We start from the raw sequence: 107902 nt of genomic DNA, 5'->3' as shown, positions 1-107902 counted from the left end.
TTTCCATTCCGAACAGGGAAGTTAAGCCCGTTTGCGCCGATGGTACTGCCACACCAGGTGGGAGAGTAGGTCGCCGCCTTCCTCGAAGCCCCTTCACCCACGTGAAGGGGCTTTTTTGTTTCTGGTGATTACCCATTAATTGGAAATGGAAAAGGGATAAAGTAACTTTTTCTTATCCGCATCTGGGACTTCTGAGATAAGTACATAGTTGCCAGATGTAAGTTCTGCTTCAAAGAATCCTTTTTCTCCACCAGATAAATTGTTCATTCCACCTAAAAACGTAAAACCATCAGGTGAAGGGGTAATCAAGCCCTTAGGGTTCATCCAACTCATCCATTGTACAAGGGAATCTAAGTTTGCACCATTTTCATATCGTACCAAATTAATATCATGGCCCACAAAATGCTCATATATTTTCTGATCGATGAAATTGGTTTGAAAAATTTGTTTTCCCCCTTGGATAGTGTCGTTAAGTACTATGCCATCCGTACCGGAGATATCAATGCGAATACTTGGAGCAGGAGGTTCCAAAGTGGTGGACTCTTCTTTCACGATAATTTGTTTCAGCATTCCATGTGAAGTATGCCATTCTCCATTGAACATTTTCACATAACATTCCATTGCATACGTGCCAGGCTCTAAATAAATGGTGCTCTTAGCTGTATACTTTGGCGAAATAAGACCCGTACCGCCTTTATATTTAATGTCTTGAAACCATTCTGGTAATTTTCCAAATGCTGCTACTGCATTATCCAGGTCACCTTCCATAATTAACTTCATTCCTTCATCAAACGGTGGTAAAACATCTTTCTTGGTGTCTTCAACCGATTTGCCTGATGGATATAGGTCCATGAGTACAAAATGGACTTCTTGAGATTGATTTTCATAAAACAATGTATTCCAGCCTGAATACAATGTATCAGCAGAAAAGAACTCCATGCTTTTAGTAATGATTTCAACTTGACCTTCTTTTAGTGGATTTATAACCTTTTTCGAAGAAATGTCAACTTCGTCTTTTTGTTTTTCCTTGGAAATGCATGATGCGGCTAGTAGTGTCAATACGAAGAGCATGCAATAGTTTTTCATGATATAAAGTGTTTTAGGTTGGATAAAACACAGCTAGAAGGAAAATAAAAGCAAGTCTAAGGGACGATAATCCATTTATACACGTGCGTTATGTGTTAATGGATAATGTATTTATGTAATTGAAATATAGTCATTTATAATTTAATGTGAGATAAGAGCAGGGCACAACCTGAATTTTGCGCAATAAAAAACTCCCGAAACCGAAGTTAAGGGAGCTTTCAAGTTTAGTTGAGATTTATGCTTTTTTACTATACTCTAGGTAGATCTCCTTCGCCTTTCAATGGTAAAAAGGATTGCCCCATCAAATAGGTATCCACATGATGTGCGGCTTGCCTACCTTCCGAAATGGCCCAAACGATCAACGATTGTCCCCTTCTTTGGTCACCGGCCACAAAAACTCCGGGAACATTGGTCTTATAATTGGTAACCGAAGCCTTGATATTGGTCCGTGGGTCCATTTCCAACCCCAACTGGTCGGCAATGGTGGTCTCGGAACCGGTAAAGCCCAAGGCCAAAAGGGCCAAATCGCATTCCCATTCTTTTTCGGAGCCTGCAACTTCCTTAAGAACAGGTCTTTGGCCTGGTGCTGTTACCCATTCTACTTCTGTCGTTACCAAGCTTTTTAAATTGCCATCCTTATCGCCATTAAAATGCTTGGTGGAAATGCTGAAAACCCTTTCTGCACCTTCCTTGTGCGAAGTACTGGTACGCAAACGCATGGGCCAAAAGGGCCAAGGTTGCCCTTCAGGGCGTGCTGTGGTACCCATGGGCATGATCTCAAAATTGGTCACGGATACCGCACCATGACGGATAGATGTCCCGATACAGTCCGATCCGGTATCCCCTCCACCAATCACAATCACTTTTTTGCCTTTGGCGGTCAACTCCTCGCCTGTATAAGGAATGCCATCTACCTTACGGTTATTCTGGGGAAGAAAATCCATGGCCTGCACCACCCCTTTCAGGTCGGAACCTGGAATGGGCAACCCACGGCGTACCGTGGCACCTCCACAAAGCACGATGGCATCAAAACCCTCCTTAAGTTCAGTAGCGGTGATATCCACACCTACATGCACTCCTGTTTTGAATACAATTCCCTCCTTTTTCATTACTTCCAAACGTCTGTCGATGACATTTTTTTCCATTTTAAAATCAGGAATGCCATAACGTAAAAGACCTCCGATTTTTTCATCACGTTCAAAAACGGTTACCAAGTGGCCAGCACGGTTAAGTTGTTGTGCTGTTGCCAGACCTGCCGGTCCGGAACCAATAACGGCCACTTTTTTTCCTGTTCTTTTGAAAGGAGGTTCTGGTTGGATCCATCCGTTCTTAAAGGCTGTTTCCACAATATTTTTTTCAATATTCTCTATGGAAACGGGGTCTTCATTGATGCCCAACACACAGGCCTCCTCGCAAGGTGCGGGGCACAATCTCCCAGTAAATTCGGGAAAATTGTTCGTTGAATGGAGAATCTTGGCAGCTTTTTCCCATTTGCCTTGGTATACCGCATCATTGAAATCGGGTATCAAATTACCCAAAGGGCACCCACTATGGCAAAAGGGGATACCGCAATCCATACAACGTGCCCCTTGGTTTTTGAGCTCACTTTCTTTGAGTGGCTCCGTAAACTCCTTATAGTTTTTGATACGTTCTTCAACAGGGGCGTAGGCTTCCACTTTCCTGTCAAATTCCATAAATCCTGTAATCTTTCCCATCTCTAAAATTATAAGGTTTGCATTTTTTCTTGTTCCAATCGGATAAGGGCCTGCCTATATTCTTCAGGGAAAACCTTAATGAATTTGGGGAGTACTTTTTCCCAGTTTTCCAAAATATCCTGTGCCAATGGACTCAAAGTGGCGTTGTAATGGTTTTCGATCAATTCCTTGAGTTGGGCAATATCATTAGGCTCCTCTACGGGAAGCAGGTTCAGTGCTTCGCCATTGCATTTTTTCTCAAAGGAGCCATCCTTATCGTATACATAGGCAATCCCGCCGCTCATACCTGCTCCAAAATTTCTTCCCACGGCCCCTAAAATCACTGCAACTCCCCCTGTCATATATTCGCAGCCATGGTCGCCGATACCTTCTACCACTGCTTTGGCACCAGAATTCCGAACACAAAAACGTTCCCCGGCTTTTCCGTTGATGTAGGCTTCTCCAGAAGTGGCCCCATAAAGTGCCACGTTTCCGATGATCACATTTTCCTCTGGTTTAAAGGTGGATTTGAAAGGAACCTTGACAACCAATTTGGCTCCGGAAAGTCCTTTGCCCAAATAGTCGTTGGTGTTTCCGTTTACGACCATGGTAAGTCCTTTGGTGGCAAATGCGCCAAAACTTTGTCCTGCGGAACCTGTAAAGTTCAATTTAAGGGTATTGTCAGGAAGACCATCAGCACCGTAAATTTTGGAAATCTCATTGCTGATGATGGCCCCAACTGACCTATCGGTATTATGTATTGGAAAGTCCAAAGAAGTCTTTTCCTTTCTGAAAAGGGCAGGGTGTGCCTTGGCAATGATGCCAAACTCTATGGAATCCATGATGTCATGTTGTTGCTTTTGGGTGTTGTAGAACTTGGTCCCTTCGGGAACATCTACTTGATATAGGATTGGAGTTAGGTCAATACCTGCAGCTTTATAATGTGCAATGGCCTTGTTCCTGTCCAGTTTTTGTACCTGGCCCACCATTTCATTGATGGTCCTGAAACCAAGCTTGGCCATGATTTCCCTTAGTTCTTGGGCCACAAAATACATGTAGTTGACGACGTGCTCCGGTTTCCCCTGAAATTTTTTGCGCAGTTCGGGGTTTTGGGTAGCGATACCCACTGGACACGTATTCAAGTGGCAAACGCGCATCATGATACAACCCGATGCCACCAAGGGTGCAGTGGCAAAACCAAATTCCTCAGCTCCCAAGAGACAGGCTATGGCAACATCTCTTCCGGTCTTTAACTGGCCATCACACTCTAGGACGACTCTGTTGCGAAGGTCGTTCAATACCAAGGTCTGTTGCGCTTCGGCAATGCCAAGTTCCCATGGTAGACCGGCATGTTTCAATGAAGTTAATGGGGAAGCCCCGGTTCCACCATCGTATCCTGAGATCAGGATAACATCGGCCTTGGCTTTTGCCACCCCTGCGGCCACTGTACCCACACCTACTTCGGATACCAATTTCACATTGATCCTTGCTTCTCGGTTGGCCGACTTCAGGTCATAGATCAATTGGGACAAATCCTCAATGGAGTAAATGTCGTGGTGCGGTGGTGGTGAGATCAATCCTACGTAAGGGGTGGAATTTCGTGTTTTGGCGATGGCAGGGTCCACTTTTGGACCTGGCAATTGACCGCCTTCACCCGGTTTGGCCCCTTGTGCCATCTTGATCTGGATTTCTTGGGCGTTGGCCAAGTAGTTGGAGGTTACCCCAAACCTACCTGAGGCCACCTGTTTGATGGCACTGTTTTTCCAGTCGCCGGTTTGACTTCTATAAAAACGAGCCGGATCTTCTCCACCTTCACCTGAATTGCTTTTTCCGCCAATTCGGTTCATGGCAATCGCTAGATTTTCATGTGCTTCCTTGCTGATACTTCCGTAGGACATGGCCCCTGTCTTGAACCTTTTTACAATTTCGGTCCAAGGTTCCACTTCCTCGATCGGAATGGGATCATAGTTTGAAAATTCAAACAAACCACGGATAGTCATCAAGTTTTTGGATTGCTCATTGACCAATTCGGAATACTCTTTATAAGTTTCCGGCTCGTTATTGCGTACCGATTTCTGAAGTTTGGCAATCGTTAATGGATTGAACATGTGTTTTTCGCCATTCCTTCTCCAACGGTACTCGCCACCAACCTCAAGGTCAAGATTGGCTGCTAATTCCTGGGTTTTGAATGCCTTGTTGTGGCGTTTCGCAATTTCCTTTTCAATCTCATATAATCCTATGCCCTGGATGCGGGTGGGGGTATTTGGAAAATACTTGTCCACCACCTTGGTATTGATGCCGATGCATTCGAATAGTTGGGAGCCACGATATGAATTCAATGTGGAAATCCCAATTTTGTTCATCACTTTTAAGATGCCTTTGCCAATGGCCTTGTTGTAATTTTTGATGGCTTCATCAAAAGTGAATTCTGTGATATTGTTCTCTGTAATCTGTTCCCCGATGATCTCGTTGACCAAATAGGGGTTGATGGCACTTGCCCCAAAGCCAAAAAGTAAGGCAAAGTGATGTACTTCCCTTGGCTCGGCAGATTCAATGATGATGCTCAGTTTGGAGCGTTTCCCTAGCTTTTGCAGGCCACTGTTCACAAAGGAACAGGCCAAAAGTGCTGGGATCGCCGCCATTTCTGTGCTGACCATCCTATCGGAAAGGATGATGATATTGGCTCCTTCATCAATGGCCTTTACAGCCTGAGAAAGAATGGAGTCCAGAGCCTCTTCCAACCCATTATGTCCTTTGGCAATTTCATAGAGGATGGAAATGGAGACCACTTTATAATCGGGACTGGCATCGTAGTTTTTAATTTTGTCCAAATCTTCCTTGGAGATGACCGGATTCTGGATTTTCAACTTACGGCAATGCAGTTCTGAAAAGTCGAAAATATTATGGTCACTGCCCAAAGTAAGGCTGATATCGGTGATCAACTCTTCACGGATACCATCCAATGGCGGGTTGGTTACCTGCGCAAAAAGTTGTTTGAAATAATTGTAGATCAATTGGGGTCTTTCGGAAAGTACCGCAATGGGCGTATCCGAACCCATGGAGCCAATAGGTTCCTTGCCTTGCTTGGCCATGGGCATAATAATGGTATTGATATCTTCATGGGTATAGCCAAAAGCGGCCCTTCTTGTTTTTAAAGGGAATTCACCAAAGAAAACAGGGCATTCGTTATAAGGGATATCCCTTAAGTGAACCAAATTGTCTTTCAACCATTTTTTATAGGGATGTTTCTTGGCGATGGCTTCCTTGATTTCCTCATCGTTAACGATCCTGCCTTCTTCCATGTTCACCAAGAACATTTTTCCGGGTTCCAACCTACCGTGCAATTCGATATCTTCTGGATCTAGTTCAACCACTCCGGTTTCGGAGGACATGATCACATATCCTTTTTTGGTCACCGAATATCTGGAAGGACGAAGTCCATTTCTGTCCAAAACCGCACCGATGTAGTTTCCATCGGTAAAGGGTATGGAGGCAGGACCGTCCCAAGGTTCCATCAAACAACTGTTGTATTCGTAAAACGCCTTCTTGGATTCGGACATTTCAGGGTTCTTCTCCCAAGCTTCGGGCACCAGCATCATCATGACTTCCGGAAGGGAACGACCTGTCATCAACAACAGTTCCACGACCATATCCATACTGGCCGAATCCGATTTTCCACGAAGGACAATGGGAAGTATTTTTTTGATATCGTCCCCGAACCAATCGCTCTTCATCAATTCTTCGCGGGAACGCATACGCGATACGTTTCCTCTTAAGGTGTTGATTTCCCCGTTGTGGCACATGTAACGGAAAGGTTGCGCCAAATCCCACGTAGGGAAGGTGTTGGTTGAAAAACGTTGGTGCACCAATGCCAAACGGGTGACCACCCTGGGATCTAAAAGATCTTCATAGTATCTGCTAATATCCTTTGGTACCAATAGCCCTTTAAAAATGATAATTTTAGTGGAAAGGCTAGGAAGATAGAAAAATGGACTTTGTGACAGTTTACTATCTATAATGGTATGTTCGGTAATCTTGCGGGCAATGAAAAGTTTTAGGTTGAACTGGAAGTCATCGAGGGCTTCACCCTTACCTATAAACACCTGCATGACATAAGGCTCGGTCTCTGCAGCAATTCTACCGGGAACGGAACGGTTTACTGGTACATCTCTCCAACCCAATAGTTGTAGTCCCTGCAATTTCATGTTTTCTTCAAGAACCTTGATGCAAAAATCACGTTGGTTTGTCTTTTGAGGTAGAAATACATTACCAACGGCATATTCCCCTGCTTCTGGAAGGGTGAACTTGCACACGTCGCTGAAAAAAGCATGGGGGATATCAATAAGGATACCGGCCCCATCACCGGTTTTACCATCTGAGCTCACAGCTCCACGGTGTTCCAATTTATCAAGGATCTCAAGAGCCTTGTGTATTATATCGTTGGACTTTCTTCCCTTAAGGCTACAGATGAAACCTGCGCCACAGTTATCATGCTCAAATTCCGGTAGGTATAAACCCTGTCTTTCCAATCCCATCATTAACGTATTTCTTCAAAAATACCAATTATGATGAATAGATAATAAGATATTTGGTGATTATCAGATAAATAATCAACGTATCGAATGAAGGGTTGAATAATATTCAATTTGAGAATTAATGGAATGTTAAATTATCATTATCTCAATTAATTTGATAAAGGACCTATTATCCCTAATTTAATTGGAGGTTTCTATTGATTTTTAATCTCCGCAACTGTAGTTGCCGGCTCATTGCAGGGGGATGAGCTTGTGAAACTTTATCTTTAAAAGATATACCCCTCTATTTGGAGGGGTATGGTTTTCTTTTAGTCTTTTAAGATGCTTCTTGATATGACAATTTTCTGTATTTCTGAGGTTCCTTCGTAGATTTGGGTGATTTTAGCATCGCGCATGAACCGCTCCACATGGTAATCCTTTACAAAGCCATTTCCACCATGGATCTGGACTGCTTCCACTGCGGTTTCCATGGCTACTTCGGAGGCGTACAGTTTTGCCATGGCCCCGGATAGGGTATAATCATTTTTGGCATCCTTGTCGCATGCCGCCTGGTAAACCAAATGTCTTGCTGCCTGAATTTTGGTGTGCATATCGGCCAATTTAAAAGCAATGGCCTGATGGTTGGCAATCTCGGTGCCGAAAGCTTTTCGTTGCTTGGAATATTGCAAGGCCAGTTCGTAGGCGCCTGCTGCTATTCCCAATGCTTGGGCCGCAATCCCTATTCTTCCGCCTGCCAAGGTCTTCATGGCGAACTTGAAGCCAAAGCCATCTTCGCCTATACGGTTTTCCTTCGGGACCTTTACATCGTTGAATAGCAGAGAATGCGTATCACTGCCCCGAATGCCCAATTTATTTTCCTTGGGCCCAACCTCGAACCCTTCCATGCCTTTTTCAACAATTAGGGCATTGATCCCATGATGTCCCTTTTCAATATGGGTCTGGGCAATTACAAGGTACACCTCGGCACGGTTACCGTTGGTTATCCAGTTCTTGGTACCATTCAATATATAATGGTCGCCCTTGTCTATGGCCGTGGTTTTTTGTGATGTGGCATCACTGCCCGCTTCTGGTTCGGACAGGCAAAATGCGCCGATAATCTCACCAGAGGCCAATCGGGTCAGGTATTTTTCCTTTTGGGCTTCGGTGCCGAAGGTTTCCAGTCCCCAACACACCAATGAGTTGTTCACGGAGACCATTACTGAGGCAGAAGCGTCTACTTTGGATAGCTCTTCCATTGCCAAAACGTAGGACAGCGTGTCAAGACCGCTACCTCCATACTTTTCATTCACCATCATTCCCAAAAATCCAAGTTGTCCCATTTTTTGGACCAGCGCATCAGGAAAGGTTTGGGTTTCGTCTCTTTCTATTACGCCCGGCAAAAGCTCGGTTTGGGCAAAATCCTTTGCCGCTTGTTTGATCATTAACTGCTCTTCGGAAAGTGTGAAGTCCATAAAACTGAAAAATAACTAAAAACGGTCTACAAATATAGTCTTACAATAGGAATTTTACATCAATAGATAGTATAAAATGAGAATGATTTAATTTTTTAAAAGGTAATTGCTTACAACATCTCATTTTTACAATAATTTATACCAATAAGATTATGCGGAAAAACTCATTTTGAATATCTTTAGCACCACAGATAGCTACTCAAAAAAAATAATTCCTTAATTAAACCAAACTTAACATGGAAACCCTCTTAGTTGTTGTTTTTGTCGTTGGATATTTGGCAATCACCCTCGAACACAACTTAAAAATAGATAAACTTATTCCCGCATTGGCCATGATGGCCATCCTCTGGGCCTTGATAGCCTTCGGATTGGACGGGTTTACCAGCTGGTTCAATTCCAGTGAACACCATTTGATGGAAGACTTCAATACGCTGGGTCATCCCGAAAAATTGGAGCTTTTGGAAGAAACCTTGCTCCATCATTTAGGTAAGACTTCCGAGATTTTGGTGTTCCTTTTGGGTGCCATGACCATTGTGGAGATCATTGATTATTTTGATGGATTTTCCACTATTAAAACTTTTGTGAAGACTAGGAGCAAGAAAAAAATCCTATGGATTTTTTCTTTTCTAGCGTTTATTCTTTCGGCAATCATCGATAATCTGACCGCTACCATTGTTTTGATCTCCATCCTTCAAAAAATCATCAAGGATAGGGATACTAGGATTTGGTATGCCGGTTTGATCATTATTGCCGCGAATGCGGGAGGGGCTTGGTCTCCTATCGGTGACGTAACCACCACCATGCTTTGGATCGGTAAAAAAGTAACCACTGCAAACTTAATTGAGCATTTGTTGTTACCATCCATGTTGTGTATGATCATCCCATCACTCATTGCTTCGTTTTTGCCTGTTTTCAAAGGTCATATCGATGCTGAGGAGGAAGAACCGCCAAAATCTAGATTTGGAGCCAAAATGTTGTATTTAGGTTTGGGTGCCATCATTTTTGTGCCCATTTTTAAAACGATCACGCACTTGCCTCCCTATGTTGGAATGATGTTGTCACTTGCTGTGGTTTCTACTTTTGCGGAAATATTCAGTAGTGCTAAATTCTCCATTTCCAATGTAGATGAGGAAAGCGATGCGGCATCCCATCATAGCCCGGTGCATAAAGCCTTGACCAAGATCGAACTGCCCAGTATCCTCTTTTTCTTGGGAATCTTGATGGCTGTGGCCGCCTTGGAATCATTGGGCCTGTTGTTCAACTTTGCGGAAGGATTGAAACAGGGAATGCCTATGATCGGAACAGAAATGTCCAGTACCCATGTATCTGATTTGGTTATCCTGTTGTTGGGTGTTGGGTCTGCGGTGATTGACAACGTACCTTTGGTGGCTGCTAGTTTGGGCATGTTCTCCGAACCAATGAACGACCAGTTGTGGCACTTTATAGCCTACTCTGCAGGTACCGGAGGAAGTATGTTGATCATTGGATCGGCAGCCGGTGTTGTAGCCATGGGCATGGAGAAAATTGACTTTTTCTGGTACTTGAGAAAAATTTCGTGGTTGGCCTTCCTTGGGTTCATCGGTGGAGCGGCCTGTTTCATGATCTTGCGAAATTTATTCTAGATAAAATACTTTAGGTCAAAAATCTCCGTTATTATTGCAACTAAAATTGGGGATTCTATATGATTATTTTTCAAGAAGCAGCGGAGGGCGCTGAGGCAATGGCCTCTATTTCAGAAGAAAAGACCCTTTCCGTGATGGATCTTATTGTTAATGGGGGTACGGGAAGTATTGTGATTATCCTGGTGCTTTTTGTCCTTCTATTCGTAGCATTGTACATTTATTTTGAACGAGTTTTTGCCATAAAGGCGGCGTCGAAGATCGACAAAAACTTTATGAACCAGATTCGTGACCATGTCATGAACGGTAAATTGGAAGCTGCCAGATTGCTGTGCGCGCAAACCGATTCGCCTGTTGCCCGTCTGATCGAAAAAGGAGTTGCCCGAATTGGCAAGCCTTTGGATGATATCAATACGTCCATCGAAAATGCGGGAACACTAGAAGTCTACAAATTAGAAAAGAACGTAAGTGTTCTTGCAACGGTTGCAGGTGCCGCACCCATGATCGGGTTTTTGGGTACCGTGATCGGTATGATCTTGGCCTTCCACGAAATGGCTAGTAGCGGTGGCCAGGCCGAAATGGGCTCCTTGGCATCTGGTATCTATACCGCCATGACCACTACGGTGGCCGGTTTGGTTGTGGGTATTATCGCCTATATCGGGTATAACCACTTGGTGAACAGGACCGATAAGGTGGTGCACCAAATGGAAGCCAATGCTGTAGAGTTCTTGGACTTGTTGAACGAACCCCTATAGTATTTCGGTATGAAACTAAAGGGAAGAAACAAGGTAAGCCCAGAATTCAGCATGTCGTCCATGACAGATATCGTATTTCTGTTATTGGTCTTCTTCATGTTGACATCCAATGCACCAAATGCCTTGGATTTACTTCTGCCCAAGGCGAAAGGAAAATCTACCAACACACAGAATGTTTCGGTTACCATCAACAAAGACCTGAAGTATTTTGTGAACAACGAGCAGATCAATAAAGAATACATTGAAATTGAACTAAAAAAGGCACTTGAAGGTCAAGACAAGCCTACTATCATCTTAAGGGCAGAAGAAAACGTGGCCATCAAAGAAGCGGTCAACGTGATGGACATTGCCAATAGGAACAATTACAAGGTTATCTTGGCTGTGCGGCCAAAATAATGTCATTTTTAGATACGAGACACAAGAAAAAATCCTTCACGCTCACAACACTTTTGTTGAGCGGGTTACTGCTTTTGCTCTTCTATATAGGTCTTACCTATTTAGACCCTCCCATTGAGAACGGTATTGCAGTAAATTTTGGCACCATGGACTTTGGAAGTGGTGAAGTACAGCCCAAGGAAAAAATCAAATCCGAACCCAGGGAAGTGGTCAGTGAACCTGTTAAGCAGGTGGAGCCTGTGCAACCACAGGAATCGGTTGCCGAAGAAGCTCCGGTGGAAAAGGTATTGACCAGCAACGACGAGGAATCCATAAAAATAAAACAGCAGCAAGAAGCCAAACGCAAGGCGGATGAAGCTGCTGAAAAGGCCAAGGCCGAAGCAGAACGTATTGCCAAGGAAAAAAGGGATGCCGAGGAAAAGCAACGCCAGGAACAGGAGGCCAAGAAAAAGAATATAGATGCCTTGATCGGTGGTATTGGCAAATCTGATGGTACCGCCACAGGCAGCGAAGGAGATGACAACAAGCCTGGCGATAAGGGTAATCCGGATGGTGACCCCTATGCCACTACCTATTATGGTGCCCCTGGAGCCGGAAATGGTACTGGTGGTGGTTATGGTTTAAACGGAAGGTCTTTGCAGAGCAAGGATGTAGTGCAACAAAACTGTAATGAAGAAGGCAGGGTTGTGGTACGCATTGTTGTGGATAGAAATGGCAGGGTCATAGATGCACAACCAGGGGTTAAAGGAACTACCAACAATGCACAATGTTTGTTGGATCCCGCAAAAAAGACTGCACTTACATACCGTTGGAACTTGGATTCCAATGCACCCGCCCAACAAATAGGTTTTGTGGTGATCAATTTTAAATTGGGGCAATAGTGACCTATAAGGAAACCTTGGACTGGATGTTTTCCCAGCTCCCCATGTACCAGCAAAAAGGTATTGTGGCCCTGAACGCCAAATTGGATAATATCATCCAGTTTTCCGGTTATTTGGGTAATCCTGAGCTAAAGTTTAAGAGCATTCATATCGCAGGGACCAATGGTAAGGGGTCCAGCAGCCACATGTTGGCCTCCATTCTACAGGAGGAAGGCTACAAGGTTGGTCTATACACCTCGCCCCATCTCAAAGATTTTAGGGAACGGATCAAAATCAATGGTAAAGAGGTCGATAAGGATTTTGTAAAGGATTTTATTGCCAAACACAGGACCTTTTTGGAATACCATAAACTTTCCTTCTTTGAGATGACGGTGGGAATGGCCTTCACTTATTTTGCGGAAGAAAAAATTGACATTGCTGTGGTAGAGGTTGGATTGGGCGGCCGATTGGATTCCACCAATATCATTGCTCCGGAAGTATCCTTGATCACCAACATTGGGTTGGATCATACCCATATTTTGGGCGATACCCTTGAGAAAATAGCATTGGAAAAAGCAGGAATCATCAAACCCGGTGTGCCTGTTGTAATCAGTGAACGACAACCGGAAACGGAAACAATTTTTACCTTGATCGCCAAGCAACTTCGATCCAAGATTGTATTTGCCGATACGTTGGATCAACTTGAATATACTACCGACTTGCTTGGAGATTATCAACAGAACAACATGAGGGGGGTTGTGGCCACCATTCAACAATTGGAGCATTTAAAAGTTTCAGAAAAGGCCATATCCTATGGATTGAAAAAGGTAGTTGCCAATACAGGACTTATGGGCAGGTGGCAGATTTTGCAGCGCGATCCGCTAGTTGTTTGCGATACCGCTCACAATAAGGAAGGGTTACAATGGGTGATTCCACAAGTTGCCAAACAACCACACAAGAACCTCCATATGGTATTGGGGTTTGTGAATGACAAGGATATAAAAGGGGTTCTGAAGCTATTTCCAAAGAACGCCCATTATTATTTTGTTCGCCCGAACATATCCCGTGGGTTGGATGTGGATTCTTTACATAGATTGGCAGAGGAGGAAGGGTTGAAGGGAAGGACCTATACATCTGTAAAAAAAGGATTGAAAAAAGCCCTTGCCAATGCTTCAAAGGATGATGTGGTCTATGTTGGAGGCAGCACCTTTGTGGTCGCCGAAGTCGTCTAGGGGACTTTTTTAAAGTCCCAGCTGGTGGAAAAAACTGGATTTGTAACTTTCCCCGATGGGAATCCTCATATCATTGATCACGATGCGGTTTCGCTGAACCGTTCTAATACAGCTGATGTTCACTACGAAGGATTTGTGTACCCTTAAAAATTGATGGTTGGGAAGCCTGTCCAAAATCTCCTTGAAACTCATCAAGGTAAGGATGGCCTTATTGGTGCCTGAAACATGGATTTTCAGATAATCCTTCAGTCCTTGTATATACTCTATGTCATCTAGTTCAATTTTCACGCTTTCGTATTCCGCCTTTACAAAAATGTATTTTGGGGCAGGTACTGCAGCTTCGCCATGCGAAGGAAATACATTGTCGTTCACGGTTGTTTTTTTATAGGCCATGATTTCCTTGGCCCGAGAAATAGCCTTAATAAACCGGTTGTAAGGGATAGGTTTTACCAAATAGTCAATGGCATTCAGGTTAAAACCCTCCACGGCATATTGTGAGTAGGCTGTGGTAAAAATGAACATGGGGGTATTGTCCAGCGAAGTGATAAAATCTATCCCATTGATTTGGGGCATTTCAATATCGCAGAAAATGAGGTCGATTTTTTTCTCCTTGATCATGGAGATGGCTTCCAGTGGATTGGTGAACGTGCCTTCCAGTTCCACAAAATCCAGTTTTTGGCAATAATCCATCAAAACATCGATTGCCAAGGGCTCGTCGTCAATAATGATACACTTCATGGGGTCACTTGGTTAGTTGCAACCTATCGTTACAAATTCAGGTTCAAATCTACTGTGTACGTTTCTCCGTCGTCCGTAATCTGTAGTTTGTGTGAGTTGGGATAGAGCAACCGTAAGCGGTTTTTGACGTTCTCAAGTCCCACACCCGAGTTTTTGGTTTGTTTTCTATGTGCTCCTATTTTGTTTTCCACCCTTAGGTGTATGTTCTTATCGCTTATCTGCAGCCCAATGTTCACATAGGTTCTGCCCTTGTAGTCGGTACCGTACTTGAATGCATTTTCTATAAAAGATATGAAAAGTAAGGGAGGAACATCTTTTCCCCGCTCTTCCCCCGAGATTTTTAACTTAACATTGGCACTATCGGACAGTCGCAACCGCTGTAACTGCACATAGTTCTTGATGTACTCCAGTTCCTTTACTAATTTAACCTTATCCTTGTCGGCTTCATAGAGCATATAGCGCATGAGTTCCGAAAGGGAAATAATGGCTTCCGAGGTATTGGGCGCCCCCTTAACCGACAGGGAATAAATGGCGTTGAGGGAATTGAACAAAAAATGGGGGTTCAATTGTGTTTTCAAAAACTGAAGTTCTGAACTCACCTTTTCATTTTCCACTTTTTTTCTCAAATCTTCATTTTTTCGCCATTCCACATAAACTCTGAGTAAAGTACTTATGAAAAAGGGAGTGCTGAGACTCAACATCATGATTACTTGTCTTGCCCATTTTCCATCCCTGAAATCCTCATTTCTGTGGAAACCTGGCGGAAGTTTGGGTTCAAACGAAAAATTCATGTTTATGACAACTCCCAATATGATAATGATGGTCAGGCAGATAATCACGTATTGCCATGTATTTTTTTTGAGAAGGAATCTAGGGACCAGTAAAAAGTAATTGGTATAGAACAGTATAATAGTAAGTACCAATCGAATGGGTAAATCAGGGGGCAACTGCCTCAACTGGAAAAAGAAGGGTAAAAGAAAGAATCCATAGAACAGGGCCCAAATGGAAAAATGGACAAAAAATATCTGTATGTGCCTTCGCTCTATGGTCATGATATTTGGTTATTGATCCGAGAATACAACTCCCAGTTCCGCTAGTTCTTCCACTGAAATTTGAGGGCTGATCCTGTTACGGATTTTTTCCACGATCAAATTTGCCACTTTTTTGGCATCTTTTACGGATCTAAATGTTTGATAACCCTTCACTGCCGGAATAAATTTCTGTTGAACCAACAATTTTTCTCCGCTGAAGATTTGGTAGCCATAACCATTTTCCACTTTGATGATTTCTTTCCGCAAAGTGGTCTGGTTCCCTACATTGTCAAAAGATAGATGTGTGGCCCCATAAAGAAACAATCCAAGGGTCAAGATGGTTGCAATAAGCTTGGTAATGTTCTTCATTATTATTGCCTTTTTACTGGAATGGGGCCAAGATTTAACCCATGGCCCCGGTAACACAAACTAAAACTGACTGGTTTATAAATTAATCTTCGTCATCATATTCATCAAACGGGAAGAACTCGTCCAGGTCATCCAAATAAAGAGTTCCGGTACGGCCCATTCCTATAAAGGCCCTAGATGAGTTTGAGAATGCAATGGCGTCTTGTCTTGTAGATCCCTCGAAATTTGTTTTTTGTTCCCAGGTATCGGATGATGGGTCATATTCCCAAACGGTGTTGGTGGCTCCTGACTGTTCACCACAGGCAATGTACCCGTAACCGTTAAGTTCAAAACCTACCGCATTGCTACGGGCAACATCATAGTCGTCTTCCTCATCAAGGTCCAATTTTTTGGTCCAGGTTTCGGTGGTTGGATCAAAGGCCCAAAAGTCATCCAGATACACCCCGTTGGAAACCCCGGTCCCCAAATAGACCAATCCGTTTATGGTAAAAGTGGTGGCAGACCTTCTCTTGTTTCCGCCAAAACCTTCCAATTCGGTCCAAGTGTTGGTAGTAGGGTCATATTTCCAGAAATCCTTTAAGTCGTTTTCCCCGTCATAACCGGTTCCAAAATATCCATATCCGTTGGCGCCAAAAGCCACGGCACTTCTTCTTTTCGTATCAGGTAATGAGGCAATGGCGGTCCAAGAGTTGCTAGATGGGTTGTAGGCATAAAAATCACTAAGTTCGTCAACACCGTCATAACCTGACCCAATGTATCCGATGTCATTGACTTGGAACCCAACGGCGGCATTTCTGGGCACGCCTGGAAAATCGGCCTTTTGGGACCAGTAGTCACCTTCCATATTATAGGACCAAAAAGATTTCAAGTAATCATCACCGTCGTACCCAACTCCCATGTAGCCTATATTGTCAATTACGAAACCGGACACACTGCTCCTAGGGCTTCCGTCGAACACGGAACGGTCTATCCAGTTCCCTAAATCATCGTCATCGTCATCGCTGGAACAACTATTAAAAGAAAGGATGGATAGCGCAAAAAGGAAAACCGGTCTATAAAACTGTACTGCTTTTTTCATGCCTGTCATTTGAATTTTTTCCAAAGGTAATTTTGAACGGATAGGGGTTGAAAGGGAATATATGAAGGCCATGTTTTAACGTATGAACAGAGGGAAATGATCTATGAACCAGTAGTGGGGTTTGGTCGTGAGATTTCGAGGCTTTGTCTTAAAACTACAGGGGTTGGTCTATCGACATTTTAAGGGGTCGGCATTGCCTTTACTTTAGCGGCAAATTAAAATTATGGAAAGAATCTTGGGGCTTTTGATCATTGTTATGTTAATGGTAGTGTCTTGTAGTTCGGATAACCTCAACTCCTCCGATTTTTTGGCAGGAGAGCAATTTACTGACAGTAATTTAAGGGTCATCTTGGTGGATACCCTTACAGTAGAAACTTCCACAATAAAATTTGACAGTATCGTAACCAGCGAATCAACAAGAATTTTGGTCGGCAAATACACCGATCCTGTATTTGGAACGGTAAGAACTTCCAGTTATATGGGTATGTTGCCATCTTCCTTCAGTATAGATTCTGAGGCGGACTATGACAGTATAAACCTGTATCTGAAACTGGATTCCTATTATTATAACGATACCCTCCAGACCAATACCATAAAGGTGAAGCGGCTCACCAAAACGCTCAAACCAAAAGAAGACGATTACATTTACAATACGGATTCTGCCGAATATTTAGAAGATGACTTGGCAGTTTACACCTATACCCCTCGTCCAACTGCGGGCGACACCTTGGAGATTCGACTTATGGATGATCTTGGGATTGACCTGTTCTCCAAAATTCAGGGGAAGGATATCACTACGTCTGACCAGTTCAGGGACTATTTTAGGGGAATTGCCTTGTTGCCCGGGGATGATGATAATGGGTCCGTAATCGGATTTTCAAAGACTTCAGGAGCTAGTTTTATACGAATTTATTTTAGTACTGCTGAAGAGGACGAGCGTGTTCAGGATTATTTGGACATCAATTTGGATGCTACCTCAGACCCGGTGCCCTTCTTTAACCAAATATTGGCTGAAAATCCGATTACTCCCCTACAAACCTTGACCAATAAGGAAATCAATTTAAGTAGTGCAGATGTGGATAATTTGAGTTTTGTACAATCCGGCATTGGCATTACGACCCGCATACAGATCCCATATTTAAAAACGCTTTACGATATTAAAGGTCAAGGAACTCTTTTGGATGCGGTGCTAAAAATAAAACCAGATGAGGGAGCTTATAATGATCAGCTTATTCTTCGTGATACGATGTCGGTTTACATTGTGGACCAGAACAACGACCTAACCTCCCAATTGTTGATTCAGGACACCAATCCTGTATATGGCATTTTGAACAGGGATGATGAGGAGTTCAACAATATTTACTATGAGATTTCCTTGGGCAGTTATTTGGAAGAATTGCTTACTGCCGATAGGGATACCGAAGATGCCTTGATCCTACTGCCGGATAATTACAACTCAACCGTTGATCGCTTTATCCTAACTGGAATGGATGGCTCCAAATTCAGTACGGTACTGGAACTTATTTATGCAATTTATGATGAAGATGATGAATAGGATATTACCCATGGCCATTTCTTTTCTGTTCCATGCCATGGTGATGGCCCAATCCGAAGGATTGACCAGTTCCCCATATTCCCTCTACGGATTGGGGGTAATCAACCAGACCAGTATTGGCAAGACCAATAGTATGGGGTACTCCGGAATCGGACTAAAATCGACCACGGATATCAATAACCTGAACCCTTCCAATTATTCCCTTATCCCCAGGCATTCCTTTTTTTATGATATTGGTGTAGTGGGCGAATTCAATAGTTACAGCAACCGAGGTGACAACGAATCGAAGACCACCCTGAATTTTTCCAATCTGGCCATTGCCTTCCGGATTGCGGACCGCTTAGGGGCAGGGGTAACCTTGGTTCCCTACAGTGATGTGGGTTATACTTTGTTGGGTTTGGTGAGCAACATAGAGGGCTCCAATGAAACGTTTGAAAGCAATGTGGCAGGTATAGGCGGTTTGAATGACCTAAATTTCAATTTGGGTTATGGCATCACGGAAGATTTGAGAGTAGGGGGTAAAGCCTCCCTTCTTTTTGGGAACATTGAAGAATCCGAAACCTTTACCATCAGTAACAGTTATTTTGAACTCAACGAAACCACCAATTACAGTGGACTGCGCTTAGGTTTGGGCATGCAATGGGACATTTTTGATAAATTGACGTTTGGTAGTACGGTTCAGTTGCCGGTCAAACTAAAGGGAAATCTGACCAGATCTGTTTATAAAACATTGGATGGGTCGTCCATTACCGTAGAAGATGAGGAAGGGGACAATGTTTCCGATTTTAAACTTCCGTTGGAACTTGGTTTCGGAATTAGTACTAGGATCAAGGGGTCCCTTACATTAACGGCAGATTATAAGCGAAATGAATGGGATACAACCCATCAATCCGAAAGCATCGGAAGTTATAGGGATCAAGATATCTATGCTTTCGGCGCAGAGTTTCAGAGGAATCCAAAGGGCTTCAAATATGGACAACGCATTCGCTATCGTGTTGGATTTAACTATGACAATGGTTATCTGGCGATTAACGACAACAAGATTGATGGATATATCATTACGGCAGGAATTGGTTTTCCTGTGGGGTTCGCTACCAATTCGGCAGTCAACCTTTCCTATGCTTATGGGTCAAAAGGGCAGGTTCAGAATATTTTGGTAAAGGAAAACTACCATGCCCTTACCTTAAACTTGAGTTTGGAAGATCTTTGGTTTAGAAGGCGTGTCATTGATTAGCAAGGATGTATCATTTATAATAAAAAAAGGATAAAAATATTTTAGCTGTTTTTGCATTTTTCTTTTTAGGAATTCAAAAACTATTTTATATTTGCACTCCCATTCAGGAAATTGAATGGGCGCTTAGCTCAGCTGGTTCAGAGCACCTCGTTTACACCGAGGGGGTCGGGGGTTCGAATCCCTCAGCGCCCACTTTTAGAGTTTAAATAAAAACAAAACCTTGTATATCTTATTGATTTGCAAGGTTTTGACGTTTTTGGACCCTCATTTGATTTGGTCTGATTTGATATGTTTTGGTTTGTAATTCGGTTAGTAAATTTTTTATTGAAAAGTGTTAACCGAATAAGCTTTTAAACAACTAAATTACAGTCACTTAGTATTTGACTTTCGTAGGTGAATTTCGTTCAATTTAACACAAAACCTATGAGAACCCGGTCAACATTTTCAATCAGTTTCTGGATCAGTACTTCCAGAATGGAAGACAACACTGCAAAGATTTATGCCCGAATTACAATTAATTCGCAAAGGGCAAACATGAGCCTGAAGTATACCATACCAACGGAAATTTGGGACAGCAAGGGGTCAAGGGTTCTGGGCCGTACCAAGGAGGCCCAAGAAATTAATACCTATTTAATGGAAGTCGAATCTGAGCTTTTTCAATGCTATAGGGAACTTCGATCTAAATCTCCTCATATCACTCCGCAGATGGTCAAAGCTCGATATTTCGGTGAAGACGAAAATCAAATTACGTTAAAGGCTTTATTTGAATATCATAATTTACATGGTGCCCACGCCCTTGGAAAAGCAACCTTAAGTCATTATAAAACCACTCAGAAGTACTTGTTATGCTATTTGAAAAAGCAATACAAATGTGATGATTGCTGTTTGTCACAGTTAAACCACCAATTTATAGTTGGATTTGAAACCTACTTGCGCAAACTGCATCCAATCCATCATCATGGGAGACTTTCAAACAACGGGGCGATGAAACACATTCAGCGTCTACGGAAAATGGTTAGAGTGGCATTACACAACGAATGGATTGAAAAGTATCCTTTTCAAAAGTTCAAGATCAGGATTGAAAGAAAGGAAAGGGAATTTTTAAACATGCCGGAACTACAAAAAATTCAAGATTATCATACAGGAATAGAGCGGTTGCGAATTGTAAAGGACTTATTTGTGTTTAGTTGCTATACTGGTATAGCCTACTGCGATATAATGAACCTGTGTGAAGATAACCTGGTTAAGGGAATAGATGGTAGATATTGGATAAGCTCAAAAAGATTAAAAACTAAAAACAGTTTCAAATTGCCATTAATGGGTCCGGCAATTTCAATAATTAAGAGATATCAGTATCATCCCAAGCGGAAGCCTGAAAAGTTGTTGCCTGAGATTTCCAATCAAAAATTGAACAGCTATTTAAAGGAAATTGCAGATGCATGCGAAATCAAGAAGAATATTACCTTCCATATGGCCAGACATACTTTTGCCACTACAATTACTCTTAGTAATGGCGTGCCTATAGAAACAGTCTCTAAAATACTTGGTCATACAGAATTGGCAACTACACAAATTTATGCTAGAGTATTGGATAGAAAAATAAGTAAAGATATGAGTGGGCTGGAATCAATTTTGGAATCAATGTTTTCTGATACTAGAGGCGATACTGGGAGTTTTGGAAATTCAGAATTTTGAGTATTGGAGTTTATCAATTAAATCAATCAAGTATTCATTATTAGTCCTAAATCTTACCCAAACTTTTGCACAAGGATCCTGATTCAATTTTATAGTGTTCGGCAAGATAAGCGTTAAGGAAAATTGAAATAGGGGGCAACCCACAAAGTGCTTTGGTAAAAGTTTTCTTTTTAGTGTCGCCTTGGCGACTCTAAATGGAAAAGCAAGAGGATAGCGCGCTAAAGCGACGCTATTGATTCATTTTCCTTCGGAAAAGCCCTGTTTGTAGGGGGTTTTGGAAATGGTTGTTTTCGGGGACCGCAAAATTTATTGTTGCAAAAATGCTGTCAATACCCTTAAACTCGGGACAAAATTGTAACAATTGTACACTTAAGACAAGTAAATATGGACGATTTTAGAGCAGTACGGATAAAGAAAAGGACATTATCAAGATTTAAGGTCTTTTCAAAAAAAGTGGGCAAGAGTTATTCCCATACCTTGGATATGGTCATGGACTTTTTTGAGTGGCATGGGTTTTTACCGTCAGAACGATTCGAAAAGAGCATTGGTCAAGAAATCATCAAGAACAGGAAACGAACAGATGCGGTCATTGCCATTATCAGGGATATTGAAAAGAACCAGACACTTCCTACCATTGGTATGATGCGGGCTTTGTTCAACCAAGAATTGGACAATGATGGGGAAGGGGATGATTTCCTTGAGGATATGATCGAAAAGAACCCACCAAAGCCATACCCTGTGTTTGAAGGCGAAACAATGATTCCCAGGATCAAGTATGAACATTTGGAGGAAAAGGCAGCCTCACTTCAAACAGATTTAAAGGATATCCTAGGAAAGGTAAAAGTGGTCAAGGGCAGTTTTGGGAAGAGCTATCTGAAGCTTGAAATAACGGAGGGGAGGTTGGAACGATATAAACTTGAAGCCAATAGGCCTTTGGATTCTCTTTATTGATATTAAGTATGTGCCCAATCAATAGATAAAGTTGCCTCGCTCAGTAGTATCAGTTTGGTAAGTTTTGGGACGCTTGCAGCACTTCACTTCGTTGCGTTCGCTGAGGCTTTGAAATTCACACTGCCTCATTCAATGATTGATTTCAAGTTAAATTAAATGAAACCAATTCATAGAAATGTAAAATTTATTAGCATTTGAAATTAAAAACTAATAGTTTAGTTGAACTAAATATTTAGTTTAAAATTAGATTGAATGAAATCTTACTTAATTTGCCTCTTCTCTTTTGTTTTTTGTACATCCGTAATCAATGCCCAAGAGTTTCATATTAGAGGTAGGGTAATTGACAGTATTTCCAAAACACCCTTGGAAGCTGCAACAGTCCATACCGAAACATTGTCCGATAGTACTTTAATTCAATATGCAATAACGGATGTTGATGGTAGATATAGTATTGAAGGAAGGGCCGTTCATAGGAAGATACGAATAGTCTTTTCTTTCAATGGCTATAAAACAATTGAAAAAATAATAGAGCCATTGCCCAATACCAATATTGGCTTAGTGTCAATGGTCGAACAAGCTGAAGAATTGGAAGGTGTCAGTGTTACTGGGAGAAGGGCACCAATAACAATCAAAAAGGATACTTTGGAATTTAATGCCGCATCTTTTAAAACAAGGCCAGATGCCACGGTAGAAGAGGTCTTGAAAAAACTCCCCGGAGTTGAAATCGACAGCGATGGCAGAATTACGGTCAATGGGAAGGAAGTAGATAAGGTTTTGGTCAATGGACAAGTATTCTTTAGCAGTGATCCAAAAGTTGCCACAAAGAGTCTGCCAAAAGAAATCATCAATACTATTCAGATAACGGATACCAAAACAAAGGAACAGGAATTTACCGGAGATGCAGGAGATGGAAATACCAAGACCATTAACCTGACTTTGAAGGAAGACAAGAACCGCGGATATATGGGAAGGCTTTCTGGGGGTTATGGAACTGATGATAGGTATCAAGCTAATGGTTTGATGAATTATTTTAACGATACTGAAAGAATAAGTCTTATTGGAAGTAGTAATAATGTGAATAATCCCGGGTTTTCATTTGATGAAATCTATGAAATGGTTGGAAGTGCTAGAAGTGGCGGTCTGAGTTTTAATAATAATGGAGGTTTTTCAATAGGCAACCTATCTTTTGGGTTTGGTCAGGGAATAACGACTTCATCGACATTGGGTGGTAGTTATGCCAATCAAGAAAAGAATGTTTATGAAATGGACGATAACTATTTTTATACATACAGTGATTCCCAAAATGAAGAAAGAACATTTCGTGAGAATCTATTGCCGGACAACCATTTTTTTACGGAAACCGAATCCAATTTTGATGGGAATACCAGTACGAACCAAGGAACGGCTAATCTCGAATTTGATATAGACAAGTCATTAAGAATCACGGCGAAACCAAGTTTGAACTTCAATAGAGCAAGGTCAACAGATTATAATTTATCTTTAAGTTATGATGATGACCAGGTTATCAATCAAAATATTTCTCAGGAAACAAACGAAGCTTATCAAAGAAAGTTTTCAAATGAGATACGGATTATGAAGAAATTGGATTCATTGGGAAGATATGTAAGTTTAGTATTTGAAAACCAAAATGATATTAGCGATGTAACATCAAAGCTTTATTCCCAAAGGGAGATTTTTGGGTCGAACCCAAGTTTTGAGTTACTGGATCAACAAACATTGATCAACAGTGCAAATGATCGATATAATATTAATGTGAGATATCGACAACCATTGTCCAAAAATTTAACTATGGAGTTTGGATATGGATTCGAAAATTGGTTTCAAACAAACACTCGAACAATATTTGAAAAGAACCCTACTAGAAACGCCGGACATAGTATACCACCTTCGCCGGGCCAAAGTGGGCATAGCTGGCTGGTGAAAGTGAGCCACCCGCGCCGGATGAAAGTGAGCCACTTTTGGATCTGATCTGTGTGTAATGTGCCAAAGGTCTTTTTTTGTGAAAAAGGACCATGGCGAACAAGCAGATAGACATGCGAAAAATAAAACGGATATTCAAGCTCCACACCTCGGGTGTGAGCAAACGGCGGATAAGCCAGCAGTTGGGCATCTCCAGCAACACTGTGGCCAAGTACATCGATTTTTTCAAGCGTTACCGCCTGACGGCCTATGAGGTGGAGAAGATGACCCTGGAGGAACTGCACGGCCTCTTCAAGGCCGACCAAAGGCCAAAGAGCCCAAAACTGGTAGAGCTACAGCGGTACTTTCCCTACTTTGACAAGGAAATACGGAAGACCGGGGTGACCCGACAGTTGCTGTGGGAGGAATATTATGCCAAGCATCCCGATGGGTTCAGGCTCTCACAGTTCAAGTACTGGTACGCCGAATGGCAAAAGGAGACCTCCCCCGTGATGCGGATGGAGCACAAGGCCGGCGACAAGCTTTTCATCGATTTTACGGGCAAGAAGCTCACCATTGCCGACAGGGACACCGGGGAGCTCAAGGAACTGGAAGTGTTCGTCTGCATATTGGGCAGAAGCCAGTATACCTACGTGGAGGCCTGTGCCAGCCAGAAGCTCGAGGACTTCATCCGCTGCACCGAGAACGCACTATGGTTCTACGGCGGTGTGCCGAGGGCACTGGTGCCCGACAACCTTAAATCGGCCGTTACCAAGAGCAGCCGCTATGAACCAAAGGTCAACGAGGTGTTCGCCGACTTTGCCGAGCACTACGAAACGGCGGTCCTTCCCACGCGCACCTATAGGCCAAGGGACAAGGCCATAGTGGAGAACGCCGTGCGCATCATCTACACAAGGGTGTTCGCGCCCTTACGGAACGAGACCTTCCACAGTGTGGCCGATATCAACACCGCAATCCGGGAACTGTTGGAAAAGCACAACGACATGTCCTTCAGGGGAAGGGAATACTCCCGACGTTCACTGTTCCTCGAGGTGGAAAGCCGGGAACTGATGCCCCTGCCCGAAAAACGCCATGAGATAAAACGGTACGCCCAGGCCACCGTGCACAAGAACAGCCATATCTACCTTGGCAGGGACAAGCACTATTACAGCGTGCACTACAGGCATATCGGCAAACAGGTAAAGCTCGTCTATACCGACAGTATGGTCGAGGTCTACCACAAGCATGAAAGGCTGGCCGTGCACCGAAGGAACAGGAAACGTTACGGCTATACCACTTTGGCCGAGCACATGCCCTCCCACCACCGCTTCGTCAGCGAATGGAGCAGCGAAAGGTTCATTGCCTGGGCCGGAAACATAGGGGAAAGCTGCCAAGGCTACATCATGGCCATATTGGACAAGAAGCAGCATCCCGAACAATCCTATAAATCCTGTCTTGGCGTACTGCACCTTGCCAAAAAATATGGCAGGGACCGTCTTGACAATGCCTGCAGGAGGGCAACCGAATACGGTGCGTACAATTACAACATGGTCGAGCGTATCCTAAAAAAAGGCTGGGACAAGCTTGATGAGGACACCGATGAAAATCTGGAAATGCCCGAGCACCAGAACATACGGGGCGGAAAATATTATGAATGAGAACACTTAAATACCACATATGAACGAAAGGACAATACAACAGATGAAGGAGCTCAGGCTCCATGGCATGCACAGGGCATTTGAAACGACCTTGGGCCCCAACGGAACGTAAACCGACTATACCAATGACGAGATCATTGCCTACCTCGTGCAATGCGAGTGGGACGACCGTCACAACCGCAGGATAGAACGCCTGACCAGATCGGCGCGCTTTAGGTACGCTGCCGTTATGGAGGCGGTGGATTACAGGCCTTCCAGACAATTGGACAAGAACCAGGTACAGCGCCTTGGTAACTGCGATTTTATCAAAAAGAGGGAGAATGTCCTCATTACCGGGAGCACCGGGGTCGGCAAGAGCTATCTGGCCTCGGCCATCGGCCATCAGGCCTGTTCCATGGGAAAAAAGGTCATGTACTTCAACACGGCCAAGCTCTTTACCATGTTGAAGACCTCAAAAGCGGACGGTTCCTATCCAAAACAGATAGGCAAGCTTGAAAAACAGGACCTACTGATACTTGATGACTTCGGGCTAAAGCCACTGGACAACATCAACAGGCATGCGCTCATGGAGATAATCGAGGACCGCCACGGACAGAGATCGACCATTATTGCATCACAATTGCCCGTATCAAAATGGCACGACATCATCGGGGAGAGAACACTGGCCGATGCCATACTCGACCGTTTGGTGCATACAGCACACAGAATCGATATAAAAGGTGAATCGATGAGGAGAAAATTGAAAAATAAGAACTAAGTTTAACCCACGGACAGGTCAAATCCAAGCAGTTGATTTACACTGCTCACTTTCATCCGGCGCGGGTGGCTCAGTTTGGCCGGCTCATCCAGCCTGAACAAGATGCTCATAAAGTTCAACAACTTTTTCTATTGTATTAAAAGTTGATTGATAGTTGAGAGAACTGGCAATTATAGCTGAATTATTACTACTTGTATTATTGTAAGTGTTAAAACGGCTTTTTCAGAGATTGTCGATTCTTACTAATTAAAATAATTAACTATGGCACTTTCATCTTTTCAAAGTAAAATGATTTTTAAAGGATTGTCCATTATCTAGTAATAATTCGAACCAATAATCTGAAGAAGGTAAAATCTTACCATTGTATATCCCATCCCATCCTGCACTTTTTGAATCAAGGATTTTTAAAAATTTACCGTATCTATCATAAATTTTGATTCGACCATTGATGCCCAATGCATCAAAATTTATATTCCACAGGTCATTAAGCCCATCATTATTGGGAGTGAAGAATTTTGGGTAATCTACAACAACAATATCAGATGTTCGATTACCGCATCCATTAATATCCGTGACTTTCAATTCATAAAATCCTGGTGAAATATTGCCGAAGGAATTTGATTGTTGAGGGATACCATCATCAAGTTGAAAAAGGTAATCACCAAATCCTTGAACATGAATTGTCAAATTTTGGTCATTGGAAAAGATATTCCCTTCGAGATTGTAAGTAAACTCAAAGGGAGCCGAGGATGATTCGACTTTTGTGGAATAAAACTTTGAACAACCAGAGGGATTTATTACCTCCACTGTATAATCACCGGATTGATTCGCAACAATGAAACTACTGTTCTCCGAGTTTAAGATTGTGTCATTATAATACCAATTGAATCTATAATCCAACTCAGCGATTTCTGTATCAATTATGGGAAAAGGTGAGATATACCTTCCGGTTTCGTCTGAGCAAATAAAATATTGGTTTAGTAATTTTGGTTCGTTATAACTTTTATCTATATCAATGTAAAGAGATGAATCCAAAGTATTATCTCCTCTGTTAGCAAGCACTATTTCCACGAGATATTCTTCACCAGGTATAACATTGGCTTCTGCTATCAAAGGTATAGTCATACCATTTGAAGCAATTGAACCATATCCAAGTGGAATCTCCTTGTAATAGTCAGAAAAGCCTAAATTGCTACAAGTTAAATTGTCGTGAATACTGTGAAGCCCCACCTCTGTTATACCATCTGGAAGGAGTGCAATATTCTTTGATCCATGACTAAATTCAATTTCTGGAGTAGAAGTATCATTGTCGTGATCAAATGTATCAGGCAAAATTCCGGGCCCCTTAATTAAAATTGCAAAACCATCCTGTAATTCGTTCATTCCATTGAAACATTCAATATTATTGACATTACCGTAGCTTTCGGAAGCAAATATATACCTAATAGAAAATTTATCGGTTTGAGGAACAACCCAAAACTTTGTTGAAATATGGTTCTGTGTACTCACCGAATTGCCCATCCTATTATCCAATATTTCGTTGATTACAGCATATTGACCTGTTCCCGATGAAGGAGAGGAAGTTTGCTCGAGATTTAGGTTGGGACCAACTTGATTTATAGCAGTTCCAGTTGTCAACAATATTCCTTTCTCGAAAGGAAATGAAGTGCTTCCTTTTTCAAAATACCCATATGATTTATTGTCTCCACTAAGCAAGGTACTTTCGTGGATTACTGTTCTACAATCAGATGATAATAAACCATTTACTAAATTGGGAAGATCTAGTTTGGAGTAAATTGAGTTTGGAGGGTCTATAAGTATAGATTGGGAAAACAGATGTTGTCCATTTAAAGCAAAGAAAAAAAAGCCTATAAAATACCCGGCTGACCTCATCGATACAAAATTTTCAAAATAATTGTAATGATAATCTTACAATAAATAGCTTTTTTGCTTAAATTTATACAAAAAAATGAAAATATACTTTGTAATTCTATTAATGCTTATGGTATCCTGTGGAGAAGATAATAATTCTTCGAAACAACCTGACTGTTCCAACATTGAAAAAGTTATTGACTTAAATGATTTTATACCAGCAACGATAAAATCTGTGGATAGTGGTGAAAGATTTTATAATGGAATTGAGCAGTACTTTGAAGTTGATGCAGAAATTTATATGCCTTCACTCTTTTCGGAGATGGGAGAAAAATATATCCGAATTTTCCCTGTAAGTGAAGTAATTGGAAGCAGTTCAGGTGAAGTTGAAATTTCTGGCAGTGTCTTTAAATGCTTAACTGGAAATCATGGTTTAGCATCTAACGATTTATTCGAATTTATAATTATTGACAATTTGATAATCAAGTAACCATTAACTTCAAATACAGATTTATGAAGACAAGATTACTATCAAGTTTATTCATCATTTTTTGGTTTGTTTCCTATGGACAAGTAAATATTATTGGGGGCAATGACACGACAATTGAAAACCATCCATGGCAAATTTCGATTAGGGACGCTAATACCAATGCACATTTTTGCGGTGGATCAATACTAACACCAGAATGGATTTTAACAGCTGCACATTGTGTAGACGGTCAGAACCCAGCAGACATAGAAATTGCTGCTGGAATAACTATGAGATTGGATAATGTGAATGGTCAATATAGAAATGTAGCACAAATTATTGTACACCCTAATTTTGATAGTTCTACACTTAACAATGACGTTGCCCTAATCCGATTGACCGCACCTTTAAATTTTAATGCTACTGTTCAACCCATTCAACTTACCAATAGTGCCGGTCATTCAAATGCTGGTTTAATTGGTACGCTATCTGGTTGGGGCTATACGACCAATAATGGACCGGTTGCGGATCAATTACAAGCCGTTACAATGCCGATAATTACTAATTCACAGGCGAATGGAATAAACACAGGAAGCAACAATGTCAATAATAACATGATTGCTTTTTATCAAGCAGGTTCTTCTGCGGCTCCAGGTGATAGTGGGGGTCCGGCAACTGTATTGTCTAATGGGTCAAGGTTTTTAATAGGTTGTAGTAGTTGGGGTGAAACACCCAAAGATCAAAAGCCAACTATATATACCAAACTTTTCAACTATAGGAGCTGGATTCAAGGTTATGTTCCAATTCCAAGCATAAATGGTCCGGAATGTGCTTGTTCGACACCTAATAGTACTATAACACTTAATAACACAAATGCGACTACAGTAAACTGGAATCATTCTTCAAATATTATTTCTGTTTCCCAGAATAATAGTCAATTTGTTTTTAAAGCTTTGAGTGGGACTAGGGGCAATGGTTGGGTGACTGCCACGTTCAATGGAAATGTTTATAGACATGATTTATGGATCGGAGCGCCAAATGCTCCTTCTACACTTTCTGGTCCATCTGTTGTTTTAACCGGTGCAATTGTGAAATATAATAGTTCCATTGCTCCCGGTGCTTCAAGTTATGAATGGAGATTGCCATATCCCTTTGATGTTGTTAATCAAATAGATTATTTTGCACAGAATTGGCAAATGACCCCAACTACGGGTCGGTATTTAAGCGCATTTACAGGTTATGCCGGAACATCAGGATTAGTACAGGTATGGGGGAAAAATATTTGTGGTAATGGTGGTGCGAAAACAATGAGTGTTTCTCATGGTTCAGGTGGTGGAGGTGGAATACCTTTGCAAGCGAATCTAATTGATGAAAATCTCTTGGGTATAGGGACAAGAGGATACCCAAACCCCGTGGATAAAGATTTATATATACATATTCAGAATAGAGAGTCGGCTCCAATGGTTTCTGTATACTTAAATAGTATTGACGGTAGGCTTGTATACTATTCAGATTACAAAAGTATAAGTAGTATTGGGGTATCAACATTACCAGAAGGGCAATACATCTTGACAATTGATACAGGATTGGAAAGAAAATCAACTAATATTATAATAAAACATCACTAGTTTTTTGCTTTAATTCTATAGATTTTGGCTTTTCTAATTTTAAGCACTTTCGTAACTAAAAAGGGCTAAAAATATTCGAATTCTAGAGAATATTGGATACATTAAGTTTGTCCTTGAGTGTTGATTTTTCGTGCGATGTTCTTTATTGGGGCCATTTTTAGAATTTCGGTCGTAAAATATTGATTTTTAGTAATTTAATATTCTGATGTTTCATTGGCGGTAAAACAAATAGATTTCAATATTTTATGATTAAATTTGGCATCTACGAAACAAGTTTACGAAAAGTGATCTGTAATTCGGTTAGTAACAAAACATAGGCAAGGAAAAACCCAACAAACATAAGGGTTGGCAAAAGAGGTTCGAATCCCTCAGCGCCCACAACCAAAAAACGGTCAAATCATTTGATTTGACCGTTTTTTTTATGACCCACTTCTAATTCTGAACATTCTCCTAATTGTTAAAAATAGCATCAAGATTTTCTGAAGAAATTAGCGTTAGATAATATTCCAAGTCATTGATTGTTTGGACAATCTTAAAAATTGGAGGAGCGTATCCAATTCATTAAATGAACTTTTGTCCCCATTACTTTGGATAAGGGTAAGATTTGGAGTTTGCCGCATTCTACTTCGTTGCGTTCGCCTTCACTTGGACTCCCAATTCTTAGGGCAAAGGAAATGGAATCAATGCGAAACTACTGGGGCCTAAAGATTAATATAGCAACTTTCATATAGGAGTTAGGGAAATGCTTTGTTGATGATATGCCAACAAAATCTGGTATGTATTATTCCAAAATTTAATGGGTTAAGGATTGAAAAAATAGTGGCTTTGGTCAATCCATATAGTATGCCATGCCTTAGGTTGATATTGTTCTCCAACGAAGATTGGAGAAAGGGTATTCCTTTTGCGTATCAACTTTATAACGGTTCCTTGCGCTTCCGGTCATGTAAGGGAAACATATTTGGCCTTCCGACACAATGATTTTTTGAAAATAATTTTATATGTTTAAACATTATAACATTAATATTTTATCGCGAATTGGAGCTCAGCATCAAATTTTTTCTATGATTACTTTTATAGTAAAATGGCAATAATGCGGCTCCATATAGTTTAGAGATACAAATTCATAATCATATGACAACAAGAAGGAAATTTATTGGTAATTCGTTAATGGCAGGTGCGGCAATGGCCACGGCACCCACATTGGCCTATGGAAATGTGGGTAAAAGTTCGGTGCCTCCCGAAAATGAACTAATTGGACATGGAGATTTCAAATATAAAGTGATTTGGGATTGGGCCAAAATGAGTATTGCCCATAATCCACTTTTAAATTGCCATGAAATGCAGATGGATAGCAAAGGAAGATTGATTATGTTGGGAGACCATACTGCAAATAATATTTTGGTTTTTGATAGGTCAGGCAAATTGTTGGACTTTTGGGGGACTGGTTTTCCGGGGGGGCACGGATTAACATTGAATGATGAAGGAGGAGAAGATGTATTATATATTACAGATTGTGGCTATTACGTGGATCGTTTGGGAAAGAATCAAAGCCAAGCTGGTCAGGTGTTCAAGACCACAGTGGATGGCAAGTTAATTTTTCCACTGCCGCATCCGCACACCATCGGAGCCTATAGGCAGGACCAGCCATACAGACCTACGGAAACGGCCATTGCTCCCAATGGAGACATTTATGTAGCAGACGGATACGGTTCGGATTATATCCTGCAATTTGATTCTAAAGGCCAATTCATTAAAAAGTGGGGTGGCCATGAAAACACCGATGTCAATTATAACCTGAATAATGCCCATGGCATAGCCATTGATCATAGATCGGGAGATGAACCGGTATTGATAGTGACCTCCAGGAACGATAATGCATTCAAATTTTTTACCCTTCAAGGAAAGTATATCAAGACTATTGAGCTTCCGGGTGCTTTTGTTTGCAGGCCAGTAGTGGATGAGGGTAATATCTATGCAGGTGTGTGCTGGTCTGAAACTAGGTCGGGCCAAAAATGGGTCAGGGATACAGGATTTATTACCATATTGGATATGGACAACAGGGTGGTCTCCAATCCAGGAGGAGAAGCTCCCAAGTATGAAAATGGGAAGCTTCAAAAAATGTACAATGCCCCAATTCCGATTTTTAATCATGGTCACGATGTTCTAGTGGACCCTGATAAAAACCTTTATTTGTGTCAGTGGAATGCTCATCAAACGCCACCCATTAAACTGGAACGTGTTTAGATTGGGCTTGGGCTGCGAGGGAAAGAAAATCACAAATTTAAAAGGAGAATGCCAGAATAGTATTTTTTATTGACAAAAAATATGTAAAAATTATTTTAAGTAATAAATTTTATTATATTTGATAATGTATATACATAAGAACATTAAATATTTTGAAATCCCAGGAAATACTTCAATAAAGGTTTGGATGCTTTTAGTTAGGTGATGGGGTCAGGACAATGAAACTAGTATTTATTGTTCATGATCGTTAGCCGACTTAGAGTGGTCGTCCACCTTTATTGCCGAGAAAAAGAATGGTGAAATCTGAATAAAAAAAAGCCAATCTCCTGAAGAAAGATTGGCGGCAAAAGTTTAGGAAACTCTTTAATTATTAAAGAATAAATAATCAACCGACAAATATATGAAATGTAATGAAATATTGGGCAAATGGCCAAGGGCCATTGGTTTTTCGCGCGCTATTTTGCTTATGCTATTTCTAGGTAATGCTCCATGGACGCATGCCCATGGGGTAATTGGAATAAGTGAGATTATTCATGTAAATCCACTAATCCTCGATCCTTCCCTTGACCAAATGACGGTTTCGGGTAAGGTCGTTGATGAAAATGGGATTGCCCTACCCGGCACAAGTGTTCTGGAAAAAGGGACCACCAATGGAGTATCCACCGATTTTGACGGTAATTATACCATTACCGTTAATCCTGGTAGCACATTGGTTTTTTCCTATATAGGATTTTTAAAGAAGGAAATTACCGTTGGTTCATCCACTAATATAGATGTTCAAATGGCGGTGGACGCCAGTAACTTGGACGAGGTTGTAGTAATTGGATATGGAACCCAAAAAAGGGCAGAGGTCACCAATGCGGTCAGCCAAGTGGAGGGCGTTGTGTTAAAACAGACTCCGGCCATTTCCGTGTCAAATTCCATTGCGGGCCAAATTCCTGGTGTCTTTGCTGTACAAGGATCGGCTGCTCCAGGATTTGATGATGCAGATCTGAGGGTTCGGGGATCCAGTAGTTTTGGCAGTGCCCCCGTACTTTATGTTATTGATGGGGTGGCCAATAGGGATCCTGATAATCTCAATAGGATCGATCCTAACGACATTGAGAGTTTAACCGTGCTTAAAGATGCATCGGCGGCCATATATGGAGCTCAATCTGCTGGTGGGGTTATTTTGGTGACAACAAAAAGGGGAAAGGTGGGAGATCCGGAATTCTCTTATAATTTTGACCATGGGTTTTCACGTCCCATATCCAAGCCCAATACGGCCAATGCACTTCAGTACATGGGAATCATTAATTCAGCGGATGAATTGGATGGTAGGTCACCAACCTTTTCCGATGCCCAAATAAACCTTTTTTTAGCAGGGGAAAGAGTATCCTCTGATTGGTGGGATGAACTCATTGGAGGGCAAGTATTGGAGCAACAGCGTCATTCGTTGAATGTTCGTGGGGGCTCGGAAAGAGTGAAATACTTCGGTTCAATCGGGCATGCCAAGCAAGGAGGACTTCTGATCGGGGATGACAAGACTGCTTTGAAACAGTACAATGTTCGATCCAATATCGATATGAACATCAGTGAAAACTTGGACCTTAAATTAGACCTTCATGCTAGGAGAAAATATACGCAAACGGCTCAAGGCGGTGGAGCGGATGGTGCTATAGGAGGAGCCTTGGGGTCAACCAGTCCACTTTTGCCCCCTTTTATCGACGGAAACACCAAACAACCAGGGGAAGGTTTTTCGCAGCTCAATCCCGCGGCCCGAGTAACAGGTCCAGGATATAATAGGTATACAAGTGATGTTGTCAATAGTACCTTGTCCTTTGATTGGAAGACCCCTTGGGTCGTTGAAGGGCTCTCCGTAAAAGGTTTTGCAGCCTATGACCAGTGGTATAATTATAACAAGAGTTTCAATACAACATGGACGTATTGGGAATTGGATTCAGAGGGCAATGCGGTAGAGAGGCAGTCACGGGAAGTGGAACCGGTTGGACTGACCCAAACGTTTAGCCAAAGCAATCAATTAACCCTCAATGCGCGAATCGAATATGAAAGAAGACTGGGGGAGGACCATGACATCAAGGCCTTTGTGGCATACGAACAAAGTGAAACTAAAAGGAACAATTTCTTGGCTGGGCGATTGGGGTATGACTCCTTTCAGCTTGATGAACTTTTTGCCGGAAGCCCTGATAGGTCCAATTGGCTTACCGATGGTTCTGCCTCCGAAACGGCAAGACAAAACTACTTTGGTAGGTTGTCCTATGGTTATAAATCCAAATATCTCTTTCAATTTAACTTTAGATATGATGGATCCGATACCTTTCCCAAGGAGAATAGGTTTGGTTTTTTCCCAGGCGCATCCATTGGTTGGCGTATTTCAGAGGAATCCTTTATGCCTGAAAACCTTTTTACCGACTTGAAGTTAAGAGCTTCCTGGGGTATACTAGGGAATGACCGTGTAAGCCAATTCCAATTTCTTCAATCCTTCGGTTTCCCGGCCGCGTTGCCAGGAAATGTTGGTGGGTACGTAATTGGAGGTGAAGATGTAACAGTACTGGTACCGGGCGTAGCGGCGAATCCTGCCATTACATGGGAAAAGACAGAAAATCTTGATATCGGATTGGAAGGTACCATGTTCAACGGGAAGTTTTCCTTTGTACTTGATTATTTCAGACAGCGAACAACTGATATTCTGGCCGCGAGGAATTCCTCGATCCCGAGCACCTTTGGTATTATACCACCTAGTGAGAATATTGGTGAATTCAAGAACCAAGGTATTGATGGGCAATTGGCATTTAAGTTTGCGAACACCAAGGATTTTAACCTAGGTCTTACTTTAAATGCGACCTATGCCAAAAATGAACTAGTGTTCAGAGATCAGGTTCCACCGCCAGAAGGTTCGGAATTCCAAAATTTGGAAGGTAGGCCGGCTACCTCCATACTGGTCTATAAAACTAAGGGAATATATAGAACCCAGGCCGATTTGGATAACAATGTCAACTATGCAGGTGCGGGTCTTGGTAATTTGATTTTTGAGGATTTAAATGGTGATGGCACCATAAACTCTGATGACCGTTATGCCTTCGATAGTAAAAGCTATCCCGGCTTGCAATATGGATTCAATGTAACTGCCGGGTTCAAGGGACTTGATTTTAGCATGTTGTTGCAAGGTCAGGCAGAGGTGATGAAACCTTTTACCAATACCTTCAATTCCGGAGCCTCTGGCAACGGACTAGCTTACGCGGCCGACAATAGCTATACGTTGGATAATACGGATGCTGTCTTGCCTAGGGTCTTGAGGAACGGTACTTTGGATAGTAACCCTTTTGAGGCTGATTTTTGGTACAGGGATGCTTCCTTCCTTCGTATTAAACAGATGCAATTGGGTTTCACCCTTCCTGATAAGATCTATGGTTCGTTGCGCAATTCAATTCAAAGTTTTAGAATTTATGTCAGTGCTACCAACATTCTGACCATTTATGATGCCATGTCGGAATTTGATTTGGGAGACCCGGAATTCAGATCCACCAACGGAGCTGGTTTCCCACAGCTGAGTACAATTAGTTTGGGGTTTAATGTCACTTTTTAAAAATTTTATTATGAAAGACAGTAGAGTTAATACCTTAAAAAGGTTATTAAAGACCATCATGTCAGGTTTAATGATGATCGTAACATTAAATTCTTGTAGTGACGATGTTTTAAACTTGACCCCACTGGATAGGATCAGTGAGGAAGCGGTTTTCGTGGACGAAACGTATCTGACCAACTATGTAAATGGGAATTACAGGGGCATACGACCTCATTACGAACCCGATGCCGGTGGATATGAGGGAGTTACGGATATCGGTATCTTTCAGGATACTCAAGTGGAGAACGCTGGTGGGGCAATTGCCTATAGAGATGGGAACATGACTGCGGACTTGGTCGATAATTTTACAATGGGCCTTTATGCCAACTCGTACAATTTTATTAATCGGATCAATATATTTTTTGAAAAGACAGAAGGAAGTACGGAGATAGACCCGGATAGGCTTAGAGTACTTACTGGAGAATCCACTTTTCAAAGAGCTTATATTTACTTTGAATTGTTGCGTCATTTTGGAGGTGTTCCCCTTTTAACCAATTCCGTTCCATTGGACCAAGCAAATGACACTCCGGTATCACGAAATTCATATGAGGAAGTGGCTCAGTTTGTAGTGTCCGAACTGGATAAGGCGGCCGCTCTTTTGGATGGGGAGAACATGGAAACCGGAAGAGCCAGTAAAGGGGCTGCCTTGGCCCTGAAAGCGCGAATGTTGTTGTATATGGCCAGTCCCTTGAACAATCCTGCCAATGATTTGGCCAAATGGCAGGCTGCCGAAGCCGCCCACGAGGCTGTTTTTGCGGAAGGCTATAGTTTGCACCCAGACTTTATACAGGTCTTTAAGGAGCCCATTAAGACCGAAGAAGTAATATTTGGTAGGGAATATACAGGACCTAATGGAACCGAATCACAAGCTTTTGGTCTGGCCTGGGGGTATAACTATGATTTTTGGCCAAGCGGGTTCGATGCACAGCAAAAAGTGATGCCCACCCAAAGATTGGTGAACATGTTCCAGATGATCAATGGTGAATACCCTTATTTGGACGAAGATTTTACCGTGAACCCAGAGGCAGGGTACGATCCTCAAAACCCCTTCGTGGATCGTGACCCGAGATTTTATGAAACGGTATTGTACCCAGGGACCGACCCGGTAAATATAAACGACGGTGCCAAGTCTACGATAAGAACTTATGAATATTGGGAAGATGCCAATCCGGATATCCCTGATGAAAACCCGACTAAGGTAGACCCGATCAATGGGCAGCAATTGTTTGATTTCGGAAGGGACTCGGAAACCTATTTCGACCGTGGTCTCACCCCTTTTCACTGGAATGTGCAAACGGGATATACCTTCCGTAAGCTATTGGATTTTGAGGGACCAAGGGCATCCACGGACTACGATTACAACAATGTTACACCATGGATTAGGTTGGCGGAACTTTACCTGAACTATGCAGAGATACAGATTGCACTGGGCAATGAAGATCTTGCTAGGGAATATATCAATATGGTCAGGAGCAGACCTTCGGTGAATATGCCTCCCGTGACGGCCACCGGCGATGAACTGGTAGAAGTTTATAGAAAGGAAAGAGCCGTGGAACTGGCTTTGGAGGACCAAAGATTTTTTGATCTGTTGCGCTGGAAAGCAGGACCCGGAAACATTGATAGTAATCCAGTAAATGGATTGGATACCGTTACCAGGGACTGGTCCGATGGAGGAAAGTTTTTCTTTGGGTATGGTCCTGTTAACACACAAAGGGCGGCATGGCCAGGGGATTACTATTATTTATTGCCTATTCCACGGGCGGAAATTAATAGGTCCAAGGGTGGAATCGAGCAAAATCCCGGATATGATTAATATGAAAGAATTAGGTTGAGTTAGTTTTAGTTAATTTGCTGATTGCAGATTCGATCTACATGATTCTCCGCGTAGACGGATTTGCAATCTTGCTTTTTACAAACGGCATATATAAAAGAGGCATTTTGTAAAAATGTCTAGATGGCACCGCTCATAAGATTGAATATGTAATAAGATTTTTATTAAATGGGACTGAAATTTAAAGCGCTTTCCGTTTGCTTGATCATGGGGGTCGCCCTTACAATTGGAATTGGTTCCTGTACCCGGACAATGGCGGAGGATGCGATGTTTACCCAGTTGGACCCTGCATCCACAGGCATAAAATTTGTGAACGATGTGCACATAGGAACCGATTTCAATATTCTGACCTATCGCAATTTTTACAATGGCGGAGGCGTAGGGATTGGAGATATCAACAATGATGGTTTACCGGATATTTATCTGATTAAAAATCAAGGTGGGAACAGGCTCTATTTGAACAAAGGGGATTTCGTTTTTCAGGATATCACTGAGACCGCAGGGGTGTCAGGCACCAAAATGTGGTCTACAGGAGTCACCATGGTGGATGTGAACGCAGACGGATTACTTGATATCTATGTATGCAACGCAGGCATTACCAACAAAAAAAATGAGCTTTTCATCAATAATGGAGATCTCACTTTTACGGAAATGGCGTCGAAATATAACCTGGACGAGGAAGGCTTTACCACACATGCGGCATTTTTTGATTATGATGGGGACGGCGATCTGGATGTGTATATCCTGAACAACAGTTTTATATTGCCCACAAGTTTGGGCTTTTCAAACCTGAGGGAGTTGAGAAGTGAGGATTGGAGGGTGCCCGAAGTTTTTAAGGCAGGGGGGGACAAACTCTTGAGGAACGATAATGGACATTTTACGGACGTCAGTGAACAAAGTGGGATATACGGTAGCTTGATCGGTTTTGGATTGGGGGTCACCATTGGGGACGTGAACAACGATGATCTTCCGGATATATACATTTCCAACGATTTCTTCGAACGGGATTATCTATATATAAACCAAGGGGATGGCACATTCAGGGAAGAAAGCAAAAATTATATACAACATTCCAGTCTTTCATCCATGGGTGCCGACATGGCTGACCTCAACAACGATCATTTCCCTGATATTTTTGTAACGGATATGAGGCCTGGGGACGACGAAAGGCTCAAGAACAATGGAGGCTTTGAAACTTTTGACCTTCATAAAAAAATGCAGGAGCGTGATTTTTATAATCAGTTTATGCAAAATACCATGCAGATCAATAACGGGGATGGCAGTTTTTCCGAGACCGCATATTATTCAGGGGTGGCCGAAACGGATTGGAGTTGGGGCGCCCTTATCCTAGATATGGATAATGACGGCTATAAGGATATTTTGGTTTGCAATGGTATCTATAAGGATATCACCAATAACGATTTCATCAATTACTTTGCCAATGAATCGGCAAGCAGAACAGGGATCTATACCAATGAACAGACCATCAAGTTCATGGAAAAGATACCCTCCGTACCCATATCAAACTTTGCCTTTCAAAACAACCATGATCTTACCTTCACCGATCGGGCCAAAGAATGGGGGCTAGGTAAACCAGGATTTTCCAATGGTGCTGCGTATGGGGATTTGGACAATGATGGGGACCTGGACCTTGTAATAAATAATGTAAACCAGGAAATTTCCGTTTTTCGGAACAACACCTCCAGTAAAACAGAAAACAATTTCATCAAAGTAAAATTACAGGGAGAGGGGAAAAACAAATTTGCTGTGGGCAGTAAGGTCACGATATATTCGGGAAACCAGAGCTTCTATCAGGAGTTGATTCCCAGCAGGGGATTTCAATCTTCGGTGGATTATGAGCTCTTGTTCGGTCTCGGGGCCACGCAGGCAATCGATTCCATTAGGGTACTATGGCCGGATAAATCCAGTTCATTGCTTTCGGGAATAACAGCCAACCAAACACTCACCATTGAGCAATCGGATTCCAACAAGAAAAGAATGGTGATCCCCAAAGTGGCTGAGCAATACATGATGGAGTTGGCGCATGGGATTTCCGGTCATATTGAGGATAGATACAACGATTATAATATCGAGGGCACCATAAGCAGGATGTTGTCAAAGGAGGGCCCTGCCATTGCCGTCGGGGATATCAACAACGATGGGCTGGACGACCTGTATCTGGGAGGGGCAAAGGAACAAGCAGGTACTATCTATCTGCAAGAGAATACAGGTTCTTTCCTTAAAATTGACAATGGCATATTTGAAAAGGACAAAGGTTATGAGGATACTTCAGCTGTCTTTGCCGATACCAACGGGGACAATATGCCCGATCTTATCGTTTCCTCTGGTGGAAATAACATATTTCAACCCACGGAAAGTTATGCAACACGGATTTATATCAATACTGGAAAAGGAAAGTTTGTTGAGAATACTAAAGGCTCCCTGCCCACCACTACCAATACCTCCATTATTGCCCCAAATGATTTTGATGGGGATGGGGACATTGACCTTTTCATAGGCAGTCGAAGTGTTGTTGGAGTCTATGGGAAAAATCCGGAACACTACCTATTCGAGAATAATGGAAAAGGAGGGTATTCTAATGTGACACAGACATTGATGCCAGGAATTATGGAAATTGGTATGATAACAGATGCGCAATGGGCTGACATGGACAATGACGGCCAAAAAGAGCTGTTGTTAGTAGGGGATTGGATGGCCCCAATGATATTCAAGAAGTTTTCTGATGGTTTTGCTGCACAAAATACCGGTCTTGAAGGATATAAAGGAGCATGGAACACCATAAAGATTGCGGACCTCAACAATGATGGTAGAAACGACATGATACTCGGAAACCGAGGCTCCAATTCCTTTTTTAATGTGTTTGAAAATGAGCCTGTCAGGATGTATGTGAACGATTTTGATGATAACGGTACAGTTGAGCAAATATTTGCACGCCAGGTACAAGGAAAAATGAAGCCCATACATCTCCGAATCGAACTTTTAAGGCAGATTCCGCAATTGGGCAAAAATAGCCCAACCTTTTCAGACTATGCAACCAAGTCGATGATGGAACTTTTTCCCATTGATGTGCTGCAGAAAAGTACCATAAAGGAAATCAATACTTTCAAAAGTGTGGTGGTACACAATCTGGGTAACAATGAGTTTGAGGTTCAAGAGTTGCCCATGCAAGCCCAATTGTCAAGCATCCATGCCGTAGAGGCCATAGACCTGAACTCTGATGGATTCATGGATTTGATCATGGCTGGAAACGATATAGACCTTAAACCTCAGTTTGGGCGTTTGGATTCCAATTATGGTCTGGTATTGGTTGGAGAAAAGGATGGGTCTTTTACTGCTGTCAATTCGGAGGTATCGGGATTCTTCCTAAAAGGGGAGGTGAAGCATTTAAACCTCCTCAAGAACAAAGATGGCCATAAATTGCTTTTGGTAGGAATTAATAATTCTCGCCCCAAGCTATTCAAATTAAGGGAAAAGCAGGAAAGTAACCAACGATAATCGGATACAATAATCTAAATAAAATTAAATGGAATTTATTGAATCGGTGTTCCGCGAAATAATTGGCTTTTTGGGAATAACCAATATCATGGAAATTGTGAAGGAGGGCAACTATGGAATTTTAAAAACCTATGATGGAATTGTTGCGCTGATACTTCCCATCATTCCCCTTTTAATGTTATTGGAGTTTATTTTGGGACTCGTATATAAGAAACCGCATACCAAGGTCTACAAGGTAAATTTCCTGATCTATCTCTTCAACCGTTTTTTAGGCAGGTTTATTGCAATTGCCATGGTGGCCTTTTGCATTGGGTTGTTCCAGGACCATGCCATAATAAAAACAAACCGAACGTGGTATTGGTTCATTTACGGATACATTGTTTGGGAGTTTGGCCATTTCCTATATCACTATTGGGGGCATAAGGTCCGACTTTTTTGGTGTCTCCATTCAACACATCATGTTCCTGAAAATATGAATCTTTCGGTTGTCTATGCGCATTTCTTTCTTGAGGCACCCTACGCCGATGCGATTAGGACGACCGTATGTATTTTACTGGGAGTGCGTCCTGAATTCTTGGTCATTATCATGTTTATAGACGGTACTTATGGGGCCTTCATCCACGTGGGAGAAAATTTGATTAAGGATGCCAGATTTGGGTTCCTTAATAAAATAATGCTGACACCATCCCATCATAGGGTGCATCATGCAAGAAACCCATTGTATATGGATACGAATTTTTGTAACCTTTTGAATATTTGGGACCGGGTTTTCGGAACGTATCAGGAGGAAGATAGGGAAATTGAAGTAGAGTATGGCATAACACGTGAAGTGAACAGTGGCAATTTCATCGATGTATATTTCGGGGAGTTCATAGCATTGTTTAAGGATATGTACAACGCACCAGGACTCAAGAACAAGCTATTGTACGCAATAATGCCCCCAGGATGGGACCATAACGGAAACCATAAAACGGCAAAAGTGGTAAGGGAGAATTATTTTTCCGCCATGGAAAAACCCGATGTGGGTCTAAAAAAGGCGGAAGTACTTGATTAGTTAGGTTTTAATCCAAAATGAGATTCAGAGGGATCCACAAAAATTTGGGACGGTAGTAGTCCGTATCTACTTCGTGAATTTTACTGACATCAAAACTATTCACACAATAGGAAACCAATAACCGATCATCGGTAATGTATTGGGGATGTGCCATGGCATTATAGGTGAATACCTTATCTTCTACGTTGTTTTGCTCTTTCGTGTGGTACAGTAATTTTTCATTTTTCCATGGGCCTATTGGGGAATCGGCAACGTAAGAAAATATATTGCCCCCACCCAATTCACGTGCCATCAAGATCAAAACATACTTATTCTTGTATTTGAAGACAGAAAACTGTTCAGGAACGCTTTGATTAACACCTGGTAGTGCAGTACTTGTCATAGGATTGGTGTCCCACGATTTTCCATTGTAAAATTTGAAATCTTCCAAATGATTTCCGGCACTCAAGGTGGCCCTGGCCACATGAAGGGAGGAAATGCCCCGATCTGTAAAGGCTCCGTATAGATAGATGTGCTTGCCGTCGTTTAGCATGGAATGTCCATAGTGCACCTTATTTTGATTGGAAAAGGGAAAGTCTTCTTGGGAAATGACTTTAAAGTCGTTTGCACGCATCCGTATATAATCTGTTCCGGAAAATTGAAATCCCCAATCGTAATCTCCATGCAAAAATCGTGACATAAAAACGTGTATTGTTCCATTTTTTTCAAACCCATGCCCGGGCCAGTAATATTCCTTAGGATTTCCATAGGTAGGCTTCAATAGAGCATCGGGATTGGTTTCCGTGCCAGAGTAGAGTGCCTCATGGCCATTATTGTTTTTATTGATTAAAATGAAGGTGTTATTGATCATTGGGCTATTCACATCCCTTTTATGATTTACCACTGGCGACAAAAAGGAATCACCCATCATAAAAACGGAAATGCTGTCATTTAGAGGAAAGGAAATCACCCCATCCGCTCCTGTGACCCCTATACTGTCTACCATGATCAAATGGTCAAAGGATACTGCATTGGATACCATATTCGCATCGATAATTTTAGTAATGTTCGAATTTGGTGTAGCACACGAAAAATTATAAATTGTGAGTACTACCACAGTGAACCTTAGAAAAGTGCTTTTATAATAACCCGACATTGATATGATCATATAATTAGATTTCCAAGAAGATAATAAGCACTTTAAAACTACTCAATAAATATTAAAAATGTACATATGTACATACATAATATTAATTTTTACTATATTTAATTCAGTTCGAGTTGGTAAAACAACCTAATTTAAAATAAAGGAAAGTTCAAAGATGAAACAGGGAATAAGTGTTTTTATCATTCTCTTATGCTTGGCCGGAACCCTATATGCACTAAAAGAAGGCCTCTTTACTGCTGAAAAGGATGAGTATGCCGAATTGAAATTACCTGAAACAGTGGATTATAATTTCCACATAAAACCCATACTTTCGGATAACTGTTACACCTGTCACGGGCCTGATGCCAATAAAAGAAAGGCCGGTCTTCGTCTAGATATTGAAAGTATGGCATTTGCAGAGTTACCAGAGAATCCTGGTAAGTTTGCGTTTGTATCCGAAAACGCGCAACATAGTCAAGCGTACCAATCAATCGTTTCGGATGATCCTACCAAGATCATGCCGCCACCAGGTTCAAAATTGACCCTGAACTCCTATGAAAAGAGATTGATCAAAAAATGGATTGAACAAGGTGCAAAATTTGAGAAACATTGGGCTTTTATCCCTCCCAAGAAAATGGAGATGGCTTTGGACCAGACCATGGAATGGGGTCACAATGAAATAGATTATTTTATTCTTAAAAAATTGACCGAGCATGACTTGAAGCCCTCGGCAAAAGCTTCTTATGAAACATTGATACGTAGGATCAGTTTGGATCTTACGGGTTTACCCCCTGAGCCAACCGTGGTAAAGCAAATTTTACAGGATACTGAAGAGGATGGAATTGAAAAGGCCATTGATGCGTTTTTGGCCTCAAAAGCCTATGGGGAACGTATGGCCCAGACATGGTTGGATGTTGCCCGGTATGCTGATTCGCATGGATATCAAGACGACAGTTACAGGACCATGTGGCCTTGGCGAGATTGGGTAATTCATGCGTTTAACAACAATATGCCCTATAATGATTTCTTAACGTGGCAATTGGCAGGAGATTTATTGCCCAATGCCAGTAAGGAACAGATCCTGGCCACAGGGTTTAATCGCAACCATCCCATTACTCAGGAAGGAGGGGTTATTCAAGAGGAATATCGTACCAATTATGTTCTGGACCGAACCAATACGTTGGGTAAGGGAATTTTGGGACTTACGTTGGAATGTGCTCGATGTCATGACCATAAGTATGATGCCATTACACAAAAAGATTATTTTGAAGTTTTTGCCTTTTTCAATCAAGTGGATGAAAAAGGGCTTCAAATGGATGCCGTTCAAGCAAAAAACAACAATTTTTTTGCGGATCCACCTTTCATTACCATTACCCAGGAAGAAACGGAAGGAATATTGTCTTTTGTGAACATGAAGGAAACTCCTCAGCTAAATGTAATGGTGATGAATGATGCCGCTCCAAAAACGACATTTATCTTAAATAGGGGGGAATACGACCAACCCACCGATTCAGTGCATCCGAGTATGCCAGAATCGATATTCAAATTTTCTGAAAACCTGCCCAAAAATAGGTTGGGACTTTCCCAATGGTTGACAGATTCGGAAAATCCTTTGACTGCACGGGTTTTTGTAAATCGCATATGGGGAATGCTGTTCGGAAAAGGTCTTGTAGAAACAGCGGAGGACTTTGGTGTGCAAGGAAGCTTGCCGACCCATCCGGAATTGTTGGATTGGTTAGCAGTGGATTTTATGGAGCACGGATGGGACATAAAATACCTGTTAAAAAAAATAATCATGTCGGATACATATCAGCAAAAATCCGAGATAGATCCCGAGATAAAGCGATTGGACCCCGAGAATAAATGGCTGGCCCGCGCACCACGCTTTAGAATGAGTGGGGAAATGATCAGGGATTATATTCTTGCCACGAGCGGATTGTTAAATCGCGAGATCGGAGGTCCAAGTGTCAGACCTTATCAACCTGAAGGACTTTGGGAAGAAACCAATGCTGGAGGGGATAGGGGAGTACTTACCAAGTATATTCCCGATCAAGGCCCAGATCTGTATAGAAGGTCTTTGTATACTTTTTGGAAACGAACACTCCCTCCACCTTCAATGACCATTTTTGATGCACCAAATCGCGATTTTTCCGAAGTACGAAGACAAAAGACCAATACCCCCTTACAGGCATTGGTATTACAAAATGATGTTCAGGTGTTGGAAGCGGCCCGTGTTTTGGCACAGCGAATGATTCTGGAAACTCCCAATGATTCAAGTTATGTGGATGATTTGTTCCAAACCATTTTGATAAGGACCCCAAAAGAAGAAGAACGTGCTACATTGATGGATTACTATCACAATGCGCTTGCGCTTTATCAAGATAATCAGGAGGAGGCCCAAAAGTTGGTTGCCGTAGGCGATTATGAACAATTGGATACGGATAAGGCCAAAACGGCTGCCTTGATGCTCACCGCACAAATCATATACAACCTTGACGAAACCATTACCAAAGAATAGCTTATGGAAAAAAATGAAGATAAAAACCCGTTAAAGCATAATAGAAGGCATTTCTTTTCACAGTTAAGTGTCGGGATTGGTTCCATGGCATTGGGTTCTTTGTTAATACCGGATTTGTTCAGCAGCAGCCAAAAAAATGTATTGGAAATGCCCTTGGGCATCCCTCATTTTGCGCCAAAGGCAAAACGGGTCATTTATTTATTTCAGGCCGGGGCACCATCGCAATTGGAATCCTTCGATTATAAACCTACTTTACGTAAGAGGATGGGAGAGGATTTACCGGAATCCATTCGTAATGGACAACGATTGACGGGTATGACCGCAGATCAGGCCAAATTTCCGCTGATGCCACCGGCTGTCAACTTTAATCAGTATGGGCAAAGCGGTACATGGATAAGCGATTACTTTCCCCATATTGCGAAGATTGCAGATGAGATTACGGTAATACGAAGTATGCATACCGAAGCCATAAACCATGATCCTGCGATTACCTTTTTCCAGACCGGTAGCCAGATTTCAGGTAGACCAAGCATGGGTTCTTGGATGAGTTACGGATTGGGAAGCGAGAATAAGAACCTTCCATCCTTTGTGGTATTGACATCAAGAGGCAAGGGCAACAGTCAGGGACTTTACTCCAAATTATGGTCAAGTGGTTTTTTAGATTCCAAACATCAAGGGGTATTGTTGCGCTCCGGTAAGGATCCTGTTCTCTATCTTAATGACCCCGATGGTATATCAAGGTCGGACAAGCGGCATCTATTGAACGAGGTTTCCCAACTTAATAAATTGCATCATGTAGAAACGGGTGACGATGAAATAGAATCGCGAATTGCCCAATATGAAATGGCCTATCGAATGCAGATGTCGGTACCCGATGTCATGGATATTTCCAAAGAACCGGAATCCATCATAAAACTTTATGGCGAAGACTGTCAAGTTCCGGGAACCTATGCCGCAAACGCATTGCAAGCACGTAGGTTGGCAGAAAATGGCGTGCGGTTCATACAGTTGTACCATCAAGGTTGGGACCAGCATGGAAACTTGCCTAATGAAATGGCAGGTCAGGCCAAGGATGTTGACCAAGCCTCCGCAGCCCTCGTCTTGGATTTAAAACAACGTGGAATGTTGGAAGATACCTTGGTCATATGGGGTGGTGAATTTGGCCGTGGAAATTACTGTCAGGGTAAGTTTGATCCAACCAACTATGGTAGGGACCATCATCCAAGGGCTTTTAGTATCTGGATGGCCGGAGGAGGCATAAAACCTGGATTAAATTACGGACAGACAGATGAATTTGGTTACAATGTCGTCGAAAATCCGGTGCATATCAATGATTTCCATGCCACTTTAATGTATGCACTGGGCTTAGATCATGAACAACTTACCTATAAATATCAAGGCAGGCGTTTTCGTCTAACGGATGTTGCTGGTACCGTTGTAAAAGACCTTTTAATTTAGTAAAATGAAAGATGACACTTTATATCGATTGCTTAATTATACCATGTTGGCCCTTTCGGTATTTCTTGTTTTTTGTCTTGTTTTTCAATCATATATAACGTTGCCAAGTTTGGTTTCTTGGTTGGGTCATTGGCATCCCGTATTGCTCCATTTTCCCATAGTACTATTGATTTTGGCCATTTTTTTGGGATTGACGGGGAAGAAGGTTCCTCGGCTACTTTTGGCAATCGCAGCACTATCTGCTTTATTAACGGCTGTATCCGGTTTTTTTTTGGGTCATGAAACTACGGCTAAAGGGAGTTTGCTTGTATGGCACCAATGGCTTGGAGCTGGGGTTGCCTTAACCGCGATGGGGTGGTATTCACTATCGGAATTGGATGTAAAGCCAAAGACGTTGCTTAAGGTACCTTTGGCATTATTGCTTGTTGTCATTGTTATAACGGCACATTATGGGGGAATGTTGACCCATGGTGAAGATTTTCTGGCACTTCCTAAAAGTGTGAGGGAAAAGCAGATACCCGAAAATCCACTTGTTTATACCGACATTATCGAACCTATGTTAAAGGACAAATGTGTGGGTTGCCATAACCCGAACAAGCAGAAGGGCCAGTTATTGATGACATCTATTGATATGATTTTAAAAGGGGGAAAGAATGGTAAAACATTGGTGCCCGGAAAGCCCGAAGAAAGTGAAATGATAAAACGTTTGCATATTCCTTTGGAAGACGAAAATCATATGCCACCTGAAGGTAAAACACAATTGACCGACGATGAAAAGGAAATTTTGGAACGATGGATTGCCCTTGGTGCATCTGATAAAGAGCGATTGTCAGACCTGATAGAACCGGAACCATTGATCGGTCTCATAAAATCAATGATGATGGGGGATCCCATGAGCAAGTGGGCGGCATTTCCAAAAGTGGAGGACAGCGTAATTCAAGATTTGGCTACCAATTACCTTTCATTGAACAGGATTGCGGCAAATTCCAACGCCATTTCTGTGGATATGTTCAAGCCACCTACCTATGATTCCAGTGTTCTTGTCAACTTGCAAAAAGTGGCCAATAACATTGTTGAATTGGACCTTAGTGGAATTCCCATAGGAGAAGTTGAAATGAACCTGATTGAAACCTGCATAAACTTGGAAGTTCTGGAAATTGATAATACCCCTGTTACGGATAAAGAAATCAAAAAGCTCGTAAACCTTAAAAGGTTAAGACTGTTGAAGGTTTACGGAACGGCTATTGGCGATGAAAGTATAGCAACTTTTGAAAGTTTACCTGAACTAAAAAGCTTATACCTGTGGGAAACCAATGTTTCCAGGGCAGCACTGGCGGACTTGTATAAAAATAGACCCGATTTACAAATTGATTTTGGATTAGGGATGGATGATGAAGCTCCGGTTGAGGTGCCTTGATTGCCTCTAAAAATAGTGCTCGGCAGGGCCTAAATGGATAAAATAAAAAGATGGATAGAATTTTAGTGGCGATGGCCATACTATGCTTCACGGTTGGTCAGGCACAAAGGCAAGATGCAGATTTGGCCCTGATGATCAAAACCAATAAAAACTTTGATGAGGTACAACGAAGAGCCCTAGATATTGTAAAGACCGGTTTTAATGCAGGGGATGGGTACGGAGAAGTTTGGATTAGGGACTACAACACGTTTATTGAACTTTCCGCGGAGGTATTTGACCCCGTTGTACTTGAGGAGAACCTTTTGGTCTTTTTTCGGCTCCAAGGCGAAGATGGAAACATAATAGATGGATTTATCCCCAAAGAAAAGGCAGTGAAGCAGGAGGGAGGATATACCTACATTTATTCTGATCTGGAACCCGATTATTGTGGACACAAAAATACAGTGGAAACAGATCATGAAAGCTCTTTGGTACAAGCCGTGTACAAGTATGTGAAGAAAACGGGGAACCTCCATTTTCTAAATAAAATGGTAGGTGAGTATACCGTGGCACAACGCATGGAAATGGCCATGCAATTTCTGTTAGATCATCGTTGGAGCGATAAATTTGGACTTATCTATGGGGCCACTACTGCAGATTGGGGTGATGTGCAACACACGCACCCATGGGGCGTCTACATTACGGATGATACCAGCTACTGTGTAGACATCTATGACAATGCCATGATGCTTATCGCTCTTGATAATATGATGGAAGTGATTCCCGAGACCTCCGTAAAATGGGAAAAAATCAGAAAAAAAATTGCAAAGAATACCATGAAGGGATTGTGGGATAAGAAGAATCAAAAATTTATTCCTCATGTATATCTTGATGCCTCTCCCTACCCCAAGGATTTTAATGAAAACGAAATTTATTATCACGGCGGCACTGCGGTGGCCATTGAGGCCGGACTTTTGACCAAAGATCAAATAAGAGTATCGTTGGACAAAATGATCACCAACGTAAAAGCTTCTGGGGCAGGATCCATTGGATTGACTTTATATCCACCTTATCCCGAATGGGCATTTGAAAACAAGGGCATGTACCCCTATGGTTATCAAAACGGAGGGGACTGGACATGGTTTGGCGGGCGTATGATTCAAGAATTGATAAAGAATGGATTCATAAAGGAAGCGTATGAACAGTTGTTGCCCATGACCGACAGGGTTGTAAAGAACAATGGGTTCTATGAATGGTATACCGTGGACAACAAACCGGAAGGTTCAGGAACTTTTCGAGGTTCTGCCGGGGTACTTTACAAGGCAATCGCGCTATTGGATGAATACGCGGATTCCGTTAATTGAAAAAGTTAAATTACTACCTGACTTATATCTAATTTATAAAAAGTTCTTTATTGGGTTCCGGGGACAGTTCAAGGTCCATGATAAGGTCAGTTTTTAGCTTCTTAAGTTTTATGGAGTTTTTATTGAATACCTTGTTATCTATCTTCAAAGAAGATATATAATAATTCTTGGGGAGATTGTTATGGGTATTGATGGTCACCTTACTTCCCCATCCGGTGGTTATTTCAATTTTTTCAAAGATAGGGGAGGTGAGCTTAAAGGAAGGGTCTATGTCCACAAGCGCTCCAACATCGAAAAGTCCTATTGCCGCCATAGTATACCATGCACCCAGTTGCCCTTGGTCTTCGTCTTGTCCATAGCCATAGCCATGAATGGGTTCTGTTCCATAAAAACCATCACAAATCTTGCGTGTCCATTTCTGAGTAAGCCAAGGCTGGTTGGTAAAATTGAACAGGTAAGCGATATGAAGATTGGGTTGATTTCCTTGATTGTACAGGTAATTAAGACCGGCAAAGGCATCGATGTCTTCTCCGCCAAACTTGGTTTGTTCAGATACTGTAAAAATGGAATCAAGACGTTTGACGAATTTTTCCTCTCCCATTTTCGCTACCAGTTCCTTAGGCTGGTGCGGAACATAAAAGGTATACTGCCATGCGTTTCCTTCCTGATAGCCTATCCATGGAGCAAAAGGGTCAAAATCATTGAGGAATTTTCCATTTTTATCCCTAGGCCTTATAAAATCTGTTTGCTCGTCATATAGGTTCTTCCAGTTTTCGGAAAGTTCAATCAATTCTTCGTACTCCTTTTGTTTGCCCAATGCTTTTGCAAACTGTGCAACGGCATAGGAGCTAAAACAATATTCCAAGGTGTGGGAAACGGAAAATCCAGAGCCTTCATCGGTAGTTTCCATACCTCCGGTATATGGTACGTAACCGTTTTCAACGAACGTTCTCAGGTCGGTCTTACCTGCACCCTCAATCCTATCCTTGAACCTTACCTCATTTTCATAGGCGGCCTTAAAAGCAAGCTCCACATCATAATCTCGGATGCCTGCCTGATAGGCTGAGGCGATGATCAAACTAACAAAATTGGTCCCCACGCCGGAAACAAACCGTGAATTTGCCAAACCATCTCCCAACCATCCTGAGTTTTTGTAGACGGCCAGATGCGTTTGCACCAAATCATTATAATACTCGGGCCAGACAAGTGTCCATAATTGCGTAAGGTTCCAGAAAGCCCCCCATACGGCATCCGTATTGTAGAAGTTGAATTCAGGATATCCATTCTCATCAAGCGGAATTTGCCCTACACTGCCATCATTTTGTGGAAATTGCCCATTAACGTCACTTGCAAGCCCCCTTCCCAACAAAGCATGGAAAAGTCCGGTGTAGAATTTGGTCTTATTGACTTTGGAAGTATCCGTAACTTTGATTTTAGACAGTTCATTTTGCCATGTATCCGTTGCAATGGCAAGGGCCTGGTCAAAGTTCATGTTCTCGGCTTCGGCTTTGAGATTGGCCCAGGCATTTTCTATGGAAGTGTAGGAAAATCCGGCCTTGATTTCAACAGATTCATTTTCCTCCGTTTCATAGCGCAAATAAATTCCAGCACCTTCACCCTGTTGTTTCAGCACATCTTTAAACTGTTTTTCATGGATGAACGTCCCTGCTTCCACTGGTTTTTTATCAAGCTTTCCAACGACGTACATCTTAATTTCTGCACCTTGTTGATATTTTTGAACGTATTTGGGATAGGTGGTCACCCAGCCGGTAAAGGAGTTGCTTTCTGCATCATATTCCACAGCCGCATCCTTGACGTCCCCACTTTCCCCAAGTTCATTTCCGATGTCTAGGATTATGTAGGAACTATTGCTTTTAGGATAGGTGTATTTGTGAAATCCCACACGTTGTGTTGCGGTAAGTTCTGCTGTAATTCCGTAGTCCTTTAGTTTGACCTTGTAATATCCAGGACGGGCAGTTTCATCCTTTCGGTCAAAACTGGAGCGATACCCTGTTTCGGGTTTTTCAAGCTCCCCAGGGATTGTTTTTAGATCACCGGTCATCGCTGCAAAAAGAAATCCACCTATTTGAAATTCATGCAGGTTGGCAAACCCCTCAATGGTATTATGTCTAGAGTCATAACCTGTAGCATCCCAACCGTGTAAATTACCAAAACTTCCGTTTGTGGATGGTCCCAGTTTTGCCATGCCAAAAGGCATGGAAGCTGGAGTGTAGAAGAACCAACGACTATGCGCCGTACCTATATTGGGGTCTACCCAGTTTAAAGGCGAATCTTCATCCACGGTACCAGAAGGTGTGTCTTTAGGAGAGTTGCACCCTAAAAATAAAATGGCCAATACGGTCAAATAGCGATAAATCATTGCTTACTTTTTTTAAAGATGAAATAGGTCATAAAAACATAGGCGGCACAAAGGACCAGTACCCCAAAACTTAGTTGCACCCCAAAATTTGTATTGATCAGTCCCATGAGCGGTGGAATAATGGCGCCTCCAACAACCGCCATGATCATTAAACCGGAAATCTCATTGGCGCGTTCTGGCATTTTGTTGACGGTTAGCGAAAAAACAATGGGGAAGAAATTCCCTGAAGCAATTCCCACAAGAAAAATCATCACATTTGCCATCATCGGCGAGGTTGAAAAAATCAATCCGAATAATAGTAAAACTGTGGCGAGGGCGGACCATAACAAAAATTTGGGATTATCTATCTTGGATAACAAAACGGCCCCAAAAAAACGGGTGATCATCAATGCGGTAAAATAGACGCTTATCCCAAGTGAAGCTCTTTCCAAGGTTATCCCAAATTGCTGCATGAGTAAATTTTGAATATTTGTATTTATACCCACATCCAGTCCAACAATCAAGAATATGGCAAGCACCATTAATGCTACAAATGAGTTTTTTAAAAGGCTCAAAGCCGAACCAAAGGTGGCCTTGATCTCTGAAGAAGATTCTTCAATGGGTGTGGCCATAAGCCAAAAACCGGCCAGCGTAGAAGAGATCCCGTACGCGATGAAAACTAATTTCCAATCCCCATATTGGGAAACCATGAACGTAACTATCAAGGGTCCCAGCAACGAACTAATTGCCTTAATGAACTGTGAAAGGCTCATGAAGCTGGAAAACTTTTCTTTGGCCACAACATCTTGCAACAAAGGATTGGATGATACCTGAATAATAGTATTTCCTATCCCAAGTAAAACAAAGCAGGCCAGTAAAATGACATAAGAATAATGCAGGAAAGGCAAGAACATTCCCAATGCTGTAACCAAAATGCCAACGAGCAAAATCTTACGCTTGCCCAGATTATGCTGTAAAACACCTATGGGTATGGATAGAAAGAAGAACCACACAAAAACCATGGAAGGAAGTAATTGGGCCATTTCTGGCGATAGGTCAAAATCCCTTTTTGCAAAACCCGTGGATACTCCTACTATATCTACAAATCCCATTACTATATAGCATAGCAGAACGGGAATGATAACCTTAATACTTGTCTTTTTGTCAGCCATTACATCAATTTTAAATCTTCCTTTATTTCGGAATAATAATCTTCGTCCAGCAGCAAAGCACTTCCAATGATGGCGGCTTCTTCACCAAATTCAGAAACATATATTTGAGGAATCCTGCCCAACTGTTCCTGTAAAGATGGTCCGAACAAGTCAAAAGCTTTTGAGATATTTCCCCCCAGAACAAGTGCTTCCGCATCAAAATCATTTAAATAGGGCCTGATGAAATCTCCCAATCTCGTTCCAAAATCCTCAAAGACCTTTCTTGTGTGTCCATTGGTTTTAGCTTCTTCACTTAGGTCCTTTACGTTAGTGGCGCTCTTGCCTGTCCTGTTAGCATAGGCATTAATAATACCACGTGTTGAGAAAAGCTCATCAGCAAGTGTATTGTGGTAATATTGATTGTAGAGATACCCGCTTTCCGGTACGCTCTTATCTTTCATAATAGGTCTTCCGTTGATTAAAAAACTAGCTCCCAACCCTGTGCCCAAAGTGATAGCTACAATTTTGTTGTAGACCGAAGCTGGTCCTATCAAAGCTTCAGCAATGGAAAATGCTGAGGCATCGTTGATAAACCGAATATAGGTAGGCTTGATTTTTAGTCTTTCGGACAATTCCAACCTAATGTTGACATTATACAACGACTGAAGCTTGTCAACATTGGCAATCTTGCATATGCCATTGTAGTAATCAAAAGGACCGGGCATGGCCATGCCAATACCGTTGATGTCCTCTGCGGAATTTCGGATAGTTTCCGATATACAGGCAACCCAATTATCAATGATTTTGGTCTTACTGTCTTGCGGATCAACCTTTTTGTTGGACAAGGTTTCCTTTTCCAATTTCCGGGTCTTATGGTTATAAACACAGGAAGTAATGTGACTTCCCCCAACATCAACACCTATACTATACATTCGCTTTTATTTATAATGGAGCAGGTCCGTTTTTGGCTACCCAACCTTGGTTCTTTATTTTGAATTCAGTTTTATTCTTTTGGGATGGGTTTAGTTGGGTTTTCCCCAGCTTTTATTGGCCTCGGCCCCCATAGTGAGAATTAGTTCGCCACCTTTCAGCAACTCCGAAGCAGGAAAGAAAAACGTTTTTAGTTCCTTGCCATTCAATTGGGCGGATTGCACATATTTATTAACCTTTGAAACATTTTTGGCTTCTATGGTGAACTGTTTTCCCCGACCGTATCTTTCCTCGAGGTCAATTACGGTTTTCTCAAAAAGTGGGCTGGCAATTTCATAAATGGGCTCGCTACGGGCACCACCGTCTGTTTGAAAAAGTCCCAATGCGGCCATAACAAACCATGCGCTCATCTGTCCTTGGTCTTCATCGCCCAAATAGGCATTGGCTACACCATAACCATAGTATTTATCCATTATGGAGCGTGACCATTTTTGTGTAAGCCATGGATGGTTGGCCCAGTTGAACAGAAAGGCAAAATGCATGCTCTGCTGATTGCCCTGTACCACAGGGTAGTCCCAATACTGATCATTGGGGGCATTGTAGCGCAAGGGCTCACTTGCCTCAAACCCCCAGTTCAGGCGTTCCACAAATTTATCCTCACCCATAATTTGAATAAGGGAGGGTACATCTTGAGGAACAAAATAGCTTAGTTGCCACGAATTCCCTTCTACATATTCTTCATTTCTCCCTGATTGGAAGGGATCAAAAGGATCCATAAATTCTCCTTTACTATCCCGTAACTGTGCAAAACCATCTTTGCCAAAAGCATTTTTCCACCAGGTGCCACGTTCGTTAAATTTTTTAAATGTATCCATTTCTCCTAGGGATTTTGCAAATTCCCCTACGGTCCAATCATCAAAGGAATACTCGAGTGAATTGCTGAACCTACCAATATCATGGGGCACATAATGATACTTCATATAGGCCATTAGGTCCCTATTGCCCGCAAAGCCACCTGCAACTGGACCTGCTGGCGTTGTTTGCATTTTTACCATGGCCTCCAGGGCTTTCTTGGTATCAAAGTCATCAATGCCCATTTGATATGCGGAAACAATTAGTGGAATCTCATGTTCGGCCACCATCACTGGAATGTACTCCATGCCCGCTGGACCTTTTGCGAGCCAGCCATTGACATCGTACATGGCCAATTGGGAGTTGACCCATTGTGAGGACCATTCCGGGGTGACAAGGTTCCAAAATTGATTAAGGTTCCAGAAGGTGTTCCAAAAAGCATCGCACCCCAATGCTACCTGATCGGGATCATTAAATTTTTGAACGGTTTCATCGGCGGCCATCCATTCTCCATTTACATCGCTCCAAATATTCCTGCATAAAGAGCGGTAGAAATTGGAATAAAAACGCTCCTTTTCCAAACGGTTGTCACTGGTAATCTTTATCCTGTTGAAATATTCGTTCCATGTAGATTTATTGTGGTTTACAACGGCATCGAAATCCCAACCAAAAGGAATGGTAATTTCCGTTGAAAGATTTTCCGAAGCATTCGCAATGCTTACCAAGGAAATGGCTGAACGAGCCTTTACGGTTTGGTTTGTTTCCGTATTGAACTCCACATACATTCCGGCATCTTTTAGGTCCTTCGCCTTAATGGATGAGACCTCTATGACTTCATCGTTTTTCCAAACCCCAATCTTGGCAATCGGCTGGTCAAATTCTATGACAAAATTCACTGTGTATTCCTGGTCCGCATCATTGCTCCACACTGTGGGTCTGGGTGATATTTGATGGCTCATACCTTCAATACGGTAATCGCTGACCTTGTTGATTTCTATATCCAACAGTTTATAATCGTACTCCGCCTCAATGTGCAAATCAATCATGACCCTTCCATTTTTGCCTTTTGGGAATTCATATTTATGGAAGCCACCATGTGTGGTTGCAGTGACATCCACCCAAATATCCGTATCGGTCAAATGTACCTTATAATGTCCCAGTGGGGCTTCTTCACTGCTCTTATCCATACGCGATCGGTACCCTGAATCAGGTTGAAACTCGTCACCTACTTGGATCTGCAAGGGCCCGTTGGTTGGCATCATTCCAAGGCCGGCCATGGTCCATTCATGGATATGGCTGAAGGTTCCAATGCTCTCAAATGAAGGCTGGTAACCTGCTTGCCAACCTTTGTTCTGATTATCTGGACTGAGTTTTACCATGCTAAAGGGCATCCATGGCCCTGGTGCGATCATCCAGCGCGAATGTGCTGTTCCTATAAGCGTATTTACGTAATCGGCTGGTGTTTGAAGTGGGGCCGCACCGCGTTGTACCTCTCCCGAACGTACCGTTTTTTCATTTATTCTAACCTCATAAGTACTGAATTTAGTGGTGGTAGTAGCTGGCATGGGTGCCTCAAAATCGTAGCGACCCTCTTCAATGGTTTCTTCCAAGATGGTGTCACCATCAAGCATTACCACAAGCGTTGGGGCTCCCGAGATGTGTTCTACATCAACCAACAATGGCTGATATTGCGCGCCATTATGCTCAATTTCATAAGGTGCCACTTTTACAGACCGTACAAATGCATCCTTCACAGTTTGAAATTTAGTGTTTGAAGACCCTTCCAACTTTATTTGGTCAAAAACAATCCAGGATCCTTCGATTACCGTTATGTTTACCAAATTTCCACCTGGTTTTAGGGTTCCTTTTTCAATTGGGACTCGTAGGAGACGCTCGGCGCCCTTGTTGGGATTTTTGGTAAGAGAGGAATCCGAAACTCCTTGGATATGAAATTTTTCACTCTGCTCGTTAACACTAACTTTGACCAAAGATCTGTTGGTATTGCTGTCCGCAAGGTCAACAATCAGGACATGATCTAGTGTATTTGACACCTTTTCCAGATCAAAAAGAATGTTTACCTCATGCGTGCGCCATCCTGAAGTTCCCCATGTACCGCCCCAAGTATCATCCGGACCAGGAAGCACATATGGAAAATCTATGGAATTCGTTGAAGTGCCGATCAAAAAATAGCGGTCCTCAAACCCAAAATCCTTGCTTAGGAATTTTTGATAATCGAAAGGACCTAGGGCAAGGTCTCCTCCTGAACTGTTGTTCTCGCCAATCTTCCAGATGATGGATGTTTTTTCATTTTCAGTTGGTCGATTGACAATTTCTGAAACGTTTTGACCCTTGCAGGAACAAAATAGCATTGATAATACTGCAACAGCTTTCAATACGCACGGGGATTTGATGAAGTTCATACGGTCATTTTAGATAGGCGTTTATAACTTTTGCTTTGCTTTTGCCCATATTTTTGAGCGTAAAGTGTTCTGCGGCGGCTGGGATTACGAAAGTTTCCGCATAATTTAATAATTGACTTTCCGCACCATTGGTCTCCACCAAAACACTTTCACCTTCAACAAGCATCATCACTTGACATGAGCCCTGGGTTTCTCTGGTAATGGTGTTGTCGAAGTCCAATCGTCTCACATCATAAAAGTGTTCTTTGTGGGTAGGAAAATGTATGACTTCGTAGTCATGCTCTTTTTCAATGACAGTTTGTTTGGAGATAAGCTCCTCCTGAACTTTTTTACCCTTTCGCTTAAAATTCAAATTATTAAAAGCATGTTCAATGTTTATCGGTCTAGTCTTTCCATTCAAGTCCAGGCGCAACCAATCGTACATTTTAAAGGTGAAGATATATGGGGTGGCACTAATTTCCAATACCATATTACCTGCTCCGGCGCTATGAACGGTCCCATTGGGAATTAGGTAGAAATCATGTTTGCGGGAATCATGTTTTTGTACGAAGTCGGTAATTTTCAGTTCTTTATTTTCCTGCTCACTTCGCAATAACTCTTTTTTAAATTTTGTAGGGTCTATATTGTCTTGAAAGCCTAAGAAAACGCTGGAGTCATTGTCACAATCCAATATGTAGTAACATTCGTCTTGGGTTAGGTTTTCCCCAAAGGTTTCTTGAATGTATGGGAGGCTTGGATGGCATTGTATGGATAGATTTCCACCGTTAAATGTATCGAGAAAGTTGAACCTTATGGGGAATTCGGTTCCGAATCGATCATAGTGGTCGCCAAGGATGTTTTTCGCTTCTTGGTACATTAGAAAATCAAAAGAGATTTCCAACAAATAACCATCGCTCTCAAATAATAAACCATTTTCGGGAACGATCAATGAAAAAGCCCAAGCGTAATTGACAACAGCGGGGTTTAAACTTTTTATTTTGTTTTTCATCCATTCACCTCCCCATGCCCCAGGTTCAAACCATGGTCTTACACGGAATATGGATGAACTCATGAAGTTGAGGGCGGTCCTTATGTCCTGCATGAACGCCCAATTGATATCACGGTCATGTTGCGAGTCCACAATGATATCAATTGTACTTGTAAGCTTTTTCTTTTCCTCGTTCATTACTACCCAATCTACGAAGTAGTAATGTTTGTACATCTTGTAGAACTCTTCCGTACGGCTTAGTCCAAAATTGGATACGGAACCCGATCGTGCAAGGTATTGAAGTTCGTTCTTCGGAAAATCAAAGTAAATCAAAGTATCATGAAGATTGGCCAGGTTAGAACCAAATCCATAGATGATGGTGATAGTTGCCTCTGGGTCTATTTTGATGAGATTCATTTTTTCTTCATCAAAGAAATCGATCATACCAAGCTTGCATTTGGTTCCCCAAATAGAGTCTTCCTCTCCCAAATAGGGCTCTAACATCAGCATAATGTCGTTTTCTGATTTGAGAACTGTGGAAAAATTGATCAGATTTATATGTAGGTTTTTTAATTCTGGAGTCTGACACAGCATTTCAACAATCAGGTCCCAATCAATGCCCACAAAACCATCTAGACAGACTTTTTTTTGTTTTGCAATATATGCTGCCAGTGACCTATAGCCGCTACTTATTTTGTCCGGTCCTAAATTAAATGTTGGATATATGTCAAAGACATTCTTCTCTCTCTCTGTTTTTTTTAAGGGTGCCACGTATTGGTCGGTAGCCCGTTCCCTAGGTATTGAAGATGTCTTAAAATGGTTGCTCATACTTGGATTTTATTTTCGATTTGGCAAATCTAATATTTATAATGTTCTAATGTATAAACATAATAATTTTTTATCAAATAAAGCAGTCGAAACCATATTATATGTGGCCTATCCCCAAATACAAAGTATTTGGAAAAAATTGCATTTTAGGCTTACCTACTGCTCTCTACGCTATAGATGAAGCTATCGGATTTGTAATAACCCAAGTTAAACTCTATAGGTCTTTCTCCCTGATCGTACACGAACCGCTTTCTGAACAAAACCGGGGTGCCCAATTTAAGGCCCAGTTTATTGGAAATATGCTCATCTGCGGCTGTGGCGCTAATTTCTTCCTTGGATAATGAGGCGATTACGGAGTGTTCACTCTCCAACATTTCATAAAGGGGCATTCTAAAATCTTCCTCCCCACTTAATCCTATTCTAGGATGAAAATAAGATACGAAATACACAAAAGGCTCATCAGGTTTTCCCCTAACGCGTTCCATTTTTAGTACCTTTTTATCTTTTGTAATTTCAAAAAAATTTCGAATCTCCTCATTTGGATTTACCCAGCTTAGGTTAAGTTCGAAATTCTTGATAGGAATTCCCCTGACTTTCATTTCCTGGGAAAAACTTAGCCAATTATTGGATCTGGAACTAACGGGCCTAGGGGCCACTTTAGTTCCAGCTTTTTTCTTTCGCACCAGCAGTCCTTCGTACACCAATTTTTTGATTGCCTGCCTAACTGTTGACCTTGATATGGCAAGTCTCTTGCTTATCTCAACTTCACTAGGTAGACTTTTACCTTTTTGATATTCTTCCTGCTCTATCAACTCCCTGATTAACTGTTCAACCTGAGCATGTAAAGGGATAGGACTTTTATGATCTATCGCAAATTTCATAGTTCGCTCCTCAAGGAATCAAGATGTTTTATGGTTAGTGATCAAACTGTTTTCCAAAGATAAGGTTTATGGAAAACTTTTTATTTCAAAATTCAATTAAGATGAATATTTGATCTAGTCAGCTATCTGTAACCAAATCGGGTAACGCCAAGTGTTACAAGGAGCTGTTTTAAAAAATGGATGTACTAAAACTAAAAATCAGTGTTATTACAATATAACATCTAGGATTTAAAGGTAATAAAATGAGTAGAGAAGTTAATTGAGATCGATAGGATCGACTTAACCGTATATTTTATTTTGATTATCAACGTTCTGCTAAAAATCAAAAATCGCATTAAGGTTTTCTGAAGATATTGGGGCTGAAATATGTTGGTGGACCACTTTCCAAACGACTCCTTCTTTAGAGAATGCAATGGAGATCCTGTTTTTCATACTTCTGAGTACTTTTCCTTCGGGAGATATCGCCTGAAATTTTATCAATCCACTGGCAAACCCCATATTTTCGGATTGATGGATTTTTATCCTTTCAAAGTCAACCTTTACCTTTTCATCACCCAAAGAACCCAACCAATTTTCCATCTCAGTTTTCCATTCCTTAAGATTCGGATAATAACCTCTGTCCCACATGTCAAATTGGACAACATCTGAAGCATATAGGGCCAACAATGCATCCGAATCTTTTAGCCATACGGCCTCTTGATAGTTAGTAAAAAAGGGTTCAATTGTGTTCATGGATTAGTTTTCTGCTTTCATGTAGTTAATTTCGCCTATGGAATCCAAGATTACAAACCATGTCTTTCCCCAGGAGGATTCTGATGGTCATCTGAGGTTGCTTCCGCTTCAAAATTTTATAAATGCACGGATCCCCTACTTGTTACGTTGGTACTGGGCTATAAACACACCTGTGGTTGTCAATGTACTTTCCACCAATTTAAATGCTGCGGGAAGGATGTCCCCTTGGAACAATTTCTTGCCTTTTCCAAGGAGCACAGGATGTATTTTGAGTCTAATCTCGTCCACTAAATCATGCTGGAGTAACAAATGTACAAGTTCGCTGCTGCCCCAAACATGCAGGTCGGGGCCGTTGGAGTTCTTTAAAGTTCTGATATCCTCCACGTTGGAAATAAATAGGGTGTTCTGCCAATCCGTTTTTTTTCGGGTGTTCGATATCACATATTTAGTGCCCAGATTTATTCCTGGCCAAAAGTCGTTATGGTATGGCCAATAATTTTCCCATATCTCAAAGGTCTTTCTCCCTAAAATATAATTTGCAGGTTGTAGTTCCTTTTGCACCACGTTGGCATAGATTTCATCACCATAAGGTTTGGTCCAACCACCGAATGAAAACCCGCCCGAAGTGTCTTCCTCTGGTCCTCCGGGAGCTTGCATGACACCATCCAAAGTAATCATGGCCAAAACAGTGATCTTTCTCATTTAGGATTTTTTGGGTGAAAATTCTTTAAACCTTTTGGAGCCAGTGCACAATGTTATTTTTCAATCCGGTTTCTTTCCTTTGAGCAGGGCATAGACGGCCATGGCATGTCCATGTCCCAAATCAAATTCAGCTTTTAGCCAGTCTGTTATTTGGGTGGCCTTCACATCAGGTTTTATTTTCCCGTTTAGGGTAAATCCCATCTTTTCTGCCAAGGCTTTAAAGTCGGAAGGGGATTTACCTGTTTTTGCTTGAATATTATCTAGATATGCTTGGAACGACATTATTTGGCAGGATTGAGTTTGTGATAGGCGAAGTAGGAAGCCATTAAAATGCCCAAAAATAGTAACGGAAAGATGGATTGGAAATCCATTCCATCAACTGCAAAATGGCTAATGCTTGCAAAAATAAAATCGAACGCAAAGCCTGCATAGGCCCATTCCTTGATCCGTTTTGGGATTTGTGGAATGATCAAGGCAAGAGCACCCAATACCTTGAATACCACGAGAGCATTCCCAAAATAGTAAGGGTAGCCCAAGTGCCTGATTCCTTCTTTGGCCAGTTCGGTCTGCGAAGTAAGGGCGGGCATAACCCCTTCCATTAAAAAGATGATGACCGTGGTGGTCCAGAAAATAATCTTGTTGGTTTTAGTTGTTGCCATGGCTGTTTTTTATGTTTAGTTCAAAAATATTTGAATTTTAGTAGTTGATAAGAGGTGAATCCGACATATTGAAAGGTTGATCGCGACATGAAAGGGTCTACACCCAAACCTCCATTTGAAAATTATGGTCAACCTTTAGGTTGGTCTTTTTCCTGATTTCGGCCTTAATGGGAAGAATATAGGTATTCACTTTGGTATCGAACCAGATTGCGGTATCCCATTCCACAACACCGATCTTGGCAACCGCCTTCATTCTGCCCCAGCCTTCTTCCTGCCATTTTAAGTGCTCCCTGATTTCTTTGGAAATGGTTTTGGGCAACGAAACAAAATACCAACCTCCCGGGGCATTGTGCTGCCACATTTTGGTAGTGAATTCATACTTGATTTTGGCTTGCATTTAATTGAAGGTTGAACGCCAACTATGATTAATTTGCTTCGGATCTTTTTTTCTCTATCTGTAAAATATTGTTCTGTATATCTTTCATTATCCATTTACCCCACCAACCTGCATAAAAATTGAAAGTTGTATTCATTCTGAAATTACTGTACAAATGCAAACGATGAAGACCATTAGGTAATTTTTCCAGTTCATAAGTGCCATTCAGAACATTAAAATAATCCCCGCCTATTACGACATGTTCGTCTAGGGCGGTTGAAGGGATTTCGTGCGGATATGCCTTAATGTCAAATGTCATTCTTCGATTGTCAATATATTCTGTAACCGTTTCATGAAACACGAGTCCTTTTGTGAAAATCGCTTCACGGTAGGCACCAACTCCTTCAAAATTTAATTCTGCTTTTACTGGCCTAGGAAAACCAAGCATTCTTGTCAAATATCCTTTGTCGTCTTCGACTGGTATTTCATGAACTCTTGTGACATTTGACCAAATTCTTTCTGTGGGAGCATCAATATCTATGTAAGTATATGCTTTGTAAGTTCCTGGTACAGATTCTATGAGACTTTCAATAGGCCCGATGAGAATGGGTAGCAACACTAAAAATGAAATGTTGAGCCTATCACTTATTTTTTGAGTCTTTAAATAACCACCGATTATTCCTCCTATTGAAGAAGCTAAAAGGTAGACAGGCAATATCATAAGCCAGCAAGCCCAGCCTTCAATCGCAAGAGCAAGAGTAATTACTAGAAACAGCAAAACGGAAATCCAAGGTGTGAAAACCCTATATGCTATTCTTTTTGCTTTTTCACGTGGCGATAAGTAAACCGTTAAGGTTCCAACTATTATGGGAAGCAAGAACAAAAAGGTAATTGACATTACTGAAAAAAGATCCATCCAAGTATCGATTCCGAAAAATAATCGAAGGACCACTGCGTATAATGTTGGAATCCCGATTGCAATTAAAAATCTTTTTGTTTTACCACTCATCTAAATAAGATTAGAAATCGAATTTCAAAATTTTAAGATAACAATGTTTTCTAATTTTTTACTGAAGAAAATCAACTTAAAAAAACAACCGAAAGGTAATGTTGGGCGTAAATCCTAAGGAACGTCGGTAAACGACCTGGTCCAAGAGCAGTTCGCCATTTTGTTGGGAGGTACGATGGATGATGGACAGGGGTACCACCCTGTTGTAGAGGTTCAGTGCCGAGAGGCCGATCTGCATTCGGGAGTTTTTCTGATTCAGGTCGAACTCATGGACCACAGATGCATCCAACCGATGAAAATCCGGTAAACGCCCGGCGTTCAAGGGTCCAAAATTGACCCTTCTGGTATCTTCATCGTAATTTTCGATAAGGGTAACAGGTACACCCGTTCGGTACTGCCACCCCAATGAAAATTGAAAGTTGTTCAATTGTAGGCTGCTGGAAATCCTAAAACTATGTGTGATGTCATTGTTTCCTGAAAAGCTGCCTTCCTGTATCTCATTAAAAGTAAAATTAACGTCGTTGAACGAATACCCGATCCAAAAACGATATCGGTCAATTCGTTTTTTAATAAGGAAGTCCATCCCCAAGATCCTGCTTTTACCTTCACTTAAATTAGGTTCGGGTAGGGTAAATCCTTGGCTGTAAGTTGTTAATCCTGCAACCCTCTTGTAGTAAACTTCTGCATCCAATGTCCAACCCTTTTTATCGAAAAGAAGCCCTGTGGAAATCTGTTTGCTTTGCAGGAGCGGAAAGTTCACATCATCGGAAAGCCTCCAAAGGTTGTTCTCCAATCGCAGTTCGGTTTGGTTAAATTCGATAAGTTGCGAAATAGGTTGGTTCCTTCGTTCCAATCCGGCCCGTAACCTAAGGGATTTGGAAAAGGCCAGTTCCATGTTCAGGCGCGGTTCCAGATAAACCCGTGCCAAGCTTCCGTAATGCACGGTCCGCAACCCAATTTTCAAAATACCGGTGTTCTGTTTAATGAAGGAATACTCTCCAAAAAGTACATTTTTAAAATTGCTTTCATGCACCGGCAAGCTCAAATTGTTCTCAAGTTCCCCACTGGAAACTGAACTGAGGTCCACTTCCAGATTGGTGTTGGAAAGTTGGTAGCCGAAGGTAAACCGGTCTCCATTCCCCAAAATCCGATCCGATTTCAGATCCAATCCAAAATCACTGATCCTGTTTCCCCTAATGTTGGTCTCTTTCAATGTAGAACTATAAAATTCCTCATTCAAGTAATAGGAGTCATAGGATGAAAAATAGGTGGTCACCTCTTCGGTTTGTGTAGGAGAGGTATGATGGATCCAGTTTACGCTCACTCCACCATTGCCTGTGGTGAGAGAATCAACTTTGGTTTCCCCTTCACTCATGAAGGAAAAATTCGTGCGGTTGCGGGTCATCAGAGCACTTATGGAAATTTTATCCTTGGCCGAAGGTTGGTATACGAATTTGGCATTCAGATCGTAGAATCGAAACTCGTTTTGGCTGTTTTCATAGGTATAGTCGTCATCAGTGTTCACATTCAACGGGTTGCCATTACTGTCGGTAATGGTTCCACTATTGTTGAAGATTTTCCTTTCGTATGCTTCGTAAGTTGGACTTTCAAATACATCTAGATAGGAGTTCCGTGCGAAAAGGGACACAGAGGATTTTTTGGAAAGTGGCAGTTTGATAAAGCCGTCTAAGCTCAAACCGTCTACACCAAAACCCCCAGAAAGCTGGGAAGCCACCTTTTCATCTGTGGAAATATTGATAACTCCAGAAACCCTATCACCATAGACTGCGCTGGTGGCTGTTTTAAAAATATCGGCTTTTTCAGTGGCATATGGATTGAACCGGGAGAGCATACCGAAGAGATAGCCAGTGTTGAAAACTCTAATATGGTCAAAGAGCACTAAATTCTGGTCTGAAGTTCCGCCGTGAATTTGAATACCAGAGGCCGATTCGTCCAAACTGGTGACGCCCGGTATCATTTGAATGCTTTGCAAAATATCCGGTGTGGTCTGTCCCGGAATGGGTCCCAAGGGTCTTTGGGTCAGGGTGATGGATCCATCCCTGTTTCGGTCTATCCCTGTGGTGATATAGGAGGTAACAACCACTTCCCGTAATTGTTTGTATTGTGGGGAAAGATAGATGGAAGTGATATTTTTTGAGGATGCAAAATCAAAACTGCCATAACCGGAAACATCCAAATGGTGGGTTGGAAGACCATCATCCTCAAATTGAAGAAATCCCTTTTGGTTGGTTTCAAGGAGTAGGATAGAGTCTACCATCACCTGATTTTCCACCAAGGGCATTCGTGTTTCCTGGTCCAATAAAAAAAGACTGATATTGCCAGAAAAGGCAATGGGTGCGATGATGACTTGGTCCTGACCTTCGAGTTTTTCAAAATGCAACGCGGTCTGCGCTTCTAGAACAGAAAGGAGTTCGGTTAAAAGTAATCCATCTACTTGTAGAGTGATTTGTTTGCTGGCCACAACATCTTCGGCATAGGAAAAATGAAGGTTGAGGTCTTTTTCCAGCTGCTGGATCACCACTTTTAAGGGTGTGGCATCAAAATCATAAAATAGCTTTTCTTGGGCATGGGAAGTGGTCATGCCTAAAACAAGAATGCATAAAACGATAAAAATGTTCCTCATTTCTTACTCAGACAAGGTAACAATTCTTTTGTCTGCAGAAATGTGATATTTGAGGCCCATGGGTTCCATGGTGGTTTTTAATGCATTTTCAAGGTTTTGGTGGGTAAATTGTCCCGTAAAAAGTCGGTCCGTTTGAATGGAATTCGCTTCAAAAGTAACGGGAAATTGTACCGATAACTCTTCCAATACTTCTGAAAAAGGCTGCTGGGAAAAACGTGAAAAACCATTTTTCCAATCAGGAGTTTGCTCAGTAAAATTGTTTGTACGGATTGTACTGTTGTTAAAATCCATTTCCATTCCTTCGGAAAGTTGTGTAGGTTCCAAATGGGAGCTTAATGGTGAGAATACCACGGTTCCCTCGTAACATTGGATTTTTAAATCTTTTCGATTTTTAATGTTGAAACGGGTACCCAATACGGATACGGTTCCTTGTCGGGTCCTTACCTTGAAATCTTTCCCGGAACGGATATCAAAAAAAGCTTCTCCATCAAAATTAACGGCACGATCATCTTCCCATCCAAAACGTTTGTAACTCAGGGTTGAGTTTGCGTTCAGCTCGATCAACGAGCCATCCGCAAGGAGTACGGATTCTTTTTCCCCGATTCCAGTGGAATAGGTTACGTTCCCAAAAAAGTAGGTATACCCAACAAACAATAGGGCTATGGAGGCTGCCGCGGCCGAAATCCGCCACAAGCGTCTCACTTTTGGTTCTTTTTTGGACTGTTGGTTTTTGTCCGTGACCAAGGCCAAGGCTTTCTCCACATCAATTTCAGGGCCGCTCAATTTTTTGGCCTCTTCATCAATGGCCATAAGTTCCCTATAGACATCGGATGTCCTAAATCCCTCAAGTTCTTCCTCGGTCAGTTCCCCTGCTAACCATCGGGACAAAAAATCTTCATTGGCGTATTTTTCTTCCATAGGCATAGACCTTCTTGATTATAGGACAGTTATAGATTTGATTACCCTATTAAAATTTCAATTCTTTTCCCAAAACATCCCTTAGGCCCAAAAGTGCCCTACTCATTCTACGTTCCACCGCCTTTATTCCGATTTCCGTAATCTCTGCGATTTCGGCATATGTTTTTTTCTCAACACGGCTTAAAAGGTATACTTCCCTTTCTTTTTGGGGGAGGGATGCAATGGCGTTTTTCAGTTTTTCATGAAACTGTTCCACCTCCATCAAATAATCCGGACTTTCATGATCAATGGAGATGGTGGATTGTTTTAAGTGCTTCAACACAATTTTCTCGTGTTCCTTTTCATTGATGAATGCATTATTGGCGGCGCGGTACAAGTATGCCTTCACTTTGGAAAAGGAAACCGAGGAGCACAGCTTCCAAAGCTTTACAAAAACATTCTGGACAATATCCTCAGCTTGTTGTAAGTCCCCACATTTATAATAGATGTATCGCGTCACGGTCTCATAATGGGTCCGGAAAATCTTCTCGTATACTTTTTGCTCACAAATGGAAGGCTCTTGCTCTGTCATGCTGGGCTTGGGCAAAAATTTTTTGCGTTGGTCACAAAAATAATTAGAAAAAAGTAGGGTGCATTGCCATTTACCTGTCTTAATGATAGAAAAAGAAATTTATATCTGGATGATATACTATAAAAAATGGTTGACAGTCTTGTTCTTAGGCTGTTTTCTAATGATACAAAACCTATCGGCCCAAGAGTGGCAAACCAACTTGGGGAAGGCTCAGGAACTGGCCAAAAAGAATAACGAGAATATCATTTTGGTGTTTCAAGGGTCCGATTGGTGCGCTCCCTGTATCAAATTGGAACGTGAGATCTGGAGTACCGAAGAATTCCAAAAATTGGCCAAAGACCATTTTGTAATGTTGAAGGCCGATTTTCCAAGAAAGAAACAGAACAAATTACCTGCTACCCAGGAGGAGCACAACAAAACGTTGGCCTCCAAATACAACCCGAACGGATATTTTCCCTACGTAGTGGTACTCGATGCCAACGGAAAAGTGCTGGGGCAGACAGGGTACGAAAAGTCTACGCCAAAGGCCTATTTCGACAAGTTGAAATCTTTTTAAGGGAGAATTATGTTGAAGATGAAAAACATACTTTCCTGTGCAGTCCTGTTCCTGTTGGTTGTTGTGGCTTATCCTGGTGTTGTCGAAGAATCACAATCAGATACTATCTCGAAACTTCAGGTTTTCCAACGCACTTTGAAATTGATGGGTAGCCGATTTGACCTAACTGTTGTGGCCGAAAATCAAGCAAAGGGGGAGGAGTATTTGGATATGGCCATTGCGGAGATTACCAGAATAGAGCGCTTGATTTCTTCTTGGGACCCGAATTCCCAAACTTCCATGATCAATAAAAATGCTGGTGTGGCCCCGGTGAAGGTGGATCGTGAACTTTTTAATCTGATCGAAAGGGCCATAAAAATATCAAAACTGACCCAAGGGGCTTTTGACATCAGTTACGCCTCCATGGACCGTATCTGGAAATTTGACGGTTCCGTGATGGAAATGCCATCCGAAGAAGCCATAAAACAGTCCGTTGCCAAAGTAGGCTATCAAAATATTGAAATGGATCCCGAGAACAGCACTGTTTTTTTGAAGAAGGAAGGAATGAAGATCGGTTTTGGGGCCATTGGAAAGGGATATGCAGCGGATATGGCCAAAGCGTTGTTGTTGAAAAATGGTGTGTTCTCGGGAATCATCAACGCGTCGGGTGACCTGAATGCTTGGGGCACCCAGCCCGATGGTAAGGATTGGATGGTTGCTATCGTGAACCCGTTGAACAAAGAAAAAGTCTTTTCATGGTTGCCGGTGCGGGACCAAGCTGTGGTAACCTCTGGGAATTATGAAAAATTCATCATCCTGAACGGGGAACGCTATACCCACATCATCGACCCAAGAACCGGATATCCCAGCAAAGGGGTACGCAGTGCCACCATTTTTACCAAAAATGCAGAGCTCGCCGATGCCTTGGCCACTTCAATTTTTGTGATGGGAGTGGAAACCGGGGTGGATTTCGTGAACCAATTGAAGGGAGTGGAATGCATCATTGTGGATGATGATAATAAGATCATCACCTCCGAGAACATTACCCTGAAAGGAATTGAAAATCAAAGCAAATAATTGTTTATGAAGAAGATATTGATTGCCCTGTGTGCCTTGACCAGTTTGTCATCCTGCGTGGTATTGCACGAATATGAAAAGGTGGACATCAATGACCCCGATATGGTACTGGCCGATAAGAAATTCGTAAAGTTCGAAACCAATTATCAAGTGTACCGCGAAGGTGCCTCAGGTGGAAATGGAGGAAAAACAGGAGGGGGTTGTGGTTGCAATTAAGATGAACATATTCAGGTTGAGGTGGCTGTTCCTGCTCTGCCCATTTTTTGGTTTGGCCCAGCAGGAAAATGCCAGCTCCTATAAAAAAAGAGTGTTGGAAACCACAGAGGTGGACATCCTTTCCAGTTATTATGAGCAAACGGGTAACAATGCATCGGTAACAGGTGGTATCGGTACAGAGGAACTAACGGATATTGCCCCTTCCATTGTGGTAAGCATTCCCTTAAATGCCGATGATGTTTTGAGTGTTGATGTGGGCATTTCCACCTATACTTCAGCATCATCCAGCAACTTGAACCCGTTTGACCTTACTAAAACAAATGGAGGTGTGAGTGGTGCATCTACTGGAGGGGGAGGTATTGGTGGCGGTGACGACGATGGGGAGGACGATGATAACCCAGGAGGATATACCGGTGCCATAGGAAGTCCATGGGTGGCATCTTCGGGCGCATCCCGTCAGGATACTTGGAGCAGTGTTTCTGTTGGGTATTCCCATAGTTCCGATGACCGTGACCAAATCGTGAGCGGAAACATTTCCTTTGCTGCAGAGTTCGATTATATCTCCTTTGGTTTTGGCGGAGGGTATACACGGCTTTTCAATGAAAAGAACACGGAGCTAAGTTTAAAGGGCAGTGTATTCTTGGATAGCTGGTTGCCCAGATACCCCACTGAGCTGGATTCTTATCTGGAGGTTAACGGCAACTTGAATGCTGGCTTCTTTACGGGAGTTGATATTTTGGACCAAAATGGAAATGTGACCAACAAAAGTGGTTCCAACACATGGAATCCCATCAATGGATTCAGTTTGATCTCGGACAAAAAACGGAACAGTTATGCCTTTTCGGTGTCCTTTTCCCAAATATTGGGCAAGAATACGCAAATGTCCATTTTTGCAGATGTGGTCCGTCAACAAGGATGGCTTTCCAACCCCATGCAACGGGTTTATTTTGCGGATGTGGCCAATTATTTTATCGGGAATCCCACCAGTATCCCATATTACACAACTTCCCAAAACACGGAGGTCTTTATGTTGGCCGATGATATGGAACGGTTACCGGATACTAGGCTTAAGTTTCCAATCGGCATTCGTTTGAACCATTATTTCAATGAAATTCTGACTGTCCGTACCTATTACCGTTACTATTTTGATGACTGGGGATTACAGGCACATACGGCCAGTGTGGAGCTGCCCATCAAGATTTCGCAAAATTTCACCTTATATCCGTCCTATCGCTATTACACGCAGAACCAGATAGATTATTTCGCACCGTTCGATACCCATTTGTCCACGGAGAAATATTATACCTCGGACTTTGACCTGTCCAAATATGATGCGCACCAATATGGGTTCGGTATTTCGTACACGGACATTTTCACCAAGTTCAAAACGTGGCGGTTCGGGTTAAAGAGTATTGATTTAAAGTATAACAACTACCAGCGGAGTACTGGCCTAAAGGCCAATTATTTCGGTGTTGGATTCAAATTTGAAATGGATTAAAATATAGGTCTTTGAACCCCCAAGGCTCCTGCACATATTGATTGCATACATGAAAACGAGTTTAAAACTATTTCCTTCACGCTACACCTTGGTGAATGCCTTTGCGGTACTATTTATGGTATTGTCCTTTTTGATGCGCTTGGCATTTCTGATGATGGATTTCTCACAAGTGGACCACTCCTTCATGGGGTTGTTGAAAGTATTTTTTGTGGGACTGTTCTTTGATTTGGGCACGGTGTCCTTCTTTTATGTGGTCGCCACGGTTTATTTTTTGTTGGTGCCCAAACGGTTTTATGGGACTTTGGTTGATCGTATATTGGTTTACTTCGGGTTTTCATTGGCCTTGCTGGTGATTTACTTTTCCTTTTTTGCTGAGGTCACCTTTTGGGATGAGTTTCAAAGACGGTTCAATTTTATTGCGGTGGATTATCTCATCTACACCTATGAAGTTTTCAAGAACATCAATGAGTCCTACCCACTGCCACTATTGATTGGAGGAATGCTCCTTTTGGTAGTGTTCACGGTTTGGATTTTTAAACGCAAGGGATGGTTTCAGGCAACGTTTGGTGCCAGCGAAGGATTTAAGCAGAAGTTGGTTCCCTTTTTTGTTGCAGTGGCCATCATGTTGTTCTATGGAGCATCCATTGAGAACGATTTGGCGGAAACATCAGGCAATAGATACAACAATGAATTGTCAAAAGCAGGGATCTATTCCTTTTTTGCAGCTTTCAGGAACAATGAACTCAGCTATACCGATTTTTATAAGACCATTCCCGAAAAGCAGGCGTTGGCAAATGTCCAACATCAGGTAAGTGGTCCATTGGACAGTCTTTTAAACCCGCAAAAAAACATTCTTAGGATGATCAAGGGTGGCGTGGAAAAACGCCCCAATGTGATACTGATCTGCGTGGAAAGCTTGAGTGCCGGTTATCTGGGCATTTTTGGCAATGAAAAGCATATTACCCCAAACCTGGATTCCATTGCACAGGCGGAGACCTATTTTACCAATCTATATGCAACAGGAACCCGAACGGTAAGGGGTATGGAAGCCATTACCTTGAGCATTCCACCAACCCCGGGAAGGAGTATCGTAAAGCGCAAACACAACCAAAACCTGTTCACCATAGGTGAAGTCTTCAAGAACAAGGGATACTCACGAACCTTTTTTTATGGAGGGGACGGGTATTTTGACAATATGGACAAGTTCTTCAGTGGAAATGGCTTCGATATTGTAGATCGTGGTCGGGGATTCTTGCCATCAGGTGACATTGTCACATCCCGCAAGAATATTGAAAACGATGAGGTCACTTTTGAAAATGCCTGGGGAGTTTGCGATGAGGATATTTTCAATAAAGTGATGAAAGAAGCAGATGCTGCATCGGAACAGGGAAAACCCTTCTTCGATTTTATCATGACCACTTCCAACCATAAACCCTACACCTATCCTGAAGGGAAAATTGACATTCCTTCGGGAACGGGACGGAGCGGAGCGGTCAAATACACCGACTTTGCCATAGGTCAATTCTTGAAGCAGGCAAAATCCAGACCCTGGTACAACAATACCGTTTTTGTGATCATGGCCGATCATTGTGCCAGCAGTGCGGGCAGATGGGAACTGGATGTGGACAATTATCACATTCCGGCCATTTTGGTGAATTTGGAGGGAGGTAAAGGGTATCAGATTACCCAACAATGCTCCCAGATCGATGTGATGCCGACCCTATTTTCCATGTTGGGTTGGAGCTACGATAACAATTTTTTTGGTAGAGATGTTTTCGGCATGAAACCCGAGGAGCAAAGGGCTTTTGTAGGCAATTATAGAAAATTGGGGCTATTGAAATCCGATGAATTGATGGTGTTGGGCGATGGCAAAGTGGCCAATCAATATACTTGGAACAAAGAAGATAACAGCCTTTCCAGCGAGCCTATGGATGACGCTTTCTTGACGGAGACCATATCGTATTATCAATTGGCCGATTATCTCTACAACCATGGGGGGCTCGATTTAAATGCAAATCCATGAACAAGGTCCATTTCATAGTAAACCCGATTGCAGGAAGGGGAGATGGTACTTTTAATGAGGCCTCTTTATCCGGGTATTTTGAACCCGAGCAATATGAGCTGACCATAAAAACGTCTAACTATCCCGGGCATGCGACTTTACTGGCCAAGGAATCTTTGGCGGAAGGAGCAGGAATCATTGTGGCCTGTGGAGGCGATGGCACCATCAATGAGGTGGCCTCCTGTCTAGTGCATACCAAAGTATTGTTGGGAATCATCCCTATGGGTTCAGGTAATGGTCTGGCCGAAAGTCTGGACATCTCCCGAAACATTAAAAGGGCGGTGGAAATCATCAAAAGTGGAAAAACCAATAGAATTGATGTGGCCATGGTAAACGGAAAGCCGTTTTTCAGCAACATGGGTATCGGGTTTGACGCCACCGTGATTTCCAACTACAACGCTTCGCAGCACCGAAGGTTTTGGGCATACCTCAAAGCGGTGATAAAATCCATCAGGGATTTTAAGTATAACGAAAAGATTAATGTGGAAATGAACGGGAAGAGTTTCAAGACCAGACCCTTTATGTTTTTCATTTCCAATTCAAAAGTTATGGGCTATGATATTTCGCTTACCCGGATGGCTTCCCTCCAAGATGGATTGTTGGATGTGGTCATCATCGATGATTTGAGCAAGTTTCAGATGCTCTTCATGGGTTTGTTCATTCTATTGCGGTTGGATCAATATTTGAAAAAAATACAATACTACAAGGTCAAACATTTAAAATTGGCCTTTGAGGACAAGCAAACGGAACATTTGATGCAAGCGGATGGAGAGCTGCACAATCTTATGGACAGGGAAATCTTTGTCAATGTAGAGGAAAAGGCTCTCCATGTTTTGTGCCCTTAGACGATTGTTTTTTGATTTATATGTATTTAAGTTGTTAAGATGGGTGTTCAAGTTGGTTTTGATTGACTAAGCTTGACGCAGGCCTCCGGGAAACTGGAGGCTTTTTTTATCTGATGATATTCTTTGGTGATTTCAAAGGCCATTTCAGATGGAATCAATAATTTTGTGGTGCCAAAAACAACAGAGAATTCTTTTTGTAATATGATTGCCACCATTTGTAGAAAAGCACATTTTAATGCCGCACATAGGCTCCATAATCCCCATTGGAGCAAGGAGAAGAACTTGGAGGTTTTTGGTAAGTGCAACAGTCCAAGTTTTCATGGCCACAATTTTGATCTGGAGGTTCGGATCAGGGGCGAGGTGGATCCCAATACAGGTTTTGTGATGGATCTGGCCGAACTGAGCATTTTGATCCGGGACGAGATCGAGGAACGTTTCGATCATAAAAACCTGAACGAGGATTGCCCTGAGTTCAAGGACCTGTTACCTACCACAGAGTACTTTGTAAAGGTCATTTACGATATTTTGAAACCCAAACTGGCCGAAGGCCAATTGCTGCATATTACCCTGCACGAAACATCAAAAAATTCGGCGGAGTATGGGGATTGGTAATAATTTCCGATATTGCACCGCTTTTTAATGGGATATTAGCTCAGTTGGTTTAGAGCGCTGCCTTGACAGGGCAGAGGTCACTGGTTCGAATCCAGTATATCCCACTCTTTTTCACTTCCTTACAAGTTTTCCAAGATTCGCTCCAGAGCCATTCCACGAGATCCCTTGATCAAAAGTGTTCCTTTTTTTAAAGGTTGATGGGTCAAAAACTCCTTGAAGTCGGCAAAGCTTTTAAACTTTTGGAAGGGAGTATCGACACCAAAAAAGTTTTCTCCAACCAAATACACCTGTTCAAAATTCAATTGTTCGGTTAGGTCTGCAATACCCTGATGCTCTTCCGCGGCGGTTGGTCCCAATTCGAACATGTCGCCAATGATCACTGTTTTATCTGGGGCATCCATGGCATGAAAGTTCTCCAAAGCGGCCCTCATACTGGTAGGATTGGCATTATAGGCATCCAAGATGATCTTATGACCATTTTTATCCATGATCTGTGAACGGTTGTTCTTGGGTTGATAGGATTCGATCGCGGCCTTGATGTCTTCCAAAGGCACATTGAAATATTTTCCCATGAGAATGGCGGCACAACAGTTGGTGAAATTGTACTTCCCGATCAGTTGGGATTTAATTCTGATGCCTTCAACTTCCAAAACAACATAGGGGTTGGCCTCCACAAATTCAATATTGTAATAGGTTCGGTCTATGGCGCTAAATCCCATTTTTTTGGAATAAGTGGCCAGCTTATCCTGTTGGATGGGATCATCGGCATTCATGAATACGTACTTACCATGGGATGTCAGGTAGTCATAAAGCTCACTTTTTCCTTGGATTACACCTTCCACTCCTCCAAATCCTTCCAAATGGGCCTTGCCAAAATTGGTAATATACCCAAAGTCGGGTTGCGCTATTTGGCACAAATGGGCAATCTCGCGCTTGTGGTTGGCTCCCATTTCTACAATGGCCATTTCTATGTCTTCCTTGATGGATAGAAGCGTCAGGGGCACCCCGATATGGTTGTTGAGGTTCCCTTGTGTGGCAATGGTCCTGTATTTTTTTGAAATCACCGCATTGATCAGCTCCTTTGTGGTGGTCTTGCCGTTGCTGCCGGTCAAGGAAATAATCTTGGCCTTGTTGTGGTTTCTGTGAAAAGTGGATAACTGCTGGAGGGTTTCCAAGACGTCGTTCACTAAAATCGTTCTATCCGAAGCCCGGTGTTCTTCCTCATCGACGATAGCATAGGAAGCTCCTTTTTGCAGCGCATCCTTTGCAAAAGCGTTGCCATTGAAGTTGGGTCCCTTGAGGGCAAAGAACATACAGTTTTCCTCAATTTTTCGCGTGTCGGTACAAATGATGGGATGCTCTAAAAATAGGGCATGAAGCTTTTCCAATGTCATAAATCGAAGATAAAAAAAAGCCCCGACCTTTGGCCGGAGCTTTTAAAAATATGCTCGATGTTTTTATTTGGCTTTTTTATGCCTAACCGTTTTGTTCTTGATCTTGGATTTGGAACCCACTCTGGACATGGCACATCTGAATCCGATATCGTCCGTGGCCATATATTGTGGCAAATACCTTCTTTGTGCAGGATCTAACCAGTAGGCCCTATCTCTCCAAGAACCGCCTTTATACACCCTGACTTCGTCATTGATCAATGAGGTCCTGAAGTTGGAGGTGTCGTATTTGCGAACCAGTTTTCCTGTTGAGTCACGTTCTGCTTTGAACTGAGGTGAATCATACATTTTTCTATTGTCCTCTTCGTCACTGAAACGGTCAAAGAATCTTGAGGAACCTGGGTCACCGTCCCTATAACCACGGTTATCACTTTGGTCAAAGTTAGTCCTTAGATAGGTTTCTTCCTCACCGACGGGCACCTCTTTGATTTCCCCAGGTAGATTCATGGCCACAATCTTACCGTTGGGTAGTGTGTCATAAACAATCTGATCAGTCAATATCTCAACCTTACCATCTTCACCAATGGCCTTTTTCATGAATACGTTTCCGCGGTAATAGTTAAAGTCACTGATTTCGTCATCAACAATGGGGCGATATACGTCGGCAACCCATTCGCTTACGTTTCCGGCCATGTCATATAGACCAAAATCATTGGGTTTATAGGATTTTACCTGGGCGGTAATATCTGCTCCATCGTCAGACCATTCAGCAATACCACCGTAGTCACCTTTACCTTGTTTAAAGTTGGCCAACTGATCACCGCGTCCCACACGTTGTCCGTTACGGGTGTAGTCGCCTTCCCATGGGTATTTTTTTCTACCCCTGTAGTTGTTGTACTCCCTTGATCCTACCAAAGCTTGGGCAGCGTATTCCCACTCTGTTTCGGTGGGAAGTCTATATTCCGGCATGATCACACCGCTACTTCTTTTGGCAAATACGTTTACGGAGTCACGTTTTTGTTTTCCTTGCAACGAGTCGATTTCGCCACCATAAACCGAGTTTGGGTTGTTCAAGTAGGCCTCGGTACTAAAGGTACCGTCTAATTCCCCGTTCAATACTTTATATTTGGTATCATCGGCCAAATAACCTTCTCTTTCCAACATGGCCTCGTTTACCCTGTCCGTTCTCCACTCGGCGTATTGGGTGGCCTGTACCCAGTTCACACCTACAACAGGATATTCTGCATAGGCTGGGTGTCTTAGGTAGTTGTTGGTCATGGTTTCGTTGAAGCCCAATCGGTTTCTCCATACCAAGGTATCAGGTAGGGCACCGGTATAGATGTTGGTGTAATTTGGGTTTTCCGGTGGATACACTTCCTTTAGATAATCCAGGTATTCCAAGTACATCACATTGGTTACCTCGGTTTCATCCATGTAGAAAGACTGCACGTGTTGTTGCGTAGGTGTGTTGTTCCAATCGTGCATAATGTCATCTTGGACCTTACCTTTGGTAAAGGTTCCACCTTCAACAAATACAGTTCCAGGAGGAGTTTCCTGCTCCTTGAAGTCGGAATTGTATTGGAACCCTCCTTCTTTGGCGTTGATTTTCCAACCTGTGGCTCTGGAGACGTCCTTGGAAGATGAAGAGTTTTTACAACTTGAAAAACTTCCCATCACAATAGCGCAAGAAAGGACAACTTTGATAAAGTGTTTTTTCATAATTTGGGCTTGAGTACTTTAATACTTAGGGTTTATACCCTTGGTAACTTCAACTTGTTTAGATTTTTTTAATCCTTCAATGGCTTTAAAACGACATTTTTGCCATTATATTTTGTGCTCATCAAATAATTCTGGCCATTTCCCCTTTTGGTATTGGCTACTCTTTTGTAACGGAGATGATGGAGAATTAGTATGAGGGTCTTACTTTTTAACGGTACTATGCTTTGGTGAAGTGGGCTTTTGCTATATATAGGTATGTTTATATCAAAAAAAGCTCAAAAATATTCCATCCATCACAAGAATTTGTGCATTTGACCGTTAACAGGTAATACATCCAAATTTATTTTGGACCGTGAACTTTACTAAACGCTAAAAACTTCGAATGAAAAAGTTACTCATTTTGGTAGTGTTTCTTATCGTGGCCCCAAGGATAAGTGCACAGCAAGAAAGAGCGATCACCACAGCCGTACCTTTTTTGACCATTGCAGCCGATGCTAGGTCGTCAGGTATGGGAGACATGGGTGTTGCTACTTCCTTTGATGCCTATTCCCAGCAATGGAACCCCGCAAAGTATGCTTTTGCCACCCAAAAAATGGGCATTGGGGTTAGCTATACGCCATATCTGGAAACCATAGTGAACGATGTGTCCTTGTTGAACGCTACTTTTTATAATAAACTCAACAACAATCGGGGTGCCTTTGCCTTTGGCCTTCGTTACTTCGGCCTTGGAGAAATAGAGTTGAGGCAAACGATTGATCAGGAGGCAACTTTGGTAAAACCCAATGAATTTGCATTGGATGGTTCCTATTCCCTAAAATTGAGCCAGAGCTTTTCCATGGCGGTGGCGGGTAGATTTATCAGTTCTAATCTTAGATTTCAAGATGGCACGCAAGATTCGCAGGCAGCCAATGCCTTTGCGGTGGATGTGGCCGGATTTTACCGATCACCCGAAATTGCATACAGCAATTTTGATGGACGTTGGAGATTGGGATTCAACATCTCCAATATTGGTGGCTCGTTGCAATATGATGAAGGTGGACAGAAAAACTTTTTGCCTACCAATTTAAAAGTGGGTACCGGATTTGATTTCATTTTTGACCAAGACAATGTGTTGGCCATAAATACCGAGTTCAACAAATTGTTGGTCCCCACTCCTAGGGATTTCAACGGGGACGGTGAAATAACCACGGAGGACAATGACGAATATCAGAACATCAGTTTCTTCAGTGGAATCTTTGAATCCTTTGGGGATGCTCCTGACGGTTTCAGTGAAGAATTGAAAGAGGTCACTTGGGCCCTAGGAACGGAATACCGTTTTAGGGAAGCATTCATGTTGCGCGGAGGTTACTTTAATGAAAGTGCCGTTAAAGGTGCCCGTAAATACTTTACACTTGGTGCGGGATTCAAATATAAGTCGGCACAGATAGATTTATCCTATCTTTTCTCCACCTCACAGGTCAAGAATCCTTTGGAAAACACTTTGCGTTTTTCGCTGACCTTTAATTTTGGGGAGGAATTTTTGAACGATTGATCATCCAATAAATAATAGACGAAGACCTGTCCCCATGGGCAGGTTTTCTTATTTTTGGGTAATACCATATATCGAATGGAAAAAAAGCGGATCGTGTTTGATCTTCTCATTTTTGAGGACGAAGGGGAGTTGTCACAAAATGACAGGAAATTGTTAAGTGCGGCCGAAGCGGCCCGTAAAAATGCCTATGCGCCCTATTCCCGTTTCAAGGTGGGAGCAGCCGCTTTGCTGGAAAATGGTGAGATGGTTATAGGCAACAATCAAGAGAATGCTTCCTATCCATCGGGTCTTTGTGCCGAACGTGTGGCCGTATTCCAAGCAGGGGCCCGGTTTCCGGGTATTGCCATTGTCTCGGTAGCGATCAGCGCAGCTTCGGAGGAACATGTAACAGATGTTCCCGCAGCTCCTTGTGGCAATTGCAGGCAGGCTATCATGGAGTATGAACACAAGCAGCAATCGCCCATTTCCATTTTGCTCAAAGCAGAAAAAGGACCCATTTTTAAATGCAATGCCATGGCAGATATTTTGCCTTTGGCATTCAATAGCTCATTTTTGGGCGATTCTTAAATCAATTCTTTTTCCAAAACAGATATATATGTATTTTTGCTCTTCCCCAGCGCAGGGAAATTTCAATTAATACTACCGTTGATGAAAAAAATCACCAAAGAAGTTTACCTTAAATGGTATGAGGACATGTTGTTCTGGAGAAAGTTCGAGGACAAATTGGCCGCCGTATATATTCAACAAAAAGTCCGGGGATTTCTCCACTTGTATAATGGCCAAGAGGCTGTTTTGGCTGGCTCCCTGCATGCCATGGACCTGACCAAGGACCGCATGATCACTGCCTATCGTAACCACGTTCAGCCCATTGGTATGGGTGTGGATCCAAGAAGGGTGATGGCCGAGCTTTATGGAAAGGTGACAGGAACGTCCAAAGGTATGGGTGGTTCCATGCACATATTCTCCAAGGAACATCGTTTCTACGGTGGTCACGGTATTGTAGGAGGTCAGATTCCTTTGGGAACCGGTTTGGCCTTTGGCGATAAATACTTTAAAAGGGATTCTGTTACTCTTTGTTATATGGGTGATGGTGCGGTAAGGCAAGGTGCCCTTCACGAATCGTTCAACTTGGCTATGCTATGGCAATTGCCGGTGGTCTACATTTGTGAGAACAATGGTTATGCCATGGGTACTTCTGTAGCCCGTACAGCACACACTACAGATATTTGGAAATTGGGCTTGGGCTATGAAATGCCTTGTGGCCCTGTGGATGGAATGGATCCTGCCGCTGTTGCCAAGGAAGTGGACAAAGCAGTGGAAAGGGCACGTACCGGAGGTGGACCAACTTTCTTGGAAATGAAAACGTACCGTTACCGTGGTCACTCCATGTCGGATGCACAGCATTACCGTACTAAGGAAGAAGTTGAGGAATACAAGAAAATAGATCCCATCACCCAAGTGAAGGACATCATCCTTGAAAAAGGATATGCCACCGAGGATGAGATCAAGAATATAGATCAAAGGGTAAAAGATTTGGTCGACGAATGCGAAAAGTTTGCGGAAGAGTCAGATTTTCCGCCGATCGAGCAATTGTACGACGTTGTTTACGAACAGGAGAACTATCCATTTTTACCACATAAATTATAATTAGATGGCAGAAGTAATCACCATGCCTAGATTGAGCGATACCATGGAAGAAGGTACCGTGGCAAAATGGCTCAAAAAAGTAGGGGACAAAGTAGAAGAAGGAGATATATTGGCCGAAATTGAGACCGATAAGGCTACCATGGAGTTCGAATCCTTTCATGAAGGCACGTTGCTCCATATTGGAATTCAGGAAGGTGAAGGTGCTCCGGTAGATTCACTTTTGGCCATCATCGGTAGTGCAGGAGAAGACATTTCCTCCCTTTTGAACGGTGGATCGGCCCCTGCCATGGAAGAAGCAAAAGAAACTCCAGCACCCAAAGCCGAAGAAAAAGTTGCTGCCCCAAAAGCAGCCGCTTCCATTCCTGCAGGAGTGGAAATCGTGACCATGCCAAGACTGAGCGATACCATGGAAGAAGGTACCGTGGCCAGTTGGTTGAAGAAAGTGGGCGATAAGGTGGAGGAAGGCGATATTTTGGCTGAAATAGAGACCGATAAAGCCACCATGGAGTTCGAGTCTTTTTATTCAGGTGTACTCCTGTATATAGGCATCAAAGAAGGTGAAGGTGCTCCCGTTGATTCACTTTTGGCCATCATTGGCCCGGAAGGAACCGATGTGGATGCCGTTTTAAATGCCCAATCAGGTGGGAGTACTGCGTCAAGCGAGCCCACTGATGAAGCACCAAAGGCCGAGACACCCAAACCTGAAACAACTACCGAAACTGTTACGGTTACCCAAGATGGTCATCGTATTTTGGCATCGCCATTGGCCAAGAAAATAGCCAGTGATAAAGGAATCAACCTAGCCGATGTTAAAGGTTCAGGTGATTACGGTAGGATTGTGAAAAAGGATGTTGAGAACTACCAGCCTTCCGCGGCACCATCAAGTGTCCCTGCTGCCCAAACCACTGCAGCCGCTGCACCAGTGGCTCCAATGAATTTGCCTGTAGGACAGGAAAGTGTGGAGGAAGTGAAAAACTCTACCATGCGTAAGGTCATTGCCAAGCGTTTGGGGGAATCCAAGTTTACCGCACCACACTATTACTTGACCATTGAAGTGGACATGGACAATGCCAAGGCTTCAAGGGAACAGATCAATAATTTACCGGACACTAAAGTGTCTTTCAATGATATGGTATTGAAGGCCTGTGCCATGGCCCTTAAAAAACATCCACAGGTAAATACCTCTTGGAATGGCGATACCACCGTGTACAAACACCATGTGCACATGGGCGTGGCCGTTGCTGTGGAAGATGGTTTGGTAGTGCCTGTGATCAAGTTTGCCGATCAATTGACCTTATCCCAATTGGGAACTGCGGTGAAGGATTTGGCAGGTAGGGCCAGGACCAAGAAAATAAAACCGGATGAAATGGAAGGAAGCACGTTTACGGTTTCTAACTTGGGTATGTTCGGTATTTTGGAGTTCACTTCCATTATCAACCAACCCAATTCGGCCATTTTATCCGTAGGAGCCATTGTGGAAAAACCCGTGGTTAAAAATGGACAGATCGTAGTTGGGAATACCATGACGGTTACTTTGGCTTGCGACCACAGAACCGTGGACGGAGCTACGGGTGCCCAGTTCCTTCAAACGTTGAGGGCCTATCTGGAGAACCCAGTGACCATGTTGGCTTAATTTTAAACGCCCTGAGTGTAGTCGAAAGGGACAATAACATATGATGAAAGCATCCTTTTAAGGATGCTTTTTTTATCTTTAAAAAATCAAAAAACGAAATACATGAAAATCTTTATCTATGCTCTTGTTGCACTTTTGGCCATGGATTGTGGTACGTCACAAAATATGGGCAGTCCAGCTGCGGAACCAGGCGCGACCAAAAAAACGACCGAAACTTTTACCGATGCGGAGCGAATCGGTGAGATGATGAACTATTTGGCATCCGACGATATGAAGGGCCGTGATGCCGGCACCGAGGGAATAGAATTGGCTGCGACCTATATTGAAAACTACTTAAAATCTTACAGGGTTAAACCTTATTTCAAGACCTATCGTGATACCTTGTCCAATTTTAACAAGACTGCCTTTAACATCGTTGGGATTGTGGAGGGTAATGATTCCGATTTGAAGAAGGAATACATTGTTATAGGGGCGCATTACGACCATATCGGTATCGTAAACATAGAGAACGGTGATGCCATTGCGAACGGTGCGAACGACAACGCCTCAGGTACTTCTACTGTACTTGAATATGCACGATATTTTGGAACCCACAAGACCAACAAACGCAGTTTGATCTTTGCCCTTTTCAGTGCCGAGGAAAAAGGATTGTTGGGATCGAAACATTTGGCCAAGGAATTGAAGGAGCAAGGAGTGAACCTATATGCCATGCTCAATTTTGAAATGACCGGAATTCCGATGAAGGACAAAGATTATTTGATGTACCTCACAGGTTTTGAAATGTCCAACTTGGCCGAAGTGAGCAATGCCTATGCCAAAGAAAAGCTAGTGGGTTTCTTGCCTACGGCAAAGGAATATAGTTTATTCAAACGGTCGGATAATTACGCCTTTCATGTAGAGATGGGAGTGCCATCCCATACATTTAGCACGTTCGATTTTACCAATTTTGACCACTATCATAAAGTTGGGGATGAAGCGGATAAGATGGATTTTGAACATATGGCCAATTTGGTGAACAAGACCATTCCTGTGTTGGAAGGGATTGCCAATGCACCGACCCAAGAAATCAAAAATAATTAAGTGTCCTCTTATAGGGATGGAAGGTAAGGTTTATGGATGCCCGTTTTCACGGGAATGACAAATTGTATTGAAAATGGCAAATATCGTAATCACAGGGACAAGTAGGGGTATTGGTTTTGAATTGGTAAAGCAATTTGCTCAAGAAGGTCATCAGGTTTTGGCTCTATCTAGAAATGCAAAGCCAGTTGAAAATTTACAACTTTCCAACGTGCATACTTTTTCATTCGATTTGGGCAACCGGTCCGATTTTCAAAAAGTAAACGATTTTCTTTCTCAATGGCACGTGGTGGATATACTTATCAATAATGCGGGCCGACTGTTAAACAAACCATTTCAGGACATTTCAGCAGAAGAATTTGAGAGTGTTTACAAAGTAAACGTGTTCGGTGTTGCGGAAATGACCAAGACTGTGCTTCCATTCATGGGCAAAAATGGCCACGTGGTCACCATAAGTTCCATGGGAGGGGTGCAAGGGAGCGTTAAATTTCCTGGCCTTTCCGCCTATAGCTCCAGCAAAGGGGCCGTAATTACCTTGACTGAACTTTGGGCGGAGGAATTCAAGGAGACGGGTCCCAGTTTTAATGTTCTGGCCTTGGGTGCAGTGCAGACCGAAATGTTGGAAGAGGCATTTCCAGGCTATCAAGCCCCTATAACAGCAGCTGAAATGGCCACTTATATCAAGGATTTTGCCTTGACCGGACATAAACTCTACAACGGAAAATTATTGCAGGTTAGTAATAGTACACCTTAAATAGTTTCTTTTCTAAACTTTCTGGTCAAAAGATGATCCAGTCCCCAAGTTCCTGATCCGAACAGGAAGGAATATAGTGCAATCCAAAAAAATCCCATTGCAGGTAATAGGGGCCAACTGCTGTTGTATTCCATGGCCTCGGGCCATTTTTGAAAGAATGTTGCTGTCAACATTGTCATTCCTATAAAAAAAGCGCTGATTCGTGTGCCCAAGCCCAAGGCCAAAAACAATCCGCCAATGGCCTCACTTGCTGCGCCAAACCAAGCAAATACCCAAGGTGCCCAAACAAATGGCATCCCAAATTCTTTTACATCTTCTGGGAACCAAGATGCTACCTGAAAGAAACCCATATCATCCTTCATGGACCAAGGCATACCAAATTTGGGTGAGCCGAATTCTAAACTTAAGCTTAGTCCCCCTATTATTCTAGGTATGGCAATCCCAATATTCATTCTTCCTTTTTTAAAATCATAAGGCATCAGAATCTTTAACAGTATCTTTTTCATACAGTTGGTTTTAAGGAGTTTATGTGAATAGAGATAATGTAACCGAATTTTTGTTACACTTTCCCCCTAGAATTATTTGTTAGGTGATTTTTCTCGAGCTTTTTCACCAATTGGATTAAACATTAACTTTGTCTCAGTGAGCACCACCCTTCAAAAATATTTACCGGAACGTGCGGTTGAACCCTGTTTTGAACTCATCAAAACGCATGGGGTTCACTTGAAGATCGTGAACCATAGGGTTACCCGTCATGGGGACTACCGGAGGATGCCTGGTGGAACACACATGATTACGGTCAACGCCTCCCTGAATAAATACCGATTTTTGATTACGCTTGTCCATGAGATTGCCCATTTGGTGGCCTTTGAAAGGTATGGTCGTTTAATAAAACCCCATGGGGAGGAGTGGAAACGTACCTTTCAACATTTGATGGTGCCTTTTATTAGGCCGGAGGTGTTTCCGAACCAATTATTACCTATCATTGCGAACCATTTCAAAAACCCAAAGGCCAGCAGTAGTACAGATGCACGCCTGTCCATCGCACTAAAGGCTTTTGATGTTGAGGAGCGGTTGAGCAGCTATGTATATGAGATACCTTATGGCAGTGTTTTTAGATTGTACAATGGAAAACTGTTCAAAAAGGGAAACAAAAAGGTAAAGCGCTACGAATGTGTGGAATTGGCAACTGGCAGAATGTACTTGTTCCAGCCGAATGCCGAAGTGGAATTGGTGAATTGATTTGGCAATAGGAAAACAGTATTTAATAAAACGATAGTAAATAATGTCATTTCGAAATGAGACCCAAAAATGGTTGGGACGATTGAGAAATCTGCAAGGAATGTTTTGAGATTCCTCATTTACATTTGGAAAGACAATTAAAACAGAATAACAATGAACAAGAATTATTACGCAGTTTTGATGGCAGGAGGGGTAGGTTCCCGATTTTGGCCGGTGAGCACTACCGCAAACCCAAAACAGTTTCACGATATGTTGGGTACGGGAAAAACCTTGATCCAAAAGACATTCGATCGTTTGAACAAGTTCATTCCCACCGAAAATATTTTGATTCTTACCAATGAAAGGTACAATGATTTGGTTCTGGAACAATTACCAAAGGTAAAACCGGAACAGGTGGTTTCGGAACCTGCCATGCGCAATACGGCCCCCTGTATTTTATATGCTTCGTTGAAAATTCAAAAAATGAACCCCAATGCAGTGATGATCGTGGCACCCAGTGATCATTGGATAGAGGATGAAGATGCTTTTGAAAGGGATGTAACCGCGTGTTTCGATAAATGCGAAAAACAAAATGTGCTTTGCACCTTGGGTATTCAGCCCACATATCCCAATACCGGTTTCGGTTATATCGAATTTGAGAAAGGGAGTGACGAGAAGTTGAAAAAAGTGTCCCAATTTAGGGAGAAACCGGATTATGAAACGGCCAAGGAATTTTTGGCTCAAGGTAACTTTTTGTGGAATGCCGGAATTTTTATGTGGAGTGTGGAGACCATAGTGGAAGCATTTAAATCCTATCAACCCAGTCAGTATGAATTGTTCGGCGAAGGAATTTCATGCTACAATACTAAGGAGGAGATTGCTTTTATCAAGGAAAACTATGCCAAGGCCGATAACATTTCCATAGATTATGCTATCTTGGAACAATCCAAATCCATTTATACACTGCCTGCAACCTTTGATTGGAACGACCTCGGTACTTGGGGTGCGCTATATGAAAAATTGGATAAGGACGCTTCCGAAAACGCCGTTGTGAACGCCCAAGTGGTACTTGAAAATGCCAAGGGCAACATGATCAGGTCTCCAAAAGGTAAAATTGTAGTGGTAGATGGTCTTGAAGATTATATTATTGTGGATAAGGAAGATGTTTTGTTGATCTATCCAAAATCCAAACAACAGGACATCAAAAAAGTACTTGGAGAAGTAAAGGACAAATTTGGAGATCAGTTTGCATAATTTATGAGCGAGGAACAATTAAAGACTGGACCACGTACGGATCAGGATAGTGGTGACGAAGTAAAAAAAGATTTTAAAGGACTGCTGGGCAGTGTTCGGAAATTTCTTTCTGATCTTTTGGAAATTCGCTCCAATACGGATGTCACTACCACCACGGAATCTATCATCGCCGATATCCCGTTCAAGGGACATACCTCATGGATTCTTATTTGTTCCATATTCATAGCTTCCATTGGTCTTAATGCAAATTCAACTGCCGTTGTCATTGGAGCCATGTTGATTTCCCCATTGATGGGCCCAATTTTGGGTATGGGTCTTTCTTTGGCCATTAACGATATTGATACGTTACGAAGGTCACTCAAGAATTTTACCGTAATGGTGGTGTTGAGTGTTATCACTGCCTTTTTGTTTTTTTATCTTTTTCCGCTGCGGGATGCTTCGTCCGAGCTTTTGGCGAGGACCAAACCCGATATCCGTGATGTACTCATCGCATTTTTTGGTGGTTTGGCATTGGTTATCGCCAGGGCTAAAAAAGGTACTATTGCAAGTGTCATCTTTGGTGTAGCCATTGCAACCGCTTTGATGCCGCCACTTTGTACCGTAGGATTTGGATTGGCTATAGGAAAACCTTCCTATGCAGCTGGAGCCCTGTATCTTTTTATTATCAACACCATTTTTATTGGACTGGCAACTTTCCTGGTCATCAAGTTTTTACGATTCCCAATGGTGCGATATGCCAATTCACACAGAAGAAGATTGATTGCTCGATTGGCCTCCATTACAGGGATTTTGGTGATGATTCCAGCTGGATTTACATTTTACCAAGTTTTTCAAGAATCATTGTTCAAAAAACAGGCACAAGAATTTCTGAGTGAGACAATAGGTGTGTACCAGTTTGAAGGAGCGGGAAGATATGTGGACAACCTGACAAAAATTGAATACAACGATGGCAAAACTCCATTGATAGAGTTGGTCTGTATGGGTGATGAACTGATTCCTGAAAATGTGGTGAACACTTGGCGAACCCAAAAAAGTCAGTATAGCCGATTGAAGGACGCCGAATTGCATATCATTCAAGGGGGTAAGGACGATTCCCAGGAAAAGTTTAACTATGTGAGCGAGCTATATGAAAAGAATAAGGCCGAATTATTGAACAAGGATGAACAAATACGATTATTGGAAGCCGAAGTATCCAATCTATCCAAAAATGCTGAAAAGCAGATTCCCTTCAAGGCCATAAGTGAAGAGGCCAAGGCCAATTATGAAAATTTGTCACAAATGGGATTTTCCTATCAGATCAATACCGACTTTGAAAAATTGGATACCGTACCTGTTTTTAGTATTAAATGGAAAGACGGGGTCCGTTCTTCCCAAAAGGATGCTGATATTAAAAAAATGTTGGCCTGGTTAAAGCTGAGACTTCAGGATTCTACCCTAGTAGTTAAAGAAGTGGAGTAATTTTCAGGATGTCTGAAGTCCGATGAAGTAGGTTATTGTAAGGATTAATTACGCTCCTCAATATACATTTGGCGTACTTTTTTGAACAATTCCGAAGAATAGACGAAATCCGTTACGGCCTGATTGTCCGTTTTAAAGATTTCTTTGTTCGTGCCCTCCCACTCTTTGTAACCATTTTTCAAGAAAATGATTTTTTCCCCGATTTCCATCACCGAGTTCATGTCGTGGGTGTTGATCACTGTGGTAATATCGTATTCCTGAGTGATTTCATGGATGAGGTTATCTATCAGAATAGCAGTCTTGGGATCCAGTCCAGAGTTGGGTTCGTCACAGAAAAGATATTTGGGGTTCATTACAATGGCCCGAGCAATGGCGACCCGCTTTTGCATTCCCCCGGAAATTTCCGCTGGGAACTTCTTGTGGGCGTCAATCAGGTTAACCCGCTTCAAAACAAAATCCACACGATCTTGCATTTCCGATTTGGACTGGTTGGTGAACATATCCAAAGGGAACATTACATTTCCTTCCACGGTCATGGAATCGAACAGGGCACTGCCCTGGAAAACCATACCCATTTCCTGTCTCAAATTTCTGCGTTCCGCATTTGAAAGCTCGGAATAATATTGACCGTTGTAACAGATTTGACCTTCATCCGGCTCGAACAAGCCCAACAAACATTTTAAAAAGACCGTTTTCCCGGAACCACTTTGCCCAATGATCAAATTGGTCTTCCCTTTATCAAATATGGTGGAAACTCCCTTTAGTACATGGTGTTCCCCGAAGGATTTGTGTACATTTTCTACTACGATCATCAGCCTAAAAGCATTTGTGTTAATACATAGTTACAGATGATAATCACCACACTGGTCCAAACAAACGAAGTGGTACTGGCCTTGCCCACTTCCAACGCCCCACCTTTCATGTAATACCCATAGAAAGATGGAACTGTTGCAATGATGAAAGCAAACACAATAGATTTGACAAAGGCATAGGTTACATGGAAAGCATCGAAATCCATTTGAAGCCCTTTAATGAACTCCCCGCTAGGGGCGTAACCACCAAATACTGCGGCTACCCATCCTCCTAGAATGCCAACAAACATGGAAACAGCCACTGCAAAGGGATAGATCATGGTTGCGATGATCTTAGGGAAAACCAAATAGTTCAAGGAGTTCACTCCCATTACTTCCAAGGCATCAATCTGCTCGGTAACCCTCATGGTACCGATACTGGAGGTAATATAAGATCCCACTTTACCCGCCATAATGATGGAGGTAAAGGTCGGTGCAAACTCCAATATGACGGATTGCCGTGTGGCAAAACCGATCAAACTTTTGGGTAAAAAGGGATTGTTCAGGTTCAATGCGGTCTGGATGGTTACCACACCCCCAATAAAAAAGGAGATGAATATGATGATACCCATGGACCCGAAGATCAGATCATCTATTTCTTTTAGAATCAACGATCTCATGATGGGCCACTTGGTTGGTTTTTTGAATACTTCCCATATCATGATGAAGTATTTCCCAATCGCTTCAAGGTATTTCATTAGCTTACTTTGGACTTGAGGTGATAAAAATAAGAATATTGTGGAGCATTTAACCTTCATTTAAACTTTTTAAACAGGATAAATGAATAGCTTTGTTGTCGTTTGACTAATTTCTTTCCATGAAAAAGACCAACCTTATTTTACCCTTTTTACTGGTATGCATGATCAGCTTGTCCTTTGGACAGCGAAAAAAAAATAGTAAAGAAGAGACTCCAAGTGAACTCTTGGCCCAATCCCCGAAATTGGTGGTCGGTATTGTTGTAGACCAAATGCGGTACGATTATCTGACCCGTTTTTGGGATCAGTACGGAGAAGGTGGTTTTAAACGAATGGTGAACGAAGGATTTAACGGTAAAAACCATCATTATAATTACGCACCGACCAGTACGGGTCCGGGGCATGCTTCGGTATATACTGGTACTTTCCCGGCCATGCACGGTATTATCGGGAATGATTGGTATGATAAGGAATCGGGAAAAATGGTGTATTGCGCCGGTGATGAAAGCTACACTTCTGTAGGTACAACCTCGGATGCAGGTAAGATGTCTCCACATCGACTATTGACCACGACCATTACGGATCAGTTACGTTTGCACACACAACAAAGAGGTAAGGTCATTGGGATTGCCCTTAAAGATAGAGGAGCCATTTTGCCTGCCGGCCATTCCGCTAATGGTGCATTTTGGTATGAAGGCGGTGAAACTGGAAATTGGATTACAAGTTCCTACTATATGGATGCCTTGCCGCAATGGGTAGTTGATTATAACAACTCTGATGCGGTCAAGGTCTATAAAAAATCATGGACAACCCTCAGACCCATAGATTCCTATGCAGAAAGCGGCACGGATGCCAATAATTACGAGGGCATGTTCAAAGGGGAGACCACCTCTGCCTTTCCGCATGATATTCCGGCTCTATGGGACGCAAATGGCCAATTTAATTTGTTGAGAACCACGCCATATGGAAATAGTATCACCACCGACTTTGCCATTGCGGCCTTGGAAGGGGAAAACTTGGGTAAAGATGATTTCACCGATTTTCTAGCGGTTAGTTTTTCAAGTACCGACTATGTTGGGCACTTTTTTGGTGTGAACTCCAAGGAAATTGAAGATACCTATATCCGTTTGGATCAAGATTTGGCCCGTTTGTTTGCTACATTGGATAACAAAGTGGGAGCAGGGGAGTATACGGTATTCTTGACAGCGGATCATGCCGCTATAAATGTTCCGTCTTATTTGACCGATCAAAAATTACCAGGAGGTTATCTGGATATGAAAGGAATCAAAGAACATTTCGATGAGTTTTTGAAATACAAGTATGGAACTACCGATGTGGTGAAAAACCAATCCAATTACCAATTGTTTCTGGATCACAAGATTTTGAACAATCTCGATATTGATCTAGATGATGCCCAAGAAGACATTGCCAAGGAATTGTTGGGCTATGAGGGAATAAGTCAGGTTTACACAGGCCATCAGATGTGGGAGAATGACTATACCGAAGGCATTCCCTATATTCTCCAGAACGGGTATAACCAAAAACGTTCAGGGGATGTATTGATCGTTCCAAGTCCAGGTTATATTTCGTATAGTAGAACAGGATCCACCCACGGATCTCCGCAGATTTATGATACCCATGTACCCCTGCTTCTTTTTGGAAAAGGGATCAAACATGGTAGCACGGTAAACAGGACGGAGATTCCTGACATAGCACCAACTATAGCATCCTTATTGGGCATTGCCTTCCCGAGTGGGACCACAGGAAAACCCATAGCAGAGGTTTTGGAATTTGATTAGGTGTCCAGCTGTTCTTTAATTGGTATAGATGCTAAAGGGGAAGCATGATTTTATATCATTATGTTGAACACCGCTTTTACCTTATTGATGTTCCTTTTATCATTGCCACGCTTAAAGATGTTGTTCAACAAATGAGGTTTACTTCGAATCTCCACTAGGCTTTGAGTAGGGTTGATTTCTGAAATTTGGATGTGGATAATCTCGCCACAGGGTCCAAAGGTTGATTTTACCTTATATCGTAGTAAGAGTTCAGGTCCATTGTGTAGCAAGCGATTCCAGCCCTTATGAATCAAGCCTTTTTCCAACCGGTCCAAGATTTCTCCCGACCCAAGTTCAATCTCGAATTTTGATGCCTCCCGTGTTGTTGGTTTCATGATGAGGTTGTTTTTCTACCATTATCTATGAATTTTTGTAGGAAAATCTGGCAACGTTTTAAAATACAGATAGTTTGTTCATTTCAACAGTGAAATTGATGAAAGAATGTTTTGAATTGATGGATAATTGTTTTGAATTGACGGATAATGAATCTTAAGAAGTCCGATTTATAATTTGGACCAAATTCCCTTCCAACGGTACATTCGGATGAATTTACCCTCTTGTCTTGTTACGTAGTGAGGTTTTTGTCTTAGAAAGGCGTTCAGAAAGCCAAAGATTGTTTGAACATACAGTTTTGGACTTTTGGCTTGCCACGCCATTTTTAGGGCGGCTATTTTGGCAAGGACAATACCATAGCGCATTTTGTAAAGAGCTTCACCTTTAACTAGAAAATTTTGGGAACTGTATCCGTGTCCTGTTGATCGAAGGTGCTTTACGTGAAGTTCTGGAATGGTCTCTGTTTCAAAATTGTGGTACTTGGCCAATAGCGTATCCACCGTGTCCCACCCGACCCCAGGTCTCAATCCTCCGATTTTGTTGAAACAGGCCTTATGGTACAATTTTATGGGACCACGGATATGGGTTTTGTCCGAAATGTTCTCATAGACCCAATTATCTTCTTTTTTGATGTATAAAAGACCCGAACACATCCCCAATTTCCAGTTGGACTGAAACCGGTTCACCATTGTCTCAAAATACTGGGGCGGTAAAATAATATCGGCATCAAACTTGCCGATGAGATCAAAATCGGAAGTTTGTGCCAATCCGAAATGGAAGGTGTCCACTACTTTTTTGCCAGGAACATGCTCATCTTTGGATTTCCGTTGAAACACCTTGATCCACGGATGTTTTTGAGCAAAACCTTGGGCTATGTCAAAAGTATTGTCGGAAGAGTTGTCATCCACTACAATGACTTCGTTGGGCAGATAGGTTTGTGCTACAAACGAGTTCAAGCAATCCTTGATATAAGCTGCTTCATTATGGGCCGGGATAACGATGCTGATTTGCATGGGTTAAAATTCCAAAAAACAGTTCATAATTCCCAATAGGTTTTAACCGTTGATTGGAATTTTATGGGCTTGGTCATTCTGAAAGAGCGAAGTGATTGAAGAATCTCTGAAAATTCTTTAACTAGGTTAGCTTGCAGGAGATTTCTCGACTGCGCCCTTAATGACAAACTAGTCATTTCTTTCAGCATAAACAATGTAATATCGATAGGTGAAGTACCGTAACAAAGGTCGGATCCCAATCTTTTTGGTGGGGTTGGTCCACTTAGCCGAATCCTTTATGGTCCATCCCGCTTTTTCCAACAACCAATTGAACTGCCAATCCTCGAATTCATGATAATGCCTGTCCCAAGGGTCGGTCTTGCTCCTGTAGGCCGACGAAAACCACAATCTCATGGGTATGCTGGCTACTAATTTTTTGGCCTTTACTTCCTTCAAAACATTAAAAGGGGCCACCAAATGTTCAAAGATTTCAAATGCGGTCACTACCTCGGCATTGGATTGGGCAACAGCTTTAAAGTCAATGTCCAAATCCTCACCGTTAGTGTTTTCCACTTGGTAACCCTCGGCTTTCATGATTTCTGAAAAAGGGTTCTCTACCCCAAGATCCAAAATGGATTCGGACGTAGGGATATGTTTTTGCAAAAACGCCATGGTGTGTTTGTAGCGTTTGTTCGGAAAGTTGTTCTCGTACATTGGCTAAAATTCCAAAAAACAAATTACAAATCCCAATTAAGTTTTTATGTTGGGTAACATTTGGAAATTATGTTCTGCTTCTCGGCTCCCGAATTCTATGGGTTGACATGAATTTCATAAATGCATGGATCCTAGGAATCTTCTTTTTTTGGCATCAATACTTATATACAATTGCATTCACGTTCATTCCGGCGCCAACGCTTGCAAAGATCACAACATCCCCCTTCTTTAGATTGTGTTCCGGCAGTTCGCCATTCAGGACCATATTGTACAGGGTTGGAATCGTGGCCACCGAACTGTTTCCCAATTCATGTATGCTCATGGGCATTATATTTTCCGGGACTTCCTTTCCATAGATTTTATAAAAGCGCTTAATGATGGCCTCGTCCATTTTTTCATTGGCCTGATGGATGAATATTTTTTTTACCTCATCAATACCGACCCCACTTTTGTCCAGACACTCGGCCATGGCCTTGGGGACATGGATACAGGCAAATTCGTAGATCTTGCGTCCTTGCATTTTGATGTAGCGCGTGTCCTGGCAACAACCGGAACGATTACTCTTGTCAAAATATAGATAGTAGGCCTCCTCGTTGGCAAAGGTAAGGGAGGCATGTGCGAGTATTTCCCCTGTTGCTGGGTCGGCTTCGAGTATTGCGGCCCCCGCACCATCGGAAAAGATCATACTGTCCCGGTCAAATTCGTCCACGACCCTGGAGAGGGTTTCGCCTCCAATGACGAGGCACTTCTTGGCCATTCCACTTTTAATGAATGCGGAAGCCTGTATAATGCCCTCTATCCATCCCGGACAACCAAAAATAAGGTCATAGGCAACGCACTTTGGGTTTTTTATTTTCAATAAATGTTTTACTCGGGTTGCCAAACTGGGCAATGTGTCCCCTTGGATCTTTCCTTGGGTCAAATCCCCAAAATTGTGGGCAAATATGATGTAGTCCAGGTCTTCCTTGTCAATCTGTGCATTTAGAATGGCCTTTTCGGAAGCTAAGTACCCAAGATCTGAGGTCTTAAGTTCTGGCTCGGCATACCTTCTTTCGGCAATTCCGGTAATGGCCCTGAACTTTTCAATTATGGTTGAATTGTCATACCCAAATTTACTTCCATCCGTACCCAAGAACTCATGGTTCAAAAACGCTTCATTTTTGGTGACGATGGAGGGGATGTAACTTCCAGTGCCTGATATGCCAATTTTCATGTTGAGGTTTTTAAAATTGATTTAAGATATGAACTTTTTGACTTAGTTATTATGCATGCATAATAAGTGTTACAATGTCCAAAGTAGGGTTTCAAAATCGGCAAAAAAGAAAAAAGCCTTGGTCCGGAATTTCCGCCAAGGCTTTTATCAACGTTTACAATGGTTTTTAGGCTTCCATGTACTCTTCGATCGGAGTACAGGTGCATATCAAATTACGATCCCCAAAAGCTTCATCGGTCCTTCGTATACTGGGCCAAAATTTATTTTCGGCCACAAAAGGTAATGGAAAAGCCGCTTTTTGTCTGCTGTATGCATGCTCCCAGGTATCGCTGGTAATCATGCCCAACGTATGTGGGGCATTTTTGAGCACGTTGTCCGTTTCTTCCGCATTGGCCCCATCAATCTCACTTCGGATGGAAATCATGGCATCACAGAACCTGTCCAATTCGGCAAGGCTCTCACTTTCAGTAGGCTCGATCATCAAGGTTCCGGCAACCGGGAAAGAAACCGTCGGCGCATGGAAACCATAGTCCATCAACCGTTTGGCGATGTCGGTGACTTCAATTCCATTGGCCTTGAAAGGACGGCAATCGATGATCATTTCGTGTGCAGCACGACCTTTTTCCCCGGAGTAAAGCACATCGAATTTGCCTTTTAGGCGATCTTTGATGTAGTTGGCGTTCAGGATGGCCGCTTTGGTGGCATTGGTAAGTCCTTCACCTCCCAACATTTTGATATATCCGTAGGAAATCAAGCAGACCAAGGCACTTCCCCAAGGAGCTGCCGATATGGCGGTAATGGCTTCCTCGCCTCCTGTTTTTACCACTGGATTGGAAGGAAGGAAAGGTTTCAATTGCTCGGCAACACAAATGGGTCCAACCCCTGGTCCACCACCCCCGTGGGGAATGGCAAAGGTTTTGTGAAGGTTCAGGTGGCACACATCGGCACCGATGGTCGCAGGGTTGGTCAAACCGACCTGGGCGTTCATGTTGGCACCGTCCATATATACCTGCCCACCATTGTCATGGATCAATTTGGTGATCTGTTTGATGGAGGATTCAAATACCCCATGGGTGGAAGGGTAGGTCACCATCAAGGCGGCCAGATTTTCGGCATGCTGTTTGGCTTTTTCTTCCAAATCCGCCATGTCTATGTTTCCTTTTTCATCTGTCTTGGTCACCACCACTTTCATGCCGGCCATGACGGCGGAAGCTGGATTGGTTCCGTGTGCAGAGGCGGGAATCAGGCAAATGTCGCGATGTCCTTCCCCTCTGGATTCGTGATAGGCGCGGATGACCATCAATCCGGCATACTCACCTTGTGCCCCGGAGTTGGGTTGCAGTGAAGTGGCCGAAAAACCGGTGATCACATTCAAATACGATTCTAAGGATTTTAAAACTTCCTGATAACCCTGAGCTTGTTCCAAAGGAACAAAGGGGTGTATGTTCCCCCAATGAGGCCAACTCAATGGAAGCATTTCGGAGGCAGCGTTCAATTTCATGGTGCAGCTTCCCAACGAGATCATGGAATGGTTCAGGGCCAAATCCTTGCGTTCCAATTTTTTGATGTAGCGCATCAACTCTGTCTCCGAATGGTAGGAGTTGAACACTTCGTGCTCCAAAAATGGGGTCTTGCGTTGAAGGGATGAAGGAATCACTTCTTTGATCCCGCTTTCGAACGAAAACTCTTTTTTATCCTCTTGGGAAACGATAAAACAGGAAAGCAGCAATTTCAAATCCTCTTCGGAAGTGGCTTCGTTCAAGGATATGGAAACGGTTTCCTGATCAATATAATTTAGGTTGATGCCACGGCTCTCGCAAACGTCCTTTAGCTTTTCAATACTGGAAAATTTCACTTTGATGGTATCAAAGTAGCTGGTGTTCAATTGTTCAAGTTCAATGGCTTCCAGTCCTTTTGCCAACAGTTTGGTAAGTGTATGGACCTTGTTGGCAATGTATTTCAATCCTCCTGGTCCGTGGTATACGGCGTACATGCCAGCCATGACGGCCAATAACACCTGTGCGGTACAGATGTTGGATGTAGCCTTGTCCCTTTTTATGTGCTGTTCCCTGGTTTGGAGTGCCATACGTAGAGCGCGGTTGCCATCGGTGTCCTTGGTCACCCCAATGATCCTACCGGGCAAACTTCTTTTGTATTCTTCCTTGGTGGCAAAAAAGGCTGCGTGTGGTCCGCCGTATCCCAAAGGGATACCAAAACGTTGGGTAGTGCCTACTACAACGTCAACACCCCATTCACCAGGGGCTTTGAGCAATACCAAACTTAAAATATCGGCAGCAACGGCTACTTTTATTTCTCTTTCCTTGGCTTTTTCCACAAAAGAGTCATAATCATGGACCTGTCCATGTTTGCCAGGATATTGGAGCAGTGCACCATAGAATTCCGAAGAGAAATCAAAGGCTTCGTGATCGCCTACCACCAATTCTATCCCCAATGGAATGGCCCTTGTTTTCAGCAGGTCCAAAGTTTGTGGCAATACTTCTTCTGAAACAAAAAATTTGGATGCACCATCCTTTTTTTGTTGCCTACCACGAACATCGAATAACATGGTCATGGCTTCGGCGGCAGCCGTACTTTCATCCAAAAGGGACGCATTGGCTATTTCCATTCCTGTCAAGTCGGTGATCATGGTCTGGAAGTTCAAAAGGGCTTCCAAACGGCCTTGGGCAATCTCTGCCTGATAAGGGGTATAGGCGGTATACCATCCTGGGTTTTCCAAGATATTCCTTTTGATTACGGATGGGGTCAAGGTTTCGTGATACCCCAAACCGATATAGGTCTTGAAAATCTTGTTTTTTTGGGCCAATTCCTGTAGATGGCTCAGGAATTCGTGTTCGCTGATTCCAGAAGGAAGGTCCAATGATTGTTTGAGTTTAATGTCATCCGGGATGGTCTCGTTGATGAGTTGTTCCACGGTTTCAACCCCAATGGTTTGGAGCATGTGGGGCATGTCTTTTTCTGTAATGCCTATGTGTCTGGCGGCAAAAACCTCTGTGTTCATGTTCAATCCAATAAAGTGCACAAAATTAGGGATTAATTCAATGAAAATGGGCAATTTTGATGGTCGATGGGGCAAAGTTGTTAACCACAAATTAACCTTTTGCTTTCCGCCATTGTTTTGTTCATATGCGCACATTGAAATCCATATTCGATTTTTATTTGGATGCTAGTATCCATGTGGCTTTGGCGGTCATTGCAATGGCCGGTGTCACTTTTCATCTGTTCGGTACTCTTTCTGATATAGATCTGCTGGGGTTTATTTTTTTTAGTGTGATCGTTTGCTACAATTTCATTAAATATGGGGTGGAGGCCTATAAATATTTGATGGTCTCCAATGCCTATCACAAGAGCATCCAAATTTTCAGTTTTCTCTCGTTCGGATTTGCCCTTTATTTCTTTTTTCAACTGGATCAAAGCATTTGGTGGGGAACGATTGTTCTGGGACTTTTGTCCGCTCTTTATGCCGTACCGCTTTTGCCACGCGCCAAGAACCTTAGGAATTTGGCTGGACTTAAAATTTATATAGTTGCCTTTGTTTGGGCGGGATTTACCGTTTTATTCCCGGCACTGGACGCCCATATGCCCTTGCACTGGGATTTTTGGATTGCATTTGCACAACGCTTTCTTTTGGTACTGATATTGATCCTTCCCTTTGAAATCAGGGATCTGCAATGGGATGATAAGAGTTTAAGAACGCTACCTCAGGTTTTGGGAGTCAAGAACACAAAAAACGTGGGGACTGCTATGACCATGGTTTTCTTTCTCCTCACATTTTTGAAAGACAACATTCATCCCATGGAGATAGGTTTGAGATTGGCGCTTGTCTTTGTTTTGGTGTTGGTACTGATGTCCGACAAAAGAATGAGGTCACGCTACTTTGTATCCTTTTGGGTGGAAGCGATTCCTATTTTTTGGTTTTTGTTGTTCTGGGGAGTGGAGAAAATCTTCTAGAATTTTTTTTCAAGGTCACGCTTCATACGTTCCTTGTCGTCTTTGGAAAGCATGGTAAGCCCCGCCCGATCGCACATGGAGGTAAGCTCACTGTTCTTTTTGGAATACTGTTTACAGGCCTTGCAGTACAATAGGTGAATACGAAGCTTCACAATATCCCAAAAGCTTGCCTCTTTGTATTGTGATTTGTTACAGATATTTGATGCCTCCTGACATGAAATCTTCATAGCTAAAACCAATTATCGTTTAAACAACCCATAAGTGCCGTTCGTGCCCTATGGATCATTACCCAAAGGTTGGACGGATTAATGCCCAATTCATTACAGATGTCTTCAGTTCCCATGCCCTGAATGGTCTTCATTTTAAATGCCAGTGCCTGTTTTTGGGGCAGTTTGGAAATGCAGTCCTGAATAGCAAGACCCAATTCTTCATTTTCCATGATATGGTCACCGTCCTTGCTGAACGGGTCGGCTACTTGTTGTTCCAGCCAATCGCCTTCGGCTTCCGAATCCTCACTGTAATTGATGCGGACCTCGGCCTTACCTTTTTTGGAATTGATCTTTCGGTAATGGTCTATCACTTTTCGTTTGAGGATGGATATCAACCAAGTGCGTTCGGCAGCATCGCCTTTAAAATTTTTGGCGGAATTGAGGCCGGCAAAAAAAGTTTCCTGCACCAAATCTTTGGCCAAATCCGCGTCGCCAACCCGAGCAACCGCATAGTTGAACAGGTAATCAGCGTAGAGGTCGACCCAATTTTCAGGATGGAGTTCGTTCTCGGCCATAGTTGTTTAGATATCCCAAAAATAATTTTTTTTGGAACAAGTTGCTCTTTTAGTCAGTTTCTTTGGTAAAAACTTATTAGACGTTAAATGAATGCCATACTAACAATATGAAGATTTTTCTGGCTGAATAATCTAGGGCAGCGCTTTTTTGAGAAAAAATTGCCTAGATCTGTTGAAATACAGAGTTGTCTTTTATCTTGCTGATACTCGGACAGTCCTTTATGATATTTGAAGTAGGATTTCCTTAATGTCCTCGGATTTCAGGGGTTTTATCAGATAATCTGAAATGGCGTCGATTCTTCGGGCCCTTTTCATGTCCATGGGATCTATGGAGGAGGAAACCAAATACACTTTAATTTCCTTATTCAACCGAGGAAGTAAATCTACAAATTCATCCATAAACTGAAATCCATCCATGACCGGCATGTTGATATCTAAAAAAATGATGTCTGGAAGTGCTTCCAATTCGTCCTTGTTGGCCATAATATGTTCCAGTGCTTCTGCTCCATCAGAAAAAGTGCTTATCGACCTTACGGAAGGGATACTTTTTAAAGTTACTTTCAGGGTGAATTGGTAGATATCGTCATCATCCACAACAAAGACATTAAGGGAACTCATATTCAGTTATTTAGGTTTATAAAAAAGGATGTGCCAACACCCTCTTCACTTTCGGCCCAAATACTACCTCCCATAGCATCTACTTGGGCCTTCGTCAAGAATAGCCCAACACCCTTGGCATCTTTGTTCCGGTGAAACACCTTGTTGAACCCGAAAAGTTTGTGTCCATTTTTCTTTAAGTTGATTCCAAGTCCGTTGTCCCTGAATTCAAGTTGTGTTTTTCCGTTCTCCACTTTGGAATGAATGAAAATTTCGGGGGTTCTATTTTCCGAACAATACTTCAGGGAGTTGCTTACCATATTCAAGAAAATACTCTCCAAATAGACTTTGTTATACATGGCAGAAGGAGCATCGGCAAAATCGGAGGTTATGTTTGCTCCCGATTTTAAGATCTGGGCCGCCAACATTTCTTTCGTCTTTGACAGGGTATCCTCAAAGGAGATTTTTTCCACAGGGATTTGTTCGGCGTTTTTTATCATCAATGATTCTACCAAGGTATCCAATGTCCAAGAAAGATGATTAGTGACGGTCTCGATTTTTTCGATGAGTTCCTCCTTCATCTCTTCATCATTTTCTGTCTTGTAAATGTTTAGTAGTGCACTCAAGTTGCTGACGGGGGACCTTAAATTGTGTGATGTTATATGGTTGAACTCTGCAAGCTGTCGGTTTTGGGCCTTTAGTCTTTTTGCGGATTCTTTTAGGCTCTTGTTGGTTTCCATGATTCTGTGTGCCGCCTGTTTTTGGGTGGTTATATCCCTAATGGCTATGGAAACGAGGAGTCCTTCGGGTGTTTCAAGAGGGCTAAGGGTAACTTGAACCGGAATTTGGAAACCTGACTTGTTATGAACAAAGAAATCCAGGTTGTCTGGAAGTCCGGTATGTTTAGGGTCTTTAAAAAAAGGAATTGCATAAAACTCCATGGTGTCCCATAGTCGTTGCGGTACAAGCATGGACACATGTTTCTCTTTAAGTTCGGAAAATGTATATCCAAACATTTTTTCGGCTTGCTTGTTGATCAAATGGATAGTGCCTTTTTGATCTACGATTACCATGGAGTCCGGTGCGGAATCCAAAAGTCCCCGGAATTTGATTTCGGACATGCGCTGTTCCGTAATGTCCTGGGTGATGCCTACCATTTTAACCACATTACCGGCACCATCCATTATAAGTTCGCCAAAAAGTTCAACGGTTCTAATAGCGCCATTTTTGTGGACTATTCGGTGCATGAATTTTCTGAACCGTTTTTCGGATATGAATTCCGCTGCGTTGGCACGAAAATTATCTTGATCATCCGGGTGAATTGCCTCAACAACATTTTCAAAGCCCAATTTAGATCCAATCTTAAAACCAAAAATCCGATACATATTATCAGACCAGATAAGGTGGTCATTCACAATATCCCATTCCCAATAACCAATTTGGGCCATTTCCTCGGCAAATGTCAACTGTTGGTTTTTTTTAACCAGCTCTTGCTCTTTGTTGACCTGATCGGTTATATCTTGACATGTGCCAAACATTTCCACGGTTTTTCCGAGATCAGTTTTGACAATGCCCATGGACTTGATGATTTTTGTGGTACCGTCCCTAAGCTGAATACGATATATGAGATCATCGTAGGTCCCTGTTTCCATAGCCTTCTTTATCTTTTGCTCCACGAGGTTCCTGTCGTCCAAATGTATATGGTTCAAATAGACTTCATAGGAAATGTCCTCGTTTTTAGAAAGACCGTAGATTTCATAAAGATTATCGGACCAAGTTAGTTCCCCCGTAATGGTACTCCAGTTCCAATTTCCAATTTTGGCCATTTTTTCCGCATTGTTGAGTTGTTGGTTTTTCTTGGCCAGTTCAAATTCTGCTTTTTTACGATCTGAAATATCTAGGAGGACCCCTACTATTTTAACACACGTTCCATTTTTAAATTCGGGATAACCTATTTTACGTATGAAGCGTAGATTTCCCTTGGCTGTAACCATTTCTACATCAAGGTCATACGGTTCCCCTTTATGAATGGCTTTTTCCAAAGCTTGGCGGGCCTTTTCCCTACAATCTCCTTCTTTGTATAAGCTTAGTTCTAATTCAAGGGTAGGGACAAAATCATTGGAGACTTCAACAATTTTTTTTATGGTATCGTTCCAATATAATTCTTTGTTGGCCATGTCAAATTCATACACCCCTATTTGCACGGCATTGGCCGTGTGGTTCAGTATTTGTTTGATCTTGATATCCTCAATGTCCTTATGTTTCATTTCAAGAAGAATTGATTGGTTAGATTTTGGGATAATCAGGTCGTGTCAGAAACCGACTGGCTTCCATTTTCCTAAAAAACTTAAAACTAAGATAGAAAAGATAGTAAATATATTGTGTGAAATTTATGACAGGAGTCAACTTTTCAACAATCCCGCTCTTTCCAATAATGCATCAATGTTAGGTTCGGCTCCCCTGAACCTTTTGTATAGTTCCATGGGGTTTTCCGTACCTCCTTTGGAGAGCACATGTTCCCTGAACTTGTCTGCAATTTCCCTGTTGAAAATACCATGCTCCTTAAAATAGGCAAACGCATCAGCATCCAATACCTCGGACCATTTGTAACTGTAGTATCCAGAGGAATAACCACCTTGGAAAATATGGGAAAATGAAGTGCTCATGCAGGTTTCTGGCGTTTCAGGGAACAGGTTGGTGCTTATGAAGGCTTCTGTCTCATATGCTTTTACATCTTTTACATTGGAAGGATCCTTCCCGTGCCAGGCCATGTCCAAAAAGCCAAAGCTCAATTGGCGAACCGTTGCCAATCCTTCTTGGAAGTTGGCAGATTCCTTGATTTTTTCAACCAATTCCATGGGGATCAATTCGCCGGTTTCGTAATGAAATGCAAAAAGCTCCAATGCCTCTTTTTCATAACACCAATTTTCCATTACCTGGCTGGGCAGTTCCACAAAGTCCCAATAAACCGATGTGCCGGACAGACTCGGATAGGTGGTATTGGCCAACATACCATGAAGCCCATGTCCAAATTCATGGAACAAGGTCGTTACCTCGTTAAAAGTAAGCAAGGAAGGTTTGGTACTGGTGGAACGGGTGAAGTTGCACACGTTTGAAATATGTGGTCTACTGTTCTTTCCGTTCAAGGTGTATTGTGATTTGAAAGAAGTCATCCAAGCCCCATCGCGCTTACCGGTTCTTGGATGAAAATCGGCATAGAAAAGCGAAATGAAGTTGTTGGTATCATCATAAACCTCGTAGGTCTTCACTTCAGGATGGTATTTTTCAATAGTTGAAACTTCTTTGAACTGAAGACCGAACAATTTTTCGGCCACCAAAAACACGCCCTTGATCACATTTTCCAGCTTGAAATAGGGTTTTAGTTTCTCATCATCCAAGTTGAACAATTTCTGCTTCAACTTTTCAGAATAAAAAGCACTGTCCCATTTCTCCAAACGATCGATGCCGTCCAATTCCTTTGCGTAGTTTTCCAACTCGGTGTATTCCCTTTCGGCGGCTGGTTTTGCCTTGGTCAATAGTTCATTCAGGAATTCCAAAACTTTGGTTGGGGTTTCGGCCATGCGTTCTTCCAAAACAAAATCGGCATGGGTCGCATATCCCAACAAGTTGGCACGTTGAAACCTGAGGTTCACAATCCTCAATACATTTTGTTGGTTGTCCAGTTCATCATTATGGAATCCCTTGCTGCCAAAGGCGATGGCCAATTTTTTACGCAGTTCCCTGTTCTCCGCATATTTCATAAACGGAATATAGCTAGGATACTCCAGGGTGATAAGCCAACCTTTTTTTCCTTTGGACTCTGCCAAATGTGCCGCGGCTTCCACAGTGCCTTCTGGCAGTCCTTTCAGGTCTTCCTCATTGGTGATAAGAAGTTCATATTTGTTGGTTTCGGCCAATACATTTTCACCGAATTTCAGTTTTAATTTGGAAAGTTCCGTATCAATTTCCCGAAGGCGTTTCTTGTCCGGTTCGTTCAGATTGGCCCCATTTCTGCTGAAACTTTTGTATTTCTTGTCCAAAAGGGTGTACTGTTCCGGTGTCAAATCCAGACTTTTCCTTTGCTCATAAACGGTTTTGATGCGCTCAAAAAGACCTTGATTCAACGTAATGTCATTACTGAATTCGGATAATAAGGGAGAAACTTCCTGGGCTATTTTTTGAATTTCCTCATTGGTTTCCGCAGAATTAAGGTTGAAAAAAATACTGGAAATGCGGTCCAATTGCTGTCCTACAAAATCAAGGGCCTCCAATGTATTGCTGAAAGTTGGAGGTTCTGGATTGGCTACAATTTCGTCAATTTCTTTCCGGGCATCGTCCATAGCCTGAAGAAAGGCTGGTTTAAAATGATCGTTCTTTATTTTTGAAAAGGGAGCTTGGTCAAAAGGCTCCAATAAGGGATTTTTATTGTTGGACATGTTAGATGCTTGGATTTTTAGATTTTTTAGAAAATAAATGATTTGCAATAAAAAAAAGAGTAGCTATTAAAGTTGAAAACAAAGCCGTGGTCAGAAAAGCAAAATTCCGAGCAGTATCGTGTGATGCTTTTTGCAAAGCATTAAGTGCCTCATCTGTTGATTCGTTCCAATCCAAGGTTCCGTCTTGGTTCAAATCAAAACGGCTCGCATAGTACTGAAGGTATTCCCATCGAATTTCAACAAATAGCAATAATATAGTGTATGACAAGAAAAGGATCAATGAAGTATGCCATAATTTTTTGGTAAAGAGAGTATTCGCTTTGTTTTTGGTTAGAAAAATAACCATCAAACCACAAATTCCTATCAAGATTCCTATACTATTGGGGCTCATGTGGTTTCAATTTCATTGCTATTTTCCTGACTCTTCAAACGAATCACAAATAGGTCGGATATCAAATAGGCAAATCCGATGATCGATGCCAAAGCGGCCATGGTGGCTGGGGCTAAGATTCTGATGTTCTTTCCATTGGTTTTTTTGTTCATGGCGGCAATGGCTTCTTCGGAATACTCGTTCAGATCTACAAATCCATTGCCGTTAAGGTCATATTTACTAGCGTACTCTTCTATAAATTGCCAATGGATTTCAATATAGATCAACAGTGCAGCATAGAGGGTAAATACCAAAAGTGCAGTTCTCCATAAACTTTTTAGGTAGGGGTTGCTTACTTTTTTCCAAGTGATCCCAACAAAGGCAATGACTCCAATGGCCAACAATATGCCAATTTGATTATAGCTCATGCCATCCTTGATATTAGGATTTTTTCCTGACCTCTTCTGCTCCTTTGATCACTTTTTCCTTCAGTGATTCTTTGTAGGCTTCCATTTTCGCCAAAACTTGGCTATCGGAACTGCCGATGATCTGTGCGGCCAAAATACCGGCATTTTTGGCACCGTTCAGTGCTACCGTAGCCACTGGTACTCCACCTGGCATCTGAAGTATGGATAGTACCGAATCCCATCCATCAATGGAATTACTGCTCTTTATGGGCACACCAATTACGGGTAGAGGTGACAAGGATGCGACCATCCCAGGTAGGTGAGCTGCACCGCCTGCTCCCGCTATGATTACGTTGTACCCATTTTTGTGGGCATTTTTGCCAAAATCGAACAGTTTTTCGGGGGTGCGGTGTGCGGAAACAATGTCCACGTCCACGGCAATCCCAAATTCTTTCAATATATCCAACGCGTCCTGCATAACTGGAAGGTCACTGGTGCTCCCCATGATCACGGCTACTTTGCTCATATTATTCACTTATCACTTTAATCGTTTCCTTTACTTTTTGTGCCACTTCACGGGCCCGGGCCATATCCTCGTCCACAATGGTGACATGTCCCATTTTTCGGAAAGGCCTGGTTTGTCTTTTTCCATAAATGTGTGGGGTAACCCCTTCCATTTTCAAGATCTGTTCCATGTTTTGGTACACCACATCACCGGTATGGCCTTCTGCTCCTACCAAGTTTACCATAACACCTGCCACCTTGCTATCGGTTTTGCCCAAAGGCAATCCCAAAATGGCACGAATATGTTGTTCAAACTGGTTGGTATAACTGGCTTCAATACTATAATGACCACTGTTATGCGGCCTTGGAGCCACTTCGTTCACTAAAATTTGATCGTCCTGGGTCTGGAACATTTCAACGGCCAAAAGACCGATTTGGTTCATGTGTTCCGAAACTTTCAAGGCTATTTCCTTTGCCTTTTCCGCCACTTTTGGGTCTATTCGGGCTGGGCAGATCACATATTCCACTTGATTGGCTTCGGGGTGGAATTCCATCTCCACCACTGGATAGGTAGCCACTTCACCTTTGGTGTTACGGGCCACGATCACCGCCAATTCGTTCTTAAAGTCGATCATGTGTTCCGCAATACATTCCACATTGGGTAGACCTTGTAAATCTTCTATTTTGCGGACCACTTTTACGCCTTGGCCATCGTACCCAAATTGCGCACTTTTCCAAACAAAGGGCAATTGCAATCCACCATTGTGAATGCTGTCCTCAATTTCTGAGGTATAGGCAAAGCGGGTAAAGGGAGCCGTGGGAATTTCATGATCCGTATAGAACAACTTTTGTGTGGCCTTGTTCTGTATGGTTCTAAGCGTTTTGGTGGGAGGGAATACCTTTTTGCCCCCATGCTCCAATTTTTCCAAGGCATCAAGGTTCACATTCTCAATTT

84 protein-coding genes, 2 tRNA genes, 1 rRNA gene and 1 pseudogene (1 of these 88 cut by a window edge) are annotated in these 107902 nt (G+C 42.3%); 44 read left to right on the top strand and 44 right to left on the bottom strand.

The features are described 5' to 3' along the window. Positions 1–82, top strand: a 5S ribosomal RNA gene (gene rrf / locus GTK07_RS19520); the annotation flags it as partial. Between the two features lie 53 nt (positions 83–135). On the opposite strand, the gene GTK07_RS10810 is transcribed toward rrf, so the two are convergent. The 4 genes from GTK07_RS10810 to GTK07_RS10795 form a co-directional block, all read right to left on the bottom strand. Next, positions 136–1086, bottom strand: coding sequence for a hypothetical protein (locus GTK07_RS10810; RefSeq protein ID WP_163635251.1), 951 nt, complete (start codon positions 1084–1086; stop codon positions 136–138). A 248-nt stretch (positions 1087–1334) separates the two neighbouring features. Further along, positions 1335–2801, bottom strand: coding sequence for a glutamate synthase subunit beta (locus GTK07_RS10805; protein ID WP_163635250.1), 1467 nt, complete (start codon positions 2799–2801; stop codon positions 1335–1337). Between the two features lie 8 nt (positions 2802–2809). Further along, a complete protein-coding gene (gene gltB, locus GTK07_RS10800; RefSeq protein ID WP_163635263.1) occupies positions 2810–7315 on the bottom strand; it encodes a glutamate synthase large subunit in 4506 nt (1501 codons plus the stop codon). 308 nt (positions 7316–7623) lie between these two features. Then, positions 7624–8766, bottom strand: coding sequence for an acyl-CoA dehydrogenase (locus GTK07_RS10795; protein ID WP_163635249.1), 1143 nt, complete (start codon positions 8764–8766; stop codon positions 7624–7626). 236 nt (positions 8767–9002) lie between these two features. Here GTK07_RS10795 and nhaD point away from each other — a divergent pair, with 236 nt between their 5' ends. Genes nhaD through GTK07_RS10770 form a run of 5 tightly spaced genes read left to right on the top strand, consistent with a single transcriptional unit; the run spans position 9003 to position 13628 of the window. Then, positions 9003–10388 carry a sodium:proton antiporter NhaD gene (nhaD, locus tag GTK07_RS10790; RefSeq protein WP_163635248.1) on the top strand — a complete coding sequence of 462 codons (1386 nt, stop codon included), beginning with the start codon at positions 9003–9005 and terminating at the stop codon, positions 10386–10388. A 59-nt stretch (positions 10389–10447) separates the two neighbouring features. Then, on the top strand, positions 10448–11140 hold the full coding sequence (locus tag GTK07_RS10785) for a MotA/TolQ/ExbB proton channel family protein (protein ID WP_163635247.1): 693 nt from the start codon (positions 10448–10450) through the stop codon (positions 11138–11140). A 9-nt stretch (positions 11141–11149) separates the two neighbouring features. Next, on the top strand, positions 11150–11536 hold the full coding sequence (locus GTK07_RS10780; protein ID WP_163635246.1) for an ExbD/TolR family protein: 387 nt from the start codon (positions 11150–11152) through the stop codon (positions 11534–11536). Then, the gene (locus GTK07_RS10775; RefSeq protein WP_163635245.1) at positions 11536–12417 is read left to right on the top strand and encodes an energy transducer TonB; all 882 of its coding nucleotides are present in this window, start codon (positions 11536–11538) and stop codon (positions 12415–12417) included. Before GTK07_RS10780 ends, GTK07_RS10775 begins: the two co-directional genes overlap by 1 nt. After that, complete coding sequence (locus tag GTK07_RS10770) at positions 12417–13628, top strand: bifunctional folylpolyglutamate synthase/dihydrofolate synthase (RefSeq protein ID WP_163635244.1); 1212 nt, start codon at positions 12417–12419, stop codon at positions 13626–13628. Before GTK07_RS10775 ends, GTK07_RS10770 begins: the two co-directional genes overlap by 1 nt. A 9-nt stretch (positions 13629–13637) precedes the next feature. Here GTK07_RS10770 and GTK07_RS10765 read toward each other — a convergent pair whose 3' ends face one another. The 4 genes from GTK07_RS10765 to GTK07_RS10750 form a co-directional block, all read right to left on the bottom strand. Next, positions 13638–14366 (bottom strand): LytR/AlgR family response regulator transcription factor, encoded by a 729-nt coding sequence (locus tag GTK07_RS10765; protein ID WP_163635243.1) that lies wholly within the window; start codon positions 14364–14366, stop codon positions 13638–13640. Positions 14367–14395: 29 nt separating this feature from the next. Beyond that, positions 14396–15418 (bottom strand): sensor histidine kinase, encoded by a 1023-nt coding sequence (locus GTK07_RS10760; protein WP_163635242.1) that lies wholly within the window; start codon positions 15416–15418, stop codon positions 14396–14398. Between the two features lie 9 nt (positions 15419–15427). Continuing rightward, the gene (locus tag GTK07_RS10755) at positions 15428–15766 is read right to left on the bottom strand and encodes a DUF4907 domain-containing protein (RefSeq protein WP_163635241.1); all 339 of its coding nucleotides are present in this window, start codon (positions 15764–15766) and stop codon (positions 15428–15430) included. Between the two features lie 82 nt (positions 15767–15848). Next, positions 15849–16844 carry a Kelch repeat-containing protein gene (locus GTK07_RS10750; protein WP_163635240.1) on the bottom strand — a complete coding sequence of 332 codons (996 nt, stop codon included), beginning with the start codon at positions 16842–16844 and terminating at the stop codon, positions 15849–15851. Positions 16845–17067: 223 nt separating this feature from the next. Between GTK07_RS10750 and GTK07_RS10745 the strand changes: the two genes are divergently transcribed. The 8 genes and pseudogenes from GTK07_RS10745 to istB all read left to right on the top strand — a co-directional run bounded on the left by GTK07_RS10745 (position 17068) and on the right by istB (position 26614). Next, positions 17068–18399: a DUF4270 family protein gene (locus GTK07_RS10745; RefSeq protein ID WP_163635239.1), complete on the top strand. Its 1332-nt coding sequence runs from the start codon at positions 17068–17070 to the stop codon at positions 18397–18399. Continuing rightward, the gene (locus GTK07_RS10740) at positions 18389–19633 is read left to right on the top strand and encodes a BamG family beta-barrel-assembly machinery protein (protein WP_163635238.1); all 1245 of its coding nucleotides are present in this window, start codon (positions 18389–18391) and stop codon (positions 19631–19633) included. The genes GTK07_RS10745 and GTK07_RS10740 overlap by 11 nt, the downstream gene beginning before the upstream one ends. A 117-nt stretch (positions 19634–19750) precedes the next feature. Then, positions 19751–19825 (top strand) — tRNA-Val (locus GTK07_RS10735). Positions 19826–20056: 231 nt separating this feature from the next. After that, positions 20057–21328 carry a site-specific integrase gene (locus GTK07_RS10730; protein ID WP_163635237.1) on the top strand — a complete coding sequence of 424 codons (1272 nt, stop codon included), beginning with the start codon at positions 20057–20059 and terminating at the stop codon, positions 21326–21328. Between the two features lie 384 nt (positions 21329–21712). Continuing rightward, a complete protein-coding gene (locus GTK07_RS10725; RefSeq protein ID WP_163635236.1) occupies positions 21713–22279 on the top strand; it encodes a BfmA/BtgA family mobilization protein in 567 nt (188 codons plus the stop codon). A gap of 252 nt (positions 22280–22531) precedes the next feature. Continuing rightward, entirely contained in the window at positions 22532–24268 is a 1737-nt protein-coding gene (locus GTK07_RS10720; RefSeq protein WP_163635235.1) for a carboxypeptidase-like regulatory domain-containing protein, read from the top strand. 44 nt (positions 24269–24312) lie between these two features. Continuing rightward, positions 24313–25857, top strand: a complete 1545-nt coding sequence (gene istA, locus GTK07_RS10715; RefSeq protein WP_163635234.1) for an IS21 family transposase — start codon at positions 24313–24315, stop codon at positions 25855–25857. A 19-nt stretch (positions 25858–25876) separates the two neighbouring features. Beyond that, positions 25877–26614: pseudogene (istB, locus tag GTK07_RS10710) on the top strand (IS21-like element helper ATPase IstB). Between the two features lie 270 nt (positions 26615–26884). Here istB and GTK07_RS10705 read toward each other — a convergent pair. Then, positions 26885–28507 (bottom strand): T9SS type B sorting domain-containing protein, encoded by a 1623-nt coding sequence (locus GTK07_RS10705; RefSeq protein WP_163635233.1) that lies wholly within the window; start codon positions 28505–28507, stop codon positions 26885–26887. Positions 28508–28583: 76 nt separating this feature from the next. Here GTK07_RS10705 and GTK07_RS10700 point away from each other — a divergent pair, with 76 nt between their 5' ends. From GTK07_RS10700 to GTK07_RS10670, 7 genes are all read left to right on the top strand, one after another. Beyond that, entirely contained in the window at positions 28584–28976 is a 393-nt protein-coding gene (locus tag GTK07_RS10700; protein ID WP_163635232.1) for a hypothetical protein, read from the top strand. A gap of 23 nt (positions 28977–28999) precedes the next feature. Further along, on the top strand, positions 29000–30583 hold the full coding sequence (locus tag GTK07_RS10695; protein ID WP_163635231.1) for a trypsin-like serine protease: 1584 nt from the start codon (positions 29000–29002) through the stop codon (positions 30581–30583). A gap of 1131 nt (positions 30584–31714) precedes the next feature. Further along, a complete protein-coding gene (locus GTK07_RS10690; RefSeq protein WP_163635230.1) occupies positions 31715–32827 on the top strand; it encodes a twin-arginine translocation signal domain-containing protein in 1113 nt (370 codons plus the stop codon). A gap of 400 nt (positions 32828–33227) precedes the next feature. Continuing rightward, complete coding sequence (locus GTK07_RS10685) at positions 33228–36413, top strand: SusC/RagA family TonB-linked outer membrane protein (RefSeq protein ID WP_163635229.1); 3186 nt, start codon at positions 33228–33230, stop codon at positions 36411–36413. A gap of 10 nt (positions 36414–36423) precedes the next feature. Beyond that, positions 36424–38265, top strand: a complete 1842-nt coding sequence (locus tag GTK07_RS10680; protein WP_163635228.1) for a RagB/SusD family nutrient uptake outer membrane protein — start codon at positions 36424–36426, stop codon at positions 38263–38265. A gap of 186 nt (positions 38266–38451) precedes the next feature. After that, positions 38452–41799, top strand: a complete 3348-nt coding sequence (locus tag GTK07_RS10675) for a VCBS repeat-containing protein (RefSeq protein WP_163635227.1) — start codon at positions 38452–38454, stop codon at positions 41797–41799. A 28-nt stretch (positions 41800–41827) separates the two neighbouring features. Beyond that, positions 41828–42853 (top strand): sterol desaturase family protein, encoded by a 1026-nt coding sequence (locus GTK07_RS10670; protein ID WP_163635226.1) that lies wholly within the window; start codon positions 41828–41830, stop codon positions 42851–42853. Positions 42854–42860: 7 nt separating this feature from the next. On the opposite strand, the gene GTK07_RS10665 is transcribed toward GTK07_RS10670, so the two are convergent. Beyond that, positions 42861–43874 carry a DUF4185 domain-containing protein gene (locus GTK07_RS10665; RefSeq protein ID WP_203583774.1) on the bottom strand — a complete coding sequence of 338 codons (1014 nt, stop codon included), beginning with the start codon at positions 43872–43874 and terminating at the stop codon, positions 42861–42863. A 280-nt stretch (positions 43875–44154) separates the two neighbouring features. On the opposite strand from GTK07_RS10665, the gene GTK07_RS10660 reads away from it, so the two are divergent. Genes GTK07_RS10660 through GTK07_RS10645 form a run of 4 tightly spaced genes read left to right on the top strand, consistent with a single transcriptional unit; the run spans position 44155 to position 50715 of the window. Further along, positions 44155–46497, top strand: coding sequence for a PSD1 and planctomycete cytochrome C domain-containing protein (locus GTK07_RS10660; RefSeq protein ID WP_163635224.1), 2343 nt, complete (start codon positions 44155–44157; stop codon positions 46495–46497). Between the two features lie 3 nt (positions 46498–46500). Beyond that, a complete protein-coding gene (locus GTK07_RS10655; RefSeq protein WP_163635223.1) occupies positions 46501–47955 on the top strand; it encodes a DUF1501 domain-containing protein in 1455 nt (484 codons plus the stop codon). A 4-nt stretch (positions 47956–47959) separates the two neighbouring features. Further along, positions 47960–49372, top strand: a complete 1413-nt coding sequence (locus GTK07_RS10650; protein ID WP_163635222.1) for a c-type cytochrome domain-containing protein — start codon at positions 47960–47962, stop codon at positions 49370–49372. A 50-nt stretch (positions 49373–49422) separates the two neighbouring features. Then, positions 49423–50715: a glucosidase family protein gene (locus GTK07_RS10645; protein ID WP_163635221.1), complete on the top strand. Its 1293-nt coding sequence runs from the start codon at positions 49423–49425 to the stop codon at positions 50713–50715. 28 nt (positions 50716–50743) lie between these two features. Here the strand turns inward: GTK07_RS10645 and GTK07_RS10640 are convergent, their stop codons facing one another. The 15 genes from GTK07_RS10640 to GTK07_RS10570 form a co-directional block, all read right to left on the bottom strand. Next, positions 50744–53095 (bottom strand): GH92 family glycosyl hydrolase, encoded by a 2352-nt coding sequence (locus GTK07_RS10640; RefSeq protein WP_163635220.1) that lies wholly within the window; start codon positions 53093–53095, stop codon positions 50744–50746. After that, a complete protein-coding gene (locus tag GTK07_RS10635) occupies positions 53092–54246 on the bottom strand; it encodes an MFS transporter (RefSeq protein WP_163635219.1) in 1155 nt (384 codons plus the stop codon). The genes GTK07_RS10640 and GTK07_RS10635 overlap by 4 nt, the downstream gene beginning before the upstream one ends. Continuing rightward, positions 54246–55157 (bottom strand): ROK family protein, encoded by a 912-nt coding sequence (locus GTK07_RS10630; protein ID WP_163635218.1) that lies wholly within the window; start codon positions 55155–55157, stop codon positions 54246–54248. Before GTK07_RS10630 ends, GTK07_RS10635 begins: the two co-directional genes overlap by 1 nt. A 90-nt stretch (positions 55158–55247) precedes the next feature. Continuing rightward, positions 55248–58427, bottom strand: a complete 3180-nt coding sequence (locus tag GTK07_RS10625) for a GH92 family glycosyl hydrolase (protein ID WP_203583773.1) — start codon at positions 58425–58427, stop codon at positions 55248–55250. A gap of 4 nt (positions 58428–58431) precedes the next feature. Next, on the bottom strand, positions 58432–60222 hold the full coding sequence (locus GTK07_RS10620; RefSeq protein WP_163635217.1) for a class I mannose-6-phosphate isomerase: 1791 nt from the start codon (positions 60220–60222) through the stop codon (positions 58432–58434). A 152-nt stretch (positions 60223–60374) separates the two neighbouring features. Beyond that, a complete protein-coding gene (locus GTK07_RS10615; protein WP_163635216.1) occupies positions 60375–61103 on the bottom strand; it encodes a GntR family transcriptional regulator in 729 nt (242 codons plus the stop codon). Positions 61104–61418: 315 nt separating this feature from the next. Next, entirely contained in the window at positions 61419–61835 is a 417-nt protein-coding gene (locus GTK07_RS10610; protein ID WP_163635215.1) for a YybH family protein, read from the bottom strand. 135 nt (positions 61836–61970) lie between these two features. Further along, positions 61971–62537, bottom strand: a complete 567-nt coding sequence (locus GTK07_RS10605; RefSeq protein WP_163635214.1) for a dihydrofolate reductase family protein — start codon at positions 62535–62537, stop codon at positions 61971–61973. A 60-nt stretch (positions 62538–62597) separates the two neighbouring features. After that, on the bottom strand, positions 62598–62819 hold the full coding sequence (locus GTK07_RS10600; RefSeq protein ID WP_163635213.1) for a DUF4287 domain-containing protein: 222 nt from the start codon (positions 62817–62819) through the stop codon (positions 62598–62600). Then, positions 62819–63196, bottom strand: a complete 378-nt coding sequence (locus GTK07_RS10595; protein ID WP_163635212.1) for a DoxX family protein — start codon at positions 63194–63196, stop codon at positions 62819–62821. The genes GTK07_RS10600 and GTK07_RS10595 overlap by 1 nt, the downstream gene beginning before the upstream one ends. Before the next feature lie 97 nt (positions 63197–63293). Beyond that, the gene (locus GTK07_RS10590) at positions 63294–63593 is read right to left on the bottom strand and encodes a DUF1905 domain-containing protein (protein WP_163635211.1); all 300 of its coding nucleotides are present in this window, start codon (positions 63591–63593) and stop codon (positions 63294–63296) included. 28 nt (positions 63594–63621) lie between these two features. Then, positions 63622–64581, bottom strand: a complete 960-nt coding sequence (locus GTK07_RS10585) for an SRPBCC family protein (RefSeq protein ID WP_163635210.1) — start codon at positions 64579–64581, stop codon at positions 63622–63624. 76 nt (positions 64582–64657) lie between these two features. Beyond that, positions 64658–67225 carry a TonB-dependent receptor plug domain-containing protein gene (locus tag GTK07_RS10580; protein ID WP_163635209.1) on the bottom strand — a complete coding sequence of 856 codons (2568 nt, stop codon included), beginning with the start codon at positions 67223–67225 and terminating at the stop codon, positions 64658–64660. Between the two features lie 3 nt (positions 67226–67228). Continuing rightward, complete coding sequence (locus GTK07_RS10575; RefSeq protein WP_163635208.1) at positions 67229–68143, bottom strand: FecR family protein; 915 nt, start codon at positions 68141–68143, stop codon at positions 67229–67231. Between the two features lie 49 nt (positions 68144–68192). Beyond that, positions 68193–68714, bottom strand: a complete 522-nt coding sequence (locus GTK07_RS10570) for an RNA polymerase sigma factor (RefSeq protein WP_163635207.1) — start codon at positions 68712–68714, stop codon at positions 68193–68195. A 160-nt stretch (positions 68715–68874) separates the two neighbouring features. On the opposite strand from GTK07_RS10570, the gene GTK07_RS10565 reads away from it, so the two are divergent. The 8 genes from GTK07_RS10565 to GTK07_RS10530 all read left to right on the top strand — a co-directional run bounded on the left by GTK07_RS10565 (position 68875) and on the right by GTK07_RS10530 (position 75663). Then, complete coding sequence (locus tag GTK07_RS10565) at positions 68875–69270, top strand: thioredoxin family protein (RefSeq protein ID WP_235932767.1); 396 nt, start codon at positions 68875–68877, stop codon at positions 69268–69270. Between the two features lie 18 nt (positions 69271–69288). Further along, a complete protein-coding gene (locus GTK07_RS10560; RefSeq protein WP_163635206.1) occupies positions 69289–70326 on the top strand; it encodes an FAD:protein FMN transferase in 1038 nt (345 codons plus the stop codon). A 6-nt stretch (positions 70327–70332) separates the two neighbouring features. Beyond that, on the top strand, positions 70333–70542 hold the full coding sequence (locus GTK07_RS10555; RefSeq protein ID WP_119639352.1) for a DUF4266 domain-containing protein: 210 nt from the start codon (positions 70333–70335) through the stop codon (positions 70540–70542). 1 nt (position 70543) lies between these two features. After that, the gene (locus GTK07_RS10550) at positions 70544–72040 is read left to right on the top strand and encodes a DUF3570 domain-containing protein (RefSeq protein ID WP_235932766.1); all 1497 of its coding nucleotides are present in this window, start codon (positions 70544–70546) and stop codon (positions 72038–72040) included. A 49-nt stretch (positions 72041–72089) separates the two neighbouring features. Then, positions 72090–74063, top strand: coding sequence for an LTA synthase family protein (locus GTK07_RS10545; protein WP_163635204.1), 1974 nt, complete (start codon positions 72090–72092; stop codon positions 74061–74063). Continuing rightward, entirely contained in the window at positions 74060–74947 is an 888-nt protein-coding gene (locus tag GTK07_RS10540) for a diacylglycerol/lipid kinase family protein (RefSeq protein WP_163635203.1), read from the top strand. Before GTK07_RS10545 ends, GTK07_RS10540 begins: the two co-directional genes overlap by 4 nt. A 201-nt stretch (positions 74948–75148) precedes the next feature. After that, positions 75149–75559: a 6-carboxytetrahydropterin synthase gene (locus tag GTK07_RS10535; RefSeq protein ID WP_163635202.1), complete on the top strand. Its 411-nt coding sequence runs from the start codon at positions 75149–75151 to the stop codon at positions 75557–75559. A 29-nt stretch (positions 75560–75588) separates the two neighbouring features. Further along, positions 75589–75663, top strand: a tRNA-Val gene (locus GTK07_RS10530). 15 nt (positions 75664–75678) lie between these two features. Here GTK07_RS10530 and GTK07_RS10525 read toward each other — a convergent pair. Further along, the gene (locus GTK07_RS10525) at positions 75679–76953 is read right to left on the bottom strand and encodes a UDP-N-acetylmuramoyl-tripeptide--D-alanyl-D-alanine ligase (RefSeq protein WP_163635201.1); all 1275 of its coding nucleotides are present in this window, start codon (positions 76951–76953) and stop codon (positions 75679–75681) included. A 63-nt stretch (positions 76954–77016) separates the two neighbouring features. Then, a complete protein-coding gene (gene gldJ / locus GTK07_RS10520; RefSeq protein ID WP_163635200.1) occupies positions 77017–78669 on the bottom strand; it encodes a gliding motility lipoprotein GldJ in 1653 nt (550 codons plus the stop codon). A 382-nt stretch (positions 78670–79051) separates the two neighbouring features. Here gldJ and porV point away from each other — a divergent pair, with 382 nt between their 5' ends. The 6 genes from porV to GTK07_RS10490 all read left to right on the top strand — a co-directional run bounded on the left by porV (position 79052) and on the right by GTK07_RS10490 (position 85311). Next, complete coding sequence (porV, locus tag GTK07_RS10515) at positions 79052–80200, top strand: type IX secretion system outer membrane channel protein PorV (protein WP_163635199.1); 1149 nt, start codon at positions 79052–79054, stop codon at positions 80198–80200. A 75-nt stretch (positions 80201–80275) separates the two neighbouring features. Then, positions 80276–80767, top strand: coding sequence for a cytidine deaminase (gene cdd, locus GTK07_RS10510; protein ID WP_163635198.1), 492 nt, complete (start codon positions 80276–80278; stop codon positions 80765–80767). A gap of 81 nt (positions 80768–80848) precedes the next feature. Further along, a complete protein-coding gene (pdhA, locus tag GTK07_RS10505; protein WP_163635197.1) occupies positions 80849–81847 on the top strand; it encodes a pyruvate dehydrogenase (acetyl-transferring) E1 component subunit alpha in 999 nt (332 codons plus the stop codon). 4 nt (positions 81848–81851) lie between these two features. Next, positions 81852–83480, top strand: coding sequence for a pyruvate dehydrogenase complex dihydrolipoamide acetyltransferase (locus GTK07_RS10500; RefSeq protein WP_163635196.1), 1629 nt, complete (start codon positions 81852–81854; stop codon positions 83478–83480). A gap of 102 nt (positions 83481–83582) precedes the next feature. Then, positions 83583–84560, top strand: a complete 978-nt coding sequence (locus tag GTK07_RS10495; protein ID WP_163635195.1) for a M28 family metallopeptidase — start codon at positions 83583–83585, stop codon at positions 84558–84560. Positions 84561–84633: 73 nt separating this feature from the next. After that, positions 84634–85311 (top strand): SDR family NAD(P)-dependent oxidoreductase, encoded by a 678-nt coding sequence (locus tag GTK07_RS10490; protein ID WP_163635194.1) that lies wholly within the window; start codon positions 84634–84636, stop codon positions 85309–85311. Here GTK07_RS10490 and GTK07_RS10485 read toward each other — a convergent pair. Next, on the bottom strand, positions 85308–85817 hold the full coding sequence (locus GTK07_RS10485; RefSeq protein ID WP_163635193.1) for a DoxX family protein: 510 nt from the start codon (positions 85815–85817) through the stop codon (positions 85308–85310). The two genes, GTK07_RS10490 and GTK07_RS10485, sit on opposite strands and share 4 nt — an antisense overlap. A gap of 136 nt (positions 85818–85953) precedes the next feature. Between GTK07_RS10485 and GTK07_RS10480 the strand changes: the two genes are divergently transcribed. From GTK07_RS10480 to GTK07_RS10470, 3 genes are all read left to right on the top strand, one after another. Continuing rightward, on the top strand, positions 85954–86553 hold the full coding sequence (locus GTK07_RS10480) for a SprT-like domain-containing protein (protein ID WP_163635192.1): 600 nt from the start codon (positions 85954–85956) through the stop codon (positions 86551–86553). 153 nt (positions 86554–86706) lie between these two features. Continuing rightward, a complete protein-coding gene (locus tag GTK07_RS10475; RefSeq protein WP_163635191.1) occupies positions 86707–87786 on the top strand; it encodes a mannose-1-phosphate guanylyltransferase in 1080 nt (359 codons plus the stop codon). Positions 87787–87789: 3 nt separating this feature from the next. Then, positions 87790–89244: a DUF389 domain-containing protein gene (locus tag GTK07_RS10470; protein ID WP_163635190.1), complete on the top strand. Its 1455-nt coding sequence runs from the start codon at positions 87790–87792 to the stop codon at positions 89242–89244. A 44-nt stretch (positions 89245–89288) separates the two neighbouring features. Here GTK07_RS10470 and GTK07_RS10465 read toward each other — a convergent pair whose 3' ends face one another. Together GTK07_RS10465 and GTK07_RS10460 are read right to left on the bottom strand one after the other, a co-directional pair. Next, the gene (locus tag GTK07_RS10465; RefSeq protein WP_163635189.1) at positions 89289–90056 is read right to left on the bottom strand and encodes an ABC transporter ATP-binding protein; all 768 of its coding nucleotides are present in this window, start codon (positions 90054–90056) and stop codon (positions 89289–89291) included. Beyond that, a complete protein-coding gene (locus GTK07_RS10460; protein ID WP_163635188.1) occupies positions 90056–90793 on the bottom strand; it encodes an MlaE family ABC transporter permease in 738 nt (245 codons plus the stop codon). Before GTK07_RS10460 ends, GTK07_RS10465 begins: the two co-directional genes overlap by 1 nt. 119 nt (positions 90794–90912) lie before the next feature. Between GTK07_RS10460 and pafA the strand changes: the two genes are divergently transcribed. Next, positions 90913–92589, top strand: coding sequence for an alkaline phosphatase PafA (gene pafA / locus GTK07_RS10455; RefSeq protein ID WP_163635187.1), 1677 nt, complete (start codon positions 90913–90915; stop codon positions 92587–92589). 50 nt (positions 92590–92639) lie between these two features. Here pafA and GTK07_RS10450 read toward each other — a convergent pair whose 3' ends face one another. The 5 genes from GTK07_RS10450 to gcvP all read right to left on the bottom strand — a co-directional run bounded on the left by GTK07_RS10450 (position 92640) and on the right by gcvP (position 98899). Next, positions 92640–92963: a hypothetical protein gene (locus GTK07_RS10450; protein WP_163635186.1), complete on the bottom strand. Its 324-nt coding sequence runs from the start codon at positions 92961–92963 to the stop codon at positions 92640–92642. Between the two features lie 168 nt (positions 92964–93131). Continuing rightward, the gene (locus GTK07_RS10445) at positions 93132–93974 is read right to left on the bottom strand and encodes a glycosyltransferase family 2 protein (protein ID WP_163635185.1); all 843 of its coding nucleotides are present in this window, start codon (positions 93972–93974) and stop codon (positions 93132–93134) included. Positions 93975–94142: 168 nt separating this feature from the next. Then, complete coding sequence (locus GTK07_RS10440; protein ID WP_163635184.1) at positions 94143–94667, bottom strand: class I SAM-dependent methyltransferase; 525 nt, start codon at positions 94665–94667, stop codon at positions 94143–94145. Between the two features lie 154 nt (positions 94668–94821). Then, positions 94822–95880 carry a 3-oxoacyl-ACP synthase III family protein gene (locus tag GTK07_RS10435; RefSeq protein WP_163635183.1) on the bottom strand — a complete coding sequence of 353 codons (1059 nt, stop codon included), beginning with the start codon at positions 95878–95880 and terminating at the stop codon, positions 94822–94824. Between the two features lie 166 nt (positions 95881–96046). Further along, positions 96047–98899 carry an aminomethyl-transferring glycine dehydrogenase gene (gcvP, locus tag GTK07_RS10430; RefSeq protein ID WP_163635182.1) on the bottom strand — a complete coding sequence of 951 codons (2853 nt, stop codon included), beginning with the start codon at positions 98897–98899 and terminating at the stop codon, positions 96047–96049. A gap of 125 nt (positions 98900–99024) precedes the next feature. On the opposite strand from gcvP, the gene GTK07_RS10425 reads away from it, so the two are divergent. After that, positions 99025–99849 (top strand): UbiA prenyltransferase family protein, encoded by an 825-nt coding sequence (locus tag GTK07_RS10425; RefSeq protein ID WP_163635181.1) that lies wholly within the window; start codon positions 99025–99027, stop codon positions 99847–99849. Here GTK07_RS10425 and GTK07_RS10420 read toward each other — a convergent pair. The 9 genes from GTK07_RS10420 to GTK07_RS10380 all read right to left on the bottom strand — a co-directional run. Then, positions 99846–100076 (bottom strand): hypothetical protein, encoded by a 231-nt coding sequence (locus GTK07_RS10420; protein ID WP_163635180.1) that lies wholly within the window; start codon positions 100074–100076, stop codon positions 99846–99848. The two genes, GTK07_RS10425 and GTK07_RS10420, sit on opposite strands and share 4 nt — an antisense overlap. Positions 100077–100078: 2 nt before the next feature. Continuing rightward, positions 100079–100633 (bottom strand): sigma-70 family RNA polymerase sigma factor, encoded by a 555-nt coding sequence (locus GTK07_RS10415; RefSeq protein WP_163635179.1) that lies wholly within the window; start codon positions 100631–100633, stop codon positions 100079–100081. Between the two features lie 219 nt (positions 100634–100852). Continuing rightward, positions 100853–101251 (bottom strand): response regulator, encoded by a 399-nt coding sequence (locus GTK07_RS10410; protein WP_163635178.1) that lies wholly within the window; start codon positions 101249–101251, stop codon positions 100853–100855. Positions 101252–101253: 2 nt separating this feature from the next. Continuing rightward, complete coding sequence (locus GTK07_RS10405) at positions 101254–103497, bottom strand: PAS domain-containing sensor histidine kinase (RefSeq protein ID WP_163635177.1); 2244 nt, start codon at positions 103495–103497, stop codon at positions 101254–101256. A 135-nt stretch (positions 103498–103632) separates the two neighbouring features. Continuing rightward, positions 103633–105666, bottom strand: coding sequence for a M3 family metallopeptidase (locus GTK07_RS10400; RefSeq protein ID WP_163635176.1), 2034 nt, complete (start codon positions 105664–105666; stop codon positions 103633–103635). A gap of 1 nt (position 105667) precedes the next feature. Continuing rightward, entirely contained in the window at positions 105668–106057 is a 390-nt protein-coding gene (locus GTK07_RS10395) for a hypothetical protein (protein ID WP_163635175.1), read from the bottom strand. Continuing rightward, entirely contained in the window at positions 106054–106464 is a 411-nt protein-coding gene (locus GTK07_RS10390; protein WP_163635174.1) for a hypothetical protein, read from the bottom strand. The genes GTK07_RS10395 and GTK07_RS10390 overlap by 4 nt, the downstream gene beginning before the upstream one ends. 13 nt (positions 106465–106477) lie before the next feature. After that, positions 106478–106969: a 5-(carboxyamino)imidazole ribonucleotide mutase gene (purE, locus tag GTK07_RS10385; protein WP_163635173.1), complete on the bottom strand. Its 492-nt coding sequence runs from the start codon at positions 106967–106969 to the stop codon at positions 106478–106480. A gap of 1 nt (position 106970) precedes the next feature. Next, a protein-coding gene (locus tag GTK07_RS10380; protein WP_163635172.1) for a 5-(carboxyamino)imidazole ribonucleotide synthase crosses the window boundary here: on the bottom strand, positions 106971–107902 show its 3' portion. 223 nt of this gene lie beyond the right edge of the window; 932 of the gene's 1155 nt are visible here — the last part of the coding sequence; its start codon lies off the right edge, out of view; its stop codon occupies positions 106971–106973.

It is taken from the genome of Flagellimonas sediminis (assembly GCF_010500845.1).
Taxonomy (GTDB): domain Bacteria; phylum Bacteroidota; class Bacteroidia; order Flavobacteriales; family Flavobacteriaceae; genus Flagellimonas; species Flagellimonas sediminis.
The sequence above is the reverse complement of the archived record's forward strand: the minus strand, read 5'-3'. Positions and strand labels throughout refer to the sequence as shown.

What these genes read in the sequence shown, in the direction of transcription:
- GTK07_RS10810 (WP_163635251.1), bottom strand. Translation starts at nt 1,086, where the DNA reads ATGAAAAACTATTGCATGCTCTTCGTATTGACACTACTAGCCGCATCA.
- GTK07_RS10805 (WP_163635250.1), bottom strand. Translation starts at nt 2,801, where the DNA reads ATGGGAAAGATTACAGGATTTATGGAATTTGACAGGAAAGTGGAAGCC.
- gltB (WP_163635263.1), bottom strand. Translation starts at nt 7,315, where the DNA reads ATGGGATTGGAAAGACAGGGTTTATACCTACCGGAATTTGAGCATGAT.
- GTK07_RS10795 (WP_163635249.1), bottom strand. Translation starts at nt 8,766, where the DNA reads ATGGACTTCACACTTTCCGAAGAGCAGTTAATGATCAAACAAGCGGCA.
- nhaD (WP_163635248.1), top strand. Translation starts at nt 9,003, where the DNA reads ATGGAAACCCTCTTAGTTGTTGTTTTTGTCGTTGGATATTTGGCAATC.
- GTK07_RS10785 (WP_163635247.1), top strand. Translation starts at nt 10,448, where the DNA reads ATGATTATTTTTCAAGAAGCAGCGGAGGGCGCTGAGGCAATGGCCTCT.
- GTK07_RS10780 (WP_163635246.1), top strand. Translation starts at nt 11,150, where the DNA reads ATGAAACTAAAGGGAAGAAACAAGGTAAGCCCAGAATTCAGCATGTCG.
- GTK07_RS10775 (WP_163635245.1), top strand. Translation starts at nt 11,536, where the DNA reads ATGTCATTTTTAGATACGAGACACAAGAAAAAATCCTTCACGCTCACA.
- GTK07_RS10765 (WP_163635243.1), bottom strand. Translation starts at nt 14,366, where the DNA reads ATGAAGTGTATCATTATTGACGACGAGCCCTTGGCAATCGATGTTTTG.
- GTK07_RS10760 (WP_163635242.1), bottom strand. Translation starts at nt 15,418, where the DNA reads ATGACCATAGAGCGAAGGCACATACAGATATTTTTTGTCCATTTTTCC.
- GTK07_RS10755 (WP_163635241.1), bottom strand. Translation starts at nt 15,766, where the DNA reads ATGAAGAACATTACCAAGCTTATTGCAACCATCTTGACCCTTGGATTG.
- GTK07_RS10750 (WP_163635240.1), bottom strand. Translation starts at nt 16,844, where the DNA reads ATGAAAAAAGCAGTACAGTTTTATAGACCGGTTTTCCTTTTTGCGCTA.
- GTK07_RS10745 (WP_163635239.1), top strand. Translation starts at nt 17,068, where the DNA reads ATGGAAAGAATCTTGGGGCTTTTGATCATTGTTATGTTAATGGTAGTG.
- GTK07_RS10740 (WP_163635238.1), top strand. Translation starts at nt 18,389, where the DNA reads ATGATGAATAGGATATTACCCATGGCCATTTCTTTTCTGTTCCATGCC.
- GTK07_RS10730 (WP_163635237.1), top strand. Translation starts at nt 20,057, where the DNA reads ATGAGAACCCGGTCAACATTTTCAATCAGTTTCTGGATCAGTACTTCC.
- GTK07_RS10725 (WP_163635236.1), top strand. Translation starts at nt 21,713, where the DNA reads ATGGACGATTTTAGAGCAGTACGGATAAAGAAAAGGACATTATCAAGA.
- GTK07_RS10720 (WP_163635235.1), top strand. Translation starts at nt 22,532, where the DNA reads ATGAAATCTTACTTAATTTGCCTCTTCTCTTTTGTTTTTTGTACATCC.
- istA (WP_163635234.1), top strand. Translation starts at nt 24,313, where the DNA reads ATGGCGAACAAGCAGATAGACATGCGAAAAATAAAACGGATATTCAAG.
- GTK07_RS10705 (WP_163635233.1), bottom strand. Translation starts at nt 28,507, where the DNA reads ATGAGGTCAGCCGGGTATTTTATAGGCTTTTTTTTCTTTGCTTTAAAT.
- GTK07_RS10700 (WP_163635232.1), top strand. Translation starts at nt 28,584, where the DNA reads ATGAAAATATACTTTGTAATTCTATTAATGCTTATGGTATCCTGTGGA.
- GTK07_RS10695 (WP_163635231.1), top strand. Translation starts at nt 29,000, where the DNA reads ATGAAGACAAGATTACTATCAAGTTTATTCATCATTTTTTGGTTTGTT.
- GTK07_RS10690 (WP_163635230.1), top strand. Translation starts at nt 31,715, where the DNA reads ATGACAACAAGAAGGAAATTTATTGGTAATTCGTTAATGGCAGGTGCG.
- GTK07_RS10685 (WP_163635229.1), top strand. Translation starts at nt 33,228, where the DNA reads ATGAAATGTAATGAAATATTGGGCAAATGGCCAAGGGCCATTGGTTTT.
- GTK07_RS10680 (WP_163635228.1), top strand. Translation starts at nt 36,424, where the DNA reads ATGAAAGACAGTAGAGTTAATACCTTAAAAAGGTTATTAAAGACCATC.
- GTK07_RS10675 (WP_163635227.1), top strand. Translation starts at nt 38,452, where the DNA reads ATGGGACTGAAATTTAAAGCGCTTTCCGTTTGCTTGATCATGGGGGTC.
- GTK07_RS10670 (WP_163635226.1), top strand. Translation starts at nt 41,828, where the DNA reads ATGGAATTTATTGAATCGGTGTTCCGCGAAATAATTGGCTTTTTGGGA.
- GTK07_RS10665 (WP_203583774.1), bottom strand. Translation starts at nt 43,874, where the DNA reads ATGGTATCCAATGCAGTATCCTTTGACCATTTGATCATGGTAGACAGT.
- GTK07_RS10660 (WP_163635224.1), top strand. Translation starts at nt 44,155, where the DNA reads ATGAAACAGGGAATAAGTGTTTTTATCATTCTCTTATGCTTGGCCGGA.
- GTK07_RS10655 (WP_163635223.1), top strand. Translation starts at nt 46,501, where the DNA reads ATGGAAAAAAATGAAGATAAAAACCCGTTAAAGCATAATAGAAGGCAT.
- GTK07_RS10650 (WP_163635222.1), top strand. Translation starts at nt 47,960, where the DNA reads ATGAAAGATGACACTTTATATCGATTGCTTAATTATACCATGTTGGCC.
- GTK07_RS10645 (WP_163635221.1), top strand. Translation starts at nt 49,423, where the DNA reads ATGGATAGAATTTTAGTGGCGATGGCCATACTATGCTTCACGGTTGGT.
- GTK07_RS10640 (WP_163635220.1), bottom strand. Translation starts at nt 53,095, where the DNA reads ATGATTTATCGCTATTTGACCGTATTGGCCATTTTATTTTTAGGGTGC.
- GTK07_RS10635 (WP_163635219.1), bottom strand. Translation starts at nt 54,246, where the DNA reads ATGGCTGACAAAAAGACAAGTATTAAGGTTATCATTCCCGTTCTGCTA.
- GTK07_RS10630 (WP_163635218.1), bottom strand. Translation starts at nt 55,157, where the DNA reads ATGTATAGTATAGGTGTTGATGTTGGGGGAAGTCACATTACTTCCTGT.
- GTK07_RS10625 (WP_203583773.1), bottom strand. Translation starts at nt 58,427, where the DNA reads ATGAACTTCATCAAATCCCCGTGCGTATTGAAAGCTGTTGCAGTATTA.
- GTK07_RS10620 (WP_163635217.1), bottom strand. Translation starts at nt 60,222, where the DNA reads ATGAGCAACCATTTTAAGACATCTTCAATACCTAGGGAACGGGCTACC.
- GTK07_RS10615 (WP_163635216.1), bottom strand. Translation starts at nt 61,103, where the DNA reads ATGAAATTTGCGATAGATCATAAAAGTCCTATCCCTTTACATGCTCAG.
- GTK07_RS10610 (WP_163635215.1), bottom strand. Translation starts at nt 61,835, where the DNA reads ATGAACACAATTGAACCCTTTTTTACTAACTATCAAGAGGCCGTATGG.
- GTK07_RS10605 (WP_163635214.1), bottom strand. Translation starts at nt 62,537, where the DNA reads ATGAGAAAGATCACTGTTTTGGCCATGATTACTTTGGATGGTGTCATG.
- GTK07_RS10600 (WP_163635213.1), bottom strand. Translation starts at nt 62,819, where the DNA reads ATGTCGTTCCAAGCATATCTAGATAATATTCAAGCAAAAACAGGTAAA.
- GTK07_RS10595 (WP_163635212.1), bottom strand. Translation starts at nt 63,196, where the DNA reads ATGGCAACAACTAAAACCAACAAGATTATTTTCTGGACCACCACGGTC.
- GTK07_RS10590 (WP_163635211.1), bottom strand. Translation starts at nt 63,593, where the DNA reads ATGCAAGCCAAAATCAAGTATGAATTCACTACCAAAATGTGGCAGCAC.
- GTK07_RS10585 (WP_163635210.1), bottom strand. Translation starts at nt 64,581, where the DNA reads ATGAGTGGTAAAACAAAAAGATTTTTAATTGCAATCGGGATTCCAACA.
- GTK07_RS10580 (WP_163635209.1), bottom strand. Translation starts at nt 67,225, where the DNA reads ATGAGGAACATTTTTATCGTTTTATGCATTCTTGTTTTAGGCATGACC.
- GTK07_RS10575 (WP_163635208.1), bottom strand. Translation starts at nt 68,143, where the DNA reads ATGGAAGAAAAATACGCCAATGAAGATTTTTTGTCCCGATGGTTAGCA.
- GTK07_RS10570 (WP_163635207.1), bottom strand. Translation starts at nt 68,714, where the DNA reads ATGACAGAGCAAGAGCCTTCCATTTGTGAGCAAAAAGTATACGAGAAG.
- GTK07_RS10565 (WP_235932767.1), top strand. Translation starts at nt 68,875, where the DNA reads ATGATACAAAACCTATCGGCCCAAGAGTGGCAAACCAACTTGGGGAAG.
- GTK07_RS10560 (WP_163635206.1), top strand. Translation starts at nt 69,289, where the DNA reads ATGAAAAACATACTTTCCTGTGCAGTCCTGTTCCTGTTGGTTGTTGTG.
- GTK07_RS10555 (WP_119639352.1), top strand. Translation starts at nt 70,333, where the DNA reads ATGAAGAAGATATTGATTGCCCTGTGTGCCTTGACCAGTTTGTCATCC.
- GTK07_RS10550 (WP_235932766.1), top strand. Translation starts at nt 70,544, where the DNA reads ATGAACATATTCAGGTTGAGGTGGCTGTTCCTGCTCTGCCCATTTTTT.
- GTK07_RS10545 (WP_163635204.1), top strand. Translation starts at nt 72,090, where the DNA reads ATGAAAACGAGTTTAAAACTATTTCCTTCACGCTACACCTTGGTGAAT.
- GTK07_RS10540 (WP_163635203.1), top strand. Translation starts at nt 74,060, where the DNA reads ATGAACAAGGTCCATTTCATAGTAAACCCGATTGCAGGAAGGGGAGAT.
- GTK07_RS10535 (WP_163635202.1), top strand. Translation starts at nt 75,149, where the DNA reads ATGATTGCCACCATTTGTAGAAAAGCACATTTTAATGCCGCACATAGG.
- GTK07_RS10525 (WP_163635201.1), bottom strand. Translation starts at nt 76,953, where the DNA reads ATGACATTGGAAAAGCTTCATGCCCTATTTTTAGAGCATCCCATCATT.
- gldJ (WP_163635200.1), bottom strand. Translation starts at nt 78,669, where the DNA reads ATGAAAAAACACTTTATCAAAGTTGTCCTTTCTTGCGCTATTGTGATG.
- porV (WP_163635199.1), top strand. Translation starts at nt 79,052, where the DNA reads ATGAAAAAGTTACTCATTTTGGTAGTGTTTCTTATCGTGGCCCCAAGG.
- cdd (WP_163635198.1), top strand. Translation starts at nt 80,276, where the DNA reads ATGGAAAAAAAGCGGATCGTGTTTGATCTTCTCATTTTTGAGGACGAA.
- pdhA (WP_163635197.1), top strand. Translation starts at nt 80,849, where the DNA reads ATGAAAAAAATCACCAAAGAAGTTTACCTTAAATGGTATGAGGACATG.
- GTK07_RS10500 (WP_163635196.1), top strand. Translation starts at nt 81,852, where the DNA reads ATGGCAGAAGTAATCACCATGCCTAGATTGAGCGATACCATGGAAGAA.
- GTK07_RS10495 (WP_163635195.1), top strand. Translation starts at nt 83,583, where the DNA reads ATGAAAATCTTTATCTATGCTCTTGTTGCACTTTTGGCCATGGATTGT.
- GTK07_RS10490 (WP_163635194.1), top strand. Translation starts at nt 84,634, where the DNA reads ATGGCAAATATCGTAATCACAGGGACAAGTAGGGGTATTGGTTTTGAA.
- GTK07_RS10485 (WP_163635193.1), bottom strand. Translation starts at nt 85,817, where the DNA reads ATGAAAAAGATACTGTTAAAGATTCTGATGCCTTATGATTTTAAAAAA.
- GTK07_RS10475 (WP_163635191.1), top strand. Translation starts at nt 86,707, where the DNA reads ATGAACAAGAATTATTACGCAGTTTTGATGGCAGGAGGGGTAGGTTCC.
- GTK07_RS10470 (WP_163635190.1), top strand. Translation starts at nt 87,790, where the DNA reads ATGAGCGAGGAACAATTAAAGACTGGACCACGTACGGATCAGGATAGT.
- GTK07_RS10465 (WP_163635189.1), bottom strand. Translation starts at nt 90,056, where the DNA reads ATGATCGTAGTAGAAAATGTACACAAATCCTTCGGGGAACACCATGTA.
- GTK07_RS10460 (WP_163635188.1), bottom strand. Translation starts at nt 90,793, where the DNA reads ATGAAATACCTTGAAGCGATTGGGAAATACTTCATCATGATATGGGAA.
- pafA (WP_163635187.1), top strand. Translation starts at nt 90,913, where the DNA reads ATGAAAAAGACCAACCTTATTTTACCCTTTTTACTGGTATGCATGATC.
- GTK07_RS10450 (WP_163635186.1), bottom strand. Translation starts at nt 92,963, where the DNA reads ATGAAACCAACAACACGGGAGGCATCAAAATTCGAGATTGAACTTGGG.
- GTK07_RS10445 (WP_163635185.1), bottom strand. Translation starts at nt 93,974, where the DNA reads ATGCAAATCAGCATCGTTATCCCGGCCCATAATGAAGCAGCTTATATC.
- GTK07_RS10440 (WP_163635184.1), bottom strand. Translation starts at nt 94,667, where the DNA reads ATGTACGAGAACAACTTTCCGAACAAACGCTACAAACACACCATGGCG.
- GTK07_RS10435 (WP_163635183.1), bottom strand. Translation starts at nt 95,880, where the DNA reads ATGAAAATTGGCATATCAGGCACTGGAAGTTACATCCCCTCCATCGTC.
- gcvP (WP_163635182.1), bottom strand. Translation starts at nt 98,899, where the DNA reads ATGAACACAGAGGTTTTTGCCGCCAGACACATAGGCATTACAGAAAAA.
- GTK07_RS10425 (WP_163635181.1), top strand. Translation starts at nt 99,025, where the DNA reads ATGCGCACATTGAAATCCATATTCGATTTTTATTTGGATGCTAGTATC.
- GTK07_RS10420 (WP_163635180.1), bottom strand. Translation starts at nt 100,076, where the DNA reads ATGAAGATTTCATGTCAGGAGGCATCAAATATCTGTAACAAATCACAA.
- GTK07_RS10415 (WP_163635179.1), bottom strand. Translation starts at nt 100,633, where the DNA reads ATGGCCGAGAACGAACTCCATCCTGAAAATTGGGTCGACCTCTACGCT.
- GTK07_RS10410 (WP_163635178.1), bottom strand. Translation starts at nt 101,251, where the DNA reads ATGAGTTCCCTTAATGTCTTTGTTGTGGATGATGACGATATCTACCAA.
- GTK07_RS10405 (WP_163635177.1), bottom strand. Translation starts at nt 103,497, where the DNA reads ATGAAACATAAGGACATTGAGGATATCAAGATCAAACAAATACTGAAC.
- GTK07_RS10400 (WP_163635176.1), bottom strand. Translation starts at nt 105,666, where the DNA reads ATGTCCAACAATAAAAATCCCTTATTGGAGCCTTTTGACCAAGCTCCC.
- GTK07_RS10395 (WP_163635175.1), bottom strand. Translation starts at nt 106,057, where the DNA reads ATGAGCCCCAATAGTATAGGAATCTTGATAGGAATTTGTGGTTTGATG.
- GTK07_RS10390 (WP_163635174.1), bottom strand. Translation starts at nt 106,464, where the DNA reads ATGAGCTATAATCAAATTGGCATATTGTTGGCCATTGGAGTCATTGCC.
- purE (WP_163635173.1), bottom strand. Translation starts at nt 106,969, where the DNA reads ATGAGCAAAGTAGCCGTGATCATGGGGAGCACCAGTGACCTTCCAGTT.